Origin of the sequence: Psychrosphaera ytuae (assembly GCF_017638545.1) — a bacterium.
Classification (GTDB): Bacteria; Pseudomonadota; Gammaproteobacteria; order Enterobacterales; family Alteromonadaceae; genus Psychrosphaera; species Psychrosphaera ytuae.
Genome location: NZ_CP072110.1, coordinates 2709442 through 2824784, shown reverse-complemented (window position 1 = coordinate 2824784; position 115343 = coordinate 2709442). Strand labels below are relative to the sequence as shown.

Below are 115343 nucleotides of genomic sequence, written 5' to 3'. Positions count from 1 at the left end.
AATCGCCCCGAAATCCGTAACGCAATCACAAATTGATAGTATGAAGGCCGGCCAGTGGTACGTTGATATACATACCGAAGACTTCATCTCTGGCGAAATTAGAGGGCAAGTCGTCGACGACGATACCAGCATCATTACGTTTAAACTAAACGGAAACCAAGAAGTCCCCATGGTCGACACTGACGGGATGGGTTATGGTTACGCAACATATAACAGCGCATCGAGCGAACTCGTTGTAAGAGTCGTCCCTGAAGGGCTTGACGATGTGGAGGCGGCGCACATTCACGCAGGGAGATTCGGTACTAACGGCGATGTATTCGTTGGACTTGTGCTCGACACCGCCGATATGACAACTTGGGAAACCCCAGCAGAAACAACGATAGATGCTGATACTCTCGCAACACTCTTATCTGGAGGGCATTACGTCAATGTTCACACTGCATCGGTTGCGAGTGGCGAAATCAGAGGTCAAATCCTAACCGACAACTTCGCTATGGCGACGTTTAAACTCGCTGGTCACCAAGAAGTTCCAATGGTCGATACATCAGCAATGGGTGATGGTTATGCATTGGTTAATACAGACAACTTCAACTTAGAGTTACAAGTTGTCACGTCAGGTGTAGAAGATGCATCGGCGGCTCACATTCACACAGGCGAAATTGGTACAAACGGGCCCGTTTTGGTTGCATTAGAGCAGTCAATGACCGACGACAATGTTTGGTCTAGCCCAGCAAACACTGTAATCAACGCTGAGATCTTCGAGGTTCTGGCAAACGGCGGACATTATGTAAATGTACATACCCCAGACCAACCTTCAGGTGAGCTACGCGGGCAGATTTTAACCGACAATTTTGTATTCACCTCATTCAAGCTTTCAGGCGAGCAGGAAGTACCTGCGGTTACTACCGATGCTTCAGGTCAAGCGTGGGCTTTGGTCAATACCGACAACTACGCAGTAGACATTAAAGTGCTTACTGAAGGTGTCCCTGATGCAACTGCTGCACATATTCATACTGGACGCATTGGTTTTAATGGCGGTGTACTGGCAGCGTTAGAGCAATCAGAATCAGACGAAAATATGTGGATGACTGCGAGTGATCTGATGATAGATGCAGAAACCTTTGCGGTATTGGCGTCTGGTGGTCACTACATTAACGTTCATACTCCCGCTAACGAAGGCGGCGAATTACGCGGTCAAATTCTCACATTAGGCAATGCACTCGTAACCTTTGGCTTAGATGGTGAGCAGGAAGTACCAGCTGTAATGACCGAGGCCATGGGATACGGCTATGCAGTAGTAAATACCGAAACCTATGCGGTTGAAATGGCGGTGGTCACTTCAGGTGTTGACGATGCTACCGCGGCTCATATCCATACTGGGCGCATTGGTGAAAACGGCGATGTTCTAGCGGCGCTAGTTCAAAACAGTGAAGATGTAGCAGTATGGCAAAGCCCTAGTGACTTAATGATCGACGCTGAAACCTTTGCGGTACTTGCATCGGGTGGTCACTATGTAAATGTTCATACACCAGCGGTAGAATCGGGTGAAATTCGCGGTCAGATCCTAACCGATAACTTCGTCCTTGTTACATTTGGTCTTGATGGCAGTCAGGAAGTACCAGCCGTCACCACAGATGCAATGGGTGATGGATATGCGTTGGTCAACACTAACGACTACTCTGTTGAGATCACGGTGAGAACAATGGGTGTCGACGATGCAACGGCTGCACACATTCACACTGGTGATCGAGGAACTAACGGCCCTGTACTCGCGGGATTAATTCAATCCGAAACAGACGTTACAATTTGGAAAGGTGCGGATGACTTAATGATCAATGCCGATATATTTTCGGTACTAGCAGGTGGTGGACATTATGTTAACGTCCATACTCCAGCCTTCCCAACAGGTGAAATTAGAGGCCAAATCGAATAACCAACTCGATTATCTCTCTTTTTCCAACCAAAAAGCCCGTTTATTAACGGGCTTTATTTTTTAACTCGCTTAATATGTCGCGAGCAAATTGTAGCCTTAAGAGTTACAAGCTTCCCAAGTTTCACCGTCCGAGCTGCACTCTTCAGTGCGAGTTCCATCATCGTTAATTGTGGTTCTCATCCAAGTGCCATCGCTGTATTTATCAATAGTGACATTACTATTGACCTGGCGCTTGTGCCAATAATCGGTGTCTGCCACGACCTCATCTTCAAATGCAAAGTTGTAACCTTGTAAATGCTCGATTAGCGCCGCTTTGTTTAGGGTATCGAGATTATCCAACAAAGCCGCCCACTCAGGTAGTAAATCAAACTCTGCATTACCCTCTCTGAAGTACAAGTTTGCAGATTCGTATTGAGACGACGAAATATTGTTGTAATAGCTATACCCAATTTCATAAGGCACACCTAAGTCGTCGAATTGGCAACTTTCCAAGTCTTCACCACCAGGTATTGCATAGGTATTTTGCAAACCATAAGTGATATTACCCGCTACAAATTCCACACCTTCAATAGCAGCGCAACGGTAACTGCCATCACTGTTCATGTAAATGTCGTTACGCACTTTTAAAATGTCGCCTGTTGCGCCATTTGGCCATGGAGCATCAATACGAGTAATGGACGATATTAATAAGTCCATTTCTTGTAAATTAGACTCTTCACTCAGTTTAACTACGTTGCTAAAGTATGCGTTTTCAAAAAAGACCACTTCATCTCTGTACCAAGCCTTTTCAAATCCAAACTCCTGGTCTTTTTCAACATCTTGATAAACCGTAACTCTAATTTCTGCACCAGGAAACTCGTCGTGCAGCTCAATTTTATATTTATAAGACGCTTTTAAGCCGGTTACGATCGATTGTGCAGTTTGGTAAGCGACTGTGTCACCTTCTGCGACAAAGTCCTGATAAATCTGCTCGGTAGACAGGTTATAAAATGAAACCACCTGATTCAATACATCGGTTATTTCATTTTTTATTTCATTACGCAGTTGCTGATTGTCTCTCAACGTGGCGCAGCTTAATACTTCATCTTGATATTCAGGTTTGGTGTCTAAGCGCTGCTCAATCAATTCCCAAATAACACTGGTTAACGGTGATACATTAAAGATGTCATCATCTGTTAACGCTTCTAGCTTTGGCGGAAAAGACATCTGATAGGCTTCAGTCACTTCTCCTAAGTCTTCATCCATTGCACCAACTGGAACGTCAACATATAACGTCGAGTATGGGATACAGGCATAATATTCTTCTGTTAATTCGAGTGAATAATCACCCGCTGAGCCAGAAACAGCCGACGGCTCACTATCTTGGTCATGAACGCCATTACCATTGATATCTAGCCATATCGTCGCACCCGATACATAACCATCTATGACCTTACCGGCAACAGAGTAGGATGCGGTGTTACCTCCACCTCCATTGTTGCCGCCTGACTGCTGGTTATCATCTTGTTTTTCTTCAAACTGAGTACCTATTTGTGGATCACTTTTGCTACAACCTGTTAAAAGTAAACTGCCCAAAACAAGTATTGCTACCGATTTTATAGAATGATGCATATTGCACTCCTTTAGCACTGTGGGTCATCAACACTCCTTTGTTGAATTAAAGAGTGAGTAACAAACAGACAGTAAATAAAATAATTAAGTTTTGCGTGAACATACTTTTGTTTGAACATAGTTTTGCAAACTATTTAGGTAAAGCAATAGCAAGTAACAATTGATAACAACTGACAAAATTTAGTTACAAATCAATTAATACCAATTTAAAGTTCGGCTTTCGTTACTGCTTTTCTCGGCCAATTGAATAAGTCTGATGACATCGACAATTTCACTGGGGTCGACAGGTAAAGGGGCGTCGGAGAAGATAGCGGTAGCCAACTTGAGGTAGAAGTTAAAATATTGACCGCGCTCGATTTCAATCTCTTTACTTTCATGTTCAGTGAACAAATTAGCTCGCTGTGCTCGCTGATTTAGTCCGAAGGTTGAATCGGTTGGTAAGAGCGCGTCTTTTAGTTGCTGCTCTTGAGGGTCAAGGCCAGTTACTGTGATTGCACCTTTTGTACCTTGAACTTCAAAGCGTCGATTTGGATGTGGGCAATAAGGCGATGAATTTAAAATAACTTGTTTATCTTGATAATGAAGCTGTACGTGAAAGTAATCACACACTTCCGAATTTTCACGAACCACCAGACATTTAGCCGTTACTGACTCTGGTAGTCCAAATAACTGTAATGCCTGATCAACGAGATGTGGGCCAAGATCAAACCAAATCCCTGCACCATCTCCTGGCTGTTCTCGCCATCGTTGGCGCACATTAGGTCTAAATCGATCGAAGTGAGACTCAAACAATTTAACTTCACCCAACTCATTGCTTGCTATCAACTTTTTAATAGTTAAAAAATCCCCATCCCAACGGCGATTGTGAAATACCGTTAACTTTCTTTTTTGTTGATCGGCAAGTTCAATAAGGGCTTGAGCATCCTCAACTTGAGTTGTCATTGGCTTTTCGATAACGACGTGTTTGTTGCACTCTAAAGCGGCCTTTGCAATGGAAAAGTGCAAATGGTTAGGTGCAGTGATGATAACGAGCTCAACTTGTGGATCTGCCAATAATAATTTGTAATCACCATACACTCGAGCATTAGGCAACTCTGCATTCACTAATTCTGGATTGCGACTACTCACAGCAACCACATCAAAATCGTTACTTACTTTTAGAAAAGGTAAGTGAAAGGTTTGTGCCGCAAAACCAAACCCAACTAATCCAACTTTTATCAAACCAAAACCTCGAATAATCTACTAATAAATGATCGGCATTGGACAGCCTAAACTGTCTGCTAACGCGCGCAGCGTTTCTTGCTCTTCAATACTTAACACTTTGTCTTGAGTAACCATGAACACGATGGCCTTTAATACCTTTTCTTTTAGCTTTGGCGATAATACATAAAGCTTGTCCACCGCTTCACAAAATGCTCCATGGCTAAGCAAATCAGTGTTTAAAATCTCTATATCATCAACACCAATTACCGACTTGGTGCGGTTAAGTACTAACAATTGTTGATTTGGCTCGACAAAATGCTGAAATAAAACGGATAAAATGATTTCTAGTTGTTCTTTTACCGCGTTCATTGAATGGTATTTGATGACCTCGTAATCTGCTCCGTAAAACTGTACCTTTAGATAGTGTCCGACAATTCGCTCAACAGACCATTCAAACAAGTCTCGTTTGCCGTCTGCATCAATCAACCACTCAAGGTTATCCATCAACCTTAGGTAATCAATTTTGAGCATACTTCTGAGCTGAGGGAGCGCTATTTCAATGAGAGGTAAACGCAACGCAGGTGATAGCTGTCGAATATCGTCATACATCAACTCCAAACATTCAAAAGAGTCTTGTGAGATATTTTTTTCTAAATAGCTCCACTGTTTAAAATATGTGTCATTGGTAACAACAGGATCAATTAACAATCCGTAAATAAAGGCTCTGGCCCCATCTAATGTGTAAATATGTTGCTTTATTGAGCTTGGTATCGATGAAACACATGCTTGAGCTCGCTCAATATGTGTCCCGGTAAGTTGTCCCACTGTTGACGCTAAATCATCAATTGGAGATGTCACTGCCGCCCCTTCTGATGCTGTGACAGTCGACTCCGAAAAGCCAGCTACACCAGCAATTTCGGACTTCAGGCCCTGACCCCGTTTGACCTTAGGAAACTTGCCCAACCAACCCGGTTGTAGCACCTTTATGCGTTTATCTAGCGGTGGATGAGTCGCAAACACTGACTGTAGTTTTGACTGGATGCCATTAGCAAAAAACATATGGCTCGCTGAAGGCGCTTCACTCGCACTCATATAGGAACCATCTGTATATCCGCCTATCTTTTTAAGTGCGTTGGCGATACCCGTGTTATTTCTCGTGTACTGCACGGCAGACGCATCAGCCAAATACTCACGTTTTCGGCTTACCGATGCTTTGATCATATTGCCAAAAAACGTACCGCTATAACCGATAGCCATTAGTCCTAAGCCTAATAATGCTAATTGGTTACCGTCTTTAGAGCGCGAACTACCGCGTGTTGCATCCAGCAAATGATAGCCAATCAAGCCTATCAACAAAATACCGTGCAATACTCCCATCAAGCGGATATTAAGTCTCATATCGCCATGGACAATATGACTGAACTCGTGTGCAATTACCCCTTGTAACTCTTCACGATTAAAACATTCTATCGCCCCCTGAGTGATACCAATTACGGCATCATCTACTGTAAACCCAGCGGCAAAAGCGTTGATGCCATTTTCATCTTTCAATACATAAACAGGCGGGACAGGTGTACCAGATGCAATAGCCATTTCCTCAACAACATTGAGCAGTACTCGATATTCGTGAACCTTTGTCGAATGGGTGATAAGAGTGCCACCAAGCGATTGTGCGACCACCTTGCCACCAGTGCCCAACTCGTTGACCTTGTATACACTACCAATCAAAACCACGGTAGCGACCAGCACACCAACAAAACCAAATACCTGCCAATCAAATTGGGATTTTATGTGAGCAAGTGTGAGAGGCTCGTCACCTAATGTTAAAAACCCAAACACGCCCATGATCAAAAGGTTGGTCATCACGACAAGCGCAACGACTGCCACCAAAAACATTACCACCAGTCTGTACGTCTGGGCTCTCCGCTCAGCCTGGGACTCAAAAAAGTTCATGATTAAAACGAAACTTTAGGTGCCGCTTGAATTGCCGCGCTATCTTCAAATTCTAATAATGACGCATCAGCAGCATGGCCAAAAATACCAGCCAAGATGTTTTGAGGAAAACTCTGCTTGTAAGTGTTGTAAGCCAAAACTTGATCATTGTATGCCTGACGAGCAAATCCAACGCGGTTTTCTGTCGAGCTTAGCTCTTCAGTTAACTGCATCATGTTTTGATTTGCTTTTAAATCTGGGTAATCTTCCATCACCACATTTAAACGACCTAACGCACCACTTAATGCTGACTCAGCACCACCTAGCTCCTTCATCGCTGACGCATTCGTTGCTTCGGACGCTGCTTTACTTAGCCCTGATGCCGCACTATTACGAGCAGCAATGACATTTTCTAGAGTTTCTTTTTCGTGGGCCATGTAACCTTTGGCGGTTTCGACAAGATTAGGGATGAGGTCGTGACGGCGTTTGAGTTGCACCTCTATTTGAGCAAAGCCATTCTTAAACTGATTTTTTAACGCCACTAACTTGTTAAAAACAGAAATCAGGTACAAAACGACAACAACCAACAAACCAAGTGCAATAATGTTTGAAATATCCATGAGTAAAGTCCTTTCTAGGTAGGTAGACGGCAAAAAACCTTTCCCCAATTGGGGCCAGTCCAATTCTCGGTACTAATGACACTGATGTAACTGACTCAGCTTCCTGCTCATTTTTATAGTTTTTGTTTGCACAACAAACTATCACTTTGGCAGATTTTCGGCAATTTAATAAATGGATAAACAGATTGAATTATTTGGTGCCTCGAGGCGGACAAAATTGTCTGGAACAATTTTGAATAGCTTTAGCTAGCCCGAAGGGTAAAAACCATGAATGGTTTTTATAATCTAAGTTCGATGCGTCAAGAGGTACTATTGAGTGAAACGAAATGGTGCCTCGAGGCGGACAAAATTGTCTGGAACAATTTTGAATAGCTTTAGCTAGCCCGAAGGGTAAAAACCATGGATGGTTTTTATAATCTAAGTTCGATGCGTCAAGAGGTACTATTGAGTGAAACGAAATGGTGCCTCGAGGCGGACAAAATTGTCTGGAACAATTTTGAATAGCTTTAGCTAGCCCGAAGGGTAAAAACCATGGATGGTTTTTATAATCTAAGTTCGATGCGTCAAGAGGTACTATTGAGTGAAACGAAATGGTGCCTCGAGGCGGAATCGAACCACCGACACGGGGATTTTCAATCCCCTGCTCTACCGACTGAGCTATCGAGGCACATTAGATATGTGCTTGTACGAGATGTACGAAAAGAAGAAATGGTGCCGACTGCCGGAATCGAACTGGCGACCTACTGATTACAAGTCAGTTGCTCTACCAACTGAGCTAAGTCGGCGACACCAACCCTTACGGGATTTTCTTCAAATTACACCATTCAGATGAATGGTGCCTCGAGGCGGAATCGAACCACCGACACGGGGATTTTCAATCCCCTGCTCTACCGACTGAGCTATCGAGGCACTAAGTGCAATCTTGCGCTAAGCATTACTGCTTCGTGCGGCGTGTATTAAACGGATTTTGGGTATTTAAGTCAACTAGTTTTTTAAATACTTTGTTCGACTGAGCGATATTTATACATACAATGCAAAATATCGCCACTTTGATTAGAAGATCGCCAGGTTAAGCCCAAACATAAGGTTTGGAATAGTAATAACCTTGGACAATTTCGATGCCGGCTTCTTTGACGAATGCCAGTTCTTGTTTTGTTTCTACACCCTCAGCGACAACTCGCATACCTAATGCTTTTGCCATTTCAACGGTAGAACGAATAATAATTTGGTTTTCTTCGTGAGTGTGACAAGAACTGATGTATTGCCTATCGATTTTTAATTCCTGAAATGGAAATTCCGTAAGCTGCTTCATTGTGGAATAACCAGTACCATAATCATCGATAGCCAATGAGCACCCCAATAAACGCAATCTCGTCGCGATTTCTTGAGCTGTTAATAAATTTTCGACTAAGCACGTTTCGGTAATTTCTATCGTCAATCGACTCGGCTGAACACCAAACTCATTGAGCAATGAATCAATGTCATCAACTATTCGATGAGAGTTTAAGTCGCGCATCGATAAATTCATTGAAAACTTAACGTTGTCGTATTTTGCCATTCTGGCGAATGAGGAGCGAAACAGGACTTTGTTAAATTCAGAGATCCGCCCATTTTCTTCAAAGTCAGAAATAAACTGGCTTGGATAAATAATCGAACCATCCTGCGCTTTGAGACGAGATAAGATTTCATAGCCAACAATATTTTCTGAGCCCAGCTCAATTTGCGGCTGAATTACCGGAAATAGGGTTTCTTCGTTGATTTCAAAAATATCAGGATCGTAATTACCAATTGTCGCTGCTAGCTCAGCATTTTCGGCAGATAAAATTCGAGACAATGCTCTATCCACTAAACCATTGAGCTGTTGGGCTGAAAAAGGTTTGGTTAACTGTCCTAAAATGGCCAAATTGCGTTGTTTGGCGATGGACTCAGCCATAGACAATACTTTTGATTCGAAGCCACTTATAACAATAACTTGCCCCTTGTAGCCAGCGTCGCCTAATAGTTTTAAAAAAGCGATGCCGTCGATTTCAGGCATTTGTAGGTCAACTAAGACAATATCATTGAAGTCAGACTTTACAATTAGGCTTTCTAATCCAGCATTTGGGTCGCTGTATAAGTTGATGTTGCTTATACCTATTTCTTGGAACTTATCTTCTATAAAGTGCAGGAAAAACGGATCGTCATCGACTGCAGTGATCTTGTTTAATAAATTGATATATTCCATATTCCCAACACAAAAACCTTGATTAAACTGAGTTGAAACAGGTATTGTCTACAAATGCGTCGTTTGTATGCAAAAAGTGAACAACCTGTTACATATTATTAAGCTAGTTCAGAACAATAATCAATAAATAAAGTTCGTATTTCATGGATAAAAAAAATCAAAAGCAGAAGTTTTTACGGATATCTCACGTACTTTTAATCTGGCTAATTCTGTTCGGCTGTTTAACCGTAATGGCCGGATTTGGTGGCATCTACACATTCTCTCAGTGGCTAAAACCCGACCAATTGACGGCCAGTTTACAAAAGCACGTCGACTCTGCCGTTGCTGGCATGCCTGAGTATGTATTAGACCCTGAGCAAAAGAGCGCAGCCCAATCTTATATCAATGCCATTCATGGCGAATCAGACAAAAAAGCGTTTTTTCTATACCGCTTAGAAAAAGGTCAGCTGAAAAGCCAAGCTGCAACGGCTAGCTTAGAGGGCTATATACCCAGCCCGATTTTGGCCAACCACGTTTCGGACCTAAACAGCTGGGTCGAGATTCGCAAAATTATTTTAGTCGACGGTGAAGAGGCCGGTCTCATCATCGGCACTATGCTAAAACAAAAAACAGACTTTGGTTTTATTCTCAGCCTATTTGTAGCTTGTTTACTTGGCGCTATTGTTCTTACTCGTATTATTGCGGTTATGCTTAATAATGCCGTCAATTCAGACGCAATGCCTTTGATTGCAGAAACGAATTTAATCACCAATAAAAACAAGTTTGATAAGAGACTTGCACCAAAGCGTTTTGGGCCATTTTCTACACTTGCAGCGACGATCAACACTCTATTTAAAAAAATCGATAGCCTTATCAAAGACAATCAAGAACTCGATATCGCCAACGATAAACTCGCTCAAGAAATGGAAAACAAAATTAACGAACGCACCAATGCGTTACGAATAGCGATGGAAGAGGCAGAGCAAGCCAACGAATCTAAGTCGACGTTCTTAGCGACCATGAGCCATGAAATCCGCACCCCGATGAACGGCATTATAGGCTCAATTGATTTACTTCGTAAAAGCACATTGAATCAAAACCAATTCCGTTTATCGGACACTATTCGCGAATCCGCATTTTCATTGCTACGGATTATCGATGACATCTTGGACTTCTCAAAAATTGAAGCTGGAAAGCTCGAAGTTGAAAGTATTCCTATGTCTATCAACTCGATCGTAGAAGCAGTTGGACGAACATTACTATCTGTTGCAGAGCAAAAGAATATTGATCTGCGCATTTATTGCGACCCAGCAATCAGTGAAAATCTAATTGGCGACCCGATTCGTATTCGCCAAATCTTATTTAACCTAGCTGGTAACGCGATCAAGTTTACTAACACCTCAAAAACCAAAAAAGGTGTGGTGCAAATCCGAGCTGAGATCAGCGAGTCTAATTTAGAATTTACCAATGTTGTGTTACGCGTTATCGACAACGGTAAAGGTATGACAGAACGACAAGTAAACTACGTATTCCAACCGTTCAGCCAAGCAGAAGGTTCGGTGACTCGACAGTTTGGTGGTACGGGATTAGGTTTGACAATTTGTCAGCGATTAACTGACTTAATGTACGGTCATATCAACGTCAAATCTGAGCTAGGAGAAGGGTCGGAATTTACCGTTTCACTTCCTTTGCGCTCTAGTAACGCGTCTGGCCACACTAAAACCTATGACTTTTCCGAATTAGATTTAGTTTGCTTCTCTAGCGATTATCACCACATTAATTCGATGGAAGCCTACGTCAAACATTACTCAGCCAATGTTGACATAGCCCATTCAGTGGAAGGTCTCAAACACATTGCCGGTACCTATCACTGTGACCCAACTCATCAGTCTATTTGGGTCATAGACGCTACGAATTATCACGATGAGACCTTGAAGGTAATTTACGATTTATTAGAACAGCCAAACCTTCAAAAAACACGCTTCCTAGTCCTGAGCAACACTATTGAAAATCAAGTGCAAGAGCACGAACGTATCTGGTACATGCATGCGATGCCATTGTGCCGCAGTGGGTTGTTAGAATTAATTCAGGATGTTGCAGATAACAAACAGCACGAGCCAGAAACAGCAATAGAATCAACTCATAATGTCATCCAGACCATGAGCATTGACGAAGCTCGCGAGAAAAACCAACTTGTATTACTAGCTGAAGATAATGCTATGAATCAGCAAGTGATCACTGAACAGCTCAATATGCTAGGTTATGCCGTTGAGGTTGCCAATGACGGTCAAGAGGCGATCGATATGTGGCGTGCTAACAACTATCCACTGGTTTTAACCGACTTACACATGCCGAATAAAAGCGGTTATGACGTCATTAAAACGATTCGCGAAGAGGGACCAAAACGCGCTGAAGACGCAGACTTTACCCGAGTGGTTGCAATTACAGCTAATGCCCTTAAAGGTGAAGAGCAAAAGTGTATTAGTCTAGGGATGGATGGTTATTTAACTAAGCCGTTAGAGCTCAGTGACCTAGAAGTCGTAATGAACAAGTGGCTAAAACTAGAAGAAAACGAGACCACAAAACTGGTTCAAGAAGCGACTCGCACTAAACCTATAGAGCCTGTTAACTATGCAAACGAACCCATCCAACAATCGGTTTTAATTAGCTATTTAGGCAATGACAAAAGCCGTCACTTAAAGTACTTAGAAATGTTCAAAACTCGCGGTAACGAGCTTATTGATAAGATTGGTGACAGCATTCAAAACAACGAGCGTGAGAACATCAAAAACTTAGCACACCAGTTTAAATCTATGTCTAAAAGTGTTGGTGCCATGCCGCTATTTGATTCTGCTTTAGAACTTGAAAACCAAGCTATCGGTATGAGCCAAGAAAACATCGAAGCGCTATATACCCAAATATTAAAGCAATTTAATCAGGTAATTACCTTTATCAAAGAAGAGTATCAACCGGATACCCCTTCGTTAGAAATTGACGACAAGTTCTAACTGCCGGCTTTCTAACAAGCACACAACAAAAAGCCGACTTCAACGTCGGCTTTTTAGTCATATCGACAAAACTTAAATCATCAATTACGCCTTTGGCACGTACCCGTCGATTTTGACTTCTTCACCTTCAAACAAAAAACCAATCATGGTCTTTTCCAAGAGCTCACGGTGTTCTGGATTAATCATCGACAACTTGTGTTCGTTGATCAACATAACTTGTTTTTTTTGCCATTCAGCCCATGCTTCTTTGGAAATATTATTAAAAATGCGTGCACCCACTTCACCTGGGTACAATTGAAAGTCCAAGCCATCGGCTTCTTTTTTTAAATATTCACAAAATACAGTTCTTGCCATGATGTTGGCTCCAGTTATTAAGTCTTAAATCAATTTTATGCCGCTATTGTAAAGCCCCAGCGCCAACTATGCCAATCAGATTTGGTTAAGCAGTTTTTCAGCGACCGCTGACAAGCCGACTTTAGGTCGCTCATTAGGTGCTAAAGGCAGCCAAAGCTGATTGTGTTCTGCGATTTCATAGCCCAAAGCCTTGTCATCTATTCGAATTATTATCGGCTGAATGTCTAAATGATAGTGGCTAAAGGTATGACGGAACAAAGCTTCTTCGTCAATCTCAACGTCCTCTAACTCTATCTTGATATTCGCTAAGGACAGCTCAACGTCATTGAGTGACTCAAACTCAGGAAAGCTATACAGCCCTCCCCAAATACCTTGTTTAGGGCGTTGATACATTTGTACTTTGTCACCTTTGACCAACATCAACATATAACAAAACTTGATTGGCTTTTCTTTTTTCGGTTTGGAAAAAGGAAACTCCGTTTGTCGACCCTGAGCTTTTGCTAAGCATTTATCAGACAGAGGGCAAGTGTCACAATTAGGCTTGGTTCGAGTACAAACTGTTGCCCCTAGGTCCATCATAACTTGGTTAAAATTACTCGGCCGTGTTTTCGAAGTGAGCTGCTCAGCGTATTGCCACAGTTCATTCTCAACGGACTTTTTACCAGGCCACCCTTGTACAGCAAAAAAGCGGGTTAGTACTCGTTTGACGTTTCCGTCCAAAATGGGGTGATGTTGGCCATCACCAAGTGACAGTACTGCGCCTGCCGTAGAACGGCCAATCCCAGGTAAATCCAAGACTTGGTCAAACTCCGTCGGAAACTGTCCTGCGTACTGATCACGAACCCTCTTTGCCGCCTTGTGCAGATTTCTCGCTCGGGCGTAATAACCAAGGCCAGTCCACAAATGCAAAACTTCGTCTTCATCCGCATTAGCTAAATCAACGACACTCGGAAAGCGACTCATGAAAGATTCGAAATAAGGGATGACGGTTTTTACTTGAGTTTGTTGGAGCATGACTTCTGACAGCCAAACCTTATAAGGGTTAACATCCTGTTGCCAAGGGAGGTGCTTACGGCCATATTTATCGTACCAATCCAAAACTTGGTTTTGAAACCAACTGGCATCCGAGCACTTAATTGAAGCCGGGTATGTTTCTGCTGAGGTGTTAACTGTCATCTTAATTACAACAACCTATAATAAAGGTTCATTTAATACATTCGTTGCGCATGATACCAAAAAAACTCAGTTTTAGATTAAACCACTTGAGGGAAAATCGAGCCTGTAAGATAATGCGCGCCAATTTTGACCAATTTAAAAAGTTAATTGCTAATGACAGACAAAAACCAAGAAGCCATTGAAAAAGCGAAAGCAGAAGGTAAGTACATACGAACTATTAAAAGTTTTGTAAAACGCGAAGGGCGTTTGACCAAAGGTCAACAAAAAGCCCTTGATACGTACTGGCCAACAATGGGCTTGGAGCACTCAAAGCAATTACTGGATTTCGCTGAAGTGTTTGGTAACGACAACCCTGTGGTTTTAGAAATCGGCTTTGGCATGGGCGCCTCTTTAGTTGAGATGGCCAAAAATGCCCCGGACAAAAACTTCATTGGTATCGAAGTTCACCTACCAGGTGTGGGAGCGTGTCTAGCTACGGCGCATGAAGCTGGGGTAAACAACTTACGTGTATATAACCACGATGCGGTTGAGATATTACGCGACTGTATTCCAGAGGCCTCGCTGAGCACAGTGCAATTGTTCTTCCCAGATCCATGGCACAAAAAGCGCCATCACAAACGTCGTATTGTTCAGCCGGAGTTTGTTCAGAGTTTGAGAAGTAAATTGGCCATTGGTGGCGTTTTCCACATGGCAACCGACTGGGAAAACTACGCAGAGCACATGATTGAAGTAATGAACGAGGCAGAAGGCTTCGCTAACATTGCAGCTAAAATCAACAGTGAAGAAAACAAAACCAGTATTTTTGTCGAACGCCCTGACTCGCGACCTCTGACTAAATTTGAGCAACGTGGCCACCGTTTAGGTCACGGTGTTTGGGATATTATGTTTGAGCGAGTTAGCTAGCTAATGAGCCAACTCTTTGCCGAAAACCAAGTTATCGAGCGCAATATAGAACACCTACCAAGCGGCCATGTGCTTTTGGTAGATGCTCTACCTGATAATGCTTTGCGAGCTTTTTCTGAAGCTCGCCCCGACATTACTTGGCATGTATTCACACCATTTGCCGACACCTATGAAACGCTATCGGCACAAACCTCATCGATTCAAAGTTTAGAGGGAGTGTATACTGGCGCTTGGCTCTCAGCCAATAACAACAAGGCCGCTCCCCTGCCTCAATTTAATGCGGTAATTATCTATTATCCCAAAACTAAACAGCGCTTTGAGTATTACACTTCGATGGTCAGCCAATTGTTGGCGGAAGACGCCGATTGGTTTGTCGTTGGTGAGAAAAAAGGCGGTGTTAAAAGTTGTGATAAAGGCTTAAAGCCATACGTTTACGCTAGCAAAAAATTAGATGCTGCACGTCACTGCATGTTGTTTCATGGCGTCTATAACAACCGAGCTTCTGAGGCTAGCCTAGAGGATTGGTTTAACACCACCAGCACTCAAGTCAAAACACAAGGCGCAAGTGGCCAAGCTATCACTGTAGACTTACAACTAGCGTCATTACCAGGTGTTTTTAGCGCGACTAAATTAGACGCCGGTACTGACTTATTGCTGCAACACATTCATTCATTACAAGGCCGAGGTCTGGATTTTGGATGTGGTTGTGGTGTTATCGCAACAACACTCGCAAAAGCATTTGACGTTAATATCGATGCATTAGACGTAGATGCTCTAGCCGTTGAAAGCACTCGACGCAGCTTTGAGCTCAATGGTATTGACGGTACTGCCATTCACTCCAATGGTTTAGGTCAAATTAGCAAACAACACCAATACGACTTTATTGTATCTAACCCACCCTTTCACACAGGTATCAATACGGATTACAGCATCGTTGAATCCTTCTTAAAAGGGAGTAAAGCACGACTTAAGTCCAGGTATCAAATGTGGATTGTTGCAAATTCCTTTTTGCCATACCAAGACTGGTTTGCTAAGTTTTTAAAATCAGCAAATACCATAGTCAATAACAAGCGGTTTAGCGTTTACCACATCAAGTAAATGGGATAAATCGCCAAGGAAAGGTCATGGCCAATATTCTATTTGCCGTCTCAGAAGTAGATGGTCTAGTAAAAACCGGTGGGTTAGCCGATGTTGCGCGTCATTTACCCGAGCATCTGTCGACCATGGATTTTTCTTGTCTATTGGCCTTACCTCATTATCAAGTGCTCAATCATTTACCAGATTTACCGACCATGTCGCAAGTCTGCCAATTTGAGCTTGAAAATATAGGCAGTGACCAGACCTTTGCAGTTACCGTTCGTCAATTTAATCACCGTGGTCTTGATATTGTAACTTTTGCGATTAACGACCTATTTGATCGAGATGGCCTTTACGACCACGATTATCAAGCCTTTGCCGACAATGGTTTAAGGTTTGGCCTTTTCAGCTATGCAATTGTGCAGTTTTTTAGAGATTACTCCGAACTTGTCGGTTTCAAGCCAAATATTTACCACTGTAATGACTGGCACACTGGACTGGTTCCTCTTTTTGCAAAATATCACTTGAGCGCCAATGTCCACAGTGTCTTAACCATTCACAATGGTGCGTTTCAAGGTGAGTTTGATATCTCAGAATTAGGCGGTTTGTCTGTGCTATTGCCAGAAGAGGAGCGTGTAAACAACAGAGTTAACTATCTAACTTTGGCAATTAAATACAGTGACAAAGTCATTGCGGTAAGTCCTAATTACGCTACAGAGTTATTATCCGAATTAGGGTCTCATCAACTCCAAAATACTTTTATGGCCTATAAAGATAAGCTTACTGGCATTCTGAATGGTTGTGATTACGACATTTGGAACCCCAGCAATGATAAATACTTAACTCAGCAATATGACATTGATCACCTCGACAAAAAGTCACTAAACAAAAGTGCGTTACAGAAGTGGGCTGGCTTACCTATAAACAAGGACATCCCTGTCTTTGCACAAGTCAGCCGACTGACAGAGCAAAAAGGTTTGGAATACATGTTGCCAAGTATACTGGACGTCTTAGAACATCCAGTGCAATTCGTCATCATTGGCACAGGTAACCCCAAATTCACAGAGCAACTACAAGAGTTAATGCTTCAGTACCCTGAGCAATTGTTTTTCTTCAATGGGTATTCAGACGAAATTAACCATCAAGTTATGGCGGGGGCTGACTTCTTTTTAATTCCCTCGTTGTTCGAGCCATGTGGACTTACTCAAATGCATGCTTTGGCTTACGGAACCTTGCCTATAGCTCGCAAAGTAGGCGGCTTGGTCGATACAGTAATTGATATAAACGACCACAACGGCAATGGGATATTGTTCGCACAACCAGAAGTCGCATCCTTGTCTTCAGCCCTGCGTAGAGCCGCCTTACTCTACCTGACGCACCCTCAAAAGCTACACTATGCCCAACACAATGCTATGAGTTGTAATTTTTCATGGCAAAGAGCGGCGAATACTTACCAATCTCTATATAAGCAACTATTATCTATATAAAAACCGAATTCTGTCCGTTGCATTAGCCGGTAATCCTACGTAGATTATTGAAATATATATTGATGCTAAAATTCGTAGCCCAAAAGGAATCATTGTTTAAACATGTCCCGGCGTCACAAAAGTATTTCACTCAGTACATCCATTACTTCAGCGATTGTATTTGTTGGTTTGCTGACTCTGTTGCTATCCGTTGCACTGACAAGTTATGCGAACAAACATGAGTTAAAAAAAGAATCTGCACGTTTTATTGTTGCGATTGGCGATATTTTATCTTTTAACTCTGTTACACCAATCATATTTGAGCAGCGTAAAGGCCTAAACAACTTTCTCGCTACTATAGAAAACATCAATGATGTTTCGACTATTCATATATACAAAAAAAGTGAATTAACCAACAATTTAGAGTTCTTTACAAGTTACGATCGAGAGCCAGATAAACCTATCTCTCCACAGATTGATAGACTCTCCCAACTAAAACGACCGCTTTTCACCAACGATTATGTTGAATACGCATTACCTGTCATTGAAGAATCAACAAACCAAGAAATTGGGTATGTGTATTTACGCCTGAGTCTACAACACCTCAAGGAAAATCAAGCAGAGTGGTTTAAGTTTTATGGGATGGCGGCTTTTGTTATTGCGCTGATTGCCATTGCGTTAGCGCAAATTCTTAAAAGTAGAATATTGAGTCCAGTTCACCGCTTTGTAAAAGATATTGAATACGCCACTTCAAGAAAACGTTTCGAATACCAGTTAGAAAGTACTTCATTCAACGAATTACAGGTCATTTCCGAAGCGGTAAACAAATTATTATTAAAAATACATAGACAACTCGAGCGTTCTAAAGAAGCTGAAACTGAAATAACTGAACTTAATCAAAACCTAGAAGAGAAAGTCATCAAACGTACCAAAGCGTTAAGGGATTCAAACCAAGAGCTTCTAGACGCTTTAGAGCAAGTCCATCAGTACCAATCACAGGTCATCCAATCTGAAAAAATGGCCTCTCTTGGCCAGATGGTCGCAGGGGTGGCACACGAAGTTAATACCCCTATTGGTTTAGGCGTAACGGCCTCAACGATGCTTTCTGATCGAATTGATACCGTGTTACAACAGCTAGAAGAACAGACTCTAACCGCGACTCAACTTGGTAAATTTTTGAACGAGAGTAAAGAAAATACTCAAATTATCTACCGTAACCTCACCAGAGCAGCAGATTTAATTAGCTCATTTAAACAGGTCGCTGTCGATCAAACCGCTGGGCAAGTTAGAGAGATCAACATTTATCAATATCTCAATGAAATCATTACCTCAATGCAGCCCACTCTTAAAAAATATCGTCATCACATTGAGATTGATTGCGCTCCGACTTATACGATCAAAACAAGACCCGGACCTATTAACCAAATCATTATGAACTTGGTTATGAACTCATTGATTCACGGTTTTAAAAGCCTTGAAGAAGGTACAATTACGATTAAGGCCTCCGTTTCAGGAGGGCGTTGTTATATTCAATATCGAGATAACGGCGCAGGTATCGAAGAAAAGGTGAAACAAAAGATATTTGATCCTTTCGTCACCACCAATCGCGGTGACGGTGGGTCAGGTTTGGGTATGCACCTCGTTTACAATTTGGTAACACAAGCATTAAAAGGCAAAATCTCGGTGCACAGTGAGATTGGAGAAGGTGCCCAATTTAACATTGACTTTCCAGCGCTTCTCGAGGATTACTCATGAGCGTCGGGGCAGTACTCTACCTAAAGTTGTTGAGCTATATACTATTCATTACTTTGTTAGTTAGCAGTATGTCTGTGTTGGCGGATACGGATGAAGAACACAGCTATATAGCGGCATTTAGTTTGCAGGTCGTGAACTTTATCGACTTTCCAACAAACTATGAACAAGCTAACGTCTGTTTTGCTGGTGTTGATAGTTTTAAGGTAGCCACGTCGGCCAAACAACACGTACAACTCAAAAACTTAAGTCTAAAAGTTAACGTTATCTCTGAAGCTTCGGTCCAACAACTATTGCCCCACAAGTGCCACATTGTATACGTAGCACCTTTAACCATCATAGACAAACCCTTGATTCAAACCCTGGGCGAAAGCGCATTAGTGATAGGGAATAGTGACGACTTTAAGAGTTTTGGCAACTCGGCTGCCATCGTATTTGAAAATACTCGTCCCCAAGTTTCAATTAGTAAACAGCAATTAAAACGTTCGAATTTTGAGGTTAAATCTCGATTGTTAAATGCCGTTACTGTGGTTCCTTAATTAACCATTACTAAACACACTTCTTTTTTAGAGCTTCACTTTTGCCTCTATTTCATATCCTCTGAACGAACAATATCTGTAATTTTTGCCATTTACATTTCGACTGCCATTAACTGACGCTGCTCGAACTTGCTTTTTAACGTTAATTTGATGCCCTTTTCCAAGCTCTACATGTTTGAGAGTTGCGGTTTTTCCACCCGTCGAACAAAGCATGTACATAGTTTTAAAGAAGTTGTCTGATTTAAATACCTGACCAGATTGCACAACAGATTGACCATAATGACTTGAACTAAACTTCCAATCCGCAAAATCAAAAGATACTTCATTATTATTAATGTTCATCATGTCACCTTCGGTTAGGTATGACATAACAACCTGGCCAAATTGGACAGGAACCAAAGTATTTATTTTAATTTTACGATTATCAAAAACAGCAACACCGCCTTCCCCTTCCACAAAAAACTCTTGGATATTGCCTTTTTCTTTGATCAATAAAGTCGTTCTAGAGTCGATTCCAATTGCAAAATTAGGTCGAGCTAAAGACACAAGAGACATCAATCTACCTTGATTACCCCGTTCTGAGAATCGAGTATCAAACATGATGTTATCGAACACCCCAAGTGTGAATGAGGTCGCATGATTACCAATTTTACCAAGTAGGTTAGCAGTAGTGTGTGGATTAGGATAAGTCGCGCTGGCGTTTGTCACATATTCAAAGCCATATAACAAAGCATCATGGCTATCGCCTGTAATAATTGCGGCGTTATCGCGATTCGTACCAGTCAATGCTGGGACAACGCCATCATTTGCAACAATAAGTAGTTCACCAATGTTATGACGTTGGACTATTCGTTGCCAGTATTGAGATGCTATCCCTTGGCTAACCATCAAAGACTGACTTAAGGTGTGTGGATTTTGTCCCCAAAGTAATATCGCGTCGGCTTCATCAATTAAAGCCAACGAGTCATTTGGCTCCTTACAATGTTCCAACATTTGTTTGTGTAAGCTTGGGTACAAATTATGACGATTGAACCGCCCCACCTCTTTTTCTCGAATCGACGGCAGGGTGTCACAAAGTGCCGTTCGCTGCTCTTCGCTCAATAATTGAGACGAATCAGCACTATGAGTCGCTCGTATGACGGCCGCATCGATAGGCAGCCAAGTAGGCTCTAGGTCGACTTGCTCTAGAGTTTCAATTAACCAATCCACATCGGCGAACGCATCCGTGTTTCCACTCGTGATCACCAATACCTTTTCACCTTTAGCGCGCTCTTTGATCTGACGTAAAGCTTTAACCGAAAAATCGTCTGCAGTGTGTTCTAAAGACACTTCTACTTTTTTGTTACGGGCTCTTTGCAAAAATCGTTTCTCAACGACTTCGGTTTCTAGATGGTCTAATAATAATTGCCACTGTCCCCTTTTTACTTTTTCCATAGCATGAGGGACAACACGCAGTAACCCAAGTTTTAACTCACGATGGGTAAGACCGATTCTTTTGCCGGCCCAATTTGGTGACTCTAATTGATCAATTAAGGTTAAAAGTGCCTCAGAGCGGTATTGTGGGAGACGAGTTAAAGTTTCACGAATTGAGGAGGTATAACTTTTGTGTAAGTCAAACAATGGTCCGGTATAAGCTGCACTATTAAACTCAACATCAGCTTGGCAGTTATCGCGCTCAAGACTTGTGCACAACCTCAGATCGCCGCCAATAAGTAGAGTTTGTGCGTTGGTTTTTCCAATCTTGTTAGAATCAGTGGTGCTAGAGAATGACGCTGCGTAACTACCAAAACTCAATACAACACTACTCAACGATAACGCTATAGCCAAACCTAGTTTCGATTTCAAAATCGCCGAAAAACCTTGTTTAATCATCAAGTCACTTCCTATGTACACAATACGCTGACAAAAATAACACTATCACATTTATAATTAATTATTGAACCATATAGCAAAAAGTTGAGTAAAGCAGTAGGTTATTTGCTTAATACTGCACCAAATATGTGGTATAACTGACCCAATAATTTGTTGTGACCAATTTTTGTAGCCCTCTCTTTGAAACACGAGGGCTTTTCCTGTTGATAAACGGAGACTCCATGCCAGCGAACATGCCAGATATTGCCAATCAAGCCAAAGCTCAAACTGAAGGAGAGCTAGACTGGGTTGGAATGAGTAACATTGAGATGCCTCTGATGATCGAGGTTGAAGGTGAAACACGCCCTGTGTCTGCACTTATTGAGGCGTTTGTTAACCTTAAGGATCCAAAGGCTAAAGGCATTCATATGTCACGTTTGTATTTAATGGTCGACGAGCTTTCAACAGAGAGTGTCTTGAGTGTTAGTAACCTTAAAACTTTACTGCATGGATTTATCGAAAGCCACAATGACATTAGTGACAATGCACAAGTTAAGTTCGAATTTGACTACCACATGCGCCGCAAATCTCTAATTAGCGGAAAGCTTGGTTGGAAAGCATATCCAGTCACAATTACAGGGCAAATTATCAAAGGTGATTTAAATATTGAGCTTGCTGTAAACGTTCCTTATTCATCGACTTGTCCGTGTTCAGCAGCCTTAGCTCGACAGCTGATTCAAAATCAATTTAACCAAACATTCGCTGGCCAAGAGTCTGTTAAGTCAGCTGATATTATGGACTTTTTAGGCTCTACTGACGGAATTATTGCAACGCCGCACAGCCAGCGTTCAATTGCAGATGTGAAAGTTAAACTTGCAGACGATACAGATGGATTCCCTATCGTTGATCTTGTTGATGCCATTGAACATGCATTAAAAACGCCAGTACAAGCCGCGGTTAAACGCGAAGACGAACAAGAGTTTGCTCGCCTAAACGGCCAAAACTTAATGTTTTGCGAAGATGCAGGCCGTCGAATTAAAGCAACGCTAAATGCACAAAAACAGTATCAAGACTTTTGGATTCGAGTTAACCATTATGAGTCTTTACATGCACATGATGCCGTTTCGGTGGCTAGTAAAGGTGTAGAAGGCGGTTATCGCAATCACTAACCTCAACCTTTTCATTGCGATACTAAAAAACGTCTGAACTATTCAGGCGTTTTTTTGTTTTAGGCTGAATGAATACCCAGACCAAATTCAATTTCTGTTAAAACCAACAACTTCCATCCCCTCCCCTTTCAAAATCATCGAACTAGAAGAAAAGAAACTCAATTCCAACAAACGTCCAATTTCTCAACTAAAATGAACCAAATAGGCTAATTTTACGTCTTTAATAGGTAAGTTAATTACAAAATTTAGAGTATTAATACTAACTTTTTCTTGAAATATTGCACCACTATGGTTAGTTTAAATGCACCAATGTGAATAAATATTCACTAAATTAGGGAACGTACCCGGCCGTAAAATGATAAAGGAGTACGCTTGCTCGCCTAAAAGCGCGTACGCCACCAACAAATACATTACATTTTCGGCTAATTAGGAGACATGCGTTGAATAATTCGATCACGGCACCAAAACTCCACGACGAGCGTTGGGTGAAAGACAATTGTGGCTTTGGTTTAATCGCTCATCTTGAGGGTGAAACAAGCCACAAAATAATAAGAACAGCCATCACTAGCCTTGCTCGGATGCAACATCGCGGTGGTATTTCTGCCGACGGTAAGACCGGCGACGGATGTGGCTTACTGATGCAAAAGCCCGATGCGTTTTTTAGAGCGATAGCAGAGCAAAATGACTGGCGACTAGGCAAAAAGTACGCCGTAGGTAATATTTTCTTTAATACAGACCCCACCCTTGCTGCTCACGCCAAATCCATCATCGAACAAGAACTACAAAACGAAACATTACAAATTGTCGGCTGGCGAGATGTGCCTATCAACAGAGACGTACTAGGCGACATCGCTCGTGACCGATTACCGACAATTCAGCAAGTATTTGTCAATGCGCCGACAGGCTGGCGTAAAAAAGATTTTGAGCGCCGTCTTTATATGGCGAGACGACGAATCGAAAAGCAATTAGCTGATGACCCACACTTTTATATCCCAAGCTTGTCTTGTTTGGTTACTATTTACAAAGGCTTGGTAATGCCAAAAGATCTGGCAGAGTTCTATTTGGATTTAGCTGATATCCGCATGCAAACCTCGATTTGTGTCTTCCACCAGCGCTTTTCAACCAATACCTCGCCTGAATGGCGACTCGCTCAACCGTTTAGATTTTTGGCTCACAATGGTGAGATAAACACTATCAAAGGCAACCGCCAATGGGCTGAAGCACGTCAATACAAGTTTCACTCGCCGTTGATCCCAGATCTGCAGCAAGCAGCGCCATTTGTCAGTTACGAGGGTAGCGACAGTGCATCTTTAGACAACATGTTAGAACTGTTTTTAGCTGGCGGCATGGACTTGTTTAGAGCCATGCGATTATTGGTGCCACCGGCTTACCAAAAACACCCACAAATGGATGCGCAGCTCAAGGCATTCTATGAGTTTAATTCCATGCACATGGAGCCATGGGACGGACCTGCTGGTATCGTTCTAACTAATGGTCGTCACGTTGCCTGTAACTTAGACAGAAACGGTCTTCGCCCTGCACGCTACATTATCACCAAAGATAAGCTGCTGACCCTAGCGTCTGAATCTGGCATTTGGGATTACAGCCCTGACGAAGTAGTTGAACAGGGTCGCGTTGGACCGGGTGAAATGTTAGCGGTTGATACCTATACTGGCAAAATTTGGCACTCTGATCAGATAGACTACGAGCTAAAAGAGCGCCATCCATACAAAGAGTGGCTCGACGGACACATTCGTCATCTAACCCCGTTTGAAGAGACCGACACCGCGCTTATTGGCACACGTCTTTTTGATGACAAAACCCAAGCAACTTATCACAAACTATTTAATTATAACTTCGAAGAGATAGAGCAAGTCATAAAAGTACTTGCAACCAATGGCCAAGAGGCGACGGGCTCTATGGGTGACGATACGCCGATGGCTGTACTGTCACAAACCGTTCGAAACAGCTACGACTATTTCCGTCAACAATTTGCCCAGGTGACCAACCCTCCTATCGATCCATTGCGTGAAAGCCACGTAATGTCACTGGCGACATGTATTGGTCGAGAGCAAAACGTATTTGCAGAAACTTCTGGTTATGCCGACCGAGTCTTGTTTAACTCGCCGGTACTGATGTATACAGACTTAAAGCAGTTAAAAGAGTTTGATCAAGCGCACTACCGCGCCGAAACGTTTTCATTGTACTACGCGCACGCTGAGTTCAATTTAAAGCAAGCTATCGAGCATCTAACAGAACAGGTGATAGCCTCAGTCAAACAAAACCAAACTGTCATCGTTATTCTCTCCGACCGAGGCGTGCAACGCGATACCCTGCCAATCCCTGCGCCGCTTGCAGTTGGTGCTGTACAACAAGCACTGGTAAAAAACCAACTGCGCTGTGACGCCAACATACTCGTTGAAACGGCGAGCGTTCGAGATTCGCATCAATTGGCCGTATTAGTCGGTTTAGGTGCCACCGCAGTTTATCCTTATCTAGCATACGAAACCGTAGAGCAATTTGTCGGTAATGGCAGTATCAAACTCGATGCAAAACAGGCATTAGTTAATTACCGTGCAGGTCTAAACAAAGGTCTGTTGAAGATCATGTCCAAAATGGGCATTGCAACTGTAGCGAGCTATAGATGTTCTAACTTATTTGAGGTCATTGGCCTTAACCAAGATGTAATGGACTTGTGTTTCCCTCACTTAGTGAGTCGGGTTAGCGGCGCTAGTTTTAATGACATCGAAAACGACCAAAAAGAATTGGCAAAACGTGCGTTTTTAGCCAGAAAACCAATCAACCACGGCGGTTTACTTAAATTTGTCCATGGTGGTGAATACCACGCCTACAACCCTGACGTAGTTCAACAGCTTCAAATCGCTGTTAAATCGGGAAAATACAGTGACTATCAAAAGTATGCTGATACCGTTAATCTGCGTCCGGTCGCACATTTTAGAGACTTATTTGAGCTTAAAGCCGACCAAGCCATCAATATCGATGATGTGCAAACAGTCGAAAGTCTATACCCAAGGTTTGATTCGGCGGCAATGTCGATTGGCGCTTTAAGCCCTGAAGCTCACGAAGCCCTAGCGATTGCCATGAACCGCTTAGGTGGATTTTCAAATTCGGGTGAAGGCGGTGAAGACCCTCGTCGATTTGGCACCGACAAAAATTCTAAAATCAAACAGATAGCCTCGGGCCGTTTTGGTGTAACACCGCACTATTTACGCAACGCCGAAGTCCTACAAATCAAGGTAGCTCAGGGGGCTAAGCCAGGTGAAGGTGGACAACTGCCTGGTGAAAAAGTCAGCGCTGAAATTGCGAAACTTCGCTTTAGTACCCAAGGGGTGACTTTGATATCACCTCCACCGCATCACGATATTTACTCTATCGAAGACTTAGCTCAATTGATCTTTGATTTAAAACAAGTCAATCCTAATGCCCTAGTCTCAGTTAAACTGGTTAGTGAGCCTGGTGTCGGAACTATCGCCACCGGTGTGGCTAAAGCAAACGCCGACTTAATCACTATTTCTGGCTTTGACGGCGGTACAGGTGCAAGTCCACTTACCTCAGTTAAACACGCCGGAAGCCCATGGGAACTGGGCCTTGCCGAAACACACCAAGCGCTAGTCGAGAACGGCTTGCGTCACAAGGTCAAACTCCAAGTAGACGGCGGCTTAAAGACCGGATTAGACATTATTAAAGCAGCTATATTGGGCGCAGAAACCTTTGGTTTTGGTACTGGCCCTATGGTGGCACTAGGCTGTAAGTATTTGCGTATATGTCATCTCAATAACTGTGCGACTGGGGTTGCTACGCAAGACAACCTATTACGTGAGCGCTATTTTGCCGGGTTGCCAGACATGGTCGAAAACTACTTTAAGTTTATTGCCCAAGAAACGCGTGAATGGATGGCAAAGTTAGGTGTGAGCCAACTCAATGAGCTAATTGGTCGAACTGATCTCTTGGCCGTCAAAGAAGGCATTACAGACAAACAACGTCACCTAGATTTGAGCAGTATTCTCAATTCAAGTTCGGTCAAACAAGACCAACCGGTTTTTTGTACCAGCAAAAATACCCCATTAGACACTGCCGAACTCAACCGCAAAATTGTTGAAGACTGCGCTAACGCCGTTCAACAAAAAACCGGTGGTGCGTTTTTCTACCCAATTAAAAATACCGACCGCTCGATACCGGCACGTCTATCCGGTGAAGTGGCTCAACGTCACGGTAACCAAGGCATGGCAACCGACCCAATTCAACTATCATTTGTTGGTACAGCCGGACAAAGCTTTGGGGTATGGAACGCTGGCGGAATAAACCTGCATCTTACTGGCGATGCCAATGATTATGTCGGCAAAGGCATGACAGGTGGCGAAATCGTTATTCACCCTCCTGTCGGTGTCGCTTACGAAAGCCATGTCTCAGCAATAATGGGTAACACCTGTTTGTACGGTGCAACCGGTGGTCGACTATTGGCGTCTGGCTGTGCTGGTGAACGATTTGCAGTAAGAAACTCAGGCGCGGTGGCGGTTATCGAGGGAACTGGTGAAAACGCCTGTGAATATATGACAGGAGGAACTGTTGTCGTCCTCGGTAAGGCGGGTATTAACTTTGGTGCGGGCATGACTGGTGGCTTTGCTTACCTTCTTGATGAGCACGATGATTTACAAGCAAGATTAAATCCTGGTCATATCGAAATGCTAGAAATGCCTAATCAGCTCCACATCGAAAACTTACGCGGCTTGATCAATGATCACTTTGAAGCCACACAAAGTCCTCGCTCTCAGCTTATCCTAAGCCAATTTGATCAATGGATACCAAAATTTAAGCTGATTAAACCCAAATCGACATCGGTAGAAATGCTGTTAGGCCATCGCCAACGGTCTTCTGACGAGTTGCGAATTGAAGCAATGTAAGGACTGAATCATGGCACAAAATGTATATCAATTTGTCGATGTCCAACGCATTGACCCAAAAAAACAACCGATAAAGATCCGCAAAACCGACTTTATCGAGATTTATCAACCTATGCAGGACTCACAGGCCCAAGGTCAGGCAGATCGCTGTTTAGATTGTGGTAACCCTTATTGCGAATGGAAATGCCCAGTTCACAATTACATTCCACAATGGTTGGCTTTAGCTAATCAGGGAAAAATTATTGAGGCCGCTGAGCTTTCACATCAAACCAATAGTTTACCGGAAGTGTGCGGACGGGTTTGTCCTCAAGACCGGTTATGTGAGGGTGCATGTACTCTTAATGAAGACTTCGGTGCCGTCACCATAGGTTCAATTGAAAAGTATATTACTGACAAAGCGTTTGAAATGGGCTGGCGTCCAGACCTTTCCGATGTAGTACCGACGGATAAAAAAGTGGCCATCATAGGTGCAGGTCCAGCCGGTTTAGCTTGTGCTGATGTCCTAGCTCGCAATGGCGTTCAAGCGGTCGTATATGACAAATATGACGAAATTGGCGGCTTACTCACCTATGGTATTCCAGCGTTTAAGCTCGAAAAGAGCGTTATTTTAAAGCGCCGTGAAATCCTCGAAGGCATGGGCATTGAGTTTCGTTTAAATATGGAAGTCGGCAAAGACATTCAGTTACAAACTCTCATTGATGAACATGACGCGGTCTTTTTAGCCGTTGGTACCTACCAGTATTTAAAAGGTGGTTTCCCAAATGAAAATGCACCAGGTGTTTACGAAGCACTGCCATATTTGATTTCTAATACCAAATACATCATGGGCAATGCGGACGAACGCATCGATTTTGATAGCCAAAAAGTTGTTGTTCTTGGCGGTGGTGATACGGCCATGGACTGTGTGCGTACGGCGATAAGACAAGACGCAGCGTCTGTCACATGTGCTTATCGACGCGATGAAGAGAGTATGCCGGGCAGTGCCAGAGAAGTACAAAACGCCAAAGAAGAAGGCGTAGAATTTGTATGGAATGCGCAACCCGTAGCTATCGAAGTTAACGATGCAGGTCAAACAACTGGCGTTACCTTTGTCAAAACCCAGCTTGGCGCACCAGATGAAAACGGCCGACGCCGTCCAGAAGCTGTCGCGGGAAGTGAATACACATTAGCGGCCGATGCGGTAGTCATGGCGTTTGGCTTTAAGCCATTAAACCTAGACTGGTTGACGCCATTTGGTGTCGAACTTACTCCTTGGAATACCATAAAAGCAGGTAAAGACAGTCAGTTCGCCTACCAAACTACTCACCCAAAACTTTTTGCCGGTGGTGACATTGTTCGAGGGGCAGACCTAGTTGTAACCGCAATCGCTGAAGGGCGAGATGCTGCAGAAGGCATTTTGGATATGCTAGAGGTGTAGTTAATCTCTTGAGCCTCAACACAAATGAAAAAAGAAAAGGCCCAAGCTAAATACGCTTGGGCCTTTTTGTATGCCGGAAAGTGGCCAAAACTTATGACGACTTGATCGCTTTTTCGTTTATCGCTTTCATCGTCTCGGATGCTGCTTTGTACAACAACTCTTCACTTAGTCGAACATCGTAGTTAGGGTTAACATACTGAAAATGCACCATACCTTGTTGGTCTATGATGTAAACCGCAGGAACAGGAAGCGCAACACGCTCTTCACCCGTTACATCAACAAATGGAACGCCCAGTCTGTCGCGGTACATAGCTTCTGTTTTTTTGTCTAAGAAAAATGCCAGCCCCATGTTCTTTGCCAACTCCATTTTAGGATCGGCAAGCAAGGTATATGAGATGTCTTCACGCGACTGTTGTTCTTGGATGTTTTTGTTGCTGTCAGGTGAGATAGCGATCATTTGAAATCCCAAAAACTCGACCGACTTCTCAATTTTCTTCAACCCGTTGAGCTGAGCATTGCAATATGGACACCAGCCACCGCGATAAACAACTAAAATAGTTGGCTTTTTAGCGAATAACTCTGCCGTTTGAATAGGCTTTTTAAACTTATCTTCGATTTGCGTATTCGGTATCTTCATACCAGGTAAAATGGGTGATACTTCAAACGCAGATTCAGCGATGCCATTGGCGTCGGTTTGAATGTTTGATGCTGACGAAGGTAGTGCAATTGAGCCTAACAACAAGGCAAAACTCACTAAAACAATCTTTACTGGATTCATATTTCCTCTATTTTTTTTGTTTCTTAACAATCTACTGTACTAGACCCTAGTGCACCCAAAATAATTTCAAAGACATAAAAAAAACGGCCCGAATAATCAGGCCGTTTGTTCTGTTTAATTTAGTTTTGTTTAGCAGAGCGTTAATCGATATTTTCCGCAGGAATTCGATTAGCAATAAACGTTCTGATTTCTGACTCGAGCTGCTCTACAACGTCATCATTATCAATACGCTTTTTCTGGCGTTGACCATTGATATAAAAACCACTGCGCTTATTGGCACCAGCAAGGCCAATATCAGAGATTAAGGCTTCGCCTGGGCCGTTTACAACACAACCAATGACTGACACTGTAATTGGCTCTACAACGTCCTCTAGACGTTCTTCAAGCTGGTTCATGGTGTTAACCACATCAAACTCTTGACGAGAACAACTTGGGCAAGCGATAAAGTTGATACCGCGAGAGCGGATGCCTAGTGACTTAAGGATATCAAAGCCAACTTTAACTTCTTCAACAGGATCAGCAGCAAGTGAAATTCGAATCGTATCACCAATGCCCTCAGCAAGGAGCATTCCTAAACCGACCGCTGACTTGACTGCGCCCGAGCGGAATCCGCCCGCTTCAGTAATACCTAAGTGCAGTGGCTGCTCAATCTTTTGCGCTAACAAACGATACGCACCGACGGCCAAGTGAACATCTGATGCTTTTACACTGACTTTAAAGTTGTGAAAATCATGACGCTGAAGGATCTCTACGTGACGCATTGCTGATTCAACCAGCGCTTCTGGTGTCGGCTCGTGGTATTTCTCTTGGATATCTTTTTCCAATGAGCCACCGTTAACACCTATGCGAATTGGGATATTCTTTTCTTTGGCTACGTCGATAACCGCTTTGATGCGTTCTTCGTTTCCAATATTGCCTGGGTTAATACGCAAACAGTCAACACCGTATTCGGCAACTTTAAGCGCGATGCGATAATCAAAGTGAATATCAGCAACTAAAGGTATCGTTACTTGCTTTTTAATTTCTTTAAATGCTTCAGCTGCGTCCATCGTCGGTACCGACACGCGAACAATATCGGCACCAGCATCTTGAATGCGTTTAATTTGTGCGACGGTCGCTTCAACGTCAGTCGTCTTTGTGTTTGTCATGGATTGAACCGCAATTGGGGCATCGCCACCAACCGGAACATTACCAACCATAACTTGAGTTGATTTACGTCTTTTTATTGGGTTTTCACCAAACATGATCTTTCTCTTTACAGGTTTGCGTCAACTTCAAATCGCGCTACGCGATTTTTCGGCAGGTCAGACATGTCGAACGGGTTGCCATTCACCCAAATTCGCACGCCATCTGGATTACCTAATAATACTCTAAATGGGCCTTGAGCGTTTAATGTCATTACATATCCAGCGTTTTTATTTCCGATTGCGATACGCTCATCAAAAGCGTCGTATACTTCGACCCAACAATCGTTTTCAAATTCAAATTCAACCTTGATGAAGTCCGATTCATCTACTTCACCATTGTCGGCCAACAAGCGTTTCTCCGCGTCACTAAGAACAATTGGTGCTTGTTGTTTAGGAGTATCACCGTCCGTATCAACTTCAGTCGTCTGAGTAGACTCACTGCCATTGGTTGCCACATTTTGTGTTGGTACAGCACTTTGTGTTGTCGGTGACTCTGAGTTCTGTTGCTCTACAGTTTGAGTGTTTAGTTGCGACTCACGTGCTTGCTGAGTTTGTGGCGGTGTTGATTTATCAGCAGCTTGAGACACTGTGCTGTTAGTCACATCAGCGTTTGTTGTTTCAGCTATTACTCGCTCACCAGCAACATCTAGCTGTGCCTTTGGTGATTGTAACTCTTCTGTGTTTTCCTCTGTACCTGTTGGCTCGGCCGTGGCCGTCGCTACTGGCAACTCATTATTAGTAGAACTTGTCGAACCAAACATTTCTGAACCTTTGGTTTGAACCCACCAAGCAACAAGCGCGATGGCCAAAATGGCAACGATACCCCACGAAATAATCGTCAATCGACGTTCTGTACGCTTGCGTTTGCTGCGTTTAGAAAATGAGTGCATTTCCATTGCATCAACTTTGCTTGCACCCATGGTTTCTACTTCTTTTAACACCGCATGCTCATCGACGCCCACTTTTTTCGCATAAGAGCGAATATAACCACGGACAAAGGTCTCTGGTAAATTTGTCGGCAAATCATCAGCTTCGATTTGTTGAAGTACTTTTAAAGGCACACGAATTTGTTCAGACAAGTCTTCTAAAGAAATGCCTAAAGACTGTCGAGCATTCGCCAAAATCTGTCCGCTGCTAAACTCTGGCGTCGGTTGTTCCGTGTTGTGTTCTGCTTGTTCCTGAGGTGATTGCTCTGACATTGTTAATACTGCTCCGGATTAACTTTTAATAATTTAGTCCCTGCTGTAACAACCCCATCGCGATCGATTTGGTTCCAGCGCTTTAGTTCAGCAACGTCAACATCAAGGTTGCTGGCTACTTCGGAAATGGACTGCAGTTTTGGTACTGTAAAATAGATATCGGGATCGGCTACGAATAAAGATTGACCGATTTGAAGCTTCGATTTTTGAGTTAAATTGTTCCACTTCATTAAGGTTTCTAACTTAACGTTATAACGGCTAGAAATTTTATACAAAAACTCACCCGCTTTTACGGTATGAGTCGGAATGTTTACATCCCTAAGAGTAACTGCAAGAGGTTCACCTAGGTTTTGATACTTAGCTTGTTGCTCTTTGGTGGTATACAAATCCGGATCAGACATTAAAATTTCCGTGCCTTCTTTAAGCCAGCCGTCTTGCTCCAAGTTATTCCAACGCAACAACGTTTGTAAGCTCACACCTTCTTCACGAGCAACGTCAGACACCATTTTATCAGCGTTTAGTGTCATATAAGGCTCAGGCTGAGCGACGTAAATAGTGTGGCCAACAACCATGTCTTTATCATTCAAGCCATTCCATTTGGCTAAAGTTGACACCTTAATATTGAACTTAAGAGAAATTCGATACAAGTTGTCGCCTTTTTGAATTTTGTACGTCGGTGCGATAAGACCCTGTGGTGAAGGTTGTAAATATACACGGTTGTTTTGGGTTGAAGCCCGATCATTAACAAGAACCGCGTTTTTAATTGGCGAGACTAGCACTTTTTCTTCAGGTAAAGGCTGTTCTTTTTCAATCGCGACCGTCGACTGAATTAGCTCTGGGATCTTAGCCTTTTCAGTATCCGTTAGAGGCTTTGAAAACATCTCCACTTTGTCTTTGACATCCTGCACAAACTCAGCTTTTGACGCGTACTCACTGACCGCAGTAGCAACCGTGGCAGGAAGCACTAAGCCTCCAGAAGTACGTTGGTTTTCACGTAAGTTTTGGTTGCGCAGCTCGCGCTCGGTGTCATCCACTTGTTGCTCTTTTTTTACCAAAGACGTGCTTTGGGTTACACGACTTGGCTGATTCTCATTTGAGGTGGCCGTTTTGCGCGTAATGCGGATCTGTGGACTATTTCGCTTAGACTGATACTTCAAGCGTAGCTGCTCAAATTCACTATTAATGATGGTTTTGCTGGTCACATATAACGCTTCACGGCTATTCGGGAAGGTTTGTACCAATTGATCTAAATACTTATTAGCTTGAGTCAATCGACCGCGTTTTTCTTCTAAAATATAACCCAGTAACAAGGCACGAGGACCAGGCTGAGAAATGCGCATATAACGACTATAAAAATCCAATGCAGCGACTATGTCACCTGTTGCGTATTTGATACCAGCCAAAGACAACAGATTGTTAGGTCGTCCAGGATTGTGCTTGTACGAAAGCTCGAAATACTCTTGTGCTTGTAAAATTTCGTCGTTAGATAACGCACAGATGGCTAAGTTTTCATAGCTATCAGCGGCGCGTGTGTACTTTGAAATAGAAATGGCTTTTTTGAAATAACCCGCCGCTTTATCTAGCTGGCCCACATTACACAAAAACGTACCGTAGTTGTTATGGGTATCAGGGTTGTTAGGTTCAAAGTCTATGGCTTTTAAATAGTAGGTTTCGGCAATGTCCATTTCACCGACCATTTGATAGTAGTAACCTAAGCTGTAATTGACATCAGCTCGGGTAGGCGCAAATTCTAACGCTTTTTCCAAGTTAAATTTGGCTTGCTCGTATTTGTTGTTTTCAAGATAACTCAATCCCAAAATCAACCGTGTACGAGCGGCTTCCGTTCGGTCAAACTCAAAGCTACGTACTTGTTTCTTCGAGTCTACAAATGTTTTTTCCGTAACACAGGCTGTGATTAACACAGCACTTATCAGCACAATTAGAATTCGTCCCATAACTCACTTCTTTTTGTTAGTTATTGATGCCTATCTAAACCATTTTGACTGATATTGAATCACCTTTCATCTGTTTTTTTAACATTCGCTTAGTACGGTCAACAACGTCACCAACTAACTGGCCACAGGCCGCGTCAATGTCGTCTCCGCGAGTACGACGAACGATACAAGTGTAACCTTCTTCTTGGAGTACTTTAGCAAATCGGTCAACACGGCTATTTGACGATTTTTCGTATGGTGCACCCGGGAACGGGTTCCATGGGATCAGGTTAATTTTTGATGGTGTGCCACGTAATGTCTGCGCTAGCTCGCGAGCTTGATCCATTGAGTCGTTAATACCATTAAGCATAACGTACTCGATAGTGATTTCTTTGTTCGCAGTCGAACCATCAATATATCGACGACATGACGCTAAAAACTCTTCGATGTTGTACTTTTTGTTAATCGGTACCAAGATGTCACGCAGTTCGTCGTTTGGTGCGTGAAGTGAAATCGCTAATGCGACATCGATTTTTTCTTTTAGCATGTCTAGTGCAGGTACAACACCAGATGTACTCAATGTTACGCGGCGCTTTGATAAACCAAACGCAAAGTCGTCCATCATCAGCTCCATTGCTGGTACGACGTTTTTAACATTTAGAAGCGGCTCACCCATGCCCATCATTACAACGTTTGTAACCGGACGGTTAGTCGATAACCCATCCCAGCCTATATCCTGCGCAACACGCCAAACTTGGCCGATGATTTCACCAACTGACAAGTTGCGGTTAAAACCTTGTTGAGCGGTTGAACAAAAAGTACATTCAAGGGCACAGCCAACTTGTGAAGATACACAAAGGGTTTTACGGTCACCATCAGGGATCCAAACCGCTTCAACTTCTTGACCGCCTTCTAACAACATAGCGTATTTAATTGTGCCATCAGAAGACACTTGGCGAACGCTGATCTCAGGCGCGCGCACTTCACACTTCTCGGCTAATTTAGCTCGTAGGACTTTTGAAAAGTTGGTCATTTCTGAAAAATCAGTTTGACCCATTTGATAAATCCACTTGATGGCTTGGTCAGCTCTAAATGGCTTTTCGCCTAATTCGTCTTTAAAAAACTGGCGCAACGCTTTGCGGTCGTAATCTAAAAGGTTAACTTTTTTGACGGGCTGTGCTTCAACAGCAGGAGTGATGATTTCTGCAGACATACTTTACCTCTATGTAGCTTGTATCGTTTAAAGATGCGTTGTTACACGCGTACATTTTATTTTTGCTTTGCATCCTTCAAATGGGCGTTAAGTTGCCTTAAAGACACAAAGCAAAAATATAAAAAGGACCTTAGCAAGCTAAAGTCCTTTTTAAGAATAACTCAGTAATCGTTAAAATTAACGAGTACGGTCACATAATTCGTCAGCAGAGAAGAAGTATGCGATTTCACGAGCAGCTGACTCAGGAGCGTCAGAACCGTGTACTGCATTCTCGTCGATTGACTCTGCGTAGTCAGCACGTAGTGTACCAGCTAGCGCTTCAGCTGGGTTAGTTGCACCCATGATTTCACGGTTTTTAGCAACTGCGTTTTCACCTTCTAAAACCTGAACCATAACTGGACCAGAAGTCATGAAAGAAACTAAAGCACCGAAGAAAGGACGCTCTTTGTGTTCAGCGTAGAAGCCTTCAGCTTGCTCTTGTGAAAGGTGAACCATTTTTGAAGCTACGATGCGTAGGCCCGCAGATTCGAAACGGTTGTAGATTGCGCCGATTACATTTTTAGCAACTGCATCAGGCTTGATGATAGAAAAAGTACGTTCTAACGCCATGGTTAAACTCCAATTTTCAAGATTAATATTAAGGATTCAATTTCTGGGCGCGGATTATACTAGAACTTTATGAAAAAAAATATGTTTGCTTATATTTATCATTGAATAACATAATGTCGACAGTTTTAGCTTGTAGAAAGTGGCGAAAGTTTCCTAAAAGCCCTACACTCATTCGTTTTAACCAATTAATTTTAAAATACTTTTAAGAGTTTTTTCATGAATCAGCAGTTGCTCATCACCGACATTTTAAAATCTTTAAAGGCGCAATATCTGGATTTGGTGAGCGACGCCGTGTCTTTTTTTCGCGATTTTGAAGAAACTTATTTAATTTTTGAGAAAGAAACGCAGCGCACCAAAGAAATCAATAAACAAATTGAAACCATCCTAGCGTTCAAAGAAACCAATGGCTTCTACCCAAAAATTAAAGACCAAGACGACACTGAAAAATACTTAAAAGAGTTAAAACTACTTTCGTCCACAGCCCAAGAACGCTTGGATCATATTGAGCCCAAAATCATTGGTGGCTACAAACGTCGCAACCGTATGTTGACCGAAATGGCAGATACGATTATCGAACAAACCCTAAAAGAGCGGGATGCCAATCGCTTTATCACTACTATGGTATTGCGTGCCCCGTTGCCAAACGACCAAGCTCGATGTGCCAGTAACGAAAAAAACAAACCTATTTATATCGCGGCCCTTGCGTTAAAGCTTCTGGAGCGCCTCAACGACGAAAAGCAGCTCTCTGAACCACAAGTCGTTGATTATGTACCGGAGAAAGTTCCTTCCGAGGACAACCCAAAAGAAGACGTCTACGAGCCAGAGAAACTAGAAGTCTACAAAAGTGAAGTGTTGCGACCTATTGTGTTTGCGGCACTGATTCACCAACTAGGCAGCTATAGCTTAAATGCCGAAGAGATATATCGCGGCAACCGCTATCGCCTTCTCGATGAAGAAGAGCGAAAGAAGCTAATTGATATCATCTACAAGAGCTCTAGAGACTATTTAAAATACGGTCTCGGTGAACCGGATAAAAATTTATTCAATGAAACTCGACCTGAAGATTATCAGCGAGCCGTCGCTCGTTACGATCTAGTCGATTCTATTTTGACTAATTACGTAAAGTCACAGCATGCGCTGGGGAACATCTTACGTATTCCTATGATTTACGCTTCGTTTTTAATGTCGACCAAATCCAGACACAACTACAGCTTGGTCTATAAAGCCTATGACATTATGAAAAGCGGTATCGAAAAAGGGGTAATTTACCCGCCTTATACTAAAACCTTTATGAAAATGGTGGGCAAGTTTCCAATGGGGACGGGTATTTACTTTATTTCCAAAGAAACCAACGCCCCGGAAAAAGGTGTGGTCATAGGGTTAAACCCTGCCAAGTCAGACTCTGCTTTAGTGAAACAAACCACTAAACGCCAAGTTAAGTACGAAGATCACAGCCAAACTGAAGTGACCTACGCCTATAATTTATTAAATGAAGAAGCCCGTAAAAACTCTGACTTTGGCAGTGACTATTTCAAAAAACAATTCCCCAAAGGGTTTTTCTGGAACCCAGCTGAAGATTGGGAAATGGACATTAACCAAAAGTCATTTTGGCGTCGTGACAACAACACCCGCCGCAATTAAAAGTTAATCAACGCGAGTATTAAAAGTCCACTTTGCCTCGGTTTTGTTTGATCTGACTGCGCTTAGTTTTATTGTCCAGCCTACGTCGCTGTGACGACTTTGTTGGTTTTGTTGGCTTGCGAACAGCCTGAACCTTAGTTGCATCTTTAATCAGCTCAACTAACCTGACGATCGCTTCGTCTCGATTTTGTTGTTGAGTACGGTGCTGCTGAGCTTTGATGATAATCACGCCATCTTTTGTCAAGCGCTTGTCTTTCAGGTCCATCAACCTAGATTTATAAAATTCAGGCAAACTTGACGCTTGAATATCAAACCTTAAGTGGATTGCTGACGATACTTTATTAACGTTTTGACCACCGGCGCCTTGCGCTCTTATAGCGACCAGCTCAACCTCATCTTCGTCAAGTGAAACTGTGTTAGAGATCTCGATCATGACTTAGTTAAAGTAATCTTGCTGACGCGCTTCTAATAAACGCTCAATTTGATCAATCTCTGACTCTGACATTGAAGAAGCCGATGGCGATTCAGGAATGCGGTTAGACTCGTTAGCCCATTCACCTAAATCAATGAGCTGGCAGCGTTTGCTACAAAATGGGCGAAACTCAGACTCAGGTTGCCAAACTACATCAGTTTCGCAAGTCGGACATTTAACAGTTGTCGTTGATTTATCAGACATAAAAAACACCATTATTTAATAACGATACAAAAAAGAAAGGAGTGTAACCCTGAATACGCAACTAGCAAGTCGCTAGTTCAAAGGGGATTGTATCATTCACTGACGTTTTTACCGCACTTTTATCTGGACGCATAAAGCTGATTGCAAAACGGCGGTTACTGCCACTGATGGTTGGGAATACTCCACTGTCTACATCATATTTAACTCTCAGTAACGATACCGTATCTGCACAACTGCCCTGGAAAAAACCATTTGGCGCATCGCGCTCGGCAAACTCAGCAGACTCTCTGATAAATAACATCGAAAAGTTTAGGGCTTGTTGAAGTGGCGCTAATATAGTTAACCAAGCTTGAATATCATCTTGACGTTCAGCAAGTGGCTTAAGACGCCAAAAGTGAAACTGCGGTAAATCAAAATCACAAGTACCACCAGCAATACCAAATCTCTGTCTTAGACTCGCCAAAAACTTATCTTCTTTAAGAATTTGGCAGGCTTTACTCATTTTTGAAATCTGACCTTGCAGTTTTACTGTTTCTTGAAGGTTTTTTTGCAAAGAATCATTGTGAATGTCGGGGTGAGAAGACCAGCGAAGCATGCTTTTTTCAAGTAGATCTAAATAAAACGCTAAGGTGCCGCGAATATCGTTGCGTTCTAACACTTCAATTGTGGAATATAAGGTAGAGAAAAACGGTTGGATGTTTCGGTCATCCGTCATGTCTTTGTGTATCGACAACTGATCAAATAACAACTCTAACCGCATTAGCAGTCGAGTTTTTTCATTCAGCGGATGTTCGTAGACAACTGGATTCATGACGATGGTTTCTTTTTGTTATTCTTCTTCTCGGTATCCACACCAAACATTGGCGATTAATTGTTCCAATATGATTTAACCATCGGCCAGTGTCAAATATTTCTTATGCAATTGATTAACTTGAATTTTTAACTCTGATAAAGAGCCCGAGTTATCAATCACATCGTCCGCCTTGGTCAGCCTAGTTGGACGGTCAATTTGACTGCTAATAATGGACTTAATCTGTTCTTCGTTAACACTATCACGGTTAGTCGCTCGTTGCACCTGTAGTGCTTCAGGTACGTCCACTACTAAGACTCGCTGACAGTATGACTCTAAGCCATTTTCTAATAACAATGGCGCAGACAATATTACGTACGGTGACTTTGCTTGATTGAGTTGGTCGAGAAGTTCAGTGCGAATCGCCGGTTGCATGATTGCATTTAATTTCTGCTTGGCACTCTCGTCAGAGAACACTAGCGCTCTTAGTTTGGCTCGATTTAAATGCCCTTCTGCATCAATGTACTCATCACCAAATTCGGCTTTTATCGACTCAAGTGCTGGCGCGCCAGGAGTTACTACCTGCCTTGCAACAATATCTGCGTCAACAATATCTATGCCTTGCGCGGCAAATAAATCCGTCGCCGCAGTTTTACCTGAGCCAATGCCGCCCGTAAGACCTATAATTAAACGCTTTGAATTTTTAGAATCCGTCATCTACCACTCTTATAAAAATGCCATGTACCAGTTGAGCATTGCATCTCCCCAGAGCATGGTTAACCAGCCTGCAATGGCAATGTAAGGGCCAAACGGGATTTGGGTATTGCGAGTTTTGTCACCAAACACCATCAAACTAATACCAATAACAGCGCCAACAAGAGACGACAACAAAACCACCATAGGCAATTTAACCGCCCCAACAACCGCACCGACAATCGCCATTAATTTAAAGTCACCATAACCCATGCCCTCTTTGCCGGTCACGATCTTGAATAACCAATACACAGACCACAAACTCAAGTAACCTGCTGCGGCACCTATGATTGTATATTTAGGCGTCAAAAATACCCCCCAGACTGAGGCAAGAAGAACAAACCACAATAAAGGTTGGGTAAGCTGATCGGGAAGTAGCATTTTATCTATGTCGATAAAGATCAGACAAATAAACACCCAAGTAAGCGGGACTAAAACTAAAGTTTGCAGCGAGTAACCAAACTTCACAGCCACAATGGCTGAGGCTAGCGCTGTTAAAGCTTCAATGGCTGGATAACGAATAGAAATAGGCGTTTGGCACGAGCCACATTTACCTTTTAAAAATAGGTAACTAAAGATAGGGATGTTTTGCCAAGGTTTAACCGCAGCATGACATTTGGGGCAGTGTGAGTCAGGCTTTACAAGGTTGAACGTTTCTTTTGTTGCATCTTTTGTTGGCTTTAATTCATCCGCCAAAAACTCTCGACATTCACAATCCCACTCTCGCTCCATCATTACCGGAACACGATAAATCACTACATTCAAAAAGCTACCAACGAGCAGCGATAACAGAGTCACTATAGTGATAAAAAAGGCGGAAGATTCCGCCATTAATATAAAAAACTGATCAAACATAAATCTCTAGGTTCTAATTTTTACTTATCATTAAACCGCGTTACCCATCTGGAAGATAGGCAAGTACATAACAACGATGAGACCACCAACAACAACGCCCAAAAACGACATCATGATTGGTTCGATCAACGCCGAAATGCCATCGACCGCGTCGTCCACTTCTTGTTCGTAAACATTGGCGACACGCTCTAACATGGTATCAAGCGCACCAGATTCTTCACCGATGGCAACCATTTGAGTCACCATATCGGGAAATAAATTAGTTGTTCGCATTGCCACATGCATCAAGTTACCGGCGGATACATCGGCCTTAATTTCTGAAATTGCACGTTTGTAAACGGCATTGCCTGACGCACCAGCTGCTGAGTTCAATGCCTCATGTAATGGCACACCTGCAGCAAAAGTGGTCGAGAGAGTTCGAGCGTATCGAGCAATCGCCCCTTTGTTCACGATATTACCAACAATCGGAGCCTTAAGAAGTAGAGCATCCATCGAATCGGCAAACTTCTTATTGGTTCGTAAGGCGCGTTTAAACAAAAAGACACCAACACCAATCGCACCCACGACCCACATCCAATATTCTTGGGCCACTTTTGAAGCATTGATGGCAACTTGGGTCGGCGCCGGTAGTTCGGCACCAAAACTAGAAAAGATGTCTTCGAAAGACGGAATAACATAAATCAACAAAATACCAACAACGATAGACGCGATAACCAAAATCGCGATCGGGTAGGTCATGGCTTTTTTGATCTTAGATTTTAGGGCTTCTGATTTTTCTTTATAAAGGGCGATTCGGTCGAAGATACCATCAAGTGCACCTGACTTTTCACCTGATTCAACTAGATCACAATACAACTCGTCAAAATATTTAGGCTGAGAGCGAAACGCATCGGCGACCGTTGAGCCTGCCTGGACCTGAACCAAAACGTCAGTCACCATTTTTTGCATAGATTCTTTTTCTGCGCCTTTGGCAATCATATCTAGTGATTGCACCAAAGGTACACCTGCAGTCAACATAGTGGCGATTTGGCGCGTTAAAACCGCAATATCTTTACTATCGATAGGCTTACTACCACTACCAAATAGCGGCGTTGGTTTTTTCCTAACTTTGGTCGGTGTAATACCTTGTTTCTTGAGGTTACCCTTAGCTTCGGTTGGCGACGTTGCATAAATTTCGCCTTTTATTTTACCGCCTCGACGGTTCAATCCCTCGTAAACAAATGCGATCTGTTTTTTTATTGCTTTAGCTTTATTATCCGCCGCCATATTTTGTTTTTTTCCTAGTTTTGTTCCTAGTATTTTTCCTGGCTCTAGGGCCTTGGTTTTAACTTGTCTTGCGCAACTACCTTATTAAGACGTATTAAGACAAATTAAGATGTTGTAACACGGTTTACTTCTGCAAGGCTTGTCATACCTGCGGCCGCCTTTAACAGGCCTGACTTACGCAGGTTATTCATGCCTTCTTTTTCAGCTTGTTGCGCAATATCCAACGAGTTGCCGCCTTCCATGATAATACCGCGCATTTCTTCACTGAGTTTTAACACTTCATAAATACCGACACGACCTTTATAACCACCAGTACAGTCGTTACAGCCCACAGGCTTAAACAAAGTCATAGACGAAATTTGCTCTGCGGTAAAACCTTCTTGTAGTAACGCTTCTTCAGGCAAGTCTTTCTCTGGCTCTTTACATTTAGAGCAAAGTCGACGAGCAAGTCGCTGAGCGATGATCAGCGATACCGAACTGGCTATGTTATAGGATGGAACACCCATATTGGCCAAACGAGTTAGGGTTTCAGCAGCTGAGTTAGTATGCAGAGTAGACAATACTAAGTGACCTGTCTGCGCCGCTTTGATAGAAATTTCGGCGGTTTCTAAGTCACGGATCTCACCCACCATGATGATGTCCGGATCCTGACGAAGGAAAGCTTTAAGTGCCGAAGCGAAGTCCAACCCCGCCTTGTTGTTCATTTGAACTTGGTTGATACCGGCTAAGTTAATTTCTACAGGATCTTCGGCGGTACTTATGTTGCGCTCTGGGGTATTGAGGATATTCAAGCCGGTATACAATGAAACGGTTTTACCAGAACCTGTCGGACCGGTAACCAAAATCATTCCCTGTGGCTGAGCTAACGCTTCCATATAGAGCTTTTTCTGCTCTTCTTCGTAACCCAACACATCAATGCCCAACATGGCACTAGACGAGTCCAAGATACGCATTACGACTTTTTCACCCCAAATCGTCGGCAATGTACTGACACGAAAGTCTATCGACTTTTTAGCTGAGATCTTAAGTTTGATGCGACCATCTTGTGGTTTGCGCTTTTCGGCAATATCGAGATTAGAAATAACTTTTATACGAGCTGCTAAACGACCAGAGAGTGCCGATGGCGGCTTAGCAACTTCAGTTAAAATACCATCGACTCGGAAGCGGATCCGGTATTCTTTTTCGTAAGGCTCAAAGTGTAAATCCGAAGCACCACGACGAATCGCGTCCATTAAAATTTTATTGATATAAACAACAATAGGGGCGTCGTCTTTGTCCGACTCATCTGGTGCATCTTGGTTGTTGTCCATCGACTCAGTTTCTAAGTCGGCCAGCTCCATCATGTCAGATTCATCAACGCCTAAGCCTTCTTCCATCGAAGAAAACGCTTTGTGGATCATGTCCGACAATTTACCTGGCTCACAAACTAAGAACTCAGTTTGCAAACCGGTATTAAATTCGAAGTCTTCTTGAGCTGAAATATCAGAGGGATCACTGGTGGCCAAAAATAGCGTTCGGCCTTTTTTGCCAACAGGTAAAACTTGGTGTTTGGTGATCAGTTTTTCGTTTTTGACGTCTTCAGGGATTTGCGATAGGTCAAACTGAGTGATGTCAAACCTAGGCACGCCAAAGCGCTGACTAGCAAAGAGCACAAGGTTTTCTGGCGAAATCACATTTTCCGCAACCAAGGTCTCGGCCATGGAATGGTAATTACTGCGGTTGTTTTTGACCTTTTCAACATCATCGTCCGATATGAGTTGATGGCTCACGAGCTGGCGTAACAGCGCACCTTTATACGTATACGGCATAAATCCAATAAACTAATCCTGATTATTATTAATAAAGATTATGGAGACATTAAGACGTATAGGCAACCGTTTGTTAATGAAACTTGGTGCTATTTTGCAAAAATCAGGTCGGGATTTGGGTGGGGATTGTTTAGGGGGAGTCGGATCAAAAAAGGTTAGAGCACGAGGTGAATTTTTTTAGTATTAAGGAGGAGTAGGTATAGGCCACTTTAGAGAGAGCTAAATACAAAAAAGGCCACTAAAAGTGGCCTTTACCATAATGGTCACTTTATATTAACCAATACGTGGACGGTATTGAGCAGCAAGAGTGCCACCTGTTACTTCATAAGACACAACACCGCTCGCTAGCGTTGCTGTGATAATCACAGTTTTACCTGCAAATTCAGCTGGCTCATCTGCACCATTTGTAAATGTAACTGTCATCTCCTGAGTTGCATCTCCAGATGTAGCAGAAGGAGCAGCTAACGCAATCTTTTGAATATCACCAGAACCACCTAAGTCTGTCAAAGCAGTAAATTTAGTACCTGATGAATCAACAAAGCCAACAGAAGCCAAATCATCAGTATCAGAAGGAAGTGCATTATTTAATGCTGCAAACTCTGAAATAGCATTTTGCACTGGACGCATACTAGCTGCGACAGAAGTTGTTGCTTCTGTACGTAATGTATAAGTCTGGTACTGTGGAACCGCTACTGATGCCAAGATACCGATGATCGCGATTACGATCATTAATTCAATAAGGGTGAAACCCTTTTGTTGACGGTTTTTCATATTCATACTCCTGATATGTATTTTCATGAAATTGTTGTAGTTTTAAATTTATTCCATTGTGACCATTTCGAAATTAATTACTGCTTGGTAATCAATTTCGTCGTTAAAAACAAGCAATCCGTCTTAACTTTGGACACTGACAATTTATCCGACAGTTTTTAGATTTCGCATATACTTCAACAGCTTATATTTAAATCCATTGAATAACGCTGAATACGAAAAACAGCCACTTGTGATTTTTACACCATTTCGGTAATCGATTGCAAGCCCTAATTCGCTTTCTAATTCTACATTTAGGCTCATTACCTAGCGCCAATGTGTATCGGCGAACACGTATTAAACTTTAATAAGCGATACCGAGAGTATTAAATTAATTAACAATTAATGTAGCCAATTTTAACGAGCAATCAAGGCGTGAACGGGAGTTTGAAAAAGTGGCGCCAAAGCGCCACTTCAATAGTGAATTTGTGGAGGCTTAATGGGTAATAAAAGGGGTAAAAAAGGGTTAATAAAGTGTAATAAAGACTTATTAAGCATCGAATCTCATAGAGAGATCAATCGCTTGAACATGCTTAGTTAAACCACCAATCGAAATGTAATCTACGTTAAGTACTGCGTAAGCTTTAAACTTGTCACCGTCCATATTGCCGGATGCTTCTAGTTTTACTCGGCCATTAGCTAGTTCGACGGCTTGTTGAGTTTGTTCAACACTAAAGTTGTCTAGCATGACGATATTAGCGCCCGCATCAATGGCTTGTTGCAGCTCGTCGAGGCTCTCTACTTCAACTTCAATCGGCTTGCCTGGGTTTAACTCTTGCGCCTTGCTCACCGCTTGCGTGATGCCACCTGCGGCTTGGATGTGGTTTTCTTTTATAAGGTAGGCGTCAAATAAACCAATACGGTGGTTTTGCCCGCCACCACATTTTACTGCGTATTTTTGTGCAAAGCGCAACCCAGGAATGGTTTTTCGCGTATCCAAGATATTGGTCGTGCTGCCTAAAGCACGAACTTCAGCCACGTATTTAGCCGTTGATGTCGCGGTAGCAGATAATGTTTGTAAGAAGTTAAGTGCAGTGCGTTCTGCTGTCAAAATGGCTCTGGCAGGACCTTTAAACGTAAACAAAGTGTCATTGGCTTTTACTGCGTCTCCGTCTTTGACCTTTAGTTCAACATTAATGTCCGGGCTGACTTGTTTACATGTCTCAATAACCCACTCCAATCCACAAATCACCGCATCTTCTCGAGTGATAACACGTCCACTAGCCTGTCTGTCGGCTGGGATAAGTTGTGCTGTGATGTCAGCCTCGGCACCTTGTTGATTTAAATCTTCAGCCAACGCTTGAGAAACTTGAGTTGGGATCAAAGATTGATACATGACACTTTCCTACTTCTTGGTATTTTTTTAATAATCAAAACGATTAAATCTAATCGTTAGTTCATTGCCCGTTTGGCTAAACGAGACTTGACGCAAGGCACTCATTCCAAGCAACACTTGTTCACCTGGCATTCCCGGCACTATGGTTGCACGCACATTTTGTAGTGACAGCTTACCTATTTCCAATTCATTGATGGATGTGCGATAGGCTGTTGCGACACCGTTTGCGGTACTGACTCGTACTGGCGCGCCTTGGTTTAACAATAAACGGTCTGCGACTTGTCTTGGAATTGCGACGTCCGTCGCCCCTGTATCAAGTAAAAACACCACTTCTTGACCATTTATATAACCGTTTGTGACGTAATGACCTTTGCGATTTTGTTTTAAAATTAAAACCGTCTCGCTGCCATCAACAAAACTCTCTGGGCGCTGATTTGGGTTGTCTTGCAGCTCTAATTGATTCGAAAAAAACGCAAACATGATCATCATCAATAGTATCCAAAAGATATACGCAAAGCGCTTTCCTATTTTTACATTGTCACTGCTCATGTTTACCTCTTCGCACTTTTGTATTCTTATTGCCCTGTGCTTGCGTTAAATCCTTGTTGTTATTTTTTGGATTTTTTCGCTTTTGCTTTGGCCAATTTTTTCTTGTGTGGTTTTTTCTTTTTCACCGGTACCTTAGCCTCTTTGTGCTTAGGTTCTAATCCTTTGATTTTACGGTGTTTGAATGTTTGTTTAGTGTAACTTTCTATCTTCTTAAGAATGCCCATATCGTGCGCTTCAACAAAGCTCACAGCGTAGCCCTTCGCCCCTGCACGAGCGGTACGGCCAATACGGTGTACATAAACATCAGCAGTACGCGGCATATCAAAGTTAAACACGTGAGTGATGTCGGTGATGTCTAAGCCTCGAGCTGCAACATCAGTAGCGACTAACACCTTACTGCGGCCATTTTTCATTTTATCAATGGCTTTCATGCGTCTGTCTTGCGGCATTTCACCTTGCAAGTAAGTCGCGTAAATTTCGTGGCCCTGTAAGCGTTGCACAAGCTGGTCTAAACGCTCACGCGTCTTCACAAACACGATAGATTTTTGTACGTCCTCAGACTGTAAATAGTGCAATAGCTGGGCGAATTTGTGATCGTAATCGTCTGCTAAATGGGTCCACTGAACAATTTTGCCACGTTCACGACGCGGTGCGTCTTCGTCAATGCGAGCAGCTTCGGTCAAAACGCCTTGTGAAAACTCGATGATCCCGCGGCCTTCTAAGGTCGCACTGAATAGCATGGTTTGTTTACGGTTACGCGATTCTTCTGCGATGCGCGTCATGAAGCTTCTAAAGCCCATGTCCAACATGCGGTCAGCTTCGTCCAATACCAAAATTTCAACGTTTTCACAGTGAAAACTCTCTGCGTCCATGTATTCTAAAAGACGGCCTGGCGTCGAAATTAAGATGTCGTTATTCTTTTCTAAAATGTCTTTGTGGCTACCGTAGTTGATACCACCAGTGATCACGCCAATTTTTAAATCTGTTGACGAACACAGTGCTTCAGCCACTTCGTGAATTTGATATGCAAGCTCACGAGTAGGAGCAAGTACTAACACACGAGCGAAACCCGGTGCATTACGAGGAAAGTCTAATAGGTATTGAATGGCAGGGATCAAAAAAGCGGCGGTTTTACCCGTTCCTGTTGGTGCGCTCGCCAATATATCTAAACCGTCGAGTGCTTCAGGAATAGCAGACTGCTGAACACGGGTCGGCTTTTTGTAACCTAAAGAACTAATACCTTTTTCTAAACGACGATCTAAATCAAATTCACTAAATGACATGGGTTTTCCAAGTAATTAAACACTAAAGTCTTGGGGACAAAATAAGATTTGCTATTATAGCTGAAATTCACCTCGAACGGATAGCGTTAGTTTGTCAGGTCCTCAATCTAGTCACTTCAAATTTAAACAATTTAGCCTTTGGCACGATAAGTGTGGCATGAAAGTCAGCACCGACGGTGTCGCTTTGGGCGCTTGGGCAGAGCTAGTTAATACTAAATGTGATGAGAGTGATTTGGGTTTGACTCGCATTTTAGACATTGGTACAGGGACAGGACTGTTAGCTTTGATGCTAGCGCAGCGCTATTCACAGAACCGTAGAGAGCTGCTAACCCAAAATCAGCAAATCAAGATTATCGCATTAGAACTTGACCCTGCAGCGGCCCAACAAGCTAGGTTTAATGTTGAGAATAGTCCTTGGTCTGACATGATTTCGGTGATAACGACCGACGTCAATGACTGGAGTCAAACACCTGAAAACAACGCTACCAAATTCGAGCATATTATTTGTAATCCCCCCTATTTCAGCAATTCATTGAATAGTCCAGATCAAGCAAGAGACCGTGCTCGCCACAACGATAGTTTGTCTTTTGAAAGCTTGTCCGAGACTGTAAAACGTCATTTGGCCGAGGATGGTCACTTTGAATTAATTCTGCCAATTGAAGAGGCAAAACGTTTTGATTTATGTGCGGTTAATGTAGGCCTAGCCAAAACAAGTATAATCTCGTTACAACACAACCCAACAAAAACACCCAACCGACTTTTGGTACGATACAAACATGTGACAAAGGTACTAACCTCAGAGAATTTAGACACGCCCAACTCTCAACTCATCATCAGGGATAGCGAAGGCCACTTTCATCCAAGTTTTGCAGCCATCACTAACGAGTTTTACTTAAAACTTTAGGTATTTCGATATGAGCCTTGTTTTACCCATAGCTTAATCAGCCAAAGCGTAGTTTTAGTTTGTTGACGGTGATTTTTAAACGCTCAATCGCGCAGCGGTTTTTTTCGACCGAATATAAGGTGAAACGTGTCTCTGGTGTTTTTTCAAAAGACAGTTGCCAAGTCGTCAGGCCGTCTCTTTGTATCCCTTCAGAAGAGGTCTTGTTCGTCATACACATAACTTGAGTTAAGCTGCGTAACTTACCGTTAGTCAGTATATCTTCAAACCGAGGTGGTAACTCAGTGGGCAAGCTAAGACGGAGTTTTTCTTTAACCGCCTGCTGATGACTCACGTCGACAATGCCTTGCTCGAGTGACAAGTTTGCTTTTGCACCTGAAGGCCAATAAGAATAATAAAACGAATCGTTTTGAGCAGTTCCAGCGTCACTTGAAGAGCCCGAAAGAATCGGCTCTATCACCGCAACGCCCGATTTACCCAACACTGCTACTTCTGCTGCTTGGCCATTGCCAGAATTGGCCACCAACAATGCACTTGTTTCGTCAACGCCAAAACCCAGTCGTTGATTGGTCTCAGCCAACAAAGTAAACAGACGGGCTGCTCGGTTGCGCTCACTAAAATGAGTATCCAGCACACCAAATTTAAAGCTACCAAGCCCGCCCGCAGCCAAGTAAGTCAATGAGTCTGGGTGTAATGGGCTTGAGCACGCTGAATCTATTTGAGCCTCATTGGCGTCATGTGTTAAACCTTGTTGTGCGTTAATAGCATCTTGGCAACGTGCGCTTGGAGCAGGCGTTGAATGTGCGCCGGTTTTTAGAGCTTGTAAGCTATTGCCATTGGTGATCATAGGTACTCTACCCATAAGGTTTTCACCGCCACTTTGTACCGCGGTTCCGGCACTAGTCCCCACCAGCATATGGACACCTAACAAGTCTTCCAACCATGGATATGCTTTACCTTGATCATCAAAAAACACCTGTCGAGTCAGACTTTGATCACCACCGTTCAACATAACCACACTGGCACTTTGTAACTTAGTTTTGATACCTTCAATACCGAGCTTACAAAGTGCATGTTCGGCCTGAGTCAAATCTGGATAAACTTGCTCGCGGTTGAAGGTACCTTGTTGCTGACGATAGTCGTCGAGCTTGTCACAGTTATTACCCTTTACCGCTTTTGCCAGCGCCGGCGTCAGAGGTAACCACTCACTTACAACTTGATATTCATTAAGTGTCGGCGTATCGAATAACCCTTGATAAAAGTCAGCTGACTCGTATGGATCACGACTTGACGCAGTGATAGAAAATATTCGCTTTTTGCTGCTACTTTTAGCGACCGCTTGGATCACGGCTAAGATTTCGCGGCTTCCCGCTTCTTTGCTCAATTCAGAAAAAACGACTTCTTTATTGCGCTGATTTTGTTGGCCTGCAAGTTCGGTATTCACGACCATTATTTCTAGTTGGTCTAACACAAAGTAATAGGCTCTATCTGACAACGAATCGAGTAACGTGGGCGCGACCTTTTCAAACTCATCGAGTACGTCATAGCGTGACAACACTTTGCTGCTTGGTTTGATCTTCTTGAGTGCAGTTAACACTTGGGATTTCCCCGGCTCTACTTGATCATGCAAATACAAGCTTAGCGGCCATTGCGTTTCAATTCGCACGAGAGCACCGTGGCTAAACTGAAACTGCCTGTCTTTTTTGCCCGATTTTAAAGCAGCAGAGATTGAAGCATTTTCGGTTTTGAGGCATTGCTTTAACGAATAACTTGAGCAGGTTTTTAGCGAGCCGCCGATGAGCATTTGGTATGAATTTGTTTCATTTTTTGCATACGTAGCAACCGAAAAACTCAAGAAAAACAGGCTAAAAAGCAACCCAAACAAATTTTTTTCGGGATTTATTTTCATATTATTTTTTAGATTTTTATTTACTGATAAAAGCGGGACAAACAAGACTTGAAAAACTAGATATATCAAGGGATACAGTGCCATTTCTCTCGAGTGGCACACTGACCATTTATTCTTTAGTCGCATGATAATTACTCATAAAAAAATTAGAAAAGGTATTGCAGTCAAAAACCGAGACTGCTATAAAATTAAGCGACTAAAAAACGAAAGTAGGCTATCACCCTAGCCAAAACCTGTCAAAAACAAGGTATAGAAATGTATAAAAACGCCATTGCGCTGACTACGTATTTCTATTCGCCGTTCTACTTATCGGAGTGGTTCGACGAATAAGCCACTTGCTTCCTCAGCAAGGGTTTGTGCTTCGTCAGATCAGCTAACCCCCTTACAAATTTTCTAACACAATCAGAGTGCGTTTTGCGGACAAGTGTGTCTATTCGCTAGATCGAATTGTTGCGCCTATAGGCTTTAGCTGTCGCTCGTACTCATCACCAAAAACGACTATAACAAGGTGAATATTATGTATCGTAAGTTATTAACAGCGACCGCTGTCAGTGCGGTTATAGCGACCACTCCGTCCATCATTGCAGCGCCATTTGATGACCCAAATTTAACTGAAAACTCTGAAACTATTGAGAAAATAAAAGTAACAGGTTCTCGTATTAAAGGGGTTGATATTGAGGGTACGCAACCGCTCACCGTCATTGACAGTGAAGCAATTGAACGCTCGGGTGCCAACACGATTCACGAGCTGCTTCGCAACCTTTCTCAACTCAAAGGTGGTAACGGTACATTTTCGACCTCTGAAAGTGGCGGCACATCGAACTCTACGCCAGCAGGACAAGCGGCGGCAAGCTTACGAGGAATGGGGCCAGCGTCAACATTGACTTTAGTGAACGGACGCCGCGTAGCACCGAGTGCATTTGCGGCAGGAACCGAAAACTTTGTCGACGTGAATTCCATTCCTCTTGCCGCTATCGAAAAAATAGAGGTGCTAGCAACGGGATCATCCGCGATTTATGGTGCCGACGCAGTGGCTGGTGTCATTAACTACATCTTAAAAGAAGATTACGAAGGGGCCGAAATCAACGTGTCATTTGCTGACAGTGTAGATGATCATGACGAGAGTAAAAAACAACTCAACGTTATCTACGGCACTAAAGTGGGTGATGGACAGCTCACAGTCTTTGCTGATTATTATGATCGTAACGCGTTTAAAGCAACCGACCGAGACTACACGGCTAATGCCCCGTTACAAAACTCTTACTCTTACCTCCCTAAATTAGAAAACACACCTAACATTTTTTACTTTAGTTCGGTTGACGGTAATGAACTCCCAGCACCGGGCTGTAAAACCGAATTGGTCGAAACTGAATACGGTGAAATGATCTGTGCATATTACGGCAATGAAGACGATTATTTAGAGACGCCGTTTGAAAGCTTTTCTACTGGCTTTATGCACAATGTCGTTATTGATGACGTGAAATGGGCGACCGACTTTTTCTTCAGTACAACCAAGTCTAAAGCCTACTCTTCGCCGTCGCCAATTAATCAACTAGATGACAGTGATGGTCCTTTTGTACTTGAAGATGCGCTGTTTATTTATGACGAGCAAGACGGCTCAAATCCTTTGTTAGACCAACTTTATATTGACCCATTTGACACGCTCTCTGGCCGAGAGGTTTGGGGGTTTGGTTTTGACGCTCGGTTTAACGATCCTCGTACTGTTGAAGTCAAAACGGACAGCATGCGTTTGGTTTCTTCTTTAGAAGGTGAAATCAACAATTGGTATTGGCAAACAGGTATCACGTTATCGCAAAGTAAATCAGAACAAACGGCTATTGCCGGAGTTTATAATCGCTACAAAGTACACGCAGCTCTGACAGGAGAATTGTGCAGTGATGGCTCTCCGGCTTCTTTAAGCGGAGGGGACCTGAACTGTTCTAATGGAGAGCTGTTGGATTTTTACAATCCATTCTTGGTCGGTGATGCTCAAAACGATGCTATATTGGCATTAGCCCAAGAAATGCCAACTCGTGACGGTGAGAGTACTGTCTATGCCATCGATGCCCAAATCAGCGGTGACTTATTTGAGCTCACAGGAGGATTTGTCGGTGCGGCCTTTGGTATTGAAGCTCGCCGTGAAGAGCTATCGGATATCCCATCTCTTAACGCCCGCGCCCGAGCTGACAATGACTATTTGGTGGATGTGTTTGGCTTTGGTTCATCAGTATCAGAAGCAAGTCGTACTCAGTACGCCGCATTTGCCGAGTTCCACCTTCCAATCAGTGAAGAGTTTGAAATTCAGGCAGCAGGTCGACTGGACCACTTCAGTGATTTTGGCAGTACCTTTAATCCCAAAATTGGTTTTGCGTATCGCCCCACTGAGTCACTGATTCTGCGAGGCTCTTGGTCTACGTCTTTCAGAGCACCTTCATTAACTCAAGCTGGAGTAAAATTAAGAACCACACGTTCAACCTTTGATTGCGGCGCTAACCAAGCGGTTGCGGACTTGTATTGTATGGGCGATGGAACAGAAATCAGTGTTAACTCATTAGAGTTAGGCAACTCTAATTTACAAGCCGAAGAGTCCGAAGCACTAACTCTTGGGGTTGGCTGGAGTCCGACCTTAGATACTAATTTGACGATTGATTATTGGCAGTTTGAACACGAAGACGTTATCGATACCAATATGACGGCTGTGTTAGACCGAGCGATGACTGATGCGTCACTTCGCCATTGCGGTTTGGTTGGTACAGACGAGTTAGGCATTTCATACGAAGAGTTTTTGTGTGAAGTCACCGATAACAGTGGCTTAAACATTGAACAAGACGGCGCTAACCTATCTGAGATTCTGACCAACTATATTGCTGAGTTCTCACCTCGCAACGATGAGTTGTATCTACCTTTATATCGCGATCACGTTATACCCCTAGAAAACACAGGTACGCAGGATTTATCGGGTGTCGATATCAAATTTGATCATCGCTTTAGATTTGATGACAACGACCTGATTGTTCGATTCGACGGCACTCATTATTTAAGTTTTGAGCGCAACAAACCTGGTTCAGATGCGATCGAAAAGCTCATCGGCACCTATCGTTACCCTGAAAATATCGCGCGAGCGAGTGTAACTTGGGATACCGCAGACTATTACGTCAGCTTGAGCGCTAATTACACGGACAGCTATCAAGATGATATTGAAGGCTTAAGAGGCCGAGAACTGGGCGAGCTTGACGCTCTTGGTGTGTTGGACAGTGAAGGGAACCACCAAGTCGACAGTTGGTTGATTTGGGACCTTTCGGCTGGTTATGACCTCAATCGCAACGTTACAGTACGAATGAGCATTGATAACTTGACGGATGAAGAGCCGCCGCAACTCTATGGTTCGCAACGCGGTTTTGACTCTATCAATCACAACGCCTATGGCACGACCTACCGAATTGGCTTAACCTATCAGTTCTAAGTCAGGCTGAGTTTATACAAGCGGGGGCATGGTTGCTCCCGCCTTTTTAACGACCGCTTTTAATAACCACAACAACTTAACAGACACCATGACTCAAACGAAATCTCGTGCTTTACCCGACGCCTCGGTTATTTTGGTGTGTGTCGCTCTGATTGCTTATTGTGCTACTTGGTTTGTAACGCCTGGCTACTTTGAGGCCAATGCGGATTCACAACAAGTTAGCTTGTCACAATATGTCCAATCAGAGACCCACACTGCTACTCCTTTGTTCGCCGAACAAGGTAATATTGGGCTTGCCAATGTGCTATTTGAAGGGCTGACCTCCGGTAGTAAATTTGGTGCCACTATTGGCGTAATGGCCTTTATTTTAATCACCGGTGGCGCGTTTGGCATCATTATGAAAACCGGCGCAATTAACAATGGCGTGTTAAATCTAATTGAGCGAACAAAATCGGTGGAGTGGCTGTTTATTCCACTTATGTTTGTCTTGTTTTCGCTTGGCGGCGCTATTTTTGGGATGGGCGAAGAAGCCATCGCGTTTTGTATTGTCCTCTTACCCATAATGAAGCAGCTAGGTTACAACGCTCAGGTCACGGTTTTGATGACCTATGTGGCAACGCAAATTGGCTTCGCCACATCATGGATGAATCCATTTAGTATCGCGATCGCTCAGTCCATTGCGGACATTCCAGTGTTTTCTGGGGCCGAATTAAGAATGGTCGCTTGGCTCGTTTTTACTGCCTTTGGTCTGTTGTTTACAACACGATATGCCAAACAAAGCCGAACTACCAACCAAACCAACGACAATGACTTTACCTTGCCATCCCTAACAACTGCAGATAAAGCCGTTTTGATCACGTTTTTAGTTGGTATTGTGTGGGTAATTTGGGGCGTCATGGCAAGGCAATACTATATCCCAGAATTGGCGGCTCAGTTTTTTACCATAGGCATTGTCAGTGCTCTGATGGTAAGAATATTTGGCGATCAAGACTTTAATCAAAGTGCTCGAGCATTTACCCAAGGCGCACAAGAACTATTACCGGCGGCTTTGCTGGTCGCAATGGCGAAAGGTATCGTCTTATTGCTTGGTGGTAGCGATCTCAATGAAGCATCAACGTTAAATACCTTCTTATTCCACAGTGCATCGGCCATTGCGGTAGTTCCGGAAAGTGTTGCAGCTTGGGGAATGTTTGTTTTTCAGAGTTTGTTTAACTTTTTTGTATCTTCTGGATCAGGCCAAGCCGCTATCACCATGCCATTGATGGCACCGCTTGGCGACCTATTGTCTGTAAGTAGACAAATTGTCGTACTTACCTTTCAACTTGGCGATGGCCTAACTAATATCATCATACCGACATCGGCTAGCTTGATTGGCTGCTTAGGTGTGGTCAAACTGGATTGGGGTGAATGGGCTAAATTTATTTGGCGTTTTCAGTTAGGTTTGTTCACGTTGGCGAGTGTGTTCATTTTTGTCGCCTATTTTTTTAATTATCAATAAATTGAGATTTTATGTTAACAGTTATTCGACAAGCACAGCTTTTCACTCCTCACCCAGCTGGTATTAAGGATGTTTTGATCGGGGGTGGAAAAGTATTAGCAATCGAAAACAACATCGATCTGTCTATAAATGATTTATCAGCTCCTGGTTTAGTGACAGAAGTTGACGGAAAAGGCATGCTTCTCGTGCCGGGTTTTGTTGACTCTCTGGTGCATATCAGTGGCGGTGGTGGTGAGGCTGGTTTTGCCAGTCGAACACCGCAAATGCAATTGTCAGATGCCACAACAGCTGGCATCACCACAGTGGTCGCCGCCTTAGGCACTGATGCTGTGAGCCGTACCCATACAGACTTGGTTGCAAAAGCAAAAGGCTTAAAAGAAGAAGGCCTCAATGTATTTTGTTACACGGGCTCATATCATATTCCAGCAAAGTCTCTGACTGGCGATGTCGAAAAAGACATTATGTTTATCGACGAGATAATAGGTATTGGTGAGGTCGCTATTGCCGATCATAGAGGTAGCCAACCCAGTGTTCAGCAGTTAGCTCACTTGGCCTCACAAAGCCGGGTGGCAGGGATGTTAAGTGGCAAACGCGGAACAGTAAGTATCCATGTAGGGCCTGGTCCAGAACACCTTGATTTACTTCATAAAGTCGCAGACGAAACGGATATTCCATTAACTCAGTTTTACCCGACTCACATGAATCGCAACCAAGAATTGGTCGAGGCTGGGATTCGTTTTTGCCAATATGGCGGTACTATCGACTTTACCACCAGCACGACTGAGTATGACTTAGCACACGGCGAAATGGCCGCGGCACAGGCCTTGGCATTTTGTATTGACAAAGGAGTAAACCCAGAACAACTCACCATGAGTTCAGATGGTCATGCTAGCTTGCCTATTTTTGACAAAAATAATCAACTTGTCGGGCTTGAAGTGGGTCAGGAGCGCTCGTTGTTGATGTCATTTATTGAAGCGGTACAACAACACGACGTCACCATAGAACACGCCCTCATGTCGGTCACTTCGAACCCTGCGACAATATTAGGTCTCAAAAAAGGCCGAATTCTCGCCAACGCAGATGCAGATTTAGTTCTGCTGAACGATACAGATTTACACCCGGAGTATGTATGGTCACGTGGCCAACTCATGGTCGCGGATCGCAAACCTCTTGTTGTTGGTCGTTTTGAATAGGGTGTGAACAACACCCTTTTTTTATTTTGTGCTAACATGCCTTCGGAATATGCCAAAGAGACTCGCTGACGAGACAAAACAGTGACTTTGTTATTGATGTATAGCGCAATTAATAACGTTAATAGTCCGCTGCAGCTGTCACTCAAACAACAGCGTATCGATAAACTAACAATAAGATAAAACCATGAAAAAACTCATCACAGCTCTATGTGCGATGACGTTGGCGTTTACGTCGACAGCGCACGCTGAAAAACTTAGTTTAGAACGAATTTATCAAGATCCATCTTTGTCAGGCACCGCGCCTCGCAAACTTAAATTATCACCAGACGGTCAACGCGCGACTTATATTCAAGCTCGTGAAGACGACTACAACCGCTTTGATTTGTGGCAGTACAACGTAGAAACCGGTAAGCGTTCTATGTTGGTTGACTCAGAATCTTTAGTATCTGGTCCAGAAAACCTTTCTGACGAAGAAAAAGCCCGCCGAGAGCGCCAACGTATCTTTGGTAAAGGTATTTTGGAATACACTTTCTCAGCAGATGGCAACGCCCTTTTATTTCCATTAAACGGCGACATTTTTTACCTAAAAATAGGCGAGCAAAAAGCCAAAAAATTAACTAACGGTGAAGGCTTTGCGACCGACGTTAAGTTTTCTCCAAAAGGCAACTTCATTTCTTTTGTTCGTGACCAAAACTTATTCATCATTGACTTAGCTACTGGTAAAACTCGTGCGTTAACAACAACGGGCGGCGGTACAACTAAGTTCGCAATGGCAGAATTTGTTGCCCAAGAAGAAATGGGCCGTATGACGGGTTACTGGTGGTCTCCAGATGAGAAAACCATTGCTTTGACAAAAGTCGACACGACGCCTGTTGATATCGCAACGCGTAACGAAATCTACGCTGATAGCATTAAGCTATTTAACCAGCGTTACCCATTTGCTGGTACCAACAACGTTAATATCGAATTGGGTTTATTAGATGTAACTAAGTCTGAAAACGATATTCGTTGGGTAGACCTAGGTAAAAACAAAGACATTTATATCGCTCGTGGTAAGTGGTTACCGGGCAGTGAGCGCTTTTCTTACCAGTGGCAAAACCGTACTCAACAAAAATTAGAGCTACGTTTTGTTAACCGTAAGAGCTTACAGCAAGACGTTGTTATCACTGAGACTGCGGACACTTGGATTAACCTGCATGAAGCTCTGTACTACATGGATGACAGCTTTATTTGGGCATCTGAGCGCGATGGTTTCCAGCACCTTTACCACTTCGATTATCGCGGTAAGCTGTTAAGCCAATTAACCAAAGGCGAGTGGATTGTTGATGCCCTTGAAGGCGTTGATAAAGCAACTGGCGATGTGTATTTTACAGGTCGTAAGGACACGCCAACTGAGCGCCACTTATACAAAGTAAACCTTAACAAGCCACAAGAGATCACTAAGATTTCTTCTCGCAGTGGCTTCCACAGCATTACTTTCTCGAAAGACTCGAGTATCTACCTCGATTCATACTCAAATACTGCGCAGCCTACACAAGTTAGCTTACATAAAGCCAATGGCGAAATGTTAACTTGGATGGAAGAGAACCGCGTTGATGAAAATCACCCGCTTCACCCTTACTTGTCTGATTGGGTTAAACCTCGTTTTGGTACTTTGACAGCTGAAGACGGCCAAACGCTTCACTATCGAATCTTTGAACCAAAAGGCTTTGAAGGCAAGCGCCCGGTTGTTAACTATGTTTATGGTGGTCCACACGCACAGCTAGTGACAAACAGCTGGAGCGGCCGTAACTTCATTCTTCAACACTTGGTTCAAAAAGGCTACGTGGTATTCCAATTAGATAACCGTGGCTCATATAACCGTGGTAAGAAGTTCGAAGATCCGATTTACAAACACTTAGGTGATGTGGAGTTAAAAGATCAGCTAGTTGGGATGGAGTACGTAAAAACGTTAGACTTCGTTGACCCTGAGCGCATTGGTGTTTACGGCCACAGCTACGGTGGTTATATGACGATTATGAGCATGTTCAAAGCCGGTGACGTATTTAAAGTAGGTGTATCAGGTGCGCCAGTAACAGACTGGACTTTATATGACACACACTACACTGAGCGTTACGCAGGGCACCCTGGTAAAAACGGTGAAGATTACGAGAAGAGCAACGTATTTATGTACGCTGACGGCCTGCAAGGCGACCTGTTAATTTACCACGGCATGGCAGATGATAACGTATTGTTTACTCATGCAACTAAGTTATTCAAACACTTACAAGACTTAGGTAAGCCATTTGATGTGATGACATACCCAGGCAGTAAACATAGTATCCGTGGTAAAAAGACGGGTTATCACTTAGCGACAACAATTGTTCGTTATTTTGATAAGAACCTTTAAAGACAAATGTTATAGGGGCTATCACCTTTAGAGGTAAGCCTGTCCAATCAAAACTGGATATTGATTTAAGCCCACTGTTTACAGTGGGCTTTTTTGTACCTGCTGTTTTTGACGGCAGCAAAGTCTAGTAATTGAGCCTAAAGGTTTAGTTATACGTTTAAGCCCGAGCAACCTCCCCTATTTTGCTTAAGGTTAGTTGACCTATTCATTAACCCCAAAATCAGGTCAAACACTATGAATTTTTATCTCATTGCCGGACTTTGTGTCTTACTTTTATTTACCCCTGTATTGTTTGCGAGCGGCCCCAAACCTCAACTTATGCTCGCATCAACTAAAACGTTAACCAGTTTACCCGAATCGACCAGTGCTTATTACGCCAGCGAAAAATATGACGGTGTTCGTGCGCTGTGGACGGGTAGTTTGTTTTTGACTCGGCAAGGTCATTTAATTCATGCTCCAGATTGGTATACCAAAGACTTTCCCAATCATCCCTTAGATGGTGAACTCTGGTTAGGTCACAACCAATTTGATGCGGTTTCTGCAATAGCCAGACGCAAAACACCGCGAGATGCCGAATGGAAAAAAGTGAACTTCATGGTGTTTGATACACCGATTACCAACTTGGCATTTTATCAACGCCAAGAACGAATAGAGAGTTTGATCACCGCCCAGTCACCAGCTTGGCTGCAACACGTTACACATGTTCGATTTGAGCAAAAACAAGATCTCATGGCTTTTTATGACGCCGTTTTGGCCAGTAACGGAGAAGGGATAATGCTTAACATCAGCAACGCAACCTATGAGTCAGGCCGCAGCAAAGGACTCTTTAAACTCAAGCCAACATTTGACGATGAAGCCGTCGTAATTGGTTACCAGCAAGGCAACGGAAAATACCAAGGCATGATGGGAGCACTATGGGTCAGGAACAAACAGGGGCAAAAGTTTAAACTGGGCAGTGGGTTTTCAGATCAAGAGCGCCAATCTCCGCCCAAACTTGGCAGTATCATTACGTATCAATATTCGGGATTTAGTAAAAATGGCTTGCCGCGTTTTGCTCGATTTTTGAGGTTGAGAACAGATATGAATTCGTTTTAAACAGCGCCCAACACATAAGTAATGTTCGTTGGGCGCTATGACTTGACTGAGCTAATTACCAGATTTTGACGCGCTCTTCTTCTGGTAAGTAATGGCCGTCGCCCTGTTTGACCCCAAAGGCTTGATAAAACTCAGGCATATTTTGAATGACGCCATTGACTCGATAGCGACTCGGCGAATGAGGGTCGGTGACTAGTCGGTTGCGTAATTCATCGTCGCGGTACAAACGACGCCATACTTGCGCCCAACCCAAAAACACCCGCTGCTCACCGGTGAAACCATCAAGCACAGGTGATGGTTTACCATCGAGTGACAGTTTATAAGCTTTGTAAGCAATCGTTAGCCCGCCCAAATCACCGATATTTTCGCCAAGGGTTAGCTCACCATTTACAAACTCGTCTTCGAACGGTTCGAACTTACTGTACTGTTCAGCGAGCTTTTTGCCTCTGGCTTGAAATTGCTCTTTATCCGACTCTGTCCACCAGTTGCGCAAGTTACCATCACCGTCGTACTTTGCGCCCTGGTCATCAAAGCCATGACCGATTTCATGCCCAATAACGGCACCAATACCACCATAGTTGACCGCATCTTCTGCCTCTAAGTTAAAAAATGGCGGTTGTAAAATTGCAGCAGGAAATACAATTTCGTTACGCGTTGGGCTGTAATACGCATTTACAGTTTGTGGGGTCATAAACCACTCTGTGCGGTCTATCGGGCCACCGAGCTTGTTCAACATATCGTTTAGGGCAAACTCGTTGTAACGCATATAGTTACCGATGAGATCATCTTCTTTAATTTCTAAATCAGAATAATCGGTCCATTTATCCGGGTAACCAATCTTTGGAGTAAATTTTGCCAGCTTTTCGAGCGCAGCCACTTTCGTCTCTTCACTCATCCACTCAAGCTCTTTAATACCGACTTCAAAGCCTTTGATCACATTTTGAACGAGCTTTTCCATGCGCTCTTTTGCTTCGGGCTTGAAGTGTTCAGCGACGTATAATTTGCCAAGTAGCTCACCTAAAACACTGTTGGCTCCATTAACTGCGCGCTTCCATCTAGGCTGTTGCTGTTCAATCCCACGCAGTGTTTTTCCATAAAAAGCAAACTGGCGGTCAGCAAAATCACTCGATAGCTGAGGGGCATATTCGCTCAATAAGCGAATGGTCATATAGTGTTTCCAAGTTTGCACATCGACACTGTCAAACATCTGCCCAAAGGCATTTAAATAGGTATTTTGAGACGCGATAACTTGGTCTGTTTCAAGCCCTAAGGTGTTTGCATAGTCAGTCCAAGGGAATGCCCCCATGTACTTAGCAAACGCTTGGCTGTCCATTTTGTTGTATCTGGCATTGGCATCACGGCTTTGCACCCGAGTCCACATTTTGTCAGCGAGCTTGGTTTCTAATTCTAAAACAGCTTGGCCTGCAGCTTCTGCGTCCTGAATCCCGGCCAGACTCAACATATCGGCGACGTATTTGGCATAAGCTTGACGGTTATCTTCGCTCTTTTTGTCTTCTTTGAAGTAATAATCGCGATCAGGCAGACCCAGACCTGATTGGTTGACATAAACACCGTATTGATCAGACTGTTTTGCATCGACACTAACATACCAACTCAAAGGGCCTGTCACGCCTTTTTTATACAACTCAGCCATCATCATTCCAACTTCCTGGTGTGAGTTTACTTTGTTAATTTGTGCCAAAGTGGGTTGTAAAGGTGACAAGCCTTTTTCATTAATGGTCTTCTCATCCATGTACGAATTATAAAAATCACCAAGCTTTTGTTCATCAGAGCCCGGTTCGACATTAGGCTTAGCTGCAGCTCGCAAGATGATAGTTTTTAAGTTTTCTTGTGCGTCATCATAGAGCTTGGTAAACGAACCATAATTAGACTTATCTGCTGGGATTGTGGTTTTATCTAACCAAGTTCCATTTACATAGATATAAAAGTCATGCTGTGGCGCCGCTTTTTTGTCCATGTTTTCTAAATCAATCCCAGAGGTCAGAGCCACTGACGTCTCAGCTGCTGCTTCTGTAATTTGTGCCTGAGAAGATGCACTACTGTCTGTCGTTTCTTGTTTTGGAGAACAGCCCGATAATGACAGAGCGCCTAGCGCCAATGCCACCGCAAACGCAGTTTTAGAGATCTTATTCATGATTTCGCCCTATTGTTTTTATTTGTTGAATAATACAGCTAGACAATACATCCGTTTAAATACATCGAATAATGTAAACCTTGGTTTATTATTGTCAATATCGCTTTGAAAGTCTGCCACTTAGGCCAAAGAGAAAGGCGGACACGAATAGCCCGTTCTCATAATCAGGCAATAACGTTGTAGCCATACCAATCGGGTTTAATGACTTGCCCACCAGGCTTTGGCGTCAAATGAATATGAACCTTGTCATCTAACAAACTCACTGGAAAACACTCATCCACTTCAAATAGATTGTCTTTGTGAGGGATATGGGATTGTTTCAACAATTGGGCTTTGGCTTGTTGTTTTGCATCTTCACTTGAAGTGGCTACAAACAAACCAAATTCATGTAATTCAGTAAACTTCTCGGGTTGATAGCCACCGAGATTCACAAAGTACAGCTTTTCTGGTTGCTTGTCGTGGTCAATAGGTGCATGGCTTAACGATACTTGATAACCATCGATGTGGTTTACCTGCATATAACAATCAATGTGTAACCCTTTTCGATTACCGTACCACTCTTGGATTAATTGCGGATAAGTATCTTCAATTGTTTTACCGACAACAAAGCGCACATCGTGAACTTCAATATTCGATTTACCAGCACTCCCCCCCAAATAAACCATAAATAACTTCATGTTTAACTCCAGATTGGTCGAAATTAGCGATTAACGTTTGTGAACCCGGTATGCGGTCCGAAAATTATGAAATAACTGCTCAAGTGATTCACCCAGTTGTGGCTCACCGTTTTGTTTAAACAGTTCATAAGCAACCTCAACGGTACTCAAATGGTGCTCGTGATAAGCCTCGCGCAATTGATACGCGCCCTTGTTGAGACCTGACAACTGTAGTACAGGAAGTGACTGTAAATAGGGAGATTTAACAAACATTTTTTTGGCTTGACGCCATGTACCGTCTAAAAAGATCAGTAAAGGTCGACGTCCATCGCGCTCTTGCCGAGTGGGAACTTGATGAATTTGCCGTTCAGGCTCTGTGGCATCGTGGACAAACACTATGATCGGATACCATTTATCAGACTCGAGTAACGCCTTTAGTTCATCTTGTAATTCAGTGCGTTGCCACCTAAATGCAAAGTTGTCAGGCACGACTTCGCAAATGAGCTGACCAGTGTTAGAGGGTTTGTAATACTCGGCATGGTACATCAACATGCATACACCAAACTCAGTTTCGACAGGCTCTACCGTTTTACAAATACACTCAGTTTCTGCAAGTAAACATTCGGGGCAACGTTTGAGCAATGCACCTCGAGCTTTGAATTCGCGCTTCGAAAATTGTAACTCGTGCTCTCGTAATCGACGCACTGAGTTAACATGGGGTTTATTCATTGGACTCTTTTTTTCCACTACCTATTTTCAATAAGTACAAAAAAAGGAGCGATACGCTCCTTTTTGTCTTTCCGGGTTGTTAGTTAACTAACCGGAAATTACTTCTTTTTCGCTTTTGGATTTGGAAGGTCAGTGATTGAACCTTCGTAAATCTCAGCTGCAAGACCGATTGACTCGTTAAGCGTTGGGTGAGCATGAACAGTTAACGCGATGTCTTCTGCGTCTGCGCCCATTTCGATCGCTAGACCGATTTCACCTAACATTTCACCTGCATTGATACCAACAATCGCACCACCAAGGATACGGTGTGTGTCTTTGTCGAAGATTAACTTAGTGAAACCTTCAGTACGTGCAGATGCAATCGCACGACCAGAAGCTGCCCATGGGAACTTAGCTGACTCAACGTTCAAGCCTTGCTCTTTCGCTTCTTTTTCAGTAACACCAACCCAAGCCATTTCTGGATCTGTGTATGCAACTGAAGGAATACCTTGTGGTTCGAAGTAGTGCTTCTTACCAGAAATAACCTCTGCTGCAACGTGGCCTTCGTGTACCGCTTTGTGAGCAAGCATTGGCTGACCGATAACGTCACCGATTGCAAAAATGTGATTAACGTTTGTGCGTAATTGCTTGTCTACATTGATAAAGCCACGCTCATCAACGTTAACACCAGCTTTGTCCGCATCACATAGGTTACCGTTTGGCTTACGACCAACCGCAACTAAGATCTTGTCGTAACGAACTGGCTCAGCTGGTGCTTTTTTGCCTTCGAACGTAACGTATAAGCCGTCGTCTTTTGCTTCAACGCCAACTACTTTAGTAGATAGCATGATGTTGAAACGGTCTTTGTTGTACTTAGTGTACGCTTGAACAACGTCTTTATCCGCCGCTGGTACAAGTTGGTCTAAGAATTCAACAACAGAAACGTTTGAACCAAGTGCGCTATACACTGTGCCCATTTCTAGACCGATGATACCACCACCAAGTACTAACATTTCACCTGGGATGTCTTTCATTTCAAGCGCACCAGTCGAGTCGATCACACGGTCGTCTTCTGGGATGAAAGGAAGGTTAACTGGCTCAGAACCTGCTGCAATGATTGCATTGTCAAACGTGATGTTAGTCACGCCGTCTTTACCTTCAACTGCTAAGGTGTTGCTACCAGTGAATTTACCGTAACCGTTTACAACCTTAACTTTACGCATTTTAGACATGCCGTCTAAGCCTTTAGTCAGCTGAGCAACTACGCTGTCTTTCCAATCGCGAATTTTGTCTAGGTCGATTTCTGGCGCGCCAAACGTTACACCGTGAGATGCCATATCTTTTGCATCGTCGATAACTTTTGCAACGTGTAATAACGCTTTAGAAGGAATACAACCTACGTTTAGACAAACGCCACCAAGCGTTTCACGAGCTTCAACTAATGTTACGTCTAAACCTAAATCAGCCGCACGGAATGCAGCAGAGTAGCCACCAGGGCCAGCACCAAGAACCACTACCTGGGTTTTGATATCGTTGCTCATTACTAACCTCTATTCTTTTTAAGGTAAAAGACGAAGTTGGCTCCGCCTTTTTTGAGTTAAAACGATACATCGAGAAAGTTAAGTCACTTATTCCATGTATCAAAAATAATTGTCGCCAGTTTATCACTGGAAAAACAGAAAGTCCTGTTACGACAGGACTTTCTTCGATTTTATAATACTAATTTTCGTATATCAGACAGGACACTCGAAATATGGACCGCAAAGCGAGCCGCAAGTGCACCATCAATCACGCGGTGATCGTATGATAATGATAACGGTAGCATTAGTTTAGGCTCAAATTCAGAACCATTCCATTTTGGTTTCATTTCTGACTTAGATACACCCAAAATGCCCACTTCTGGCGCATTAACGATTGGCGTAAATGCAGTACCACCGATACCGCCTAAGCTCGAAATAGTGAAACAGCCGCCTTGCATGTCTTTTGCGGTTAACTTCCCGGCACGTGCTTTGGCAGAAATCTCCATCAATTCACGAGAAATTTCGTTAACGCCTTTTTTGTCAACGTCACGAACCACTGGCACAACAAGACCGTTTGGTGTGTCTACAGCGATACCAACGTGCACGTACTTCTTAAGTACGATGCTCTCACCATCAGGACTCAACGATGAGTTGAACTGTGGGTAAGCCGTCAATGCCGATGCAACTGCCTTCATGATAAACACCAGTGGGGTGATCTTAAGGTCAGATTTTTGCTTTTTAAGCATTTCATTTTGTTCTTTACGGAATGCTTCTAACGACGTGATATCTGCTTCGTCAAATTGAGTAACATGTGGAATCGTAACCCAGTTGCGGTGTAAGTTAGGACCAGAAATCTTCTGGATACGAGATAATGGTTTTGTCTCGATTTCACCAAACTTACTGAAGTCGACTTTTGGCGCAGCTAATACTTGTAAACCACCTTCGCCAGACGCAACGCTTGATGCCGCTGTCGCCTTAGGGCGAGATAGCTCGTATTTAACAAATGACTTAACGTCTTCCGCCAAAATACGACCTTTACGTCCTGTACCAGTGACCTTAGACAAATCAACGCCAAATTCACTCGCTAAACGACGAACCGATGGAGTCGCGTGTAACTTACCACCAGCCGCTTGAGAACCCGACTGCGATGGATGATCTTGACGTACCGGAGGCGCTTTGCGCTCTGGTGCAGATTGAGCAGGCTTAGATTCCTCTTTTGCTGGTGCAGATTGTGACTCAGCTTTTGGCTCTGAGCTTACTGCAGCTTCGGTTTCGATAGTGGCAATAAGAGTACCCATTGCAACTTTACCGCCAGTGCTGATCTCGATTGACTTAATTGTACCTGCAAACGGAGCCGGAACGTCCATCGTGGCCTTGTCTGTCTCTAGCGTAATTAAGCCTTGTTCAGCTTCTACTTTTTCACCTACAGCAACAAGTACATCGATAACGTCAACTTCGCCGTCAGTACCAATGTCTGGTACTTCAACGTTTTTGACTTCTGAGCCTTTTGCCTCTGAGGCGCCGCTTGTAGCTGGTGCTTCAGTCTTGTCTTCTTTAGCTTCTGGCTTAGCTTGTTCTGTGTCATTTGAAGAAGGTTGAGCATCGCCACCAGAGACTTCTAGCGTCATGATGACTTTGCCTTGACCGACTTTGTCACCTACCGCCACTTTAAGGGCAACGATCTTACCGTTTTCAGGTGAAGGCACGTCCATGGTCGCTTTGTCAGTTTCTAGCGTGATTAGGCCATCTTCTTTAGCAACGGTATCACCTTCGGCAACTAATACATCAATCACATCAACTTCGTCTTCAGTGCCAATATCTGGAACTTCAACCTCAATGGTTTGGGTAGAACCATTTGAGCTAGCTTCTGGTGCCTTTGACTCTTGTGCAGCTGGTGCTTCTGTCGTTGCTTCTGGCTCAGCAGCTGAGCTGCTGCCCGCTTCTTCAACTTGAATTAATAAAGTTCCTTCAGAAACCTTATCACCCGTTGCAACTTTGATTTCTTTTACGGTCCCCGCAAATGGCGCAGGGATGTCCATTGATGCTTTGTCACTTTCAACCGTTACAATCGCATCTTCCGCTTCAACTGTGTCGCCAACGGCAACACAGATTTCGATGATTTCTACCTCATCACCGCCCACATCTGGGACTAGAATGTCTTTTAAATCAGCCATCTAATATTTCTCCTTGGGCGCTTAGGCGTAAAGTGGGTTCAGTTTGTCAGCATCAATACCAAACTCTTCAATGGCTTTGGTAACGACTGACGCTTCGATTTCGCCACGACGCGCTAACTGGCTTAGAGCTGCTACAACAACGTAGTTATGGTCAACTTCGAAGTGGCGACGTAAGTTTGCACGGCTGTCCGAACGACCAAAGCCGTCTGTACCAAGCACTTTATAGTCTGAAGGTATGTAAGCACGTACTTGCTCAGCGTATGCTTTGATATAGTCAGTTGCCGCAACAACCGGACCTTCGTTACCTTCTAACACTTCAGTAATGTAGGCTTTTTGTGCTGGAGCTTCTGGGTTTAACATATTGAAGCGATCAACTTCTAAACCATCACGACCTAACTCGTTAAATGACGTTACGCTGTATACGTCAGAGCTAATGTCGAACTTCTCAGCTAGGATCTTCGCAGCTTCGCGAACCTGCAGCATGATAGTACCCGAGCTTAATAACTGAACATTCGCTTTGGCTTTTTTAGGCTCTACGCGGTCTAACTTGTAAATACCTTTAACAATGCCTTCTTCAACCCCTTTTGGCATTTCAGGTTGAACGTAGTTCTCGTTCATTACTGTTAGGTAATAGAACACGTTTTCTTGCTCAGCATACATACGACGCATACCGTCTTGGACGATAACCGCTAACTCATAACCGTAAGTCGGGTCATAAGTAATACAGTTAGGAACGGTACCAAAGTGAACGTGAGTGTGACCGTCTTGGTGTTGCAAACCTTCGCCGTTTAGCGTTGTACGACCGGCTGTACCACCGACTAAGAAACCACGTGCTTGCGAGTCACCCGCAGCCCAAACCATGTCACCCACACGTTGGAAACCAAACATTGAGTAATAAATGTAGAATGGGATCATTGGCTCGTTGTTATTCGAGTATGACGTCGCTGCTGCAAGCCAATCTGACATTGCACCTAATTCGTTGATACCCTCTTGTAAAACCTGACCTTTTTTGTCTTCGCGGTAGTATGCCACTTGGTCAGCGTCTTGAGGTGTGTATTTTTGTCCTTCGTGAGCGTAAATACCGACTTGACGGAACAGACCTTCAAGACCAAACGTACGAGCTTCATCAGGAATAATTGGTACAACGCGCTTACCGATTTGCTTGTCTTTGATAACTGCAGAAAGAATACGACCAAACACCATTGTCGTTGAAATTTCACGACCATTAGAGCCTTTAGTTACCGCTTCAAACGCCTTTAGATCCGGTACGTCCATTTCGACGTCTGAGTTAATACGACGAGCAGGTAAATAACCACCTAAAGATTCACGACGACCGTGTAGGTACTTCCACTCTTCACTGCCTTCTTCAAATTTAACGTAAGGAACGTTTGGTAAGTCTTCATCAGAAATATCAATGTTATGACGGTCGCGGTACGCTTTAAGTGCGTCTAGGTCCATCTTCTTAACACCGTGCGCGATGTTTTTACCTTCACCTGCATCACCCATACCGTAACCTTTGACGGTTTTGGCTAAGATAACCTGTGGACGACCTTTAGTCTTAGTCGCACGGTCGTATGCAGCATAAACTTTAACTGGATCGTGACCACCACGGTTCAGACGCCAGATGTCTTGGTCAGACATATTCGCAACCATAGCTTCTGTTTCTGGTGTTTTTGCGAAGAAGTTATCGCGAGTAAACTTACCGCCTTTGGCTTTGTAGTTTTGGTATTCACCGTCTACGGTGTTTTCCATGATTTCTAACAACTTGCCGTCTTTATCACGAGAAATAAGTGGATCCCAGTAAGAACCCCAAATCACTTTAATCACTTCCCAGCCTGCGCCGCGGAATGTACCTTCAAGTTCTTGGATGATTTTGCCGTTACCACGGACCGGACCGTCCAAACGCTGTAAGTTACAGTTGATGATAAACGTTAGGTTGTCTAACCCTTCGCGCGCAGCAAGACCGATAGCACCTAGTGATTCTGGCTCATCACACTCACCATCACCCATAAAGCAGTATACGCGCTGCTCTGAACAATCTTTAATACCGCGGTCAGTCAAGTATTTAAGGAAACGAGCTTGGTAAATAGCTGCGATTGGACCTAGGCCCATCGATACCGTTGGGAACTGCCAAAAGTCAGGCATTAATTTAGGGTGTGGATAAGAAGACAAGCCTTCGCCATCTACTTCTTGACGGAAGTTGTCTAACTGCTCTTGAGTTAAACGACCTTCTAAGAATGCGCGAGAGTATATACCCGGAGAAACGTGACCCTGAATGTAAAGGAAGTCACCGCCAGAGTTGTCTTTATCTGCTTTAAAGAAGTGGTTAAAGCCTACATCGTATAACATTGCAGACGATGCAAACGAAGAAATATGTCCGCCAAGCTCTAAGTCTTTTTTCGAACCACGAACAACCATTGCCAATGCATTCCAACGAATTGCCGAGCGAATTTTCGCTTCTAATGTGCGATCGCCTGGCATTTGTGGCTCTTGATGAGCTGGAATCGTATTTAGGTATGCTGTTGTTGCATCAAATGGCAAATGCGCACCGTTGCGACGCGCTTTATCGATTAATGCTTCAAGGATGTGGTGAGCACGCTCAACACCGTCGACTTCTAATACCGCTTCTAACGACTCAAGCCACTCTTGCGTTTCTTGTGGATCGATATCCTGATTTAGAGTTGGATTCTCTGACATATTTCAGGTTCCTGTAGTTGATAATAGTGTTTATCTAATTACTGACTGCTCAACAGACGACGAACCGACCCCGAAAGTCGGTCTTTGTCTTGGTCAAGCTTTAACAATGATTGCTCAATGAACGCCAAATGTTGTCCACTTGCTTGACGGGCCGTGTCCGGTTGACCTTCAAGAATGGCTTTCATTAACTTTGCTCTGTGTTCATTGAGTTGTTGACGAATGTCTTTGTGATCTTTAAAGACCATCAAGTTTTCTTTGATGTTGTGACGCAGAAGGTCTTTGACCCCGCGCAACAAGTGAATCAACAGGACATTCTGTGCGGCATCGGCTATCGCGAGATAAAACTCAACGATGGCATCGGATGCGGCATCTAAGTCATTGTCGTCAATTTCGTTTATCGAGTTAAAAACCACCTCGATATGGTTTAATTCGGTTTTTTCGCCACGTAACGCAGCGTAGTACGCAACAACACTCTCTAAAGCACAACGAAATTCCAATAAATCATAGTGTGATTCTGGGTTATTCGCCAAAAGATCAAATAAAGGTGCCGCAAAAGGCGCATCAAGTTGCTTACTTACAAAGGTGCCACCACCTTGCTTGCGAGTAACGAGACCTTTTGCTTCGAGTTGTTTAATTGCGTCACGAATGGAAGGACGGGATACACCGTATTGTTCGGCGAGGTGACGCTCGGAAGCCAGACGCTCACCAGCGGCAAAACTGCCGTCAATGATCATGGCTTCTAATTGCGATGCCACCTGCTCTGATACTTTTTTGGTCACTATTTGTGTCACGATTTTCCATTCCTGTACATTAATTGGTAAATTGGTCTTACCAATATTGGACGGATCGTAACAGCTCACTTTTTTAATGTAAACCCATCAGCAAAGTGGCACGACCAGATGCAGGTTATACAATCTGACCGTACAAAGTAAGTAATGCCACCACTACTAAAAATAGCACCATATTACGCTTTGCCAAACGTACCATTAACTCGGCATTGTGAATGCGATCTAAGTTCTGCTCTGGATTTTGTTCTGAATCGTCATTGGCTTTGGTTTGTCCTTCTGCTGCCATAGCGACTTCAGTGAGTACCTCTCTAGAAGGACGCTCTACCGCACCTGCCAGTCTGAGCCATGCATCCAAGCCGCTGCCAAAGTGACCGACAAACATGAACCCCAAGCTCACTAAACGCGCCGGAACAAAAAATGCCCACTCTAGCCAAGTTTTTAATTTTGACGTGTGGTCTTCCATTTTTTCTTCATCGGTGACAAACAGTAAAGTGGTATAAAAGATCACACCAGGCACGCCAAGCACAACATAATAAAAAATAGGCGCAGCATAAAACTTAAAGTTGGCCCACAGAAGAGTTTCACCTATTGTGTCGTTAACATCGTCAGGGCTGTTTTTGTTAGAAAGGTTTTGGTGCAATATTGCCATCGCTTCTTCGTCATTGCGCTCTTTAGCATTTAAGTATTGACGATACAGGTTGCGAATCGGGTAATGTCCAATACATACACCCAATACCAATAAACTGACGATAAAATCGAGTAGCCGACTGTCTAATACAAACAAAACGACACCGACCACTATTGCGGGGATTAATATAAAAAACAACAATGACAGACTATCATCGTCCTTTACTTTATTTGCGTACTTATTGGTGTACCAGCCCACATAACGATCAGCTTGCCAGCTATTAGAGTTTAAGCCGACACGCTCAACTAAGAGCACCAGTAGTAAAACAATCAGTGTCATTTCGAACTTTTTCCTTTTAAGTGTCTAAAACACAAACCTATTTGTATGACTATAAATCGCTCAAGTAACGTTGCCAATCAAAATATGGACCTGGATCGGTTTTTCGACCAGGGGCAATATCTGAATGGCCGACAATATGCTTTTTATTGATTTTAGGAAACAAATCCTGAATCTGCCGAGTAATTTCGGTCAGCTTTTGGTATTGAATATCGGTAAACGGCATATCATCCGTTCCTTGCATTTCAATACCTATGCTGAAGTCGTTGCACTTGTCTCGGCCTTCAAAACAACTCACTCCTGCATGCCATGCACGTTTATTAAGTGGCACAAACTGTACGACATGGCCATTTCGTTTTATGTATAAATGCGCAGAAACTCTTAACGTGGCGATATCTTGAAAATAAGGGTGCAATGAATGGTCGAGTTGACCAGTAAAAAAGTCTTCCACATAGCGATTATCAAAATCTGATTCGGACTGCGCCGGTGGCAAACTGATGTTGTGGATCACCAAAACATCGATGTCTGTGAGTGTACATTCTCGTTCATCACAATGTTCACTAGGACAACGTTCTACGCTATCTAACCAAATCTCATTCATTTAATCTGCAGACCTGTTGTTTTGTTATTTTTGTTTAGGTGCCGGAATTTGCTCGAAAGTCCGAAATAGTTTGGTTTGCTAAATCGATCAAGGCTTGTTTTTCATCAAGAATGTTCTGCCATTGATGATGTTGAATATCATCATTTTTATCGGCTAACTCAAGACACTGGCGCTCTAGTAAACTGGCTTTTTGAGTCAATTCCATAAAGCCATAACTACCTGCAGACCCTTTGATCTTGTGACACTCTGCACTCAAATCGGCAAGGTCCTTGGGTTCTGTCATAGACATTAACAAAGCAATTTGTTCAAGTAATTGGGCAATATAGCTTTCGGTCAACTGAATCATTTGATCTGACGAAATGATCTCTTGTTCTGAGTCTTCTCTACCGGAAAGTTCGTTAGTAAGGACTTTAACAAACTCTTTTTTGTCTATGGGTTTGGCTATCGTACCACTGCAACCTGCTTCAATGTGACGACCTACGTCTTCGGTCATGACATTTGCTGTAAGAGCGTATATTGGTGTGCTTACTCCAGCTTGGCGAATAAGTTTAGTTGCCTCTAACCCACCCATTATTGGCATCTGCATATCCATGAGGATCAGGTCAAAGTCCTCCATTAATGCTTTTTCTACTGCTTTTTGGCCGTTTTCAACCATCACATAGTCTAGGTTTAATGATCTTAGTAGTAAGCCAAACAAATGTTGGTTATCTTCGACATCCTCGGCCACCAGCACTCGACCACTGACTTGAGTATTGTCGTTAGTGTCATCTTGAGAAATCTCAGAAAGTATCTCTTGGAGTTCATCTTTGTTTTCAACTAAATCAAGAGTAAAGTCACGTTCATCGCCATTTGCCTTAAACCTAACTGTAAACTCACTACCCACGCCGGGCTCACTCTCAAGGCTGATATTTCCACCAAGTAATCCCGCCAAACTATTAGAGATAACGAGTCCTAACCCTGTGCCACCGAACTTTCTGGAAATACTAACGTCAGCTTGCACAAACGGCGCAAATATTCGCTTTTGTACTTCTTTGGTCATGCCTATACCCGTGTCTTTGACCTTAACAATTACTTGCCCTTGGTCTTGGTCTTGGTCAAAACCCACTGACACAGTTACACTTCCCTTCTCAGTAAACTTAATCGCATTACTTATCAAGTTAAACAAAATTTGTTTGAGCCGCGTTGCATCACTTCTTATGGTCTTTGGTATCGGATAATCAAAATTAAAAGTGAAGCCTAATTTTTTATCACTCGCCTGAGCGCTCAAAATGGACTCGACGTCTGACAATGCTTGGAACAAGTTGATTTCACTGATCTCTAAATCAAGTTTATTCGACTCGATTTTTGACAAGTCCAAAATATCATTGATAAGAGCTAATAAATGACGGCCACTTTTCAATACTCTATTGAGTAAGTCTCGCTGATCTGGAGAATGGATCTCAGTTGATAACACTTGCTCCGTAAAACCTAAAATCGCGGTCAATGGTGTGCGGATCTCATGACTAATATTAGCGACAAAGGCACTTTTTAATTCATTAGCTTGCTCGGATAACTCTTTTGCTGACTCCAATTCAGAGTTAGTTTGCTCAAGTCTTTGATTGGTTTTTTCTAGCTCTTCTGTCCGTTCTTTAACCTTGTATTCAAGTCGTAAACGACTCTCGCGTTCATTTTCTCGATAAACAATCAGCTGACGTACCATTACGTTAAAGGAAGCAAACAAATCGCCAATTTCATCGTTTGCTGCAGATTTTAGTTTGACGTCAAGGTTGCCCTGAGCAACTTGACGCTTTGCATTTGCTAAACGTTCGATTCTTCCAACAATAAATTTATTAAAGTTATAGTGGAGCAACACGGGCGATAAAATAATGGTCAGTAAAACAGTAATCGCCGCTCCCCAAATATAGGAGCTGTGAAAATCAAGCAGTTGGCTTGGTTGTGTACCGTAAAACAGCAAGTATTTCTCATCGATAATACGTGATGCAAAATTGAAGGTATTCGAATCATCATTAACAGACACGAATGTGTGCTTTACAGCGCTTGCCTTGAGCTTATTAAACAAAGGTCTAGGTAATTCGTTCCCCAGATTTCCGCGCGGTAGCGCCAACACAATATTTGCATCGACGTCAGCCAGTATCACTCTCTCCCGCTCACTGAGTAGCCCAGAACTCTCGTCTTTTAAGTTCAGCAGTGACGCCCAATCTGGCTGTTTTACCAATTGAATAAATCCTAAGGTACGTAGCTCTGAATGGTGTTTTCCAGTATTTAAAAACCACAAGGTTTGGTTGACTAGCGCCATCGAGCCATTTTGTTCATGGGGAATTAAAAACCAATCTCTGTATTGATTGAGTAGTGTCGTCGCGCTTGGCGGAGTATCATTATTCGGGTTGTTAAAAACGTGTACAAGGTTGCGATTATTATCGTAAAACTTTACGGCAAGCGTACTTGGATAGGATGCAAAAAAGCTTCTTACTTTTTCTTGAGCTGCCTCGACTAATACGTTTGTATCTCTGGTTTCGGCCCAAACTTGCGAGGCCTGTTGAAAATCGATGTTATTAACAAGTGACACCAATGCGCTTCGGCCAGTCTGCACAAAACTGTCTATTACATCTGTGCGATGATCGACTTCTTCTTGCAGTGCTGCTCGCTCTAATCGACTTTGAGCATTATAGGTGTAATTAAGAGAAAGTAAGCCGAGTACTAGGGTCGGTACCAAAATGAGGGGTAATGTAAATAAAACCGCTTTTTGTTGTAATCGCATCAGTGCTCAATATGTGCTCAGACAAAAATTGAGAGGGGCCGTAAGGCCCCGCTCTAAGTCTTTTATATAATTACGAATTATAGAGGGTTGTAATCCATTTTTCCTCTGTAATAAAGTTCCAATCCCATTTTTTCCATTTTGAGTCCAAGCCTTGTGCTATGGCTTGCTCTAAGGTCAGGCCCTGAGCCTTCATCTTTTCCACTTCAGCCTTAGTCGCCACCATCATAGCTAACAATTTAGCCAAGCTCTTTTTGTCTGTTAACGGTCCATGGCCTGGGATAATTTTTGCGTCATCTGAGATTTCTGTTAACAAGTACTCAATGTTATCCATATAACCTTGAACGGAGCCACCGCCATCAGTGTCTACATAAGGGAATAGACCATTGAAAAATAAATCCCCTAAGTGCCACACATTAGCTTTAGGAAAGAAAACCACAGAGTCGCCATCGGTATGTCCTGCAGGCAAATGTTTGACGTGTACGTCTTCGCCATTTAAATGCAACATGACACCGTCGTTGTACGTAATCACTGGTAAGCCACTCGAACCTTTACGAGCTAAACGCTCACGAACGTTCATGTGAGCGAGCATACTAGCCGACTTAGAGAAGTATGGATTTGAACCAGTATGGTCACCATGATAGTGGGTGTTCACTACATAAGAAACTTTAGGGTTTGATGACAGCTCTTTAATCGCCGCTTCAATTTTAGGCGCCAGAGGCTCAAACTGATCGTCGATCATTAAAGTGCCATCATCGCCCACCAACACTCCGATATTACCGCCAAATCCGGCGAGCATGTATACATTGCCACTTACTTTGCTGGCCTTAATTTCAACATCTTTGAATCGATCATTCGCGACCGAGTTGCTAAGTCCTAATGTCATTGCTAAGGCAATGGTTACTGCTGAAGTAATAAATCGTTTCATGTTGTTCCCTTGTTTTGTAGTTATATACAGTGAACACCACCGTGTCGTGTTTATCCGATAAAGGTCTTCACTAATGCTGAAACCGGAGCTGCAGAAGGCTTACCATGTTGCCAATCACCACCATCTACACCTGAACCGGCAATATCTATATGCACATAAGGCAGAGGTTGATCACTATCTAAGTCATGTTTATCTAACCCAGACACTATCGACAAAAACGCCATTGGAAATTGGTGACCACGTGCTGTGGTAGCTGAAGGTCCGTTATTAGAAGATAGAAGATCATCGGCTTTCGTTCTAGGGCGAACAAAGTCATAGTCTTCTCTACGTGACAATGACGTTTCACACGGATCGGCTACTAAATCACCTTGTTCTACCATTTTATTGCCTAAGTTATTCGCTCGAGCCACACCGTTTTCAACCAATGCAGTGTATGGACCAAATGCACGGGCCGCATGACCTGTTAAGGTAGCAACTGTAAATAATGATGGATTAATTTCATCAAGTGCTTCCTCTCTTAATCGAGACAGCAAATCAGCCATGACCAAACGACCTTCGGCGTCTGTGTTACCAATGCGTACTCTGACCCCTGAATGTCCTGTAATAATTTCATCGGCGACGAATGCTTCTGCACCAATACTATTTCGAACCGCAGCAATTTCAGCAACGACTTTGATACCCACTGGGGCGAGCTCAGAGACCGCTTTCATAAACCCAGCTACTGCGGCAGCACCGCCTTTGTCACGGCTCATACCGGCCATGTGACCACCTGTTTTTAGATCCGCACCACCAGTGTCATACACAATACCTTTACCAACGAGCATTAACGTCTGCTCAATGTTGCCGTTTGGTACATATTCAAGGCGGATAACACGAGGCTGATGACGCTCTACTTGAATTGAAGCTCGTGCCACAGCCCAAAGTAGTGGATACTCAGTCTCTAGTGTTTTCATGTCATCAACAACAGATACAGACACGTTTGTACCTTCAAATTGCTGTTGGCAGTATTCTGCAAATCGAGGAGCTGCCATACGCTCTGGTTCCGTACCACATAAATCACGCGCAACGTACTGACCGTTGGCAATCGCAGCCGCCTCTGCTGCGTCAAAGTTGTTACCCACAACGCCAACCATAGCTACTGGTTCAATTGAGTCACCCAGTGCTTCACGGGCTTCTAACGGCTCCCAAAAGGCTTGTCCAAATCCAAGGTAAGAAACTAGTGTTGCGTTTTGGAATTTGATGTCATCGTTATCTAAGACAACTAACAAGGGTTTGGTTGAACCCATCGCTAACAGAGTCGACGCTGCATTTTTAGCTGCGTCGTAGTAACGTCTTGAATCGTCAAAGTAACGGTTTAGCGGACCCGTCGGTGCTAATACGACTCGCTTTTGAGCGACAACGTCAGTAATAAAAGTTAACAGAGTATTGCCGACGCGATTGTCAGCGGCTTTGATTTCGTTAATTTTTTCGATCAGTTCTGTCGGTAATGTATGGTCGAATGATTCGCCGACAATGACAAGTGCATCCCAATTTGCATCATTCAGGGCGGTATTTAAATCTGAAACGGCCAATGGCATAGGGTGAGGCATGATATTCTCGCTTTTTTATTCGCTAATTTTTATGTTACTTGTCTGAATACAGAGTATTGAAGTTATTGATAATAATTCAAGTCAGACGAGTTGATTGTGAAAGATGATACGTGAATCTCAGAAAAAAGTTGACCCTGAATTACCACTTAGCGGTCCGATCACTTAGTTGCAGTGTCCCAATATCTCCTTTTTAAGATTTTAAAAAGACAGAGCCAATTGCGGTTTTGGATCGGCTTGCTCTTGAAGGCCAATATGGGCGCCAAGCAATCTAACAGGCTTTCCTTCACCCCGCTGAACCGCCTCTTCTAAAAGCTCAAAAAAAAGCGGTAACTCGATGTTGTCGTGTTTGAGCTCTTTGGTCGTCACCTGAAAATCCGCAAACTTCAGCTTTATACCTATTTTGCTGATGGTTCTTTGCTCTAAATGTTTGGCACTTCGCTTTTCTAATTCAGGTAAAAGCTTTTGCTTCAGTAACTCTTTTAGCTGACCTAAATCGGAAATATTAGTTTCAAAAGTTCGTTCTACGCCTACGGATTTTCTTATTCGGCTCACTTCAACTCTACGAGGATCGATACCGTGACATCGCTGCCACAAAACTCGACCATATTTGCCAAAGTGACGGACAAGCGTTGACTCGTCACTTCGTCTGACATCACCACCCGTGTGTAGGTTTAGTTTTTCTAGTTTGCCTTGTGTCACTTTGCCAACGCCGGGGATCTTTTTTAGTGGCATTGTTTCGATAAAGTCCCAGACTTGCTCGGGTGTGATAGTGCATTGACCGTTGGGCTTGTTTAAGTCTGACGCTATCTTGGCGATGTACTTGATAGGTGCGATACCAGCCGATGCAGTTAGGCCGGTTGCTTCAAAAATATCTTGACGAATTTGCTCGGCAATTAAGGTTGCAGAACCTTGAAACAATGGACAATCGGTAACATCCAAATACGCTTCATCTAACGATAGAGGTTCGATAAGGTCGGTGTACTTTTCAAAGACTTGCCGTATGGTTTGGCTGGTTTCTTTGTACACTTCCATTCGGCCAGGAACCACAATTAGATCTGGGCACTTTTTTATTGCCATTGCCGTAGGCATTGCAGAACTGACACCAAACTGACGTGCGATATAATTACAAGTAGACAACACGCCACGTCGCTCCGAACGTCCCCCTACAGCAACAGGCTTATTGGCTAATGCTGGATTGTCTCTTATCTCTACTGAGACAAAAAACGCATCCATATCAACATGTATGATCTTTCGATTAGCCATTAGCTTGCCACTCTCAATTACACAAAGCGCTGTTTTAAGCTTTGCATTCTCTTATTGGTTAATAGGCACTGTATATAAAAACAGTTTAAACCAATATAGTTTAAAGTGACAAGCGATTCGTTTTACAAACTTATTCCGTGGCCGACTTTTCAGATCCTGTCTCTTTGACCATCAACCAACACACCGCAGAAATCGCCATCGCAAACGCACAAACCACAAAGGTCATCGACTTGTCTTCTACTTTGGTTAAAAACAGGCTAATACCAAGACTGACAACTAATTGCGGTAGTACCACAGATAAGTTAAACAAGCCCATATACAAACCCATTTTGGTTTTTTCAACTCGTTCGGACATGATTGCAAAAGGTAGACTAACAACGGCTGCCCAGCCGATACCTGCAGTCGCCATAAAGACATACATATGAGTTGGACTGTCCGCCAACATAGCGATGAATGCATACGACGTTGCAGTAAACAGCAACGCGCCGGCATGGACTTTGATTCGACCAAACTTATTAGCTAGTGGGCCCAACACGAATGCCGGAAGTAGCGCTGCGACGCCGTTTAAAATGGCAAAGCTGTAAGAAATCGTCTGGCCGAGTTGCTCATTGCTTAGATACCCCATTTTGTCTTGCAAAAAGGCGTAGGTAAAAACGAACATTGTTTGGATACCAATCCAACTAAAAGAATGCGCCGCAAGGACCTTTTTGAAGCCTAAATGTTTAGCTTCCGAATTTGACAACGTCGACTCGCGCTTGAGTAGTGTCTCTAAAATAAAATATAAGGTGACGAGTAAAGCCGCTATTTCACCGTAGTAATGATCCACTTTGATATCCGCTAAGTGCAAAACACTTGCGTAAATAGAATAGATCAAAAAACCCCACAAGGGCTTAATATCCACTAACATCTCGACAAAATTAAACGAGTTAGAATTACCGCTGGTCGATGTATCTGCAGATTCTTGTTGTTCGCTCGGCAGAGTCTTAGGCTCTATGACAAACAACGTTGGCAGAATAGAAAACACCAAAACGAGCGCCGCACCAAAGTAGATAAGAACAAAGTTATTCCAGTAACCACCGATAACATACGCAAGTACACCAAAGGTACCCGATACAGTTTGCATCCAGGTGTAACCCTTAGTTCGAGCTTCGCCTTCTGGTGTTACATCGGCGATGATTGAGCGAGTTGGGTTAAAGCTAACATTAATGGACAGATCCAAAGACAAGGCAATTGCAATCGCTACTGCCATAATGCCTACACCACCCAAAGATTCAGAGATGATCCCTATATTAGGAAGTGCTAACAAAGACAGAGATGCGAGGACACCGCCAATAAGAATAAAGGGACGACGTCTGCCATTCCAAAACCACACTTTATCACTAATAAAGCCAACAATTACTTGGCCTAAAATACCAGCGATAGGACCCGCCGCCCAAACGATACCAATCTCGTGAATATCAAGGCCATATTGAGTGCTAAGCAACCAGCTTAACGCCGAAATCTGAACCGAAAGCGCAAACCCCATTGCCGTCGATGGCAAACTAAGTAGCATGTAAAACGGCTTACTTAGAGTCTGTTGAATTTTTAACATCTTGTTCTCAATTTATTATCGATATTATTTTTATTTGACGTTTGATTGTATCGGATAGAATTTAAAATGGCAGAGTAGAACTTAGGTATAAAAGCATTGACTACGTATTCATAAAACAAAAAAAGAACCCGAAGGTTCTTTTTTTAAGATTGATAAGCAAGGATTATAGAATTTGGTTTTTCTTCCAGTTCTCTTCTTTTGCAGCGCGTTGACTTTGCGCTTGCTTTTCAGCTTCTTCCTTTGCCATTCTCTCTTGACGCTTTTCACAAGGGTTATCACAGTCACAGGCTTTATCGATGCCCAGAGTACCAAGGCCACCGCAGCTTCCAGCTAATGATTTCTTTTGAAAAACATAACCCACTGACATTGCAACAAAGACAATCAATAACAAACCGAGTGTAAGAAAAAATATCTGCATAATTAGCCCTTATTTTCCGGGAACAAAGCCTCAAAACGAGACGACATTATACCTTTAAATCCTTTCTCCGTCTTTACGATTAAGTAAACCGGTAGGTTTTCTTGCTCTGCATATTCTATCGCTGCTACAGGACCTAAAACCGTCAACATTGTCGCAAGTGCATCCGCAGTCATCGAAGATGGGTGCAACACACTAACTGAAACTAGGTTGTGAGTGATCGGTTTGCCCGTCGTTGGGTCAATCGTATGCGAATACCTTACTCCATCAACTTCAAAGTAATTGCGATAATCACCTGAAGTAGCCAGCGCTAGATTTTTAGGCTCTATGACCATTTGCACTTCACGTGCCTCGGCAATAGGGCGCTCTATCGCAATTCGCCAAGCTGAACCATCCGGCTTTTGGCCAGAGACACGGATCTCACCACCAATTTCTACTAAATAGTCGGTAATACCCAACCCTTCAAGTAGATTAGCAACTTGATCGACACCGTACCCCTTAGCAATTGATGAAAAGTCCACGTACAGGTTATCGTGTTGTTTGGTGACAGAGTTACCCTCTATTGTTAGTAAATCCATACCAACGCGATCTCTTATTGCCATTAAAGCTTGTTCTGATGGTTGTGTCGTTACACGGCCATCAGGACCAAAGCCCCAAAGGTTAACAAGAGGACCCACAGTAACGTCAAAGGCACCTCCACTCGCTTCAAATAAACGCTGTGACTCATTAAGCACAATCATATTGTCAGCAGACAACAGCATTGGCTCACCAGCCTTCGCTTGATTTAAACGGCTTAACTCTGAGTCTTCAATATACGTCGACATCAAGCTATTAATTCGAATCAGCTCATCGTTAACCAACTCGAACAGATTGTTGTTTTGAAGTTGTTCTGGTTTTGGATACAGCTTTACGTTGAAAGTTGTCCCCATGGTTTTACCTTGAAGTAAAACAGGTTGAACTTCATTCGAATTTTCGCGGGGAAGAAAAAGCAAAATGGCCAGCCCGATAAGGGCCAGCCATGCTAATAAGACTTTATTACGAGTCATCTGATTATTAACCACCGAAGTCGTCAAGTAAGATGTTTTCGTCTTCAACGCCTAGGTCTTTCAACATGTTGATTACCGCAGCGTTCATCACTGGAGGACCACACATGTAGAACTCACAGTCTTCAGGTGCTTCGTGGTCACGTAAATAGTTTTCATACAATACGTTATGAATGAAACCTGTGTAGCCTTCCCAGTTGTCCTCTGGTTGAGGATCTGAAAGTGCAACGTGCCACTCGAAGTTTTCGTTCTCAGCTTGAAGCTCATCGAAATCTTCAACGTAGAACATTTCACGCTTAGAACGCGCACCGTACCAGAAGCTAATCTTACGATCTGACTTCAAGCGACGTAATTGGTCAAAGATGTGTGAACGCATTGGCGCCATACCTGCACCACCACCGATGAATACCATTTCTGCATCAGTGTCTTTCGCAAAGAATTCACCGAATGGACCAGAAATCGTAACTTTATCGCCAGCCTTAAGGCTCCAGATGTATGAAGACATCTTACCTGCAGGAAGTGATAAGTTGTTTGGCGGAGGCGACGCAATACGTACGTTAAGCATAATGACACCTTCCTCTTCAGGATAGTTCGCCATCGAGTATGCACGGATTGTCTCTTCATCAACTTTAGACTCGATGCTGAAGAAGTTGAAACGTTCCCAGTCCGGACGATATTCGTCTGGAACATCAAAGTCTGAGTATTTAACGTGATGCGGTGGAGCAACGATTTGGATATAACCACCGGCACGGAATGGAACGCTTTCACCATCAGGAATTTTAAGCGCTAATTCCTTGATGAAGGTCGCTTTGTTATCGTTAGAGATAACTTCACATTCCCATTGCTTAACACCAAAGATCTCTGGCTCAAGTTCGATTTCCATGTCTTGCTTAACAGCAACCTGACATGATAAACGACAACCTTCTTTAGCTTCACGCTTAGTAATATGACCTTCTTCAGTTGGAAGGATATCACCACCACCTGAATGAACGTGTACACGACACTGACCACATGTACCACCACCACCACACGCAGATGGGATGAAGATACCTTTGTCAGCTAAAACGTTAAGAAGCTTACCGCCAGCAGAGGCTGTAACAGACTTCTCTTCGTCTTCATTTATTAAGATTCGAACGTCACCCGTCGAAACTAGCTTAGATTTGGCAAATAAAATCACCATAACTAGCACTAGTACGATAGCGGTAAACATCGATACGCCGAGAATAATTTCCATCGACCTTTCCTTTAATTCTTATCTAAGGGCTTGGCTAAATACAAACTGTGATTTAGCCAAACCGACATTAACCTTACAGAGCGATACCACCGAAAGACAAGAAGCCAAACGCCATCAAGCCAGTAGTAATAAATGTAATACCTAGACCTTTAAGACCATCTGGTACGTCTGAGTATTTCATTTTCTCACGGATACCTGCTAGCAATACGATTGCTAACGCCCAACCTACACCTGAACCGATGCCGTAAACGATACTTTCAGAGAACGTTAAGTTCTTAGATACCATGAATGATACTGAACCGAAGATCGCACAGTTTACTGTGATCAGAGGTAGGAAAATACCAAGTGCGTTATATAGCGGCGGGAAGTACTTATCTAAAGTCATCTCTAGAATTTGTACCAATGCAGCGATTACACCGATAAATGTGATGAACGACAGGAAGCTCAAGTCAACAGACTCAGCTGGGTCGGTAATGCCTAAAACACCGTCTAACGCACCAGGCGCAAGGATGTTTGTGTAAATAAGTTGGTTAACTGGTACAGAGATACCCAATACCACAACAACCGCAACACCAAGACCAATCGCTGTACTTACTTTCTTAGATACGGCCAAGAAAGTACACATACCCAAGAAGAAAGTTAACGCGATGTTCTCAATGAAAATCGTTTTGATGAAAAGACTTAAATAATGTTCCATCGAATTAGTCCTTCTCTACTTGCTCAGGCTTCCACTGACGGATTGCCCAGATGATTAAACCAATGATAAAGAACGAGCTGAAAGGTAAAACCAACAAGCCATTAGCTTGGTACCAGCCACCGTTTTGAATCAGAGGAAGAATTTCGATACCGAAGAAAGTACCAAAACCAAGTAGCTCACGGAAAAATGCAACTAGCATTAAGATGAAACCGTAGCCTAAACCGTTACCGATACCATCTAAGAAGCTCACACCAGGCTTCTCTTTCATCGCAAACGCTTCTGCACGACCCATAACGATACAGTTGGTAATGATTAGACCGACGAATACCGATAGCTCTTTAGAAAGCTGGTATGAGAACGCTTTTAACACTTGGTCAACGACGATTACAAGTGATGCAATGATCGCCATCTGTACGATAATACGTACGCTTGATGGAATCATGTTACGGATTAATGAAATAAATAAGTTCGAGAATGCTGTAACAAAGATAACCGCCAATGTCATTACTAATGCATTAGCCATTGAGCTAGTTACCGCAAGCGCAGAACAAATACCAAGTACTTGTAGTGCGATTGGGTTGTTATCAACAATCGGAGCCGTTAAGACTTTTTTTGCATCGGCTGACATTAGTTAAGCCCTCCACGGTTTTTCTTGATGTAAGGGCCGTAACCCATTTCACCAAACCAGAAATCAATTGTGTTTGTAACACCGTTACTTGTCAGTGTTGCACCAGAAAGGCCGTCTACACCGTGCTCGTTACCTGGCTTAGCGCCACCTTTAACTAGCTCAAGTGCAACTTCACCTTGCTCGTTGTAGACTTCTTTACCAGACCACTGAGCTTGCCATTTCGGGTTCATGATTTCGCCGCCTAGTCCCGGAGTTTCTTTGTGATCAGAGTAAACTAGGTTAGAAACCGTGTTTAAGTCTGACTCAAGACCTACGAAACCGTACATTAAGTCCCAAAGACCAGCACCAACAATCGGGAATACCACAGATTGAATTTGGCCTTCGTCGTTTTTGACTAAGTACACAACCGCAGTGTTTGAACGACGGTTAATACCAGCAACATCGTTTTCTAACTTTACTGACTTTTCAACGTCACGTGCGTTACGACGCTCGTCAAACATTGCTGTGTCACCCTCAACGTATTCACCTGTATCTAGGTCAATCATACGAGGTTCGATGTACTTGTTGTAAGTACCAACGATGTCTTTTCCAGCTTGGTCTAATAGACCTGCTGTTTCTAAAATTTTAGTTTGCTGGTCTAGCAACTTGTTAGCAGTCTGCAGTGGTTTTAATTGAACCGCTGATACAGATACCAACGCCGCACAAGCTAGACACACAGCAAATACGAATCCAACCGTTTTGCCAAATGTTTCTTTGTTGTTAGACATTACGAGCAAGCCTCCGTTTCACGTTTGCTTGTGCAACAAAATAGTCGAACAATGGCGCAAACAAGTTAGCAAATAGAATTGCCAGCATCATACCTTCAGGGAATGCTGGGTTAACAACACGGATAAGTACAACCATCACACCAATCAATACGCCGTACCAGAACTTCGCACGATTAGTGAATGACGCTGATACAGGGTCTGTTGCCATGAAGAAGGCACCAATCGCCCAACCACCAAGAACAACGTGCCAGAACCAAGGCATCGCAAACATTGGGTTAGACTCACTGCCTACAAAGTTTAGTAGTGACGCTAAGAAAATAGTACCAGCGAATACACCCGCAACAATTCTCCATGACGCTATGCGTAGGTAAATGATGAACAAGCCACCGATTAGGATTGCTAGTGTAGAAACTTCACCAACAGAACCTTGAATAAAGCCGTAGAACGCTTGTGTCCACAACGCAATGTTGTTGTAGTCAATTGCACCAGAAGCTGCTTGGCTCAGCATAGTTGCACCAGAGTAGCTGTCTACTGCAGTCCAAACCGTGTCACCAGAAATTTCAGTCGGGTAAGCAAAGAACAAGAACGCACGACCAGATAACGCAGGGTTAAGGAAGTTACGACCTGTACCACCGAAGATTTCTTTTGCTACTACGATACCGAACGTAATACCTAGAGCGGCTTGCCACAAAGGAATCGTTGACGGAAGAATCAAAGCAAAAAGAATAGATGTAACGAAGAAACCTTCGTTAACTTCGTGCTTACGAACCGATGCGAATAGAACTTCCCAGAAACCACCTACTGCGAAAACAGTAGCGTAGATTGGTAAGAAGAAACACGCACCATAGAGCATTTTCATGCCCCAGCCCGAGTCAGCCGTTAATGTGCCACCAAGCGCTTGGAATAAACCAACTTGCCAGCTGTCACCTAAGGCAAAACCATCTGCTAATGCACCGGCCGCTTGATGACCGATGTTGAACATACCGAAGAACATTGCTGGAAATAGCGCTAACCAAACCATGATCATGATACGTTTTAGGTCAACACTGTCACGTACGTGAGTTTGACCTTTGTTAACTAAACCTGGCGTGTAGAAGATCGTCGCCGCAGCTTCGTATAGGGCATACCACTTTTCGTACTTGCCACCTGGTTCGAAGTTAGGTTCAATTTTTTCTAAATAGCTCTTAAGACCCATGATTAGCCCTCTTTCTCAATCTTGGTTAGGCAGTTACGAAGAATTGAGCCGTATTCGTATTTGCCTGGGCAAACAAACGAACAAAGTGCTAAGTCTTCCTCGCCTAATTCCAAACAACCTAATGTTTGAGCCGAGTCAGTATCACCAGAGATCAAATCTCTGAGTAATAGTGTAGGCAAAATATCTAATGGCATGATGCGCTCGTAGTTACCGATTGGAACCATTGAACGGTCAGAACCATAGGTTGTCGTTGTCATATTGAATAATTTCTTAGGTGATAAATGACCTAAGAATGCACGCGTGATCGAGAATTGGTTTGAACCTGGACGAATCCAGCCGAACAACTCTTTTTCACGACCTTCTGCTAACACAGTAACCTGCAGGCTATAACGGTGTAAGTAACCGTGAACGCCTTGTGCAACATTACCTGACAATACGGAACCAGATACGATACGGTTTTCACCGCTTTCTAATTCGCCTGAAGTAAGTTCAGCGGTTGACGCACCAAGAACTGTGCGAACCAAACGTGGGTTTTTAACCACTGGGCCAGCCAACGAAATTACACGCTCAGATGAAATTTCACCCGTTAGGAACAACTTACCGTAAGCAATAACTTCTTGGTAATTGATGTGCCAAACTGTTTTGTTGATTGATACAGGGTCAATAAAATGAATATGAGTACCAACAAGGCCCGCAGGGTGCTTGCCACCAAACTCGTGAAGTTCGGTGTTTGGAGCATCCGCAGTCACGGCAGAACCTGCTGCTTTAACAACGTTAACCTTATCAGCTAAACGCGCTAATACTGCAAGACCTGCAGCAAACGCTTCTTTTTGTTCAGCGATAATTAACTCTGGATTCGCCGCTAGTGGGTTAGTATCCATCGCGTTAACGAAAATTGATGAAGGAGTGCTGTCAATTGCTGGGATTTTGTCGAACGGACGAGTGCGTAAAGCAACCCACTGACCTGATTCAACAAGCGTCTCAACAACTTTTTCACGGTCAAGACCGTTTAATTGATCAGCTGTGTAGCTTTCAAATGTAACTTGCTCATCGCCCGCTACTTCGATTACTACTGATTGAAGAACACGCTTTTCACCACGGTTCACTTCTTTGATAACACCGGCTGCAGGTGCAGTGAATTTAACGCCTGGATTCTTTTTGTCTTCAAAAAGAACCTGACCTTTTTTCACACTGTCACCAACCTTGATACGCATCGTAGGACGCATACCATGGTACTCTTCGCCAAGCGTAGCAACAGTTTTCACTGTCGGACCATCGTGGATGGCTTGTTGTGGAACACCTTCAATAGGCAGATCCAAACCTTTTTTTATGTTGATCATACGCATATGCACTGTTTAAGTTGGAAGAAATGGAATTCTTTCAAATACCCGATTAAATCGCATATTTATAAAATTTATTCGGTAACCAAATGTTAAAAATTGGTTACTTTTGGTACAGCCAGCAATTGTAGCATTAAAACCGCCATTTTGACCATTCCAAATTAGACATATTTACCTTACAACGCCCTCATTCTTTTAAGAAAAATACAGCAAGTGTAAAGATAGATTGATGTTGTCGTAAAAATAAAAAAGCCGATTACTTTTTCAAGCAATCGACTTGTCTAATTAATGTACAGGATTGTTATGTAAGGATTAAATCAATCCCGGTAAATCCTGTTCTGGATTAACTTCTGCTTCGTAATCGACGTTGTCATAATCAAAGCCAAACAAGTGTAAAAACTCTTGATGATAGCCTTTGTAATCAGTCAGTTCGTCAATCGTGTCAGTGTCAACACTGTCCCAAATAGCTTGGACACGCGCTTGAACATCATCTTCAAGTTCTTTGTAGTTTTGGAACAAGTGGCCGCCCTCGTCAAAACGAGGACTGTCCGACATTAAGTTTTCTTTGTATAAGCCAGTGATCTGCTGAATCACACCTTCATACGTCCCGTCCTGCTTCATCACTTTAAATAGAGCAGAAATATAAAGAGGCATAATCGGAATCGCAGAGCTTGCTTGTGTTACCACAGCGTTTAATGATGAAACGTAGGCTTTGCCATTTAACGCCGACGTCGCTTCGTTGATCTGTGCGGCAGCGCGGTCTAAGTCTTCTTTTGCTTTACCGATAGTCGCATGACCGTAAATTGGCCAAGTTAGCTTTTTACCAATGTACGTATATGCAGTCGTCTTAAATCCATCCGCTAATACACCCGCGTCGCTCAATGCCGAAATCCACATCTCCCAGTCTTCGCCGCCCATTACTTTGATCGTGTTGTCGATCTCTTCTTGGTTAGCCGCTTCAACGGTTACTTCGTCAATGATTCGCTTACTGGTATTTAAATTCTTTGTGGTTACCGAGTTACCAATTGGCTTCAAAGTCGAAGAGTAGGTTTCACCTGTTTTTGGATCAGTTCGACGAGGTGACGCCAAACTGTAAATTACTAGGTCAACTTGGCCTAACTCTTCTTTGATAGTTTCAATGGTTTTTTGTTTTATTTCGTCAGAAAACGCATCGCCGTTGATATTCTTAGCCCATAAGCCTTCTTTTTTTGCGGCATTTTGGAATGCCACTGTATTGTACCAACCTGCAGAGCCGGTTTTCTTCTCTGTGCCTGGCTTCTCAAAAAACACACCTAAGGTTTTAGCTTGATATCCAAAAGCTGAAACAATACGTGACGCAAGACCATAACCTGTTGAAGAACCAATAATCAGTACATTTTTAGGCTTATTGCCTTCAAAAGACTGTGACTTAACATAATCGATTTGACGCTGAACACTCTCGGCACAACCAACAGGGTGCGCGTTGGTGCAAATAAAACCTCTGATCTTTGGCTTGATAACCATACTTTTGTCCTTTCCCTCAAATAAAGATGGCTGACGATTTCATCATCAGCCACCACATTGTGTTCTTACTAACCTATATTTGGCGACAGTTTAACGGCAATCTTTGTTTTAACAGATCTGACGTCCCTATCTAGCCACAAAAAACTTTTTATTCAGTTTTAAAGGTCGCGGTTTTTGTAGTATTCCTGTTCTGATAAACGATGGTAATTACTGACTTTCGATTGAAACTCTTGATACGAAGCCATAACACGGTCAACTACTGGGTCAGCCGCTCGTTGTTCTTTGATGACTTCCTCGGTTGCAGCTTTTAATGCAACCATAACGTCTTTCGGGAAGGTTTTTAGTTCAACACCGTGCTTTTGTTGTAGCGTGTCTAGTGCATCATTGTTTCTAACCGTGTATTCGTCCAACATATCTTGGTTAACGGCTCTAGTTGCAACTTCAACGATCGCTTGTAAGTCTTTTGGTAACGCGTTGAAGGCTTTTTCGTTAACGGTGAATTCCAACATTGCACCAGGCTCGTGCCAACCAGATACATAATAGTGGTCGGTTACTTTATAAAAGCCAAACGCCAAGTCATTATATGGACCAACCCACTCAGTCGCATCAATTGCGCCAGATTGCAGCGACGTAAATAACTCACCACCAGAGAGGGCTACCGGGATGCCGCCTACTTTTTGAAGTACTTCGCCGCCCATGCCGGGAATACGCATTTTAAGACCTTTTAAGTCTGCTACCGAGTTGATTTCACGCTTAAACCAACCCGCGGATTGCACACCCGTATTACCACCAGCAAATGGGATAACACCAAAAGGTTTGTACAGTTCACGCCATAACTCTAGGCCACCACCATAATGAATCCAGCCATTAGTTTCTTGAGCGTTTAACCCAAAAGGAACCGCAGTAAAAATGGGTGCAGCCGGCATTTTACCTTTCCAGTAATATGAAGCAGCATGACCCATTTCTGCGGTGCCTTGTGAAACTGCATCAAAGACCTGAAACGCAGGAACGATTTCACCCGCGCCGTAGACTTTGACTTTTAAGCGGCCGTTACTCATTTCATCAACAAGCTTGGCAAAATTTTCAGGTCCTGTCCCTAATCCTGGAAAGTTTTTAGGCCAACTCGTCACTAACTTCCAATTGTATGTTTGAGCAGGTTCTGCGCTTGCACTAACACTGGGTTCCTTGCCACCACAGGCGCTCAATAACATAACACCGGTCAAAGCCGATGCCGCAAATAGGGTCGATAATAATCGTCTCATGACAAATTCCTTCTAATCGCTTAGCTATAAATTAATTTGGGTAATGACGTTGCCAATTCTGGCCAGATCATCAACACAACTAACATAATGATTTGCATTATAATAAAGGGCAAGACTCCCTTATAAATCTTGCTCGTAGGGATTGAATCTGGTGTAACACCTCGCAAATAAAACAGCGCAAAACCAAAAGGCGGCGTCAAAAACGAAGTCTGTAGATTTATTGCTATCATGATACCTAACCAAATCGGGTCTATACCCAACATAAATAAAACAGGTGCAACAATGGGCACCACAACAAAGGTAATTTCGATAAAATCTAGGATAAAACCAAGTAAAAAAATCACCGCCATTACAATTAACAGCGCTCCTAGCTCACCACCAGGCATATTGATAAACAACTCCTGAACGAGTTCTTCACCACCAAAGCCTCTGAATACCAGTGAAAATATGGATGCCCCTATCAAAATCATAAAGACCATAGAAGTGACCGATAAGGTCGAGGTCATAACGGCGTGTAAGGTTTCTTTATTTAACTGTCTTTTGGCTAAAGCGATTATTCCGGCACCAAATGCGCCAATACCCGCAGCTTCTGTTGGTGTTGCAATACCCAGTAGAATTGAACCCAGCACCAAAACAATCAACAACAAAGGTGGTACTAAGCTTTTTAACAGCTCCATTAAATGCAATGGCTCACTGTTATTAGCTTTCGGCGTCCATTCAGGTTTAAAAACACCGATAGCCAAGGAGTAAAGTAAGTACATACCAACAAGAATTAATCCAGGTACGATGGCACCCGCAAACAAGTCTCCAACTGAAATAGTTTCAGGTGAGAAGATCCCTTGTGCCAGTTGTGATTGTTGATAAGCACTAGACAGTACATCCCCTAGTAACACCAAGGCAATTGAAGGTGGAATGATTTGGCCAAGTGTTCCTGTTGCGGCAATAACTCCTGTCGAGTAACTCGGCTCATAGCCTTGTTTTTGCATAGTGGGTAAGGCTAACAGTCCCATAGTAACCACTGTTGCACCTACAATACCCGTACTGGCCGCCATTAATGCCCCTACGATGGTCACCGCAATACCCAAACCGGCAGGTAAACGACCAAACACTTGGGTCATACTTTGTAAAAGGTCTTCGGCGACTTTAGACTTTTCTAACATAACGCCCATAAAGACAAACAAAGGTACAGCCAACAGGGTTTGATTAGTAATAATCCCATAAATTCGACTTGGTAGAGCGTTGAGCAATGAACTATCAAACACGCCAAATACGTGCCCTACTCCCGCAAAAATTAGCGCGGTACCCGCCAAACTAAATGCAACTGGATAGCCAAGCAACAGAACCAAACAAATGACCACAAACATCAAAATTGCTAACCACTCCATGTTTAGCTCTCCTCTTTTGTAGGTTGTTGCTTTGTATTTGTGGCAGAGTTGCCTTGCACGTGCTGATGTAACGTGCTCAAACATTCACTTAAAGCCTGCAGAATAAGCAAAACAGGCATGGCAATAATTAGCGACTTAATGACATATACCAGAGGTATTCCGCCACTTTCTTGTGAGCCTTCAAAAATGCTCCAAGACTGGCTTACGTAATTCCAGCTGATATAAATGAGGAAAACACAAGTAGGAATGAGAAAAACGAGGTGGCCAATAAAGTTAACCCAGCGTTGACGTTCGACCGAAAAGCCACGATAAAAAATATCCACTCTTACATGACCATCGTGTTTAAGAACAAAGGCCATACCCAACATCAAACTGACAGCATGGAGATAAATAGTACTTTCTTGCAGGGCTATCCAGCCAAGATTAAACCCGTATCGCAGTACAACGACCAAAGTCATCACAATGACCGTCAATAATGTTAACCAACGAATGAGCTTCCCTGTGTATTCTGACAATGACTCTAAATACTTCACGCAGCCACCTTTTTTTATATTTTTATTCGGTTGGCCATCATTTCATCAAAGTGGCCTTTTTTTGCGCCCCTATAGTTACTGAATATCAAAAATTTAACAAGAACTTAGCCCCGGTCAAATTTACTGCCGCCCAAACATTTTGGTGAGAGTGGCACATTATCGGTCTCTTTCCACTCATCCGATGTGTAGGTGTGGATCGCAAGTGCGTGAATGTCATTGGCTAATTCTTGAGCTAAACATTGATTTACCGCCCTGTGGCGTTGTAGCAATCGCTTACCATCAAACTGATCACTGACAATAATCACTTTAAAATGCGACTCACTCCCCTGAGGGACATTATGTTGATAGCTTTCGTTAACCACATCTAAAACGTCAGGTGAAAACGTCTCTAATAACTTATCTTTTATTCTTTGTTCGATGATCATGACTTCTTGTTCCATATGATTAACACGTTGGTAAAACATGTCGAAAAGTTAAACTTATTCTGGCTTGAGCCTCGCGCAATCTCGCTGGGATCTGATGTTGAAAATGGCGTTGCATTCCCGCTTTCATTATTAATAAACTACCTGAGCCAAGTGCGACATTAACCGCTTTGGGATACTGTTTGCTTTTAAACTGTATATCTCGACGACCTCCAAGTGATACCGCTGCCACGGTTGGATTAGCGCCAAGTTCGGGCTCGTTGTCCGCGTGCCAGCCCATTTTATCCCCACCGCATCGGTAGTAATTGATTAGTACTGAGTTAAATCTTTTCCCACTGGCCTGTTCTACTCTCTGTTTAATCTTCAGTACATCTGGATGCCAAGGCTCAGGCTCCAACACTTTACCACTGTATTGATAAACCACCCCCGGATCAGATTGCCACGCTTGTAACCGAGGGATTTTATGACTTTGACCAAACACTATGACTTCAGGTTGTTGCCATGGCAGCTCATCAATCAAACGTTCCATTAGCGAGTGAGCGTCAGGCTGTGTTAAAAACGAGTTATCTAAAACTAACCAAGGAGTCAGGTGACTTGCTATGGCAACTGAGCCTGAGTCAGCTTCTTTATTTTCATTCAAAAACGACAATTGCACCTTAGCCACCCTCAACTTTCATTTACAACGGACTATTGCAGTGGGACAATATTCTACACTTAAACGACATTAAACCAACTTGGATCAAGGCCGAATGAATACAGAGTGGCAACTTGCAGGGCAAACGCTCCAATTGTTTCGATTTCCACCGAACCAACACGACAAATCACTGCAAGCTTGGGACAGTGCCGATGAATATGCAATCGAGTATATCTCTGAAAATTATGCCGACGACAGCACAAATCGCCCAGTTGACGTTATCATTTGCAACGATGCGTTTGGAGCTTTAACAATTGGACTTCACGGATTGTCGCCGATCTGCGTTACCGACTCTTTTATTGCTCATCAGGCCATTGACCATAACTGTACTCAAAACAATTTAACTGCGCCTCTGATCTTAAATAGCTTAGCTGTGCTACCCAAAAGCCAACTCGTCGTCATAAAGCTTTCTAAAAACCTGGATTATTTAAAATGGCAGCTGAGCCAAGTCCAAGCGATGGCGAGTGCACACCAAATTGAAGTCAATATAGTAGCAACAGGTAAAACGACATTAGTGACTTCCAGTGTTATGAAGACGTTTGAAAGTTGTTGCCAAAATGTAAGCTCTAGTTTGGCCAAGAAGAAAAGCCGATTGATTTTTGCAACTGTGTTACCAGAGCACATATCGAGTTCCACTTTAAATAAAGATGAAACTCAGTTGCCACCATACCAAGCTAAGTGCCCTGAACTCTCATTAACCTTGTCAGCGCATGCAAATGTATTTTGCAAAGACCAAATAGACATAGGCGGACGTTTTTTGGTCGAGCACATGCCAGAGTTGCCGAGCTCAACTGAGAGTATCAATATTATCGACTTAGGTTGTGGCAACGGGTTGTTAGGCGTGAGCTTTTTACGCCAAAACCAGAAGCAAATACTGAAGAGTTTAGAATCACAACAGGTCAATGTGACTTTTTGTGACGAATCCTTTATGGCGATCAAATCAGCCCAATACAACGTAAAGGCGAACACACCAGAGTTGATAGATATTTGTCAGTTTGTTCAAGACGACTGCTTAACTCAACAAAAGCCAGAAAGCGCAGACTTAATCTTGTGTAATCCACCGTTTCATCAACAGCAAGCGGTAACAACTCACATTGCTGAACAAATGATCCAACACGCCAAAGAAACGTTAAAACCCGGTGCTGAACTCTATTTAGTGGCAAATCGTCATTTACCTTATCAAGGAATGTTGAAGAAGCAGTTTGGAGGATTTAGAGTAATAGCCAACAACAATAAATTTACTCTTTATCACTGCATTAAGCGCAAAACCTAATTTTAAATTAATAGTGAGAATTTACATGTCAGTTTCAAAACTTTCGACCGTCTTTGTTGCAGCTATGTTGACATTTGGTTGCGCCAATCAGTTTGAGCAACCGTTCCAATTTAACCCGGGACAAGTGTCCCCTAAGCTTTTAATGAGCGTAGCTAATATCAATGTAAACGACCTTCGCAGCCACAAAGCACTTGCGAAAGTTAATAGTGACTACACTATGGTTGTTGAAGATATTGCAACCTACTTAAAACCTTGGTTACAAAAAGCAATTAAAACTAATCCTAATGCTCGTAAGGCTCTGACGTTTAATATCATTAATGCCGCTTCTTACGTAAAACAATACTCAATGTCTTACGAAGCAGAGTCCATCATGGAATGGCAAGTTAAGCTAGAAAACCCGAACTTTAGCTGGGTTAAATCTTACCAAACTGGCATTAATCAAACTGGCCCAATGTTGCTTGAGCAAGAAGAAGTAACCAATAACCTTAATAGTATGGTGAAAACTTTATTAGCTCGTACACTAAGTGACCCTGAGTTTCAAAAAGCATTAAGCCAATAATCAATAAAGTAATTGTGTTAAGAGGTATTGAGTTTGATTAAGTATATAAAAGTTGTTTTATCCCTAGTGATTATGATGACGGCCTTCTGCTCTTTCGCTGAAAACAAGGGGCGTGGAGAGTATATTCAGCCTGACAACCTGTTTCCTAGAATAAAAATGGAGACAAACCTAGGCAGCATGATCATCGAATTGGATCGAAGTCGCGCTCCGGTTACTGTGGATAACTTTTTAAGTTATGTTGAAGCAAAGCGATACGACAACACCATCTTTCACCGCCTAGAGCCAGAGTTTGTCCTACAGGGCGGTGGATACACCGACGAAATGGAATCAATCAAAGAATTTGATCAAATCATCAATGAGTCTGGCAACGGTTTAAAAAACGACCAAGGAACCATAGCCATGGCCCGTCAACTCAGCCCACACACTGCCACCAGCCAGTTTTTTTTCAACCTTGTGGATAACGATAGTTTAAATCCAGGCCGAAATTGGGGCTATACGGTTTTTGGTTATATTTTTGAAGGAGAGGAGGTCCTTGAAAAAGCGCAACAAATTGACAGTGACTACTCTGAAGAACATGGCTGGCCTACCTTTCCGAAAAAACAAATCAAAATTATTTCTGTCGAAATTTTGCCCGAATCATAATTTGTGCCTATACTGAGTTTACTTAGTAAACAGTTGTATTTTTACTAAGGGCGTACCCTTTAATAATACAAATAACAAATATAGGGGGATAAAGTGGTAAACGCACAACGATTTATCCACAACAAAGCGAATCAACTAAGTCATTATGCACACGCATTATTGGATGGAGAGATTCAAGACACAGAGGTTGATTTGTACTGTTGGGATACGTTAGAGGAGTGGTCACAACTTAACGCTAAAAACGCCCCACTAACCAAGTTAGAACAGGCGTTTTGGTATTTGTTGCATCAAATTACTTTTTGGAGCTCAACCGAAATTCGCACGAGCGAAAAACTGCAAAATGAAATGGCCTCTTGCATCTCGTATCTTCAGGGTTACGGTCGGTATCCGGAGTTTTGTTCCGGAATTCGTCCTTAACACTTGATATTAGATGAAAACTTTTAAACAATCGGCCTATTCCATCACGAATAGGCCCTTTGTTTGATGTCCCAATCTGTTCCAATCTCACAATCTATCAACGCATTCAAAGTTTATCTCGAAGGACCGGTCTTAAGACTCTTTGGTTTTGGTATCGCCGCTGGTTTACCTATCATGTTAGTCTTTTCATCCCTGTCTTTTTGGCTGCGAGAAGCCGGTGTAGAACGCAGCACGATTGGATTTTTTAGCTGGGTTACCCTCGCCTACGCGATGAAATGGCTATGGGCACCACTTGTCGACAGGCTAAGTATTCCAGTTCTTACCAAAAAGGTAGGTAGACGTAAAAGCTGGCTGTTGTTATCACAAATTTGCCTTGTCGCAGCCATTAGTGCGATGGCATTTACTGATCCAGCGCAGAGTTTATATTTTATGGCGGTGGCAGCCGTTTTAGTCGCATTTTGTTCGGCTACACAAGATATTATGATTGACGCATTTAGGATTGAGTCCGGCTCGGAACGCCAGCAAGCGGCAATGGCAGCGTCTTATATGATTGGTTACCGTTTGGCGATGATCATAGCAACTGCCGGTGTATTATTGTTAACAGCATTTGCAGAGCCTGAGTCGTCGACAACCACAACTCAGTATCATTATGCGGCTTGGCAATTCAGCTATTTATGCATGGCATTCTTAATGGCCTGCATGTGTATGCTCACTATGCTCTCTCCTGAACCTCATGGAGAACCAAATCAGAACCCAAATAATGTTCCACAGACTCTAACCACCCAATCTAATAAAACTCAAATTGGCAGTGCCATTAATCAGCCTAGGTCTTCGAACCAATACTCAATACAGCGCATAGTAGCGCTATTTTCAGACATTTTTTATGCACTCAAAAAGAGCTTTATTGATCCAGTTTTAGACCTAATCAGCCGATACCGCTCGGTTGCTATTTGGCTCATCATTATTGTGGCCACTTATCGCATTTCTGATGTTGTAATGGGTGTGATGGCCAATGTGTTTTATGTTGATATGGGTTATAGCAAAGAAGAAATCGCCTCGGTTTCAAAAGTCTTTGGTGTTGTAATGACACTTCTAGGTGCGTTTTTTTCTGGCGGATTAATTAACAGATATGGAATTTTACCCATTTTATTAGTGGGTGGAGTGTTATCGGCTATAACTAATTTACTTTTCGTTTTGTTATCGACCACAGGTCACAGTATCAACTTGCTCATTGCGGTAATTTCGATAGACAACCTTAGTGCAGGCATTGCCATGGCAGCATTGATTGCATTTTTGAGTAGCTTAACCAACAAAGAGTTTACCGCCACACAATATGCTTGGTTGAGCTCTACAATGATTCTACTACCTAAAAGCATCGGAGGCTTCTCAGGTGTTATGTTAGAGAGTATGGGCTATACCCAATTTTTTACTATGACTGCAGTTATAGGGATACCTGCGATAGTAAGCCTACTCGTATTGATGAAAAAAGGCTGGTCGGCTCGAGTTAGTTCCGACTAAAAGTTCCTTAATATAAAAAAAGCACTCAATGAGTGCTTTTTTGATCCGCTCGAATGACACAATGAACTAATTCATGCAGAAAAAGGTGCTTATTGGGCAATCTTTTTGAGTCCCTCTAGAGGGTCTATTTCAAGCGCTTTGCAATATCGAACGTATTCAACAATGTCCAAGCGTCGTTCTTGGTTTTCTACTTTACCCACAAATGAGTGAGGCGTACCAATCAACTGCGACAATGTTCTCATTGTGTGACCTTTTTCTTTTCGCTTTTCTTTGAGCCAGGTCATCAACACTTTATTTTCATCCGATGAAACACTTCCGTTCATCATATTTTGTTACTCCCATTTAACTCCCAGTTTATAAACCACTGACACTCCCACATCAGCGCTACATTAATACCATAGAGGGGTTTACTCAGCAACAAGCCGTTAACGTTTGCTAACAATTTTCGTAATTGCATGTTTTTTTAAGGAATTTACCGAAAAAAGACCTCTCAGAAACGTAACATAAAGGTACACGACGCCCCTAATATTTAACTACGCTCCACTCGACTTTTGGGTTCAAAAAAGGCATTCTTAGCACCTGTAAATCACCCCTAAAATTTGGGTCCTCCCTAAGATGTTTAAACGTCCAGAATTTACTTCTACTCTAAAGCTTGCTTGGCCTATTTCTTTGCAAAGTATGCTCGTCACGTTACTCAGCATGATAGACGTCATGATGGTCAGTCACTTAGGTGATGAAGCCATTGCCGCGGTTGGTTTAGGTAACCGAGTCATGTTTGTGGTCATGGTCATTGTGATGGGCTTAAGCTGGGGCGTTGGTATCCTATCTGCTCAATACCACGGAGCAGGTTTAGGTGAAAAAATCAGAGGTAGTATCATTATTGGGATCTGCTACGGATTTATCGCGCTTATTCCAGTTATTGTTGCCGCTTTTTACCTTTCGGATGATGTACTCAACATTGGAACCCTAGATCCGACGGTTATTGCGCTTGGCGAAACATACCTTTGGATAACCATGCCTAGTATGTTATTTGTTGCCGTTATTCAAGTCTTCGAAAATGCCTTGCGAAGCATCAATCAAGTTAAGTTGCCACTGATTTTTAGTGCCGTTTCAATTTTACTCAACGTGGTACTCAATTACTGGTTAATCAATGGTGGTTTGGGTGTCCCTGCTCTTGGTGTTGCAGGTGCAGCTTATGCAACGACCATTTCTCGCGCTTTTCAGATGGTATTAATGTTGGTGTTTATTCAAAATACCAAACATTTGTTATCAATCCGACGAAGTGATTTCAGTGCTATAAAATATCGACCTCACTGGACAAAGTTACTTAACTTAGTACTACCTATGATGTTCAGCTTTGGTATCTGGTCACTTGGCTCATTTACCTACCAACTTATCTTTGGTCGCATTGGTACGACCGAGCTTGCTGTAATTAGCATGCTACTTCCCGTTGAAGGTATCTTTTTGTCGATATTCTTTGGAATCGCGTCAGCTTGTTCTATCGTTGTAGGTCAACACTTAGGTGCTAACCGATTAGAGGATGCTTGGTTAACGGCTAAAATATTTTCCGGACTTGGCCCTATCGTTGCGATCGCGCTAGGTGGATTATTAATCCTATTTAGCGACTGGGTACTGATGCCATACCAAGGCATTTCTCCAGAAACTATGGCTATGGCCAAAACCATCTTTATCGTTATCGGCGGTTGTGCCTGGTTAAAAGTCATCAATATGACATTAGCAATGGGCATCTTACGAGCGGGCGGAGACAATAGATTTTGTTTGATTACTGATACCATTTGTATGTGGTTGATCAGTATCCCTTTAGTTTGGTTAGCCGCGTTTTATTGGCAACTTGCGTTTGTATGGGTAGTTCTCATCATGTACTCAGAAGAAGTCTGTAAAACCTTTATGTTTGGTGTACGAGTCAAAAACAAACGTTGGATGAAAAATCTTACCAGCTAACTTTGATCTCAGTTTACCAATCTATTAAAGTAAGTTGCTCATATCTAAAAAGGATTCATCATGGAAGCACCAAGTTTAATGTTCGCGATTGGAAATTTTGCTCTGTATTTCGGGATTAGCATTGTTTTTCTAATCGTCTTTAAATTTTTGTACACGCTAGTAACTCCCCATGATGAATGGCAATTAATAAAAGAAAACCAAAACGTATCTGCTGCAATTGGTTTTGGTGGTGCTCTTGTTGGTTTTGCCCTAGCTTTGGCTAGCGCCGCATCAAACTCCGTGTCCATCGTTGACTTTGCTATATGGGGCGGTATTGCCTTAGTCGCACAATGTTTAGCGTTTGCGATTGTGCGATATGGTTTTATGCCTCGTATCGTTGAGCGAATTGAAAAAAATGAGCTCAGCGCCGGTATTATGCTAGGCACCATGAATATCGCCATTGGCCTTCTGAATGCCGCTTGTATGACCTACTAAGTGTTATTGCGCACAACAAGGAGCGGCCAATGAAACGTACCCAAATCAACGAGTTAACAACCCGACCAACAAAAACCAATAAGGTCATATCTGCAATTTCTACTCCCTTTGTTATTGGCCTCAGTGGTTTATTACTTAGTGGATGTTCAGATCAAAGCTTAGATACATTTGTCGCCAATAGTGTTGAAGACTGTACCACTAATACAGGATTAGACTTTGAGCAATGCAATTTGGCGTATCAAGATGCCATGGAAGAAGCACAGCGTAGTGCACCACAGTTTTTCACCGAACAAGATTGTGAATATGAGTTTGGTATTGGCAATTGTTTTGAAGATGAAGACCGCAATAGCTTTTTTCCATTAATGGCTGGCTATTTAATAGCTGATAAATTATTTGACCGCAAAAAGAAAAAGTACAAAGGATATTACACACCTGTCTTTGCTTACAAAAAGCCTGGCTCGCGCTATTTTAACAACTACATGTTTGCCAACGGTCAAAACTTGGGCTCAATGAGCAAAAGCAGTTACAGAATGAGTCCAAGTGCGCTGCAACAAAAGCCTAAATTTGGAAAAACCGTCTCCCGAGGTGGCTTTGGCCAAGTGGCGCGACAAAAAGAAGCCCTCGCTCGCCAACGCGCTAAATCTAGTTCTCGCTCGAGAAGTTGGGGCGGATAGCTCAACACTCATAACTCACCGAATTGGAACCAAGCCCATGTTTAGAATTGCCACTCCCCCACGTCCTGACTGGCAGTCTCTCGCTGAAAAAATGGGCTTTAAGTTTCATACTATGTACGGCGAGCCATATTGGGACGAATCCGCCTATTATCAATTTTCCCTTGAGCAAATAGAGCAAGACCTCGAAGCCCCTTCTGAAGAGATTCACCAAATGTGCTTGGATATAGTGGACCGCGTCGTTCATGATGCCCACCTATTGGATTTATTTTGTATACCAGAGTTTGCCAGAGAGTCCATTCGAGACTCTTGGTTAGAGCGCCAACCGAGTTTGTATTCCCGATTAGATTTTGCCTACGATGGTGTTAACCCCGCAAAGTTATACGAAAACAATGCCGACACACCGACTTCAGTGTATGAGACTGGCTTTTGGCAATGGCTTTGGTTACAAAATCAGGTCGATGCAGGGGTTCTCTCTCGACAGTCTGACCAATTTAACAGCCTACAGGAAAAGCTAATTCAACGCTTTCGGCAACTTCTGGCCACCAAACCAGGACAAACGCTACACTTTTGCTGCTGTAAAAACACCGAAGAAGACCGAGGTACTGTTAAATACCTAGAAGACTGTGCGAATGCCGCTGGTGTACGCACCAAGTTTGTCTTCGTTGAAGATATAGGTATTACTGAACACAACCAGCTTACTGATTTAGATGATCAAATCATCACTTGGATGTTTAAGCTTTACCCGTGGGAATTCATGTTTCAAGAGTCATTTGCGAACGTTATCGTAAATCCTAATAGCCCCTGTTGGTTAGAGCCCTCATGGAAGAGCATCTTGTCCAATAAAGCACTCATGCCCATGCTTTGGCGTCATTTTCCTAATCACCCAAACCTACTACCTGCATTTTTTGAAAATGAGCTTGGTAACAATTTTAAACAATATGAATGGGTAAAAAAGCCGATTTTTTCTCGCGAAGGGGCTAACATAAGTTTTGTAAAGGCCAATTCAGAGCAACCCATGTCTGATGGTCCGTATGGTCAGGAAGGGTTTATTTATCAAGCTAAACACTTGTTACCTAAATTCCAAGACAACTATACTCTGATTGGGAGCTGGTTAGTCAATGACAAGTCAGCAGGTATTTCAATAAGAGAAGATAAACAACCGATCACTCAAGATATGAGCCGGTTTATGCCACACATAATTTTGAGCTAACGACAAAGCCAATAAGGAAATACAGTATGAAACCGATCTTTAAATCAGCCGTTGCCGCAGTCATCGCATCTACTTTGGCCGCGTGTAGCTCGTCCACTAGTACCGAAGCCCTCAATGAAAACATTCCAGATTGGGTTTTAAGCCCTTCTATTGAAGATGGTATTGCCCACTCTGAGTGTGTACCGAGCAGTGGTAATATGTCCATCGACAAAGCACAAGCGGTTGCCCTTGCCCGTGTTGGTCTAGCACAACAAATCAGCACCAAAGTAAAAGCCCTAGATAAAACATATCAAGACCGAGTTGACGTGGAAGGCGAAACGGTCACTGGCTCGACTTTCTCTTCTGTATCTAAGCAACTAACTAATCAAATGTTAGTTGGCGCTCAGCCGGTTAAAACCAGCTACGCAAACTTTAACGGCAAAAATCAACTTTGTGTGATGACAGCGTTATCGCCAGAAAAAACGAAAGATTTGTTTAGTAAGCTTGTCGCCGCCTCTGAGCGTAAGTTAAGCCCACAAGATGAATCCGTTCTTTATCAAGAGTTCAAAGCGTACAAAGCGCAGCAGGAGCTCGATAAAGAGCTAATGAAGGACGGTAATCCGTAGTTTTTATTAAAAGTGAAGCTAAACCAACAAAAAAGCTCAGGTTCGGCAACGACACTGAGCTTTTTTATAGGCAATTATTTGCCTTTTATTTCAATAAATTCCGCTTTTAAGTTGTTCAAACAAAAGCTGTGAACTTTTGAGCGAGAGCCTTCACCTATTGCTTTTGGCGGAACCATAACCTCTTTGGCAGTAATATCATTTACTAATACTTCTTCCAACGCTGCACGGATTTCACTCAACGTTTTATCGAGGTTGTTTTCAAAGTTAGGCCGCTTCCTGATGGTGTGGCCTAATTCGATTAAGCGATAGAAATATTTCTGGGCCAACATCAAAAATGCTTCTGGCAACGGCTGGTTTGAGCTCAATCGGCATTCAGGGTTATCTAAACAGTACTCAATTAACGCGCAATAAAAGCACAAAGGCTTGTTAGATAACTCTGTTACTTTTTGCGTTTTTGGATTTACTATCGTTTTGTTTTTTAAATCAATTGATAACAAGAGTGGGCTTTTTAATACCGCCTCAGGGACAATATTAACTGCCTCTTTTGCCTCTTGCCTAATATAAACCACGCCAGTAAATAGCAATGCGAACAAGACTGTCAGTGGGTTAAAGCCGTGACCGTCAAGAGCTTTGTTCTCGGTAAATACGACATAGACATCCTGACCAACAATGGTCAACATTTCGTAATGCTCATCATCATTGGGCTGATAATTGGTGATTTGTTTAACGTTGTACGGCCAGCCCTGCTCCGAAATATAGTCATTTAAGTGCTTAACGTACTCATCGACCTCTTCTGGGTTGCCAATTTCGTTCATCCACTCTTTTTCTAATGGAATGGTTGGTAAATCTAATGCGACGCGTTTGACGACCTGAGTCTTAATTTGCTCAAGATAATTTTTGTGAACACTATAAATACTCACAGAATACACAAGATGAAGCAATATCAAGCTCACAACAAAGCCAGTTATTACCTTTAAGCGCTTAGATCCTATTTTGTCTTTTAGCTCTATAACTCGGTTCATCATCTTTCCACACCTTGAACAACTGGCGCACCCGTCGTGGATGGGCACTGAGGTGCCTCTACGAGCTTAATATTTTTGTAGTAGGTTGAAGTTTGTCGGTCTGCAAACTCCGACAAAAACCTTCTTGCCGCACAAAACAAATCGTCATTTTGTTTTGCTAATTTTAAATACCAAGACGTGCCAGATACACTGTCAGCAATACTCACTGTATAGTTCTTAGAAAAGTTTTGCTCATCTTCTTCTTTCCAATAAGAAGAAATGATATCCACTTTCCCTTCTATTAATAGCTCTCGTAATTCGCCATGTGAGCTTGCGTACACTATGTCCATTTTTGCCAAGCTCAGCCCTAAACGCGTCATAAGCTGTTTCGGGACGATGTGACCACTTCGGCTAGTCGGATACACCACTAGACCAATTGTTTTATCTAATAAGTATTCTTTGGTTAATTGTGGGCGTTCGCTAAGGGCAATGAAAAACGATTGATAGTTAGGGTAATAAGCAACGCGTTTGTAACCATGAGTATGTTCAGCTTTCAAGGCCGACATTATATTCTCTTTGACTAAAGCTAAATCGGCTTTGCCGTTACCTAGCATACTAATAGTATTAGCATCACTAACTCCCCAAAAAGAGGAAACACTGCCAAATTGCTTATTGATAACAGGATCAGAGCAAACTATTTCATTTAACAAACGAGAATTGTGCTCTCCGCCACTATATATGCTAAAACTTCTAATATTGTTTTTTGAGGTTGTTTGACATTCAGTAGTAGGATCAATAATAGGTGGTAATGCTACAACTGCACTTTCACGGTGCAATTGCCCCAAACTCCAAATCAAAATACAAAGCCCCATCAACAAAGTGATGAGCCAACTACTGTGCAATTTTGCAAAAAACAAGTGCATTCTTTAAATTCTCCTAAGCCTCATGGCTAAGTGGACAATTTATTCTATCTTTATTTACTTATTCTTTTAAGTAATTTTACTTATTAATTGTAAGTTACTGTTTTTGCTACTTTATTAACATGTAATTATGAATCTCATCAATTACTTCCTGCGTCTGTTTTTTTCTGGATAATAGCGACTCGTAACTGAGGTGTGTTCAAAACGACATCAACTCACCCAACTTATTTACGTATTGGATTTTGATAATGAAGAATTATAAGTCTCCGCTGATTGGTCTCTTTATGTCCATTTTGCTTTTGACGGTCTCAACCAATGTAGGCGCCTATGGCCAAAACGGTCACCGCGTCGTGGGTCAAATTGCAGAGTGGCACCTAACGCCGACAACAAAAGAAGCGGTACTAGGTTTACTCAGCGGAGACTTATTACCCGAAGTAACGACATGGGCCGATGAAATGCGCTCATCTCCAGACAAGGCATGGCGTGCACGAGGTAAGTGGCACTATATAAGCCTTGAAACAATGGATGAATTCAAACCGCAAGATTACAACGGTGAAGTAAAAGACATTTATACCGCTATTCGCAAATCTATCGACGTTCTTCGTGATCCAGCCTCCCCTTCTCAACAAAAAGAATTTTACCTTCGCTTCCTGACTCATTTAATTGGTGATTTACACATGCCGTTGCACGTTGGTCGTGCGGAAGACAGAGGTGGCAACACTATTAAGGTTAAATTTTTTGGTCGCGAAATGAACCTTCACTCATTGTGGGATACGCATTTAATTGAAAACCAAAACCTATCTTTTACCGAATTTGCGACCTTTATTAATATAAATGACACAAAAAAGATATCTAATATGCTGAACTCGCAACCTAAAGACTGGGTTGGCGAGACTTTTGCATTACGTGGCGCGGTCTATGACATCGAAGATGGAGACTTTAGCTACAACTACGTATACAAGCACATGCCTACAGCAAAACAACAACTACTAAAAGCAGGTGTGCGCTTAGCCGGTGTCCTTAACGCGATTTTCGATCCGGAAGCGAAGCCGGGCGTGAATAGTGTTAAATTAGAAAAATAACTTTTAACTTTTATATAAAACAACCAGGAAAAGACAATGAAAAATGTCATCAAACGCAGCGCATTATGCTTAGCAGTTACTGCAGCATTAGGCGCAGCAAATGTTCATGCAGTAGAAACTTCTACAGCGGTTCGTGGTAAGATCGAAACAGTTGCTGGCCAATCAGTTAGCAACGCTAAGATCACTATCATCCACTTACCTTCAGGTACTGTTAAAGAAGTGAACGTAAACGAGTCTGGCGAATACCGTGCACGTGGTCTACGTGTTGGTGGTCCATACAACATCATGATCACTTCTGACGGTTATGAAGCTAAAGTATACGAAAACATCTACTTAGAGCTTAACGATACGCTTGACTTATCTGCTAAGCTAGCCGCTAGCAGCAGCATGGAAAAAATCGTTGTTACTGGTTCTGCTGATTACTTTGCTAACTCAGGTTCAAGCTCTGTATTTACTGCTGATGACATCCGTAAAGCTGCGACAGTAAGTCGCGACCTAAAAGACATTGTACGTGCTAATCCACTTGCAGTTGTAGATGCATCAGGTACTCAATTATCTGTTGCGGGCTCAAACCCTAAATACAACTCACTGACAGTTGATGGTGTTGGGGTTAACGACACGTTCGGTCTTAACTCAAATGGTTACCCAGCGCAACGTCCACCTGTTTCACTAAATGCAGTTGACCAAGTAAGCATCGAGTACGCACCATTCAATGCTCGTGCATCTAAATTCTCTGGTGGTGTTGTAAACGTAGTTACTAAATCTGGTACTAACGAATTTGAAGGCAGCGTTTTTTATGAAGCGGTTCCTTTCAATGGTGGCGTAACAGACGAAAAATCTTTTAACCGTCGTGAAGGTGAGTTCGAAACTGTTGAGTACGACAAAGACGACATTGAAAACAAAGAAACAACATTTGGTGCAGCATTAGGCGGCGCGATTATTGAAGACGAATTATTCTTCTTCGTTTCTTATGAAGAGTGGGAAAAAGACGTAGTTTCTACGTTTAACCCTCGCACGCTTGAAGGTCACAACGTTTCTACAGCTGAAGTACAACAAGTAATTGATGGTTTACAATCAGTTTACGGTATCACAGATGACTTCGGTTCAGCACCAGCCCCAGATAGCGACAAAAAGCTACTTGTTAAGTTAGACTGGAACATTAACTCTGACCACCGTGCAGACTTGACTATAAGCACTCAAGAAAACTCTGCAGCACGTAACTACACTGACAGCGATGGCACTGTAAATCTTGCGTCAAATGCATGGTCACAAGATTCTGATACGACTATCGTTACTGGTCACCTTTTCTCTGACTGGACAGCAGACTTCTCTACAGAGATGAACTTTGCCTATAAAGACTACGAGCAAGCATCAAACACAGCGTCAAAGTTAGGTGAAATCAATGTTCGTACTGGAAGTGGTACAGTAGTAGCGGGTCAAGACGAAAACCGTCACGGTAACGTACTAGCTAACGAAACATTGTCTTTTGGCTTCCACGGTCTTTACCTTGTTGATGATTACGAGTACAAGTTTGGTCTAGAGATCGACAACACTGAAAACTTCAACTTGTATGCACGTCACGCAGCCGGTACATGGTCTTTTGAGTCTATTGAAGACTTCCTAAACAAAGCACCAGACTCTGTTGAATATGACAACGCTTTCACTAATGACATGAATGACCTTGCTTACTCAGTTGATACAACGCAAATAGCATTGTACGGTGAAGTAAACACAGAAATCATGGACGACGTCATCGTTACTGCTGGTGTTCGTTATGAGCGTTTAAGTGTTGACGGTGCTCCTCGTTTGAACGAGAACTACCTAGCTGAATACGGCGTAGACAACCAAGAAAACCTAGACGGTATGGATATTTTCTTACCGCGAATCGGTGTTGAGTGGATGGTTAACGATGACTTAACTATCCGTGGTGGCGTAGGTCGCTTCTCTGGTGGTATGCCTTTAGTTTGGGTTTCTAACGCATACACGAATGACGGTGTAACACTAGTTGCAGCACCAAGCGATGCAAAAGAAGCAGCCATCTCTAATCCTAACAACGTAATGTTTGATCGCGTTCCTGACGTTCTTCAAAACTCGTTGGTTTCTGGTAACGGTAATACAAACACTATCGCTAAAGACTTTGAAGCACCTTCTGATTGGCGCTACCAAGTTTCTGCGGACCTAACGTTTGATATCCCAGGTATTGGTGATAACTTCCAGTGGTTCACAGAATTCACTTATGTTGAGCGTGAAAACTACCAATACTGGATTGACGAAGCACGTGTAGACACTGGTGAGCGTTTAGCTGACGGTGAGCGCATCGTGTGGGAAAATCGTTGGGATGACCGCGACCGTTACGACCTACAAATGGTTAACATTGACGATGGTGGTACTAGCCGTATCTTAACAACTGCGTTAAACAAAAAATGGGACAACGGTGTATCACTTAACATGTCTTACACTAACCAAAACGTAGATGAAGTTAACCCAGGTACAAGCTCAACTGCGACTTCTAACTTCCAGTATGAAGTTACAACTAACCGTAACAACCCTGAAATGGGTCGTGCATACTACGAAATCGAGCACCGCTTCGTTCTTAACCTAGGTTATGAAACAGAGTTCGTTGAAGGTTACGAAACATCTTTCAACCTATTCTTCGAGCGTAAGTCTGGTCGTCCATTCTCATACACGCTTGGATTCCACAACGACCGTGATTTAGGTGACCAATCTCGTTTCTACAGAGCTGACACTTACTTACCAGCATTACCGTCTGGTCCAGACGATGCTGCGTTTGACTTCTCTCGTGTAAGCTACGAAGAAACGTTAGCTGTTATGGAAGCAGCTGGTCTTACACAGTACGCAGGTGGTGTTGTACCTAAATACGTAGGCACACAGCCTTGGCAAACACAGATGGACTTAGCGATCACTCAACAAATCCCAGGTTTTGCTGAAGGTCATAAAGGTGAGCTTTACTTCATCGTTGATAACTTTGCGAACTTGTTAAACGATGATTGGGGTAAGGTCTACGACAAGAGCTTCCCACAAGCCATCTTGTTTGACTTCGAAACAAACGACCAAGGTCAATACCAGTTACGTGAACCGTTTGGTGGCCGTAACATCAACAACTACGACGACTTCGATCCAGAGCGTTCTAGCTGGAACGTTAAAGTTGGCGTACGCTACAGCTTTTAATATATAATTAATCGCTGAAATGGATGCCTGCCTATACTAATAGGCGGGCATTTTTCGTTATTACCAAGGTCAAAATAGGAGCTTACCTTGAACACAAACTTGTTAAAAACTATCGGCGCGTGTGGCGTTTTAGCGTTGTCTTTATTTAGCGCTTCCACTCTTGCAGACAAACCAGCCAAAAACATTATTTTTATGATTGGTGACGGTATGGGTGTGGCACAAACCACGGCATATCGTTATTACGCTGACAATAAAAATACCAAAGCGGTTGAGACGACTATTTTTGACGAATTGTTAGTAGGCACAGCTTCAACCTATCCCGACGACAACACCTACGTAACGGATTCTGCAGCTTCTGCTACGGCATTAAGTTCGGGGATCAAATCATACAACGGCGCAATTGGCGTCGACACAAATAAAAAACCCGTTGAAACTCTTTTAGAAAGAGCTAAAAAACTCGGAAAAACAACGGCTATTATTGCAAGTTCACAAATCAACCACGCAACGCCAGCCAGCTTTATGGCCCACAATGAATCTCGCAAAAACTACGACGCTATTGCAGACGCGTATATAGACGAGACTATCAATGGCAAAATTAAAGCCGATTTAATGTTAGGTGGTGGCACACGTTATTTTATTCGTGATGACCGTAACCTAGTCGAAGAGTTAAAAGCCAAAGGCTTCACTTACGTAGACTCATTCGACGCCTTGAATCAATTAAATACGTTACCAGCAATTGGCTTATTTGCTCCTGTTGGGTTGCCGTTTGCAGTAGATAACAAAGCGTTACCAAATCGCGTTGAAACTATGACTAAAAAAGCCCTGTCTCTGTTAAAGCAGGACAACAACCCAAATGGCTTTTTTGTAATGATTGAAGGTAGCCAAATTGATTGGTGTTCACATGCCAACGACATCGCATGTGCCATGGGCGAAATGAGTGACTTTGCTAAGGCCATTGAGTACGCTCACAAGTTTACACAAGAACATGGTGATACTTTACTTATCATCACTGCTGACCATACAACAGGCGGCTTAAGTATTGGCTCTAACGGTACCTATGATTGGAAACCAGAAAAAGTTAAGCAAATTAAACACTCGCTTGAAAAAATCTTAACAACCATGGTTAGCCTAGAAAAATCAACGACTACAGAAGAAATCAAGACCCTGTGGAGTGAGTTGGTTGGTTTGCCTTTGTCAGAAAAAGACCTAACTAATTTAAAAGAGTCGCTGAATAGTCCGTTAAAACAAGCTAAAATGCAGAAAGTAGTAAAAAGTATCATCAACGATGCAACTTTTACTGGCTGGACAACAAGCGGACACTCAGCAGAAGACGTGCAAGTTTTTGCTAGTGGAGTAAATAAGTCTTTGTTTACCGGCCAACAAGACAATACGGACATTGCCAAAAAACTATTTTTACAGTTAAGTCCAAGCAAGTAACGAGAGAATCGTCTTTTGAACACCACTATTTTAGCAATCACCGGCGCTTCTGCGTCGGGCAAAACATTATTAACTGCGACCATCTTTGAAGAGCTCGCGCAAGAACTCGGCCCAGATCAGATCTCTTTTATTTCTGAAGATGCCTATTATCGCAATCAAGACCACTTGGAAATGTCGGTACGTGAAAAGACCAACTATGACCATCCAGAAGCGTTTGAACATGACTTGTTAATTAAACACCTACAAGATCTGAAAGCCGGTAAAGCAATCGAAATGCCGCAGTATTGCTACAAGACGCATACTCGCCTAAAAGAGACGACAACAGTAGAGCCTGCACAAGTTATCTTAATTGAAGGCATCATGCTGCTAACCGATCCGGACCTTCACAAAGAGTTCGACATTAAGGTATTCATGGATACACCACCTGATATCTGTCTAGTAAGACGTCTAGAACGTGATATTAAGCAGCGTGGTCGTAACTTTGACTCTGTTATAAAACAGTACTTGAATACGGTTCGTCCTATGTATCAGGCGTTTATTGAACCTTCAAAGCAAGTCGCAGATCTTATTGTTACAAACGGTGGTAAAAACCGCATCGCTATTGATGTATTAAAAGCACAAATTAAACAACTCTTGATGGAGTAGTAAGCTCAGCTTACTTTTGATTTGATTTAGAGAAAAAGCGAGGTGTTAATCAACCTCGCTTTTTTGTTTGCTCTCTTTCGCTGTTAACTGTTCTTTATCTGCAAAAATGAGGTAATCCTCCGGTGCCGAAACTTTGTTTTGTTTCGCCTTATACATTGCGATATCGGCTAGTTTAATCAAAGTGTCGACATCACGGGTAGTATGAGGATAAAAGGCAACACCAACACTCATAGAGACCACAGTCGGCTCGTTATTATCATTAAAATAAAAAGGCTGCATTACACCTTTATTTACTTTTGAGATGACTTTTTGGACAGATTCTTCATCCTCTGCTTGCAACAATAAAACAAATTCATCGCCACCCCATCGAATGGACACATCGTTTTTTCTGATCTTTTCTTTAAGTTGATCTGCGACAAATATAAGTACTTCATCACCTGCATCGTGACCATATATATCGTTTACGGCTTTAAAGCCATTCAAGTCGATTAACGCCAAAGCAAAGTGGTGACCTTTACTGACAAGCTTAGTAATAAGCTTTTCACCACCGTTACGATTATAAATGCCGGTCAACGAGTCAAAATCGGCCTGTAGTGCCAACTTTTGAAGTTCGTGTTTACGACTGGATATGTCATTAAGAGTCAATTGGTAATATTGTTCACCGTCATCAGTTAACAACGGGCTTGCAATCAACTGTACCCAAACGACTGCATCTTGTGTGTGTGATTTGAGTTTGTATTCGCCCGTAGCAAACTCATTACGTGCAAATGCTTCAGTCAAAGCCCCCTTTACTTCATGAGGCTTTTCGAATAGCTGCTCTAACAATTCCCCATAATCTTGCTTGTCATGCTGACCAATCTTTTCAGTTAAATCGTTGAACGCCTTATTACGAAGCTCAATAAAGCCGTCCTTTTTCATTAATACGGTTGCAGATTTTGCATTTTCGAATAGCATTCGAAACCGCTTTTCCAAAAATTGAATTTCTTCTCTCAATTGACGTTCTTGAGTAAATTGCTCTTCAACTTTATTCAAAAGCTGGTTTGTATCTCGAACTAATGCGCCAATCTCGCTTTTAGCATGGTAGTCCGGAACATCTATACGTTGTTTGGTTCCTGGCTTAATTTCATGTAACGAACGCCCAACTCGTATCATCGGAGCTATGATGATGTAATAAGTGATAATTAATGCAACAACTCCAACAACAATAGCCTCTACATAAAGTGAATAGTTATTATCTGTACTGATGGCCTCAGCCTGTTCAATTATGTGATCAAAATTGGGATAAACATTTACTTCGGCTAACGACTCTTCAGGAATAAAAGGGTGCCTGACAACAAATTCTCTTGGTTTTGTACCTTTGTTGATCGCTTCGGTTACGTTTACTTGATAGTAAACGGCCTCACTTTTTATTGACGCTGCTAAAATTTTATCACTTTTAACTAGACCGTTTATTGCCTCTTTAGCTAGATCTTCATCTTCTAGAAATGCCGAAATTGAAGCGGTCGCGGCAACAGTTTGATACAACTCCTCGATATCACTGTTTGCTTCATTTATTTCATGCTCGTAGGTCGCCCGATAAAAAAACTCTGCCGTGGTCAATACCACTAACATAGATGCAATAACCAAAAACAGCGAAAACCTAACCCCAAGGCCATATATATTAATCAAAGCGATACACTACCTTCATTTCGTTTGTGACACTGGATTCATAAACATAAGCCACGGCGGACTCATCTTCTTGTAACCTTAACTGAACATCATCAATTGCTTGCTCTACAATTGGCGGTTTTGCCCGCCCAGAAAACTTTAACCTTGACCAGTACGCATTAACACGAGCGAGTGGAAGCCCTACCAATTCTTTGTAAAACATAGCTTTGAGCTCGGCGTCTTCACCTATATCTATTGGTGTCGCTTGTTTACCATTAGAAAATGCGGCGTACTTTCCCATAAACAAATCGATCAGCTCTTTTTTGTTCATCTCATTCACAGTATTTTTAGAGTTTGTTACCACAACAATAGGACCCATAGAGTTGTCCGTTGAAACACTCTCAGCGCCTCTTACACCATTGATGAATAAAATATTTGATACTAATACACTCGTTAACAAAAAGCGTTTTAGGTAGCGATTAAAAAAACTCATGTCGTCCCCTAAAAGCTAAAGCTCAATGCTAAAAACAATGTATGTGCGACATCTGCTTCGCCATCGACGACTAGGCCATTCCTGGCTCTTAAGCCTCCTCCTCTTGCTTCAATATCTGTTCGTTCTAGCTGCACCTTAAATGCCATATTTTCTTGTAGGTCCCAACGCCACCCCAGAGAAACAGTATGTTGATTATGAGCTAGAGAGTTAGCTACTTCATCGACAAACAATGCCAGCAAAGCAGTATCAGAATTAATCGGGAAGTCAGGTTGTTCTTCCGATAAAAAGTACTTCTCCGTATCTGCAAACGAATAGAGCCAATAAAAGGTATGAGCATCATAGAGGTAGCTAATGTTAAAAAAGCCATTAAATGAATGTCTTAGGCCAATAGAGTCTGAATCTATGTGTGAAAGCTCGCCAGATATTTCCCAATTTCCCAGATATCGGTTGTAGTACACCGAAGTGTAAGTAATGTCCGCCCCTTTTAACGTTATGCTATCAGCAAAAGCCTCTGCACCACTCCAAATAGGTTGTAACTGAGCAACTGCAGGTGCAATAAAAGCAGAATCAGGATTTTCGTTTTCAGCTTGTGTACTAGTGTGCTTTACGGAGAAATTCCAATCAAAAGATGTGAGCTCAAGGCCCACTGTTGAAAGATTCTCAAATTTAATTGGGCGATACTCTCCGCTAGTAAAGTCACTTTCACCCTCTCCAAAAAAACCTTTAATTGTTAGATTAAAACTGTCATAGGGCTTTAAATAACTGATCCCCATACCATCAAAGCTACGCGCCGGCACAATACCATAGACTTCGGTAGGAACTTTCACCCAAGGGTATGCAATTGATATATCCCTAGTGTCACTAAAGTGGAAAATATCTGCTGCGACTCGTCCAGCCCGAACCTCCCAAGCCGGGTTAACGTCATAACGAATAAAAGCCATTTGCGTGATCGAATCTAAATCTTGATTATCTTGTTCGCGATAAACAAACTGACCAACAAAATCGAGTCGATTAGAGATACTGTAATCTAATTGAACGCCAATTAAACTAAGAGGCTTAAAAGCAAAGCCGCCTTTTTTGGCGCTCTCTGCTTGAGAACGATCCGTTCGGAACTCATTTTCACTCGTGTCTGCAGTCGCTGATGCAATGGTTCCAAACCCGCTGACTTTTAATTTTTCCTGCTCTGCCGTAACTTCAAACGCCAAGAGCAGACTGGATAACAGCAAAGTTTTAAAAAGCGGTTTTTTGTTCATTTAGCCCTATCCCAACTTGAAATTGCTGAAAGTAACGTCAACAAACTCATAACATTAAGAATTTTGATTATTACAAGGATAGTCAAAAACAAAAAAAACGACCTACTATCGGTCGTTTTTTTCTATTTTGTATAAATTAAGGGAACAGTTCAAAAGCGTTCAACTTTATATCCTTTTTCCTCTAACATTTTTAAAACACTGTCTTCCCCAACTAAGTGACCTACACCAACTAAAACTAACTCTTTATCGTCATCCCCAAACATAGCTTCAATTTTTGGAACCCAGTCAATATTGCGTTGGGTCATCATTGCATCATAAGACTTTGGAGAGTCTTGTTTCATTTTAACAAGGGCTAATTCATTCAAAACTTTTGTATCACCAACTCGCCAAGCTGCAATCATATCTTTAATCAGATCACCTACTTTAGGAACATAGTCTAAATTTTGATTTAACATGAAGTCTTCTTCACCTTGGCCCATTTTTGCCATTAGCTCTAACTGAAAGTCCAAACTTTCTAGATACTCTAATGGTTTTTGGTCACGTTGTGCGATCTGTGAGTAATAC

92 protein-coding genes and 3 tRNA genes (2 of these 95 only partly in view) are annotated in these 115343 nt (G+C 42.8%); 31 read left to right on the top strand and 64 right to left on the bottom strand.

Features of this window, described 5'->3' with window-relative positions; translation table 11 throughout:
* Window positions 1-1933, top strand: partial view of a CHRD domain-containing protein gene (locus J1N51_RS12545; protein WP_208831596.1) — the 3' portion only. The gene continues 335 nt to the left of window position 1, outside the view; 1933 of the gene's 2268 nt are visible here — the last part of the coding sequence; its start codon lies off the left edge, out of view; the stop codon is at window positions 1931-1933.
* Between the two features lie 96 nt (window positions 1934-2029).
* Here J1N51_RS12545 and J1N51_RS12540 read toward each other — a convergent pair whose 3' ends face one another.
* The 8 genes from J1N51_RS12540 to J1N51_RS12505 form a co-directional block, all read right to left on the bottom strand.
* On the bottom strand, window positions 2030-3544 hold the full coding sequence (locus tag J1N51_RS12540) for a hypothetical protein (protein WP_208831595.1): 1515 nt from the start codon (window positions 3542-3544) through the stop codon (window positions 2030-2032).
* A gap of 195 nt (window positions 3545-3739) precedes the next feature.
* Complete coding sequence (locus J1N51_RS12535) at window positions 3740-4765, bottom strand: oxidoreductase (protein ID WP_208831594.1); 1026 nt, start codon at window positions 4763-4765, stop codon at window positions 3740-3742.
* A 21-nt stretch (window positions 4766-4786) separates the two neighbouring features.
* Window positions 4787-6643 carry a M48 family metallopeptidase gene (locus tag J1N51_RS12530; protein ID WP_208831593.1) on the bottom strand — a complete coding sequence of 619 codons (1857 nt, stop codon included), beginning with the start codon at window positions 6641-6643 and terminating at the stop codon, window positions 4787-4789.
* A 59-nt stretch (window positions 6644-6702) separates the two neighbouring features.
* The gene (locus J1N51_RS12525; protein WP_208831592.1) at window positions 6703-7299 is read right to left on the bottom strand and encodes a LemA family protein; all 597 of its coding nucleotides are present in this window, start codon (window positions 7297-7299) and stop codon (window positions 6703-6705) included.
* A 591-nt stretch (window positions 7300-7890) separates the two neighbouring features.
* Window positions 7891-7966 (bottom strand) — tRNA-Phe (locus J1N51_RS12520).
* A gap of 42 nt (window positions 7967-8008) precedes the next feature.
* Window positions 8009-8084: transfer RNA gene (locus J1N51_RS12515), tRNA-Thr, on the bottom strand.
* A gap of 48 nt (window positions 8085-8132) precedes the next feature.
* A tRNA-Phe gene (locus J1N51_RS12510) sits at window positions 8133-8208 on the bottom strand.
* Window positions 8209-8368: 160 nt separating this feature from the next.
* Window positions 8369-9523 carry an EAL domain-containing response regulator gene (locus J1N51_RS12505; protein WP_208831591.1) on the bottom strand — a complete coding sequence of 385 codons (1155 nt, stop codon included), beginning with the start codon at window positions 9521-9523 and terminating at the stop codon, window positions 8369-8371.
* 143 nt (window positions 9524-9666) lie between these two features.
* Here J1N51_RS12505 and J1N51_RS12500 point away from each other — a divergent pair, with 143 nt between their 5' ends.
* Complete coding sequence (locus J1N51_RS12500; protein WP_208831590.1) at window positions 9667-12510, top strand: hybrid sensor histidine kinase/response regulator; 2844 nt, start codon at window positions 9667-9669, stop codon at window positions 12508-12510.
* An 84-nt stretch (window positions 12511-12594) separates the two neighbouring features.
* Here J1N51_RS12500 and J1N51_RS12495 read toward each other — a convergent pair whose 3' ends face one another.
* Together J1N51_RS12495 and mutY are read right to left on the bottom strand one after the other, a co-directional pair.
* Entirely contained in the window at window positions 12595-12864 is a 270-nt protein-coding gene (locus J1N51_RS12495) for an oxidative damage protection protein (protein ID WP_208831589.1), read from the bottom strand.
* 75 nt (window positions 12865-12939) lie between these two features.
* Window positions 12940-14040 carry an A/G-specific adenine glycosylase gene (gene mutY / locus J1N51_RS12490; RefSeq protein WP_208831588.1) on the bottom strand — a complete coding sequence of 367 codons (1101 nt, stop codon included), beginning with the start codon at window positions 14038-14040 and terminating at the stop codon, window positions 12940-12942.
* Window positions 14041-14193: 153 nt separating this feature from the next.
* On the opposite strand from mutY, the gene trmB reads away from it, so the two are divergent.
* The 5 genes from trmB to J1N51_RS12465 all read left to right on the top strand — a co-directional run bounded on the left by trmB (window position 14194) and on the right by J1N51_RS12465 (window position 19777).
* Window positions 14194-14943 carry a tRNA (guanosine(46)-N7)-methyltransferase TrmB gene (gene trmB, locus J1N51_RS12485; protein WP_208831587.1) on the top strand — a complete coding sequence of 250 codons (750 nt, stop codon included), beginning with the start codon at window positions 14194-14196 and terminating at the stop codon, window positions 14941-14943.
* A 3-nt stretch (window positions 14944-14946) separates the two neighbouring features.
* Window positions 14947-16041: a class I SAM-dependent methyltransferase gene (locus J1N51_RS12480; protein ID WP_208831586.1), complete on the top strand. Its 1095-nt coding sequence runs from the start codon at window positions 14947-14949 to the stop codon at window positions 16039-16041.
* A gap of 26 nt (window positions 16042-16067) precedes the next feature.
* The gene (locus J1N51_RS12475; protein WP_208831585.1) at window positions 16068-17507 is read left to right on the top strand and encodes a glycogen synthase; all 1440 of its coding nucleotides are present in this window, start codon (window positions 16068-16070) and stop codon (window positions 17505-17507) included.
* Between the two features lie 102 nt (window positions 17508-17609).
* Window positions 17610-19241 carry a sensor histidine kinase gene (locus J1N51_RS12470; RefSeq protein ID WP_208831584.1) on the top strand — a complete coding sequence of 544 codons (1632 nt, stop codon included), beginning with the start codon at window positions 17610-17612 and terminating at the stop codon, window positions 19239-19241.
* On the top strand, window positions 19238-19777 hold the full coding sequence (locus J1N51_RS12465) for a YfiR/HmsC family protein (protein ID WP_208831583.1): 540 nt from the start codon (window positions 19238-19240) through the stop codon (window positions 19775-19777). The genes J1N51_RS12470 and J1N51_RS12465 overlap by 4 nt, the downstream gene beginning before the upstream one ends.
* 27 nt (window positions 19778-19804) lie before the next feature.
* Here the strand turns inward: J1N51_RS12465 and J1N51_RS12460 are convergent, their stop codons facing one another.
* Window positions 19805-21649: a type 1 glutamine amidotransferase family protein gene (locus tag J1N51_RS12460; RefSeq protein ID WP_208831582.1), complete on the bottom strand. Its 1845-nt coding sequence runs from the start codon at window positions 21647-21649 to the stop codon at window positions 19805-19807.
* Between the two features lie 221 nt (window positions 21650-21870).
* Here J1N51_RS12460 and folE2 point away from each other — a divergent pair, with 221 nt between their 5' ends.
* From folE2 to J1N51_RS12445, 3 genes are all read left to right on the top strand, one after another.
* Window positions 21871-22797: a GTP cyclohydrolase FolE2 gene (gene folE2, locus J1N51_RS12455; protein WP_208831581.1), complete on the top strand. Its 927-nt coding sequence runs from the start codon at window positions 21871-21873 to the stop codon at window positions 22795-22797.
* Between the two features lie 440 nt (window positions 22798-23237).
* Window positions 23238-27719: a glutamate synthase large subunit gene (gene gltB / locus J1N51_RS12450; RefSeq protein WP_232842806.1), complete on the top strand. Its 4482-nt coding sequence runs from the start codon at window positions 23238-23240 to the stop codon at window positions 27717-27719.
* Between the two features lie 10 nt (window positions 27720-27729).
* Entirely contained in the window at window positions 27730-29136 is a 1407-nt protein-coding gene (locus J1N51_RS12445; protein ID WP_208831580.1) for an FAD-dependent oxidoreductase, read from the top strand.
* 91 nt (window positions 29137-29227) lie between these two features.
* Here the strand turns inward: J1N51_RS12445 and J1N51_RS12440 are convergent, their stop codons facing one another.
* The 6 genes from J1N51_RS12440 to ndk form a co-directional block, all read right to left on the bottom strand.
* Window positions 29228-29914: a peroxiredoxin-like family protein gene (locus J1N51_RS12440; protein ID WP_208831579.1), complete on the bottom strand. Its 687-nt coding sequence runs from the start codon at window positions 29912-29914 to the stop codon at window positions 29228-29230.
* Between the two features lie 140 nt (window positions 29915-30054).
* The gene (gene ispG / locus J1N51_RS12435) at window positions 30055-31158 is read right to left on the bottom strand and encodes a flavodoxin-dependent (E)-4-hydroxy-3-methylbut-2-enyl-diphosphate synthase (protein WP_208831578.1); all 1104 of its coding nucleotides are present in this window, start codon (window positions 31156-31158) and stop codon (window positions 30055-30057) included.
* An 11-nt stretch (window positions 31159-31169) separates the two neighbouring features.
* Window positions 31170-32300 carry a RodZ domain-containing protein gene (locus tag J1N51_RS12430; RefSeq protein WP_208831577.1) on the bottom strand — a complete coding sequence of 377 codons (1131 nt, stop codon included), beginning with the start codon at window positions 32298-32300 and terminating at the stop codon, window positions 31170-31172.
* Window positions 32301-32302: 2 nt separating this feature from the next.
* Window positions 32303-34255 carry a type IV pilus biogenesis/stability protein PilW gene (gene pilW, locus J1N51_RS12425; RefSeq protein WP_208831576.1) on the bottom strand — a complete coding sequence of 651 codons (1953 nt, stop codon included), beginning with the start codon at window positions 34253-34255 and terminating at the stop codon, window positions 32303-32305.
* 34 nt (window positions 34256-34289) lie between these two features.
* The gene (locus J1N51_RS12420) at window positions 34290-35447 is read right to left on the bottom strand and encodes a bifunctional tRNA (adenosine(37)-C2)-methyltransferase TrmG/ribosomal RNA large subunit methyltransferase RlmN (protein WP_208831575.1); all 1158 of its coding nucleotides are present in this window, start codon (window positions 35445-35447) and stop codon (window positions 34290-34292) included.
* Between the two features lie 177 nt (window positions 35448-35624).
* Window positions 35625-36056: a nucleoside-diphosphate kinase gene (gene ndk / locus J1N51_RS12415; protein ID WP_208831574.1), complete on the bottom strand. Its 432-nt coding sequence runs from the start codon at window positions 36054-36056 to the stop codon at window positions 35625-35627.
* A 216-nt stretch (window positions 36057-36272) separates the two neighbouring features.
* On the opposite strand from ndk, the gene J1N51_RS12410 reads away from it, so the two are divergent.
* On the top strand, window positions 36273-37697 hold the full coding sequence (locus J1N51_RS12410) for a hypothetical protein (protein ID WP_208831573.1): 1425 nt from the start codon (window positions 36273-36275) through the stop codon (window positions 37695-37697).
* Window positions 37698-37716: 19 nt separating this feature from the next.
* Here J1N51_RS12410 and arfB read toward each other — a convergent pair whose 3' ends face one another.
* The 11 genes from arfB to srmB all read right to left on the bottom strand — a co-directional run bounded on the left by arfB (window position 37717) and on the right by srmB (window position 47823).
* Complete coding sequence (arfB, locus tag J1N51_RS12405; protein WP_208831572.1) at window positions 37717-38130, bottom strand: alternative ribosome rescue aminoacyl-tRNA hydrolase ArfB; 414 nt, start codon at window positions 38128-38130, stop codon at window positions 37717-37719.
* Window positions 38131-38133: 3 nt separating this feature from the next.
* Entirely contained in the window at window positions 38134-38373 is a 240-nt protein-coding gene (gene yacG / locus J1N51_RS12400) for a DNA gyrase inhibitor YacG (RefSeq protein WP_208831571.1), read from the bottom strand.
* Between the two features lie 61 nt (window positions 38374-38434).
* Window positions 38435-39184, bottom strand: coding sequence for a cell division protein ZapD (locus J1N51_RS12395; RefSeq protein ID WP_208831570.1), 750 nt, complete (start codon window positions 39182-39184; stop codon window positions 38435-38437).
* A 75-nt stretch (window positions 39185-39259) separates the two neighbouring features.
* On the bottom strand, window positions 39260-39880 hold the full coding sequence (gene coaE / locus J1N51_RS12390) for a dephospho-CoA kinase (RefSeq protein ID WP_208831569.1): 621 nt from the start codon (window positions 39878-39880) through the stop codon (window positions 39260-39262).
* Between the two features lie 9 nt (window positions 39881-39889).
* Complete coding sequence (locus tag J1N51_RS12385) at window positions 39890-40771, bottom strand: prepilin peptidase (protein WP_269802006.1); 882 nt, start codon at window positions 40769-40771, stop codon at window positions 39890-39892.
* Window positions 40772-40801: 30 nt separating this feature from the next.
* The gene (locus J1N51_RS12380) at window positions 40802-42037 is read right to left on the bottom strand and encodes a type II secretion system F family protein (RefSeq protein ID WP_208831568.1); all 1236 of its coding nucleotides are present in this window, start codon (window positions 42035-42037) and stop codon (window positions 40802-40804) included.
* Window positions 42038-42141: 104 nt separating this feature from the next.
* A complete protein-coding gene (pilB, locus tag J1N51_RS12375) occupies window positions 42142-43845 on the bottom strand; it encodes a type IV-A pilus assembly ATPase PilB (RefSeq protein ID WP_208831567.1) in 1704 nt (567 codons plus the stop codon).
* A gap of 273 nt (window positions 43846-44118) precedes the next feature.
* Complete coding sequence (locus J1N51_RS12370) at window positions 44119-44616, bottom strand: pilin (RefSeq protein ID WP_208831566.1); 498 nt, start codon at window positions 44614-44616, stop codon at window positions 44119-44121.
* Between the two features lie 529 nt (window positions 44617-45145).
* Window positions 45146-45991, bottom strand: a complete 846-nt coding sequence (gene nadC / locus J1N51_RS12365) for a carboxylating nicotinate-nucleotide diphosphorylase (RefSeq protein WP_208831565.1) — start codon at window positions 45989-45991, stop codon at window positions 45146-45148.
* Between the two features lie 27 nt (window positions 45992-46018).
* On the bottom strand, window positions 46019-46540 hold the full coding sequence (locus tag J1N51_RS12360) for a retropepsin-like aspartic protease family protein (RefSeq protein WP_208831564.1): 522 nt from the start codon (window positions 46538-46540) through the stop codon (window positions 46019-46021).
* 59 nt (window positions 46541-46599) lie between these two features.
* A complete protein-coding gene (gene srmB / locus J1N51_RS12355; protein ID WP_208831563.1) occupies window positions 46600-47823 on the bottom strand; it encodes an ATP-dependent RNA helicase SrmB in 1224 nt (407 codons plus the stop codon).
* A 157-nt stretch (window positions 47824-47980) separates the two neighbouring features.
* On the opposite strand from srmB, the gene J1N51_RS12350 reads away from it, so the two are divergent.
* Window positions 47981-48727 (top strand): tRNA1(Val) (adenine(37)-N6)-methyltransferase, encoded by a 747-nt coding sequence (locus J1N51_RS12350; RefSeq protein ID WP_208831562.1) that lies wholly within the window; start codon window positions 47981-47983, stop codon window positions 48725-48727.
* A 37-nt stretch (window positions 48728-48764) separates the two neighbouring features.
* Here the strand turns inward: J1N51_RS12350 and J1N51_RS12345 are convergent, their stop codons facing one another.
* A complete protein-coding gene (locus J1N51_RS12345) occupies window positions 48765-50633 on the bottom strand; it encodes a type 1 glutamine amidotransferase family protein (protein WP_208831561.1) in 1869 nt (622 codons plus the stop codon).
* Between the two features lie 517 nt (window positions 50634-51150).
* Here J1N51_RS12345 and J1N51_RS12340 point away from each other — a divergent pair.
* The 5 genes from J1N51_RS12340 to J1N51_RS12320 all read left to right on the top strand — a co-directional run bounded on the left by J1N51_RS12340 (window position 51151) and on the right by J1N51_RS12320 (window position 60271).
* Entirely contained in the window at window positions 51151-54096 is a 2946-nt protein-coding gene (locus J1N51_RS12340; RefSeq protein WP_208831560.1) for a TonB-dependent receptor domain-containing protein, read from the top strand.
* Between the two features lie 88 nt (window positions 54097-54184).
* Entirely contained in the window at window positions 54185-55594 is a 1410-nt protein-coding gene (gene yfcC, locus J1N51_RS12335) for a putative basic amino acid antiporter YfcC (protein ID WP_208833428.1), read from the top strand.
* 11 nt (window positions 55595-55605) lie between these two features.
* Complete coding sequence (gene iadA, locus J1N51_RS12330; protein ID WP_208831559.1) at window positions 55606-56787, top strand: beta-aspartyl-peptidase; 1182 nt, start codon at window positions 55606-55608, stop codon at window positions 56785-56787.
* Between the two features lie 184 nt (window positions 56788-56971).
* Window positions 56972-59176: a S9 family peptidase gene (locus J1N51_RS12325; RefSeq protein WP_208831558.1), complete on the top strand. Its 2205-nt coding sequence runs from the start codon at window positions 56972-56974 to the stop codon at window positions 59174-59176.
* Between the two features lie 234 nt (window positions 59177-59410).
* On the top strand, window positions 59411-60271 hold the full coding sequence (locus J1N51_RS12320; RefSeq protein WP_208831557.1) for a DNA ligase: 861 nt from the start codon (window positions 59411-59413) through the stop codon (window positions 60269-60271).
* Window positions 60272-60326: 55 nt separating this feature from the next.
* Here J1N51_RS12320 and J1N51_RS12315 read toward each other — a convergent pair whose 3' ends face one another.
* From J1N51_RS12315 to J1N51_RS12180, 28 genes are all read right to left on the bottom strand, one after another.
* Window positions 60327-62426: a M13 family metallopeptidase gene (locus J1N51_RS12315; RefSeq protein WP_208831556.1), complete on the bottom strand. Its 2100-nt coding sequence runs from the start codon at window positions 62424-62426 to the stop codon at window positions 60327-60329.
* Between the two features lie 164 nt (window positions 62427-62590).
* The gene (locus tag J1N51_RS12310; protein ID WP_208831555.1) at window positions 62591-63103 is read right to left on the bottom strand and encodes a DUF1543 domain-containing protein; all 513 of its coding nucleotides are present in this window, start codon (window positions 63101-63103) and stop codon (window positions 62591-62593) included.
* Window positions 63104-63133: 30 nt separating this feature from the next.
* On the bottom strand, window positions 63134-63811 hold the full coding sequence (locus J1N51_RS12305) for a tRNA-uridine aminocarboxypropyltransferase (RefSeq protein ID WP_208831554.1): 678 nt from the start codon (window positions 63809-63811) through the stop codon (window positions 63134-63136).
* A 98-nt stretch (window positions 63812-63909) separates the two neighbouring features.
* Entirely contained in the window at window positions 63910-65331 is a 1422-nt protein-coding gene (gene lpdA / locus J1N51_RS12300) for a dihydrolipoyl dehydrogenase (RefSeq protein WP_208831553.1), read from the bottom strand.
* Window positions 65332-65501: 170 nt separating this feature from the next.
* Window positions 65502-67484 (bottom strand): dihydrolipoyllysine-residue acetyltransferase, encoded by a 1983-nt coding sequence (gene aceF, locus J1N51_RS12295; protein WP_208831552.1) that lies wholly within the window; start codon window positions 67482-67484, stop codon window positions 65502-65504.
* 21 nt (window positions 67485-67505) lie between these two features.
* The gene (aceE, locus tag J1N51_RS12290; RefSeq protein WP_208831551.1) at window positions 67506-70181 is read right to left on the bottom strand and encodes a pyruvate dehydrogenase (acetyl-transferring), homodimeric type; all 2676 of its coding nucleotides are present in this window, start codon (window positions 70179-70181) and stop codon (window positions 67506-67508) included.
* Window positions 70182-70219: 38 nt separating this feature from the next.
* A complete protein-coding gene (locus J1N51_RS12285) occupies window positions 70220-70972 on the bottom strand; it encodes a GntR family transcriptional regulator (protein WP_232842805.1) in 753 nt (250 codons plus the stop codon).
* A gap of 115 nt (window positions 70973-71087) precedes the next feature.
* Window positions 71088-71936, bottom strand: coding sequence for a regulatory signaling modulator protein AmpE (gene ampE / locus J1N51_RS12280; RefSeq protein WP_208831550.1), 849 nt, complete (start codon window positions 71934-71936; stop codon window positions 71088-71090).
* Window positions 71937-71985: 49 nt separating this feature from the next.
* The gene (gene ampD / locus J1N51_RS12275) at window positions 71986-72534 is read right to left on the bottom strand and encodes a 1,6-anhydro-N-acetylmuramyl-L-alanine amidase AmpD (RefSeq protein ID WP_208831549.1); all 549 of its coding nucleotides are present in this window, start codon (window positions 72532-72534) and stop codon (window positions 71986-71988) included.
* A gap of 34 nt (window positions 72535-72568) precedes the next feature.
* Window positions 72569-75292: an ATP-binding protein gene (locus tag J1N51_RS12270; RefSeq protein WP_208831548.1), complete on the bottom strand. Its 2724-nt coding sequence runs from the start codon at window positions 75290-75292 to the stop codon at window positions 72569-72571.
* Window positions 75293-75362: 70 nt separating this feature from the next.
* Complete coding sequence (locus J1N51_RS12265; RefSeq protein WP_208831547.1) at window positions 75363-76217, bottom strand: MBL fold metallo-hydrolase; 855 nt, start codon at window positions 76215-76217, stop codon at window positions 75363-75365.
* 50 nt (window positions 76218-76267) lie between these two features.
* Entirely contained in the window at window positions 76268-77806 is a 1539-nt protein-coding gene (locus J1N51_RS12260) for a M17 family metallopeptidase (protein WP_208831546.1), read from the bottom strand.
* Between the two features lie 198 nt (window positions 77807-78004).
* The gene (dinB, locus tag J1N51_RS12255) at window positions 78005-79069 is read right to left on the bottom strand and encodes a DNA polymerase IV (RefSeq protein ID WP_208831545.1); all 1065 of its coding nucleotides are present in this window, start codon (window positions 79067-79069) and stop codon (window positions 78005-78007) included.
* A 130-nt stretch (window positions 79070-79199) separates the two neighbouring features.
* Complete coding sequence (locus J1N51_RS12250) at window positions 79200-80660, bottom strand: MFS transporter (RefSeq protein ID WP_208831544.1); 1461 nt, start codon at window positions 80658-80660, stop codon at window positions 79200-79202.
* A gap of 163 nt (window positions 80661-80823) precedes the next feature.
* Window positions 80824-81078 (bottom strand): (Na+)-NQR maturation NqrM, encoded by a 255-nt coding sequence (nqrM, locus tag J1N51_RS12245; RefSeq protein ID WP_208831543.1) that lies wholly within the window; start codon window positions 81076-81078, stop codon window positions 80824-80826.
* 2 nt (window positions 81079-81080) lie between these two features.
* A complete protein-coding gene (locus J1N51_RS12240) occupies window positions 81081-82121 on the bottom strand; it encodes an FAD:protein FMN transferase (RefSeq protein ID WP_208831542.1) in 1041 nt (346 codons plus the stop codon).
* 7 nt (window positions 82122-82128) lie between these two features.
* Window positions 82129-83352, bottom strand: a complete 1224-nt coding sequence (gene nqrF / locus J1N51_RS12235; protein ID WP_208831541.1) for an NADH:ubiquinone reductase (Na(+)-transporting) subunit F — start codon at window positions 83350-83352, stop codon at window positions 82129-82131.
* 73 nt (window positions 83353-83425) lie between these two features.
* Window positions 83426-84049, bottom strand: a complete 624-nt coding sequence (gene nqrE, locus J1N51_RS12230; RefSeq protein ID WP_208831540.1) for an NADH:ubiquinone reductase (Na(+)-transporting) subunit E — start codon at window positions 84047-84049, stop codon at window positions 83426-83428.
* Between the two features lie 4 nt (window positions 84050-84053).
* Window positions 84054-84677, bottom strand: coding sequence for an NADH:ubiquinone reductase (Na(+)-transporting) subunit D (locus J1N51_RS12225; RefSeq protein WP_208831539.1), 624 nt, complete (start codon window positions 84675-84677; stop codon window positions 84054-84056).
* The gene (locus J1N51_RS12220) at window positions 84677-85444 is read right to left on the bottom strand and encodes a Na(+)-translocating NADH-quinone reductase subunit C (RefSeq protein ID WP_208831538.1); all 768 of its coding nucleotides are present in this window, start codon (window positions 85442-85444) and stop codon (window positions 84677-84679) included. The genes J1N51_RS12225 and J1N51_RS12220 overlap by 1 nt, the downstream gene beginning before the upstream one ends.
* Window positions 85437-86639, bottom strand: a complete 1203-nt coding sequence (locus tag J1N51_RS12215) for an NADH:ubiquinone reductase (Na(+)-transporting) subunit B (RefSeq protein WP_208831537.1) — start codon at window positions 86637-86639, stop codon at window positions 85437-85439. Before J1N51_RS12215 ends, J1N51_RS12220 begins: the two co-directional genes overlap by 8 nt.
* Before the next feature lie 2 nt (window positions 86640-86641).
* On the bottom strand, window positions 86642-87979 hold the full coding sequence (locus J1N51_RS12210) for a Na(+)-translocating NADH-quinone reductase subunit A (RefSeq protein ID WP_208831536.1): 1338 nt from the start codon (window positions 87977-87979) through the stop codon (window positions 86642-86644).
* A 312-nt stretch (window positions 87980-88291) separates the two neighbouring features.
* Window positions 88292-89482, bottom strand: a complete 1191-nt coding sequence (fabV, locus tag J1N51_RS12205) for an enoyl-ACP reductase FabV (RefSeq protein ID WP_208831535.1) — start codon at window positions 89480-89482, stop codon at window positions 88292-88294.
* Between the two features lie 158 nt (window positions 89483-89640).
* Window positions 89641-90744: a TRAP transporter substrate-binding protein gene (locus tag J1N51_RS12200; protein ID WP_208831534.1), complete on the bottom strand. Its 1104-nt coding sequence runs from the start codon at window positions 90742-90744 to the stop codon at window positions 89641-89643.
* A gap of 20 nt (window positions 90745-90764) precedes the next feature.
* Entirely contained in the window at window positions 90765-92129 is a 1365-nt protein-coding gene (locus tag J1N51_RS12195) for a TRAP transporter large permease (protein ID WP_208831533.1), read from the bottom strand.
* A gap of 2 nt (window positions 92130-92131) precedes the next feature.
* On the bottom strand, window positions 92132-92662 hold the full coding sequence (locus tag J1N51_RS12190; protein ID WP_232842804.1) for a TRAP transporter small permease subunit: 531 nt from the start codon (window positions 92660-92662) through the stop codon (window positions 92132-92134).
* A 104-nt stretch (window positions 92663-92766) separates the two neighbouring features.
* Entirely contained in the window at window positions 92767-93087 is a 321-nt protein-coding gene (gene bolA, locus J1N51_RS12185; protein ID WP_208833425.1) for a transcriptional regulator BolA, read from the bottom strand.
* 19 nt (window positions 93088-93106) lie between these two features.
* A complete protein-coding gene (locus J1N51_RS12180; RefSeq protein WP_208831532.1) occupies window positions 93107-93739 on the bottom strand; it encodes an alpha-ketoglutarate-dependent dioxygenase AlkB family protein in 633 nt (210 codons plus the stop codon).
* A 94-nt stretch (window positions 93740-93833) separates the two neighbouring features.
* On the opposite strand from J1N51_RS12180, the gene J1N51_RS12175 reads away from it, so the two are divergent.
* The 5 genes from J1N51_RS12175 to J1N51_RS12155 all read left to right on the top strand — a co-directional run bounded on the left by J1N51_RS12175 (window position 93834) and on the right by J1N51_RS12155 (window position 98187).
* Window positions 93834-95051, top strand: a complete 1218-nt coding sequence (locus J1N51_RS12175; protein WP_208831531.1) for a methyltransferase — start codon at window positions 93834-93836, stop codon at window positions 95049-95051.
* 25 nt (window positions 95052-95076) lie between these two features.
* Window positions 95077-95610: a YajG family lipoprotein gene (locus tag J1N51_RS12170; protein WP_208831530.1), complete on the top strand. Its 534-nt coding sequence runs from the start codon at window positions 95077-95079 to the stop codon at window positions 95608-95610.
* Between the two features lie 33 nt (window positions 95611-95643).
* Complete coding sequence (locus J1N51_RS12165; RefSeq protein WP_232842803.1) at window positions 95644-96252, top strand: peptidylprolyl isomerase; 609 nt, start codon at window positions 95644-95646, stop codon at window positions 96250-96252.
* Between the two features lie 93 nt (window positions 96253-96345).
* Window positions 96346-96669: a hypothetical protein gene (locus tag J1N51_RS12160; protein ID WP_208831529.1), complete on the top strand. Its 324-nt coding sequence runs from the start codon at window positions 96346-96348 to the stop codon at window positions 96667-96669.
* A 66-nt stretch (window positions 96670-96735) separates the two neighbouring features.
* Window positions 96736-98187, top strand: a complete 1452-nt coding sequence (locus J1N51_RS12155; protein ID WP_208831528.1) for an AmpG family muropeptide MFS transporter — start codon at window positions 96736-96738, stop codon at window positions 98185-98187.
* Between the two features lie 89 nt (window positions 98188-98276).
* Here J1N51_RS12155 and J1N51_RS12150 read toward each other — a convergent pair whose 3' ends face one another.
* Window positions 98277-98513, bottom strand: a complete 237-nt coding sequence (locus J1N51_RS12150; protein WP_208831527.1) for a helix-turn-helix domain-containing protein — start codon at window positions 98511-98513, stop codon at window positions 98277-98279.
* Window positions 98514-98802: 289 nt separating this feature from the next.
* Here J1N51_RS12150 and J1N51_RS12145 point away from each other — a divergent pair, with 289 nt between their 5' ends.
* Genes J1N51_RS12145 through J1N51_RS12125 form a run of 5 tightly spaced genes read left to right on the top strand, consistent with a single transcriptional unit; the run spans window position 98803 to window position 103112 of the window.
* A complete protein-coding gene (locus J1N51_RS12145) occupies window positions 98803-100149 on the top strand; it encodes an MATE family efflux transporter (protein WP_208831526.1) in 1347 nt (448 codons plus the stop codon).
* A 60-nt stretch (window positions 100150-100209) separates the two neighbouring features.
* A complete protein-coding gene (locus J1N51_RS12140) occupies window positions 100210-100623 on the top strand; it encodes a DUF350 domain-containing protein (protein ID WP_208831525.1) in 414 nt (137 codons plus the stop codon).
* 29 nt (window positions 100624-100652) lie between these two features.
* Window positions 100653-101297, top strand: a complete 645-nt coding sequence (locus J1N51_RS12135) for a DUF1190 domain-containing protein (RefSeq protein ID WP_208831524.1) — start codon at window positions 100653-100655, stop codon at window positions 101295-101297.
* Between the two features lie 37 nt (window positions 101298-101334).
* Window positions 101335-102507, top strand: coding sequence for a glutathionylspermidine synthase family protein (locus J1N51_RS12130; protein ID WP_208831523.1), 1173 nt, complete (start codon window positions 101335-101337; stop codon window positions 102505-102507).
* A 26-nt stretch (window positions 102508-102533) separates the two neighbouring features.
* Entirely contained in the window at window positions 102534-103112 is a 579-nt protein-coding gene (locus tag J1N51_RS12125) for an LPP20 family lipoprotein (protein ID WP_208831522.1), read from the top strand.
* 74 nt (window positions 103113-103186) lie between these two features.
* On the opposite strand, the gene J1N51_RS12120 is transcribed toward J1N51_RS12125, so the two are convergent.
* On the bottom strand, window positions 103187-104137 hold the full coding sequence (locus tag J1N51_RS12120) for a hypothetical protein (protein ID WP_208831521.1): 951 nt from the start codon (window positions 104135-104137) through the stop codon (window positions 103187-103189).
* Complete coding sequence (locus J1N51_RS12115) at window positions 104134-105036, bottom strand: PhnD/SsuA/transferrin family substrate-binding protein (protein ID WP_208831520.1); 903 nt, start codon at window positions 105034-105036, stop codon at window positions 104134-104136. Before J1N51_RS12115 ends, J1N51_RS12120 begins: the two co-directional genes overlap by 4 nt.
* A 281-nt stretch (window positions 105037-105317) precedes the next feature.
* Between J1N51_RS12115 and J1N51_RS12110 the strand changes: the two genes are divergently transcribed.
* The 4 genes from J1N51_RS12110 to udk all read left to right on the top strand — a co-directional run bounded on the left by J1N51_RS12110 (window position 105318) and on the right by udk (window position 111386).
* On the top strand, window positions 105318-106115 hold the full coding sequence (locus J1N51_RS12110) for a S1/P1 nuclease (protein ID WP_232842802.1): 798 nt from the start codon (window positions 105318-105320) through the stop codon (window positions 106113-106115).
* A 36-nt stretch (window positions 106116-106151) separates the two neighbouring features.
* The gene (locus tag J1N51_RS12105; RefSeq protein WP_208831518.1) at window positions 106152-109304 is read left to right on the top strand and encodes a TonB-dependent receptor; all 3153 of its coding nucleotides are present in this window, start codon (window positions 106152-106154) and stop codon (window positions 109302-109304) included.
* A gap of 87 nt (window positions 109305-109391) precedes the next feature.
* Window positions 109392-110741 carry an alkaline phosphatase gene (locus J1N51_RS12100; RefSeq protein ID WP_232842801.1) on the top strand — a complete coding sequence of 450 codons (1350 nt, stop codon included), beginning with the start codon at window positions 109392-109394 and terminating at the stop codon, window positions 110739-110741.
* A 15-nt stretch (window positions 110742-110756) separates the two neighbouring features.
* On the top strand, window positions 110757-111386 hold the full coding sequence (gene udk, locus J1N51_RS12095; RefSeq protein WP_208831517.1) for a uridine kinase: 630 nt from the start codon (window positions 110757-110759) through the stop codon (window positions 111384-111386).
* A gap of 45 nt (window positions 111387-111431) precedes the next feature.
* On the opposite strand, the gene J1N51_RS12090 is transcribed toward udk, so the two are convergent.
* The 4 genes from J1N51_RS12090 to J1N51_RS12075 form a co-directional block, all read right to left on the bottom strand.
* On the bottom strand, window positions 111432-113054 hold the full coding sequence (locus J1N51_RS12090) for a sensor domain-containing diguanylate cyclase (protein WP_208831516.1): 1623 nt from the start codon (window positions 113052-113054) through the stop codon (window positions 111432-111434).
* Complete coding sequence (locus tag J1N51_RS12085; protein ID WP_232842800.1) at window positions 113047-113526, bottom strand: hypothetical protein; 480 nt, start codon at window positions 113524-113526, stop codon at window positions 113047-113049. The genes J1N51_RS12090 and J1N51_RS12085 overlap by 8 nt, the downstream gene beginning before the upstream one ends.
* 8 nt (window positions 113527-113534) lie before the next feature.
* On the bottom strand, window positions 113535-114779 hold the full coding sequence (locus J1N51_RS12080) for a hypothetical protein (RefSeq protein ID WP_232842799.1): 1245 nt from the start codon (window positions 114777-114779) through the stop codon (window positions 113535-113537).
* 149 nt (window positions 114780-114928) lie between these two features.
* A protein-coding gene (locus tag J1N51_RS12075) for a TraB/GumN family protein (RefSeq protein ID WP_208831515.1) crosses the window boundary here: on the bottom strand, window positions 114929-115343 show its 3' portion. 476 nt of this gene lie beyond the right edge of the window; the window shows 415 of its 891 coding nt (coding positions 477-891); its start codon lies beyond the right edge, outside the window; its stop codon occupies window positions 114929-114931.

Excerpts from the sequence above, each read along its gene's own strand:
- J1N51_RS12315 (WP_208831556.1), bottom strand. The coding sequence starts at position 62,426 with ATGAATAAGATCTCTAAAACTGCGTTTGCGGTGGCATTGGCGCTAGGC.
- J1N51_RS12320 (WP_208831557.1), top strand. The coding sequence starts at position 59,411 with ATGAATTTTTATCTCATTGCCGGACTTTGTGTCTTACTTTTATTTACC.
- J1N51_RS12350 (WP_208831562.1), top strand. The coding sequence starts at position 47,981 with ATGAAAGTCAGCACCGACGGTGTCGCTTTGGGCGCTTGGGCAGAGCTA.
- pilW (WP_208831576.1), bottom strand. The coding sequence starts at position 34,255 with ATGGGACGAATTCTAATTGTGCTGATAAGTGCTGTGTTAATCACAGCC.
- mutY (WP_208831588.1), bottom strand. The coding sequence starts at position 14,040 with ATGACAGTTAACACCTCAGCAGAAACATACCCGGCTTCAATTAAGTGC.
- J1N51_RS12310 (WP_208831555.1), bottom strand. The coding sequence starts at position 63,103 with ATGAAGTTATTTATGGTTTATTTGGGGGGGAGTGCTGGTAAATCGAAT.
- yacG (WP_208831571.1), bottom strand. The coding sequence starts at position 38,373 with ATGTCTGATAAATCAACGACAACTGTTAAATGTCCGACTTGCGAAACT.
- lpdA (WP_208831553.1), bottom strand. The coding sequence starts at position 65,331 with ATGAGCAACGATATCAAAACCCAGGTAGTGGTTCTTGGTGCTGGCCCT.
- J1N51_RS12150 (WP_208831527.1), bottom strand. The coding sequence starts at position 98,513 with ATGATGAACGGAAGTGTTTCATCGGATGAAAATAAAGTGTTGATGACC.
- ndk (WP_208831574.1), bottom strand. The coding sequence starts at position 36,056 with ATGGCGTTAGAACGTACTTTTTCTATCATCAAGCCTGATGCAGTTGCT.
- J1N51_RS12360 (WP_208831564.1), bottom strand. The coding sequence starts at position 46,540 with ATGAGCAGTGACAATGTAAAAATAGGAAAGCGCTTTGCGTATATCTTT.
- nqrF (WP_208831541.1), bottom strand. The coding sequence starts at position 83,352 with ATGGAAATTATTCTCGGCGTATCGATGTTTACCGCTATCGTACTAGTG.
- J1N51_RS12385 (WP_269802006.1), bottom strand. The coding sequence starts at position 40,771 with ATGTTTGATCAGTTTTTTATATTAATGGCGGAATCTTCCGCCTTTTTT.
- J1N51_RS12215 (WP_208831537.1), bottom strand. The coding sequence starts at position 86,639 with ATGGGTCTTAAGAGCTATTTAGAAAAAATTGAACCTAACTTCGAACCA.
- J1N51_RS12240 (WP_208831542.1), bottom strand. The coding sequence starts at position 82,121 with ATGACTCGTAATAAAGTCTTATTAGCATGGCTGGCCCTTATCGGGCTG.
- J1N51_RS12210 (WP_208831536.1), bottom strand. The coding sequence starts at position 87,979 with ATGATCAACATAAAAAAAGGTTTGGATCTGCCTATTGAAGGTGTTCCA.
- folE2 (WP_208831581.1), top strand. The coding sequence starts at position 21,871 with ATGCCAGCGAACATGCCAGATATTGCCAATCAAGCCAAAGCTCAAACT.
- J1N51_RS12420 (WP_208831575.1), bottom strand. The coding sequence starts at position 35,447 with ATGTCTGCAGAAATCATCACTCCTGCTGTTGAAGCACAGCCCGTCAAA.
- J1N51_RS12120 (WP_208831521.1), bottom strand. The coding sequence starts at position 104,137 with ATGATGAACCGAGTTATAGAGCTAAAAGACAAAATAGGATCTAAGCGC.
- J1N51_RS12525 (WP_208831592.1), bottom strand. The coding sequence starts at position 7,299 with ATGGATATTTCAAACATTATTGCACTTGGTTTGTTGGTTGTTGTCGTT.
- ampD (WP_208831549.1), bottom strand. The coding sequence starts at position 72,534 with ATGAATGAGATTTGGTTAGATAGCGTAGAACGTTGTCCTAGTGAACAT.
- J1N51_RS12410 (WP_208831573.1), top strand. The coding sequence starts at position 36,273 with ATGAATCAGCAGTTGCTCATCACCGACATTTTAAAATCTTTAAAGGCG.
- J1N51_RS12325 (WP_208831558.1), top strand. The coding sequence starts at position 56,972 with ATGAAAAAACTCATCACAGCTCTATGTGCGATGACGTTGGCGTTTACG.
- nqrE (WP_208831540.1), bottom strand. The coding sequence starts at position 84,049 with ATGGAACATTATTTAAGTCTTTTCATCAAAACGATTTTCATTGAGAAC.
- J1N51_RS12250 (WP_208831544.1), bottom strand. The coding sequence starts at position 80,660 with ATGTTAAAAATTCAACAGACTCTAAGTAAGCCGTTTTACATGCTACTT.
- J1N51_RS12505 (WP_208831591.1), bottom strand. The coding sequence starts at position 9,523 with ATGGAATATATCAATTTATTAAACAAGATCACTGCAGTCGATGACGAT.
- J1N51_RS12175 (WP_208831531.1), top strand. The coding sequence starts at position 93,834 with ATGAATACAGAGTGGCAACTTGCAGGGCAAACGCTCCAATTGTTTCGA.
- srmB (WP_208831563.1), bottom strand. The coding sequence starts at position 47,823 with ATGTCATTTAGTGAATTTGATTTAGATCGTCGTTTAGAAAAAGGTATT.
- J1N51_RS12125 (WP_208831522.1), top strand. The coding sequence starts at position 102,534 with ATGAAACCGATCTTTAAATCAGCCGTTGCCGCAGTCATCGCATCTACT.
- J1N51_RS12480 (WP_208831586.1), top strand. The coding sequence starts at position 14,947 with ATGAGCCAACTCTTTGCCGAAAACCAAGTTATCGAGCGCAATATAGAA.
- bolA (WP_208833425.1), bottom strand. The coding sequence starts at position 93,087 with ATGATCATCGAACAAAGAATAAAAGATAAGTTATTAGAGACGTTTTCA.
- J1N51_RS12460 (WP_208831582.1), bottom strand. The coding sequence starts at position 21,649 with ATGATTAAACAAGGTTTTTCGGCGATTTTGAAATCGAAACTAGGTTTG.
- J1N51_RS12380 (WP_208831568.1), bottom strand. The coding sequence starts at position 42,037 with ATGGCGGCGGATAATAAAGCTAAAGCAATAAAAAAACAGATCGCATTT.
- J1N51_RS12395 (WP_208831570.1), bottom strand. The coding sequence starts at position 39,184 with ATGAATCCAGTTGTCTACGAACATCCGCTGAATGAAAAAACTCGACTG.
- J1N51_RS12530 (WP_208831593.1), bottom strand. The coding sequence starts at position 6,643 with ATGTTTTTGGTGGCAGTCGTTGCGCTTGTCGTGATGACCAACCTTTTG.
- J1N51_RS12345 (WP_208831561.1), bottom strand. The coding sequence starts at position 50,633 with ATGAAAATAAATCCCGAAAAAAATTTGTTTGGGTTGCTTTTTAGCCTG.
- J1N51_RS12130 (WP_208831523.1), top strand. The coding sequence starts at position 101,335 with ATGTTTAGAATTGCCACTCCCCCACGTCCTGACTGGCAGTCTCTCGCT.
- J1N51_RS12470 (WP_208831584.1), top strand. The coding sequence starts at position 17,610 with ATGTCCCGGCGTCACAAAAGTATTTCACTCAGTACATCCATTACTTCA.
- J1N51_RS12260 (WP_208831546.1), bottom strand. The coding sequence starts at position 77,806 with ATGCCTCACCCTATGCCATTGGCCGTTTCAGATTTAAATACCGCCCTG.
- J1N51_RS12340 (WP_208831560.1), top strand. The coding sequence starts at position 51,151 with ATGTATCGTAAGTTATTAACAGCGACCGCTGTCAGTGCGGTTATAGCG.
- J1N51_RS12445 (WP_208831580.1), top strand. The coding sequence starts at position 27,730 with ATGGCACAAAATGTATATCAATTTGTCGATGTCCAACGCATTGACCCA.
- ispG (WP_208831578.1), bottom strand. The coding sequence starts at position 31,158 with ATGTTTGGTGAAAACCCAATAAAAAGACGTAAATCAACTCAAGTTATG.
- J1N51_RS12135 (WP_208831524.1), top strand. The coding sequence starts at position 100,653 with ATGAAACGTACCCAAATCAACGAGTTAACAACCCGACCAACAAAAACC.
- yfcC (WP_208833428.1), top strand. The coding sequence starts at position 54,185 with ATGACTCAAACGAAATCTCGTGCTTTACCCGACGCCTCGGTTATTTTG.
- ampE (WP_208831550.1), bottom strand. The coding sequence starts at position 71,936 with ATGACACTGATTGTTTTACTACTGGTGCTCTTAGTTGAGCGTGTCGGC.
- J1N51_RS12475 (WP_208831585.1), top strand. The coding sequence starts at position 16,068 with ATGGCCAATATTCTATTTGCCGTCTCAGAAGTAGATGGTCTAGTAAAA.
- J1N51_RS12115 (WP_208831520.1), bottom strand. The coding sequence starts at position 105,036 with ATGCACTTGTTTTTTGCAAAATTGCACAGTAGTTGGCTCATCACTTTG.
- J1N51_RS12155 (WP_208831528.1), top strand. The coding sequence starts at position 96,736 with ATGTCCCAATCTGTTCCAATCTCACAATCTATCAACGCATTCAAAGTT.
- arfB (WP_208831572.1), bottom strand. The coding sequence starts at position 38,130 with ATGATCGAGATCTCTAACACAGTTTCACTTGACGAAGATGAGGTTGAG.
- iadA (WP_208831559.1), top strand. The coding sequence starts at position 55,606 with ATGTTAACAGTTATTCGACAAGCACAGCTTTTCACTCCTCACCCAGCT.
- J1N51_RS12430 (WP_208831577.1), bottom strand. The coding sequence starts at position 32,300 with ATGTCAGAGCAATCACCTCAGGAACAAGCAGAACACAACACGGAACAA.
- coaE (WP_208831569.1), bottom strand. The coding sequence starts at position 39,880 with ATGACGGATTCTAAAAATTCAAAGCGTTTAATTATAGGTCTTACGGGC.
- J1N51_RS12495 (WP_208831589.1), bottom strand. The coding sequence starts at position 12,864 with ATGGCAAGAACTGTATTTTGTGAATATTTAAAAAAAGAAGCCGATGGC.
- J1N51_RS12080 (WP_232842799.1), bottom strand. The coding sequence starts at position 114,779 with ATGAACAAAAAACCGCTTTTTAAAACTTTGCTGTTATCCAGTCTGCTC.
- J1N51_RS12170 (WP_208831530.1), top strand. The coding sequence starts at position 95,077 with ATGTCAGTTTCAAAACTTTCGACCGTCTTTGTTGCAGCTATGTTGACA.
- J1N51_RS12370 (WP_208831566.1), bottom strand. The coding sequence starts at position 44,616 with ATGAAAAACCGTCAACAAAAGGGTTTCACCCTTATTGAATTAATGATC.
- aceF (WP_208831552.1), bottom strand. The coding sequence starts at position 67,484 with ATGGCTGATTTAAAAGACATTCTAGTCCCAGATGTGGGCGGTGATGAG.
- nqrM (WP_208831543.1), bottom strand. The coding sequence starts at position 81,078 with ATGCAGATATTTTTTCTTACACTCGGTTTGTTATTGATTGTCTTTGTT.
- J1N51_RS12270 (WP_208831548.1), bottom strand. The coding sequence starts at position 75,292 with ATGCGATTACAACAAAAAGCGGTTTTATTTACATTACCCCTCATTTTG.
- J1N51_RS12440 (WP_208831579.1), bottom strand. The coding sequence starts at position 29,914 with ATGAATCCAGTAAAGATTGTTTTAGTGAGTTTTGCCTTGTTGTTAGGC.
- J1N51_RS12220 (WP_208831538.1), bottom strand. The coding sequence starts at position 85,444 with ATGTCTAACAACAAAGAAACATTTGGCAAAACGGTTGGATTCGTATTT.
- pilB (WP_208831567.1), bottom strand. The coding sequence starts at position 43,845 with ATGCCGTATACGTATAAAGGTGCGCTGTTACGCCAGCTCGTGAGCCAT.
- J1N51_RS12265 (WP_208831547.1), bottom strand. The coding sequence starts at position 76,217 with ATGAAACGATTTATTACTTCAGCAGTAACCATTGCCTTAGCAATGACA.
- J1N51_RS12465 (WP_208831583.1), top strand. The coding sequence starts at position 19,238 with ATGAGCGTCGGGGCAGTACTCTACCTAAAGTTGTTGAGCTATATACTA.
- J1N51_RS12225 (WP_208831539.1), bottom strand. The coding sequence starts at position 84,677 with ATGTCAGCCGATGCAAAAAAAGTCTTAACGGCTCCGATTGTTGATAAC.
- fabV (WP_208831535.1), bottom strand. The coding sequence starts at position 89,482 with ATGGTTATCAAGCCAAAGATCAGAGGTTTTATTTGCACCAACGCGCAC.
- trmB (WP_208831587.1), top strand. The coding sequence starts at position 14,194 with ATGACAGACAAAAACCAAGAAGCCATTGAAAAAGCGAAAGCAGAAGGT.
- J1N51_RS12140 (WP_208831525.1), top strand. The coding sequence starts at position 100,210 with ATGGAAGCACCAAGTTTAATGTTCGCGATTGGAAATTTTGCTCTGTAT.
- J1N51_RS12085 (WP_232842800.1), bottom strand. The coding sequence starts at position 113,526 with ATGAGTTTTTTTAATCGCTACCTAAAACGCTTTTTGTTAACGAGTGTA.
- J1N51_RS12500 (WP_208831590.1), top strand. The coding sequence starts at position 9,667 with ATGGATAAAAAAAATCAAAAGCAGAAGTTTTTACGGATATCTCACGTA.
- J1N51_RS12110 (WP_232842802.1), top strand. The coding sequence starts at position 105,318 with ATGTCCATTTTGCTTTTGACGGTCTCAACCAATGTAGGCGCCTATGGC.
- J1N51_RS12305 (WP_208831554.1), bottom strand. The coding sequence starts at position 63,811 with ATGAATAAACCCCATGTTAACTCAGTGCGTCGATTACGAGAGCACGAG.
- J1N51_RS12105 (WP_208831518.1), top strand. The coding sequence starts at position 106,152 with ATGAAAAATGTCATCAAACGCAGCGCATTATGCTTAGCAGTTACTGCA.
- J1N51_RS12145 (WP_208831526.1), top strand. The coding sequence starts at position 98,803 with ATGTTTAAACGTCCAGAATTTACTTCTACTCTAAAGCTTGCTTGGCCT.
- nadC (WP_208831565.1), bottom strand. The coding sequence starts at position 45,991 with ATGTATCAATCTTTGATCCCAACTCAAGTTTCTCAAGCGTTGGCTGAA.
- J1N51_RS12195 (WP_208831533.1), bottom strand. The coding sequence starts at position 92,129 with ATGGAGTGGTTAGCAATTTTGATGTTTGTGGTCATTTGTTTGGTTCTG.
- aceE (WP_208831551.1), bottom strand. The coding sequence starts at position 70,181 with ATGTCAGAGAATCCAACTCTAAATCAGGATATCGATCCACAAGAAACG.
- J1N51_RS12540 (WP_208831595.1), bottom strand. The coding sequence starts at position 3,544 with ATGCATCATTCTATAAAATCGGTAGCAATACTTGTTTTGGGCAGTTTA.
- J1N51_RS12200 (WP_208831534.1), bottom strand. The coding sequence starts at position 90,744 with ATGAGACGATTATTATCGACCCTATTTGCGGCATCGGCTTTGACCGGT.
- dinB (WP_208831545.1), bottom strand. The coding sequence starts at position 79,069 with ATGGCTAATCGAAAGATCATACATGTTGATATGGATGCGTTTTTTGTC.